This window comes from Paenibacillus sp. J22P59, assembly GCF_059383895.1.
Genome location: NZ_JBXENX010000005.1, coordinates 1 through 115,343, shown reverse-complemented (window position 1 = coordinate 115,343; position 115,343 = coordinate 1). Strand labels below are relative to the sequence as shown.

Annotated in this window: 120 protein-coding genes and 1 other RNA gene (1 of these 121 running past the window's edge); 21 read left to right on the top strand and 100 right to left on the bottom strand. The window is 46.8% G+C overall.

What is annotated here, in order from left to right; translation table 11 throughout:
• Positions 1–1,072, top strand: partial view of a S8 family peptidase gene (locus AC50YO_RS09940; RefSeq protein WP_494846671.1) — the 3' portion only. The gene continues 68 nt to the left of window position 1, outside the view; only the last 1,072 of its 1,140 coding nucleotides appear in the window; the start codon falls outside the window, past its left edge; the stop codon is at positions 1,070–1,072.
• 59 nt (positions 1,073–1,131) lie between these two features.
• Here AC50YO_RS09940 and fur read toward each other — a convergent pair whose 3' ends face one another.
• The 3 genes from fur to AC50YO_RS09925 all read right to left on the bottom strand — a co-directional run bounded on the left by fur (position 1,132) and on the right by AC50YO_RS09925 (position 2,998).
• Positions 1,132–1,590, bottom strand: a complete 459-nt coding sequence (fur, locus tag AC50YO_RS09935; RefSeq protein ID WP_494846670.1) for a ferric iron uptake transcriptional regulator — start codon at positions 1,588–1,590, stop codon at positions 1,132–1,134.
• A gap of 94 nt (positions 1,591–1,684) precedes the next feature.
• Positions 1,685–2,329, bottom strand: a complete 645-nt coding sequence (spoIIM, locus tag AC50YO_RS09930) for a stage II sporulation protein M (protein WP_494846669.1) — start codon at positions 2,327–2,329, stop codon at positions 1,685–1,687.
• Positions 2,330–2,425: 96 nt separating this feature from the next.
• Positions 2,426–2,998 (bottom strand): NUDIX domain-containing protein, encoded by a 573-nt coding sequence (locus AC50YO_RS09925; RefSeq protein ID WP_494846668.1) that lies wholly within the window; start codon positions 2,996–2,998, stop codon positions 2,426–2,428.
• 88 nt (positions 2,999–3,086) lie between these two features.
• Between AC50YO_RS09925 and mciZ the strand changes: the two genes are divergently transcribed.
• Entirely contained in the window at positions 3,087–3,212 is a 126-nt protein-coding gene (gene mciZ / locus AC50YO_RS09920) for a Z-ring formation inhibitor MciZ (protein WP_494846667.1), read from the top strand.
• A gap of 64 nt (positions 3,213–3,276) precedes the next feature.
• On the opposite strand, the gene AC50YO_RS09915 is transcribed toward mciZ, so the two are convergent.
• The 6 genes from AC50YO_RS09915 to lpdA all read right to left on the bottom strand — a co-directional run bounded on the left by AC50YO_RS09915 (position 3,277) and on the right by lpdA (position 10,216).
• Entirely contained in the window at positions 3,277–4,404 is a 1,128-nt protein-coding gene (locus tag AC50YO_RS09915) for a M20/M25/M40 family metallo-hydrolase (RefSeq protein WP_494846666.1), read from the bottom strand.
• Between the two features lie 182 nt (positions 4,405–4,586).
• Complete coding sequence (gene lipB / locus AC50YO_RS09910) at positions 4,587–5,294, bottom strand: lipoyl(octanoyl) transferase LipB (protein WP_494846665.1); 708 nt, start codon at positions 5,292–5,294, stop codon at positions 4,587–4,589.
• A 26-nt stretch (positions 5,295–5,320) separates the two neighbouring features.
• On the bottom strand, positions 5,321–6,625 hold the full coding sequence (locus AC50YO_RS09905) for a dihydrolipoamide acetyltransferase family protein (RefSeq protein WP_494846664.1): 1,305 nt from the start codon (positions 6,623–6,625) through the stop codon (positions 5,321–5,323).
• A gap of 40 nt (positions 6,626–6,665) precedes the next feature.
• A complete protein-coding gene (locus tag AC50YO_RS09900; RefSeq protein ID WP_494846663.1) occupies positions 6,666–7,649 on the bottom strand; it encodes an alpha-ketoacid dehydrogenase subunit beta in 984 nt (327 codons plus the stop codon).
• The gene (locus AC50YO_RS09895) at positions 7,649–8,683 is read right to left on the bottom strand and encodes a thiamine pyrophosphate-dependent dehydrogenase E1 component subunit alpha (protein ID WP_494846662.1); all 1,035 of its coding nucleotides are present in this window, start codon (positions 8,681–8,683) and stop codon (positions 7,649–7,651) included. The genes AC50YO_RS09900 and AC50YO_RS09895 overlap by 1 nt, the downstream gene beginning before the upstream one ends.
• Positions 8,684–8,788: 105 nt before the next feature.
• Positions 8,789–10,216 (bottom strand): dihydrolipoyl dehydrogenase, encoded by a 1,428-nt coding sequence (gene lpdA / locus AC50YO_RS09890; protein WP_494846661.1) that lies wholly within the window; start codon positions 10,214–10,216, stop codon positions 8,789–8,791.
• 157 nt (positions 10,217–10,373) lie between these two features.
• Here lpdA and AC50YO_RS09885 point away from each other — a divergent pair, with 157 nt between their 5' ends.
• Both AC50YO_RS09885 and AC50YO_RS09880 read left to right on the top strand, forming a co-directional pair.
• Positions 10,374–10,670 (top strand): DUF2627 domain-containing protein, encoded by a 297-nt coding sequence (locus tag AC50YO_RS09885; protein ID WP_494846660.1) that lies wholly within the window; start codon positions 10,374–10,376, stop codon positions 10,668–10,670.
• 205 nt (positions 10,671–10,875) lie between these two features.
• Positions 10,876–11,043, top strand: a complete 168-nt coding sequence (locus AC50YO_RS09880) for a hypothetical protein (RefSeq protein ID WP_494846659.1) — start codon at positions 10,876–10,878, stop codon at positions 11,041–11,043.
• 104 nt (positions 11,044–11,147) lie between these two features.
• Here AC50YO_RS09880 and AC50YO_RS09875 read toward each other — a convergent pair whose 3' ends face one another.
• Positions 11,148–12,479, bottom strand: coding sequence for a protoglobin domain-containing protein (locus AC50YO_RS09875; RefSeq protein ID WP_494846658.1), 1,332 nt, complete (start codon positions 12,477–12,479; stop codon positions 11,148–11,150).
• Positions 12,480–12,875: 396 nt separating this feature from the next.
• On the opposite strand from AC50YO_RS09875, the gene AC50YO_RS09870 reads away from it, so the two are divergent.
• Both AC50YO_RS09870 and AC50YO_RS09865 read left to right on the top strand, forming a co-directional pair.
• Complete coding sequence (locus AC50YO_RS09870; protein WP_494846657.1) at positions 12,876–13,172, top strand: YjzC family protein; 297 nt, start codon at positions 12,876–12,878, stop codon at positions 13,170–13,172.
• A gap of 205 nt (positions 13,173–13,377) precedes the next feature.
• Positions 13,378–15,291, top strand: coding sequence for a hypothetical protein (locus AC50YO_RS09865; RefSeq protein ID WP_494846656.1), 1,914 nt, complete (start codon positions 13,378–13,380; stop codon positions 15,289–15,291).
• 100 nt (positions 15,292–15,391) lie between these two features.
• Here the strand turns inward: AC50YO_RS09865 and AC50YO_RS09860 are convergent, their stop codons facing one another.
• The 27 genes from AC50YO_RS09860 to AC50YO_RS09730 form a co-directional block, all read right to left on the bottom strand.
• The gene (locus AC50YO_RS09860; RefSeq protein WP_494846655.1) at positions 15,392–16,165 is read right to left on the bottom strand and encodes a hypothetical protein; all 774 of its coding nucleotides are present in this window, start codon (positions 16,163–16,165) and stop codon (positions 15,392–15,394) included.
• A gap of 223 nt (positions 16,166–16,388) precedes the next feature.
• Positions 16,389–17,201 carry a sporulation transcription factor Spo0A gene (spo0A, locus tag AC50YO_RS09855; protein WP_494846654.1) on the bottom strand — a complete coding sequence of 271 codons (813 nt, stop codon included), beginning with the start codon at positions 17,199–17,201 and terminating at the stop codon, positions 16,389–16,391.
• Positions 17,202–17,463: 262 nt separating this feature from the next.
• Complete coding sequence (spoIVB, locus tag AC50YO_RS09850; RefSeq protein WP_494846969.1) at positions 17,464–18,789, bottom strand: SpoIVB peptidase; 1,326 nt, start codon at positions 18,787–18,789, stop codon at positions 17,464–17,466.
• A 123-nt stretch (positions 18,790–18,912) separates the two neighbouring features.
• A complete protein-coding gene (gene recN / locus AC50YO_RS09845) occupies positions 18,913–20,625 on the bottom strand; it encodes a DNA repair protein RecN (protein ID WP_494846653.1) in 1,713 nt (570 codons plus the stop codon).
• 29 nt (positions 20,626–20,654) lie between these two features.
• Positions 20,655–21,107: a transcriptional regulator AhrC/ArgR gene (ahrC, locus tag AC50YO_RS09840; RefSeq protein WP_494846652.1), complete on the bottom strand. Its 453-nt coding sequence runs from the start codon at positions 21,105–21,107 to the stop codon at positions 20,655–20,657.
• A gap of 20 nt (positions 21,108–21,127) precedes the next feature.
• Positions 21,128–21,586 (bottom strand): hypothetical protein, encoded by a 459-nt coding sequence (locus AC50YO_RS09835; RefSeq protein WP_494846649.1) that lies wholly within the window; start codon positions 21,584–21,586, stop codon positions 21,128–21,130.
• Positions 21,587–21,780: 194 nt separating this feature from the next.
• Entirely contained in the window at positions 21,781–22,614 is an 834-nt protein-coding gene (locus tag AC50YO_RS09830; protein ID WP_494846645.1) for a TlyA family RNA methyltransferase, read from the bottom strand.
• Positions 22,615–22,631: 17 nt separating this feature from the next.
• Positions 22,632–24,530, bottom strand: a complete 1,899-nt coding sequence (gene dxs / locus AC50YO_RS09825; RefSeq protein WP_494846643.1) for a 1-deoxy-D-xylulose-5-phosphate synthase — start codon at positions 24,528–24,530, stop codon at positions 22,632–22,634.
• A gap of 124 nt (positions 24,531–24,654) precedes the next feature.
• A complete protein-coding gene (locus tag AC50YO_RS09820; protein WP_494846968.1) occupies positions 24,655–25,524 on the bottom strand; it encodes a polyprenyl synthetase family protein in 870 nt (289 codons plus the stop codon).
• A 50-nt stretch (positions 25,525–25,574) separates the two neighbouring features.
• Positions 25,575–25,835, bottom strand: coding sequence for an exodeoxyribonuclease VII small subunit (gene xseB / locus AC50YO_RS09815; RefSeq protein WP_494846641.1), 261 nt, complete (start codon positions 25,833–25,835; stop codon positions 25,575–25,577).
• Positions 25,810–27,183 carry an exodeoxyribonuclease VII large subunit gene (gene xseA, locus AC50YO_RS09810; protein ID WP_494846639.1) on the bottom strand — a complete coding sequence of 458 codons (1,374 nt, stop codon included), beginning with the start codon at positions 27,181–27,183 and terminating at the stop codon, positions 25,810–25,812. Before xseA ends, xseB begins: the two co-directional genes overlap by 26 nt.
• A gap of 7 nt (positions 27,184–27,190) precedes the next feature.
• A complete protein-coding gene (gene folD, locus AC50YO_RS09805; protein WP_494846637.1) occupies positions 27,191–28,051 on the bottom strand; it encodes a bifunctional methylenetetrahydrofolate dehydrogenase/methenyltetrahydrofolate cyclohydrolase FolD in 861 nt (286 codons plus the stop codon).
• A gap of 52 nt (positions 28,052–28,103) precedes the next feature.
• On the bottom strand, positions 28,104–28,565 hold the full coding sequence (nusB, locus tag AC50YO_RS09800; RefSeq protein WP_494846635.1) for a transcription antitermination factor NusB: 462 nt from the start codon (positions 28,563–28,565) through the stop codon (positions 28,104–28,106).
• A gap of 126 nt (positions 28,566–28,691) precedes the next feature.
• Entirely contained in the window at positions 28,692–28,922 is a 231-nt protein-coding gene (locus AC50YO_RS09795; protein ID WP_494846633.1) for a DUF2273 domain-containing protein, read from the bottom strand.
• Between the two features lie 14 nt (positions 28,923–28,936).
• Positions 28,937–29,494, bottom strand: a complete 558-nt coding sequence (amaP, locus tag AC50YO_RS09790; RefSeq protein WP_494846631.1) for an alkaline shock response membrane anchor protein AmaP — start codon at positions 29,492–29,494, stop codon at positions 28,937–28,939.
• An 89-nt stretch (positions 29,495–29,583) separates the two neighbouring features.
• Positions 29,584–29,991 (bottom strand): Asp23/Gls24 family envelope stress response protein, encoded by a 408-nt coding sequence (locus AC50YO_RS09785; RefSeq protein ID WP_494846629.1) that lies wholly within the window; start codon positions 29,989–29,991, stop codon positions 29,584–29,586.
• A 124-nt stretch (positions 29,992–30,115) separates the two neighbouring features.
• On the bottom strand, positions 30,116–31,477 hold the full coding sequence (gene accC / locus AC50YO_RS09780; protein WP_494846625.1) for an acetyl-CoA carboxylase biotin carboxylase subunit: 1,362 nt from the start codon (positions 31,475–31,477) through the stop codon (positions 30,116–30,118).
• A 45-nt stretch (positions 31,478–31,522) separates the two neighbouring features.
• A complete protein-coding gene (gene accB / locus AC50YO_RS09775) occupies positions 31,523–32,023 on the bottom strand; it encodes an acetyl-CoA carboxylase biotin carboxyl carrier protein (RefSeq protein WP_494846621.1) in 501 nt (166 codons plus the stop codon).
• Positions 32,024–32,342: 319 nt separating this feature from the next.
• Complete coding sequence (locus tag AC50YO_RS09770) at positions 32,343–32,954, bottom strand: SpoIIIAH-like family protein (RefSeq protein ID WP_494846619.1); 612 nt, start codon at positions 32,952–32,954, stop codon at positions 32,343–32,345.
• A 37-nt stretch (positions 32,955–32,991) separates the two neighbouring features.
• Complete coding sequence (spoIIIAG, locus tag AC50YO_RS09765) at positions 32,992–33,627, bottom strand: stage III sporulation protein AG (protein WP_494846617.1); 636 nt, start codon at positions 33,625–33,627, stop codon at positions 32,992–32,994.
• 21 nt (positions 33,628–33,648) lie between these two features.
• Positions 33,649–34,398: a stage III sporulation protein AF gene (gene spoIIIAF, locus AC50YO_RS09760; protein WP_494846615.1), complete on the bottom strand. Its 750-nt coding sequence runs from the start codon at positions 34,396–34,398 to the stop codon at positions 33,649–33,651.
• A 20-nt stretch (positions 34,399–34,418) separates the two neighbouring features.
• On the bottom strand, positions 34,419–35,636 hold the full coding sequence (spoIIIAE, locus tag AC50YO_RS09755) for a stage III sporulation protein AE (RefSeq protein ID WP_494846614.1): 1,218 nt from the start codon (positions 35,634–35,636) through the stop codon (positions 34,419–34,421).
• 5 nt (positions 35,637–35,641) lie between these two features.
• Entirely contained in the window at positions 35,642–36,037 is a 396-nt protein-coding gene (gene spoIIIAD, locus AC50YO_RS09750) for a stage III sporulation protein AD (protein ID WP_494846612.1), read from the bottom strand.
• A gap of 41 nt (positions 36,038–36,078) precedes the next feature.
• The gene (gene spoIIIAC, locus AC50YO_RS09745) at positions 36,079–36,282 is read right to left on the bottom strand and encodes a stage III sporulation protein AC (RefSeq protein ID WP_188527867.1); all 204 of its coding nucleotides are present in this window, start codon (positions 36,280–36,282) and stop codon (positions 36,079–36,081) included.
• A 15-nt stretch (positions 36,283–36,297) separates the two neighbouring features.
• Entirely contained in the window at positions 36,298–36,816 is a 519-nt protein-coding gene (gene spoIIIAB / locus AC50YO_RS09740; RefSeq protein ID WP_494846609.1) for a stage III sporulation protein SpoIIIAB, read from the bottom strand.
• A complete protein-coding gene (gene spoIIIAA / locus AC50YO_RS09735) occupies positions 36,813–37,859 on the bottom strand; it encodes a stage III sporulation protein AA (RefSeq protein ID WP_494846605.1) in 1,047 nt (348 codons plus the stop codon). The genes spoIIIAB and spoIIIAA overlap by 4 nt, the downstream gene beginning before the upstream one ends.
• 101 nt (positions 37,860–37,960) lie before the next feature.
• A complete protein-coding gene (locus AC50YO_RS09730) occupies positions 37,961–38,227 on the bottom strand; it encodes a YqhV family protein (RefSeq protein WP_494846603.1) in 267 nt (88 codons plus the stop codon).
• Between the two features lie 205 nt (positions 38,228–38,432).
• Between AC50YO_RS09730 and AC50YO_RS09725 the strand changes: the two genes are divergently transcribed.
• Complete coding sequence (locus tag AC50YO_RS09725) at positions 38,433–39,158, top strand: 2-phosphosulfolactate phosphatase (protein ID WP_494846601.1); 726 nt, start codon at positions 38,433–38,435, stop codon at positions 39,156–39,158.
• Between the two features lie 68 nt (positions 39,159–39,226).
• Here AC50YO_RS09725 and AC50YO_RS09720 read toward each other — a convergent pair whose 3' ends face one another.
• The 5 genes from AC50YO_RS09720 to AC50YO_RS09700 form a co-directional block, all read right to left on the bottom strand.
• Positions 39,227–40,480, bottom strand: coding sequence for an aspartate kinase (locus tag AC50YO_RS09720; RefSeq protein WP_494846599.1), 1,254 nt, complete (start codon positions 40,478–40,480; stop codon positions 39,227–39,229).
• A 123-nt stretch (positions 40,481–40,603) separates the two neighbouring features.
• Positions 40,604–41,161: an elongation factor P gene (gene efp, locus AC50YO_RS09715; protein ID WP_494846597.1), complete on the bottom strand. Its 558-nt coding sequence runs from the start codon at positions 41,159–41,161 to the stop codon at positions 40,604–40,606.
• 34 nt (positions 41,162–41,195) lie between these two features.
• Positions 41,196–42,269 (bottom strand): M24 family metallopeptidase, encoded by a 1,074-nt coding sequence (locus tag AC50YO_RS09710; RefSeq protein WP_494846595.1) that lies wholly within the window; start codon positions 42,267–42,269, stop codon positions 41,196–41,198.
• Between the two features lie 12 nt (positions 42,270–42,281).
• The gene (aroQ, locus tag AC50YO_RS09705) at positions 42,282–42,728 is read right to left on the bottom strand and encodes a type II 3-dehydroquinate dehydratase (protein ID WP_494846593.1); all 447 of its coding nucleotides are present in this window, start codon (positions 42,726–42,728) and stop codon (positions 42,282–42,284) included.
• A gap of 93 nt (positions 42,729–42,821) precedes the next feature.
• A complete protein-coding gene (locus tag AC50YO_RS09700; protein WP_494846591.1) occupies positions 42,822–43,343 on the bottom strand; it encodes a YqhR family membrane protein in 522 nt (173 codons plus the stop codon).
• Between the two features lie 216 nt (positions 43,344–43,559).
• Here AC50YO_RS09700 and AC50YO_RS09695 point away from each other — a divergent pair, with 216 nt between their 5' ends.
• Both AC50YO_RS09695 and AC50YO_RS09690 read left to right on the top strand, forming a co-directional pair.
• Complete coding sequence (locus tag AC50YO_RS09695; RefSeq protein WP_494846589.1) at positions 43,560–44,513, top strand: DUF1385 domain-containing protein; 954 nt, start codon at positions 43,560–43,562, stop codon at positions 44,511–44,513.
• Between the two features lie 20 nt (positions 44,514–44,533).
• On the top strand, positions 44,534–44,833 hold the full coding sequence (locus tag AC50YO_RS09690; RefSeq protein WP_494846587.1) for a hypothetical protein: 300 nt from the start codon (positions 44,534–44,536) through the stop codon (positions 44,831–44,833).
• Positions 44,834–44,894: 61 nt separating this feature from the next.
• Here the strand turns inward: AC50YO_RS09690 and mntR are convergent, their stop codons facing one another.
• Positions 44,895–45,317 carry a transcriptional regulator MntR gene (mntR, locus tag AC50YO_RS09685; protein WP_494846585.1) on the bottom strand — a complete coding sequence of 141 codons (423 nt, stop codon included), beginning with the start codon at positions 45,315–45,317 and terminating at the stop codon, positions 44,895–44,897.
• A 198-nt stretch (positions 45,318–45,515) separates the two neighbouring features.
• Between mntR and splB the strand changes: the two genes are divergently transcribed.
• Entirely contained in the window at positions 45,516–46,586 is a 1,071-nt protein-coding gene (gene splB, locus AC50YO_RS09680; RefSeq protein ID WP_494846967.1) for a spore photoproduct lyase, read from the top strand.
• A gap of 2 nt (positions 46,587–46,588) precedes the next feature.
• On the opposite strand, the gene AC50YO_RS09675 is transcribed toward splB, so the two are convergent.
• The 11 genes from AC50YO_RS09675 to AC50YO_RS09625 form a co-directional block, all read right to left on the bottom strand.
• Entirely contained in the window at positions 46,589–47,305 is a 717-nt protein-coding gene (locus tag AC50YO_RS09675; protein WP_494846583.1) for a cytochrome c biogenesis CcdA family protein, read from the bottom strand.
• Between the two features lie 21 nt (positions 47,306–47,326).
• Positions 47,327–48,136 carry a metal ABC transporter permease gene (locus AC50YO_RS09670; RefSeq protein WP_494846581.1) on the bottom strand — a complete coding sequence of 270 codons (810 nt, stop codon included), beginning with the start codon at positions 48,134–48,136 and terminating at the stop codon, positions 47,327–47,329.
• The gene (locus tag AC50YO_RS09665; protein WP_494846579.1) at positions 48,120–48,944 is read right to left on the bottom strand and encodes a metal ABC transporter ATP-binding protein; all 825 of its coding nucleotides are present in this window, start codon (positions 48,942–48,944) and stop codon (positions 48,120–48,122) included. The genes AC50YO_RS09670 and AC50YO_RS09665 overlap by 17 nt, the downstream gene beginning before the upstream one ends.
• A 39-nt stretch (positions 48,945–48,983) precedes the next feature.
• Positions 48,984–49,961 carry a metal ABC transporter solute-binding protein, Zn/Mn family gene (locus tag AC50YO_RS09660; RefSeq protein ID WP_494846577.1) on the bottom strand — a complete coding sequence of 326 codons (978 nt, stop codon included), beginning with the start codon at positions 49,959–49,961 and terminating at the stop codon, positions 48,984–48,986.
• A 320-nt stretch (positions 49,962–50,281) separates the two neighbouring features.
• Complete coding sequence (gene metG / locus AC50YO_RS09655) at positions 50,282–52,276, bottom strand: methionine--tRNA ligase (protein ID WP_494846575.1); 1,995 nt, start codon at positions 52,274–52,276, stop codon at positions 50,282–50,284.
• A 126-nt stretch (positions 52,277–52,402) separates the two neighbouring features.
• The gene (locus AC50YO_RS09650; RefSeq protein ID WP_494846573.1) at positions 52,403–52,555 is read right to left on the bottom strand and encodes a hypothetical protein; all 153 of its coding nucleotides are present in this window, start codon (positions 52,553–52,555) and stop codon (positions 52,403–52,405) included.
• 100 nt (positions 52,556–52,655) lie between these two features.
• Positions 52,656–52,907 (bottom strand): membrane protein insertion efficiency factor YidD, encoded by a 252-nt coding sequence (yidD, locus tag AC50YO_RS09645; RefSeq protein WP_494846571.1) that lies wholly within the window; start codon positions 52,905–52,907, stop codon positions 52,656–52,658.
• A gap of 17 nt (positions 52,908–52,924) precedes the next feature.
• On the bottom strand, positions 52,925–53,332 hold the full coding sequence (locus tag AC50YO_RS09640; protein ID WP_494846966.1) for a Fur family transcriptional regulator: 408 nt from the start codon (positions 53,330–53,332) through the stop codon (positions 52,925–52,927).
• Positions 53,333–53,472: 140 nt separating this feature from the next.
• The gene (locus AC50YO_RS09635; protein ID WP_494846569.1) at positions 53,473–53,697 is read right to left on the bottom strand and encodes a hypothetical protein; all 225 of its coding nucleotides are present in this window, start codon (positions 53,695–53,697) and stop codon (positions 53,473–53,475) included.
• A 36-nt stretch (positions 53,698–53,733) separates the two neighbouring features.
• Positions 53,734–53,934, bottom strand: a complete 201-nt coding sequence (locus AC50YO_RS09630) for a hypothetical protein (RefSeq protein ID WP_494846568.1) — start codon at positions 53,932–53,934, stop codon at positions 53,734–53,736.
• A gap of 139 nt (positions 53,935–54,073) precedes the next feature.
• A complete protein-coding gene (locus AC50YO_RS09625; protein ID WP_494846566.1) occupies positions 54,074–54,502 on the bottom strand; it encodes an Hsp20/alpha crystallin family protein in 429 nt (142 codons plus the stop codon).
• Positions 54,503–54,659: 157 nt separating this feature from the next.
• On the opposite strand from AC50YO_RS09625, the gene AC50YO_RS09620 reads away from it, so the two are divergent.
• Genes AC50YO_RS09620 through AC50YO_RS09600 form a run of 5 tightly spaced genes read left to right on the top strand, consistent with a single transcriptional unit; the run spans position 54,660 to position 56,453 of the window.
• Positions 54,660–54,890, top strand: a complete 231-nt coding sequence (locus AC50YO_RS09620; protein ID WP_494846564.1) for a spore germination protein — start codon at positions 54,660–54,662, stop codon at positions 54,888–54,890.
• Positions 54,887–55,090, top strand: a complete 204-nt coding sequence (locus tag AC50YO_RS09615; protein WP_494846562.1) for a spore germination protein GerPB — start codon at positions 54,887–54,889, stop codon at positions 55,088–55,090. The genes AC50YO_RS09620 and AC50YO_RS09615 overlap by 4 nt, the downstream gene beginning before the upstream one ends.
• A 16-nt stretch (positions 55,091–55,106) precedes the next feature.
• A complete protein-coding gene (gene gerPC, locus AC50YO_RS09610) occupies positions 55,107–55,751 on the top strand; it encodes a spore germination protein GerPC (protein ID WP_494846560.1) in 645 nt (214 codons plus the stop codon).
• A gap of 22 nt (positions 55,752–55,773) precedes the next feature.
• A complete protein-coding gene (locus AC50YO_RS09605) occupies positions 55,774–56,001 on the top strand; it encodes a spore germination protein GerPD (protein WP_494846558.1) in 228 nt (75 codons plus the stop codon).
• Complete coding sequence (locus AC50YO_RS09600; protein ID WP_494846556.1) at positions 56,001–56,453, top strand: spore germination protein GerPE; 453 nt, start codon at positions 56,001–56,003, stop codon at positions 56,451–56,453. The genes AC50YO_RS09605 and AC50YO_RS09600 overlap by 1 nt, the downstream gene beginning before the upstream one ends.
• Here the strand turns inward: AC50YO_RS09600 and AC50YO_RS09595 are convergent.
• The 8 genes from AC50YO_RS09595 to AC50YO_RS09560 all read right to left on the bottom strand — a co-directional run bounded on the left by AC50YO_RS09595 (position 56,450) and on the right by AC50YO_RS09560 (position 68,425).
• Positions 56,450–57,529: an HD domain-containing phosphohydrolase gene (locus AC50YO_RS09595; RefSeq protein ID WP_494846554.1), complete on the bottom strand. Its 1,080-nt coding sequence runs from the start codon at positions 57,527–57,529 to the stop codon at positions 56,450–56,452. The genes AC50YO_RS09600 and AC50YO_RS09595 overlap by 4 nt on opposite strands.
• Positions 57,530–57,629: 100 nt before the next feature.
• Positions 57,630–60,017 (bottom strand): response regulator, encoded by a 2,388-nt coding sequence (locus AC50YO_RS09590; RefSeq protein ID WP_494846552.1) that lies wholly within the window; start codon positions 60,015–60,017, stop codon positions 57,630–57,632.
• Between the two features lie 428 nt (positions 60,018–60,445).
• Complete coding sequence (locus AC50YO_RS09585; protein WP_494846550.1) at positions 60,446–62,416, bottom strand: glycoside hydrolase family 15 protein; 1,971 nt, start codon at positions 62,414–62,416, stop codon at positions 60,446–60,448.
• Positions 62,398–63,861 (bottom strand): glycogen synthase GlgA, encoded by a 1,464-nt coding sequence (gene glgA, locus AC50YO_RS09580; protein ID WP_494846548.1) that lies wholly within the window; start codon positions 63,859–63,861, stop codon positions 62,398–62,400. The genes AC50YO_RS09585 and glgA overlap by 19 nt, the downstream gene beginning before the upstream one ends.
• Before the next feature lie 30 nt (positions 63,862–63,891).
• Positions 63,892–65,004 (bottom strand): glucose-1-phosphate adenylyltransferase subunit GlgD, encoded by a 1,113-nt coding sequence (glgD, locus tag AC50YO_RS09575; RefSeq protein WP_494846546.1) that lies wholly within the window; start codon positions 65,002–65,004, stop codon positions 63,892–63,894.
• Positions 65,001–66,167, bottom strand: coding sequence for a glucose-1-phosphate adenylyltransferase (locus AC50YO_RS09570; RefSeq protein ID WP_494846544.1), 1,167 nt, complete (start codon positions 66,165–66,167; stop codon positions 65,001–65,003). Before AC50YO_RS09570 ends, glgD begins: the two co-directional genes overlap by 4 nt.
• A 16-nt stretch (positions 66,168–66,183) precedes the next feature.
• Positions 66,184–68,088 carry a 1,4-alpha-glucan branching protein GlgB gene (gene glgB / locus AC50YO_RS09565; RefSeq protein ID WP_494846965.1) on the bottom strand — a complete coding sequence of 635 codons (1,905 nt, stop codon included), beginning with the start codon at positions 68,086–68,088 and terminating at the stop codon, positions 66,184–66,186.
• An 88-nt stretch (positions 68,089–68,176) separates the two neighbouring features.
• Positions 68,177–68,425: a hypothetical protein gene (locus tag AC50YO_RS09560; protein ID WP_494846542.1), complete on the bottom strand. Its 249-nt coding sequence runs from the start codon at positions 68,423–68,425 to the stop codon at positions 68,177–68,179.
• A 279-nt stretch (positions 68,426–68,704) separates the two neighbouring features.
• Between AC50YO_RS09560 and AC50YO_RS09555 the strand changes: the two genes are divergently transcribed.
• The gene (locus tag AC50YO_RS09555; RefSeq protein WP_494846964.1) at positions 68,705–69,580 is read left to right on the top strand and encodes a helix-turn-helix domain-containing protein; all 876 of its coding nucleotides are present in this window, start codon (positions 68,705–68,707) and stop codon (positions 69,578–69,580) included.
• A 15-nt stretch (positions 69,581–69,595) separates the two neighbouring features.
• Here AC50YO_RS09555 and helD read toward each other — a convergent pair whose 3' ends face one another.
• Positions 69,596–71,950, bottom strand: a complete 2,355-nt coding sequence (helD, locus tag AC50YO_RS09550) for an RNA polymerase recycling motor HelD (protein ID WP_494846540.1) — start codon at positions 71,948–71,950, stop codon at positions 69,596–69,598.
• Positions 71,951–72,201: 251 nt separating this feature from the next.
• On the opposite strand from helD, the gene AC50YO_RS09545 reads away from it, so the two are divergent.
• Complete coding sequence (locus AC50YO_RS09545) at positions 72,202–72,894, top strand: queuosine precursor transporter (protein ID WP_494846538.1); 693 nt, start codon at positions 72,202–72,204, stop codon at positions 72,892–72,894.
• A 58-nt stretch (positions 72,895–72,952) separates the two neighbouring features.
• On the opposite strand, the gene AC50YO_RS09540 is transcribed toward AC50YO_RS09545, so the two are convergent.
• Both AC50YO_RS09540 and AC50YO_RS09535 read right to left on the bottom strand, forming a co-directional pair.
• On the bottom strand, positions 72,953–75,181 hold the full coding sequence (locus AC50YO_RS09540; protein ID WP_494846536.1) for an alpha/beta hydrolase family protein: 2,229 nt from the start codon (positions 75,179–75,181) through the stop codon (positions 72,953–72,955).
• Complete coding sequence (locus AC50YO_RS09535; protein WP_494846534.1) at positions 75,172–75,966, bottom strand: ABC transporter ATP-binding protein; 795 nt, start codon at positions 75,964–75,966, stop codon at positions 75,172–75,174. Before AC50YO_RS09535 ends, AC50YO_RS09540 begins: the two co-directional genes overlap by 10 nt.
• 162 nt (positions 75,967–76,128) lie before the next feature.
• On the opposite strand from AC50YO_RS09535, the gene AC50YO_RS09530 reads away from it, so the two are divergent.
• The gene (locus tag AC50YO_RS09530; RefSeq protein WP_494846532.1) at positions 76,129–76,758 is read left to right on the top strand and encodes a GTP pyrophosphokinase; all 630 of its coding nucleotides are present in this window, start codon (positions 76,129–76,131) and stop codon (positions 76,756–76,758) included.
• Positions 76,759–76,812: 54 nt separating this feature from the next.
• On the opposite strand, the gene AC50YO_RS09525 is transcribed toward AC50YO_RS09530, so the two are convergent.
• The 3 genes from AC50YO_RS09525 to AC50YO_RS09515 are packed head-to-tail and all read right to left on the bottom strand — an operon-like array spanning position 76,813 to position 77,984.
• Positions 76,813–77,217, bottom strand: a complete 405-nt coding sequence (locus AC50YO_RS09525; RefSeq protein WP_494846530.1) for a DUF4190 domain-containing protein — start codon at positions 77,215–77,217, stop codon at positions 76,813–76,815.
• A gap of 5 nt (positions 77,218–77,222) precedes the next feature.
• Positions 77,223–77,429: a DUF1540 domain-containing protein gene (locus AC50YO_RS09520; protein ID WP_494846528.1), complete on the bottom strand. Its 207-nt coding sequence runs from the start codon at positions 77,427–77,429 to the stop codon at positions 77,223–77,225.
• A 54-nt stretch (positions 77,430–77,483) separates the two neighbouring features.
• Positions 77,484–77,984 (bottom strand): YpuI family protein, encoded by a 501-nt coding sequence (locus AC50YO_RS09515; protein WP_494846524.1) that lies wholly within the window; start codon positions 77,982–77,984, stop codon positions 77,484–77,486.
• Positions 77,985–78,163: 179 nt separating this feature from the next.
• Here AC50YO_RS09515 and AC50YO_RS09510 point away from each other — a divergent pair, with 179 nt between their 5' ends.
• A complete protein-coding gene (locus AC50YO_RS09510) occupies positions 78,164–80,035 on the top strand; it encodes a S8 family peptidase (protein ID WP_494846522.1) in 1,872 nt (623 codons plus the stop codon).
• Positions 80,036–81,015: 980 nt separating this feature from the next.
• Here AC50YO_RS09510 and rnpB read toward each other — a convergent pair.
• The 31 genes from rnpB to addB all read right to left on the bottom strand — a co-directional run bounded on the left by rnpB (position 81,016) and on the right by addB (position 113,784).
• Positions 81,016–81,423, bottom strand: an RNA gene (rnpB, locus tag AC50YO_RS09505) — RNase P RNA component class A.
• Positions 81,424–81,486: 63 nt separating this feature from the next.
• Entirely contained in the window at positions 81,487–82,608 is a 1,122-nt protein-coding gene (locus tag AC50YO_RS09500) for a Nif3-like dinuclear metal center hexameric protein (protein ID WP_494846520.1), read from the bottom strand.
• Complete coding sequence (locus AC50YO_RS09495; protein WP_494846518.1) at positions 82,575–83,366, bottom strand: tRNA (adenine(22)-N(1))-methyltransferase; 792 nt, start codon at positions 83,364–83,366, stop codon at positions 82,575–82,577. Before AC50YO_RS09495 ends, AC50YO_RS09500 begins: the two co-directional genes overlap by 34 nt.
• Positions 83,366–84,205 carry a hypothetical protein gene (locus AC50YO_RS09490; RefSeq protein WP_494846516.1) on the bottom strand — a complete coding sequence of 280 codons (840 nt, stop codon included), beginning with the start codon at positions 84,203–84,205 and terminating at the stop codon, positions 83,366–83,368. Before AC50YO_RS09490 ends, AC50YO_RS09495 begins: the two co-directional genes overlap by 1 nt.
• A 74-nt stretch (positions 84,206–84,279) precedes the next feature.
• Positions 84,280–85,416 (bottom strand): RNA polymerase sigma factor RpoD, encoded by a 1,137-nt coding sequence (gene rpoD / locus AC50YO_RS09485; RefSeq protein WP_494846514.1) that lies wholly within the window; start codon positions 85,414–85,416, stop codon positions 84,280–84,282.
• 17 nt (positions 85,417–85,433) lie between these two features.
• Positions 85,434–87,284, bottom strand: coding sequence for a DNA primase (dnaG, locus tag AC50YO_RS09480; protein ID WP_494846512.1), 1,851 nt, complete (start codon positions 87,282–87,284; stop codon positions 85,434–85,436).
• 42 nt (positions 87,285–87,326) lie between these two features.
• Complete coding sequence (locus AC50YO_RS09475; RefSeq protein WP_494846963.1) at positions 87,327–87,788, bottom strand: YaiI/YqxD family protein; 462 nt, start codon at positions 87,786–87,788, stop codon at positions 87,327–87,329.
• A 103-nt stretch (positions 87,789–87,891) separates the two neighbouring features.
• On the bottom strand, positions 87,892–88,704 hold the full coding sequence (locus AC50YO_RS09470) for a pyruvate, water dikinase regulatory protein (RefSeq protein WP_494846510.1): 813 nt from the start codon (positions 88,702–88,704) through the stop codon (positions 87,892–87,894).
• 26 nt (positions 88,705–88,730) lie between these two features.
• Positions 88,731–90,812 carry a glycine--tRNA ligase subunit beta gene (glyS, locus tag AC50YO_RS09465; protein ID WP_494846508.1) on the bottom strand — a complete coding sequence of 694 codons (2,082 nt, stop codon included), beginning with the start codon at positions 90,810–90,812 and terminating at the stop codon, positions 88,731–88,733.
• Positions 90,805–91,692: a glycine--tRNA ligase subunit alpha gene (gene glyQ, locus AC50YO_RS09460; RefSeq protein ID WP_494846506.1), complete on the bottom strand. Its 888-nt coding sequence runs from the start codon at positions 91,690–91,692 to the stop codon at positions 90,805–90,807. The genes glyS and glyQ overlap by 8 nt, the downstream gene beginning before the upstream one ends.
• A 112-nt stretch (positions 91,693–91,804) precedes the next feature.
• Entirely contained in the window at positions 91,805–92,032 is a 228-nt protein-coding gene (locus AC50YO_RS09455; RefSeq protein ID WP_494846504.1) for a hypothetical protein, read from the bottom strand.
• 3 nt (positions 92,033–92,035) lie between these two features.
• A complete protein-coding gene (recO, locus tag AC50YO_RS09450) occupies positions 92,036–92,782 on the bottom strand; it encodes a DNA repair protein RecO (RefSeq protein ID WP_494846962.1) in 747 nt (248 codons plus the stop codon).
• A 46-nt stretch (positions 92,783–92,828) separates the two neighbouring features.
• Entirely contained in the window at positions 92,829–92,975 is a 147-nt protein-coding gene (locus AC50YO_RS09445; RefSeq protein WP_494846502.1) for a YqzL family protein, read from the bottom strand.
• A 109-nt stretch (positions 92,976–93,084) separates the two neighbouring features.
• Complete coding sequence (gene era, locus AC50YO_RS09440) at positions 93,085–94,008, bottom strand: GTPase Era (RefSeq protein ID WP_494846497.1); 924 nt, start codon at positions 94,006–94,008, stop codon at positions 93,085–93,087.
• Positions 94,001–94,453: a cytidine deaminase gene (cdd, locus tag AC50YO_RS09435; RefSeq protein WP_494846491.1), complete on the bottom strand. Its 453-nt coding sequence runs from the start codon at positions 94,451–94,453 to the stop codon at positions 94,001–94,003. Before cdd ends, era begins: the two co-directional genes overlap by 8 nt.
• 24 nt (positions 94,454–94,477) lie before the next feature.
• Positions 94,478–94,840, bottom strand: coding sequence for a diacylglycerol kinase (locus tag AC50YO_RS09430; protein ID WP_494846489.1), 363 nt, complete (start codon positions 94,838–94,840; stop codon positions 94,478–94,480).
• Positions 94,840–95,337 carry an rRNA maturation RNase YbeY gene (gene ybeY, locus AC50YO_RS09425; protein ID WP_494846487.1) on the bottom strand — a complete coding sequence of 166 codons (498 nt, stop codon included), beginning with the start codon at positions 95,335–95,337 and terminating at the stop codon, positions 94,840–94,842. The genes AC50YO_RS09430 and ybeY overlap by 1 nt, the downstream gene beginning before the upstream one ends.
• A gap of 2 nt (positions 95,338–95,339) precedes the next feature.
• On the bottom strand, positions 95,340–97,583 hold the full coding sequence (locus AC50YO_RS09420; RefSeq protein WP_494846485.1) for an HD family phosphohydrolase: 2,244 nt from the start codon (positions 97,581–97,583) through the stop codon (positions 95,340–95,342).
• A gap of 17 nt (positions 97,584–97,600) precedes the next feature.
• Entirely contained in the window at positions 97,601–98,572 is a 972-nt protein-coding gene (locus AC50YO_RS09415) for a PhoH family protein (protein ID WP_494846484.1), read from the bottom strand.
• A 6-nt stretch (positions 98,573–98,578) separates the two neighbouring features.
• Complete coding sequence (gene yqfD / locus AC50YO_RS09410; RefSeq protein ID WP_494846482.1) at positions 98,579–99,781, bottom strand: sporulation protein YqfD; 1,203 nt, start codon at positions 99,779–99,781, stop codon at positions 98,579–98,581.
• Positions 99,782–99,783: 2 nt separating this feature from the next.
• Positions 99,784–100,071, bottom strand: a complete 288-nt coding sequence (yqfC, locus tag AC50YO_RS09405; RefSeq protein ID WP_494846480.1) for a sporulation protein YqfC — start codon at positions 100,069–100,071, stop codon at positions 99,784–99,786.
• A gap of 1,020 nt (positions 100,072–101,091) precedes the next feature.
• The gene (locus AC50YO_RS09400; protein ID WP_494846478.1) at positions 101,092–101,577 is read right to left on the bottom strand and encodes a YqfB family membrane protein; all 486 of its coding nucleotides are present in this window, start codon (positions 101,575–101,577) and stop codon (positions 101,092–101,094) included.
• Between the two features lie 56 nt (positions 101,578–101,633).
• A complete protein-coding gene (gene floA / locus AC50YO_RS09395; protein WP_494846476.1) occupies positions 101,634–102,626 on the bottom strand; it encodes a flotillin-like protein FloA in 993 nt (330 codons plus the stop codon).
• A 35-nt stretch (positions 102,627–102,661) separates the two neighbouring features.
• Positions 102,662–104,032 carry an NfeD family protein gene (locus AC50YO_RS09390; RefSeq protein ID WP_494846474.1) on the bottom strand — a complete coding sequence of 457 codons (1,371 nt, stop codon included), beginning with the start codon at positions 104,030–104,032 and terminating at the stop codon, positions 102,662–102,664.
• Between the two features lie 113 nt (positions 104,033–104,145).
• Positions 104,146–104,589 (bottom strand): GatB/YqeY domain-containing protein, encoded by a 444-nt coding sequence (locus AC50YO_RS09385; protein ID WP_494846471.1) that lies wholly within the window; start codon positions 104,587–104,589, stop codon positions 104,146–104,148.
• Positions 104,590–104,604: 15 nt separating this feature from the next.
• The gene (gene rpsU / locus AC50YO_RS09380; RefSeq protein ID WP_005547957.1) at positions 104,605–104,778 is read right to left on the bottom strand and encodes a 30S ribosomal protein S21; all 174 of its coding nucleotides are present in this window, start codon (positions 104,776–104,778) and stop codon (positions 104,605–104,607) included.
• A gap of 86 nt (positions 104,779–104,864) precedes the next feature.
• On the bottom strand, positions 104,865–105,218 hold the full coding sequence (locus tag AC50YO_RS09375; protein ID WP_494846467.1) for a histidine triad nucleotide-binding protein: 354 nt from the start codon (positions 105,216–105,218) through the stop codon (positions 104,865–104,867).
• Positions 105,219–105,336: 118 nt separating this feature from the next.
• Positions 105,337–105,711 carry a hypothetical protein gene (locus AC50YO_RS09370; RefSeq protein WP_494846465.1) on the bottom strand — a complete coding sequence of 125 codons (375 nt, stop codon included), beginning with the start codon at positions 105,709–105,711 and terminating at the stop codon, positions 105,337–105,339.
• Positions 105,712–105,787: 76 nt separating this feature from the next.
• Positions 105,788–106,405 carry a hypothetical protein gene (locus AC50YO_RS09365; RefSeq protein ID WP_494846462.1) on the bottom strand — a complete coding sequence of 206 codons (618 nt, stop codon included), beginning with the start codon at positions 106,403–106,405 and terminating at the stop codon, positions 105,788–105,790.
• A gap of 34 nt (positions 106,406–106,439) precedes the next feature.
• Positions 106,440–110,261: a helicase-exonuclease AddAB subunit AddA gene (gene addA / locus AC50YO_RS09360; RefSeq protein WP_494846460.1), complete on the bottom strand. Its 3,822-nt coding sequence runs from the start codon at positions 110,259–110,261 to the stop codon at positions 106,440–106,442.
• Positions 110,242–113,784: a helicase-exonuclease AddAB subunit AddB gene (gene addB, locus AC50YO_RS09355; protein WP_494846458.1), complete on the bottom strand. Its 3,543-nt coding sequence runs from the start codon at positions 113,782–113,784 to the stop codon at positions 110,242–110,244. Before addB ends, addA begins: the two co-directional genes overlap by 20 nt.
• Positions 113,785–113,970: 186 nt before the next feature.
• On the opposite strand from addB, the gene AC50YO_RS09350 reads away from it, so the two are divergent.
• Together AC50YO_RS09350 and AC50YO_RS09345 are read left to right on the top strand one after the other, a co-directional pair.
• Positions 113,971–114,300, top strand: a complete 330-nt coding sequence (locus AC50YO_RS09350) for a hypothetical protein (RefSeq protein ID WP_494846456.1) — start codon at positions 113,971–113,973, stop codon at positions 114,298–114,300.
• 27 nt (positions 114,301–114,327) lie between these two features.
• Positions 114,328–114,471 carry a hypothetical protein gene (locus tag AC50YO_RS09345; RefSeq protein ID WP_494846454.1) on the top strand — a complete coding sequence of 48 codons (144 nt, stop codon included), beginning with the start codon at positions 114,328–114,330 and terminating at the stop codon, positions 114,469–114,471.
• Positions 114,472–114,491: 20 nt separating this feature from the next.
• On the opposite strand, the gene AC50YO_RS09340 is transcribed toward AC50YO_RS09345, so the two are convergent.
• Positions 114,492–114,713, bottom strand: coding sequence for a hypothetical protein (locus AC50YO_RS09340; RefSeq protein ID WP_494846452.1), 222 nt, complete (start codon positions 114,711–114,713; stop codon positions 114,492–114,494).
• Positions 114,714–115,343 lie beyond the last annotated feature (630 nt).

Genomic DNA, 115,343 nt, shown 5'->3' with positions numbered 1-115,343 from the left:
AAAGCTCATTACGTTCAAAAATAGCCGCTCTTACAGAAGATGTCTGCGTTATTTGCAAGCCAGTGGCATACATCCCTTCAAACGGGTACCCGGAAGCCGAACAATCGGGTGCTATTGTGATAAAAGATATTCCTGGGCTTCTATAGTCAATCATCCAGAAATTAAACGAGTGGAGAAGGACATGAGAATTCGTGTGCACATCAAGCATGACAACTGCCGGCTCTCTGGCAGAAGTCTGCCCCTGCTCGCGAATACTTGTCCTGCTCAGCTAACCTGGAATATATGTCGTGTTCAAGCCCCGGAAGTATGGAAACGTACCCGAGGCTTCCCGATCAAGGTCGCCATTCTAGATACAGGGATCGCCAAGCATAGCGGCCTTCGGATCGCCGGCGGTATTAATACAATCAATGGGGGAAGCTACGAGGATGACAATGGCCACGGAACGCATGTAGCTGGCATTGCTGCAGCAAGAGTAGCCGGAGGCATTAGAGGGGTAGCTCCAAATGTTAAGCTCTATGCCGTCAAGGCATTGGATAAGGAAGGAGCCGGCTATGTCTCGAATATTATAGCTGGCATTGAATGGTGTATTGCCAATAAAATCAATGTGATCAATATGAGCTTTGGATTAGTAGGGGGAGAGAGCAGCCTCGCTCTGCATGATGTCATTACAAGAGCAGCGAAGAGCGGAATTGTCGTTGTCGCATCAGCAGGCAACTCTGGTCCAACCAATCAACAGATTGATGAGCCTGCCTCTTATAAAGAGACGATCGCTGTAGCAGCTTCGACACGCACCGATGGAATTGCCAGCTTCAGCAGCAGAGGCCAAGGCATAGCCCTCACTGCTCCCGGTGAGAGCATCACCTCCACATGGCTTAACAATACCTTTATGACTCTTTCAGGCACAAGCATGGCTTGTCCTCATGTCGCAGGAGGCGCAGCTCTGCTGCTAGCCCGGCAGCCTAAGCTAACCCCTGCACAGCTGCAGCTCCGGCTCAAACGCTTGACCAAGCGGCTCAGTGGCTTTGACGGGAATGCACAGGGGTCTGGGCTGTTGCAGCTAAATAAAGTCTAATAAGGTCTGAATAACGCAAAAACGGCTTTGCCGTCCAGTAAACTGGGCAGCAAAGCCGTTTATTCATTTGTTTTTTCATTTTTGGCATTGCAGCGGTGACATACGCCTTGAAAGTCCAAGCGATGATCAATGACTGTAAAGCCAAATTCAGTCTCAAGCCGTTCTTCCAGCGGCAACAGCCAATCATCCTTGATCTCATCCATTGCTCCACACTGCACGCAAATCAGATGGTGGTGATGATGCTTACTGCTGTCGGTCCTAAGGTCGTATCTAGCTACACCGTCACCGAAGTTAAGCTTCTCTACCACATGCATCTCACTCAATAATTCAAGCGTTCTATACACGGTGGCGAGACCAATCTCAGGCGCTTTGTCTTTTACAAGCATGAACACATCTTCCGCGCTCAAATGATCTTCTTCATTCTCTAATAATACTCGGACTGTTGCTTCACGCTGCGGGGTTAATTTGTAGCCCTGCGATTGCAACTGTTGTTTTATCTTCTCGATACGGGCTTCCATGATTTCCCCCCTACCACATGCCTCACGCCAACATCAGGAAACGTTTGCTTTTATTATAGGGGTTAAAGCTGAATAAAGTCAAACCTTTTGCCATTTAGATTGTCGAATTCGCAGCCGTCAGCAATGGCGTAACCCATTGCATCAAGACGGGTGAAACATAAGCCTCCAGCAGAGCTGCGCCAGCGAGCAAAAGAAGCATAAGCAATGCAGTAGAGGCAAAGCTAAGCAACTCAGGCGCCAAAGCGCCTTTTTGCTGGAATAATCTATTCTTGATGACATAAGTCGAGAAAGAAATAGCAGCAACGCTCGTAATGAGCAGCGCAGGGACGATAATGAGATTTTGCGGGGCGACTGAAACAAGAGAGAACAAGACGCCCAGCCATGCATGCTGGGAAATCAATGAGCCTATTGCGAAGCCGACCAGCGCTCCTTTGAGGAAATCCAATGCAAGAACAAGTGGAGTACCGACAACGGTAATCCCTAGTATCCAGAGCAATAACAGCCATTTGCTATGAAAAAAGAATCGCTCCCAGAAAGATTGCACCTCGTCTGCCGCTCCGCCATTATTGACGATTTGAATATATCGTGTCACATCAGAAGCAAGCTCCTGCTGCTGCTCCAGTGTCAAGGCTTGTACCATGAGCCCACCGAATATGACACCTACCACAAACAATACACCTACAAAAACATAAAGGTTAACTGGATTTTTGATCGTTTCCTGCAGCATTGGCGAACGCATGGTTCCCCTCCTCTTGTCCAACTGAATTGATAAAGTGTATGACCCTTTACCAATTCCTATGACCATCAGAGATACGGGCGCATGAATATGCTGTAATTAGATCTTCCCCGTTAGCTGATAAAGCTTCCATGCGTACACAGCAAGAATCGTCTTCGCATCACTGATTCGACCTTCTTCGATATAGCTCTCTGCTTGTTCCAGCGTGATCGCATCTACTTGTAAGAACTCATCCTCATCAGGCTTTTTCTCTCCCAGAGAAACTTGATCAGCGAAATAAAGGTATAGCTTCTCATCGGCAAATCCCGGCGACGTGAAAAAAGCGCTCACGAGTATCAGCTTATCTGCCCGATAGCCGGTCTCCTCCTCTAACTCACGTCCTGCCGCAGTTAGCGGATCTTCGCCGGGATCTAGCTTTCCAGCGGGAATCTCGATCTGGAACTTGTCCAAGGGCTTACGAAATTGCTCGACCACGAGAAGCTTCCCATCTAACAACGCCATTACAGCAGCTGCACCGGGATGCTTAACAATTTCTCTAGTCGCCGTTCTGCCTTCAGGCAGCGTAACGGTATCCACTTGCAGGGTAATCATTCGGCCCTCATAAATCTGCTTCGTACTCAGCGTCTCTTCCCGCCACGACTTCCTTGTTTCCTGTTGATCTTGATCCGTCATCTAATCAGCTCCTATAAGTGAGGTCGGAATAACTTGTCCCTTTATTGCATAATAATGGCTTATACCCAAGAAAGAAGGTGCGATAAAGATGAAACAATATCGGACTGCCCAAGAGCTGCGTCTAGTCGGCAAGGCATGGGAAATACGTTATCAGCTTCGCAAGCTTGCCAAGCAGGAAGCGTCCCTCAAGCAGCTTCTTTCCACATCCAAATAATGAATAACGAATAGAAAACGACTCCTCTGGCTTATCAAAGGGCCAGGAAGTCGTTATTTAGGCATTAAGCTTGTGCATTCTGCTTCATAATCTGTACGACCAGCTCTGTCACCTTGACGAGGTCAGCTACTTTAATCTGTTCCTTCGTCGTATGGATATGCTCATAGCCAACAGCCAAATTAACGGTTGGAACACCTAGCCCATTAAAAATATTAGCGTCGCTGCCTCCGCCTGAATGGAAGGTCCGTGGGGTAAGCCCGATCGCGGCTGCTGCTGATTTGGCGAGCTCTACTACAGGCGATGACTCTTCATGTGCATAAGCAGGATAGATAATATCGCTCTTGAATTCCCCTCTCGCGCCGAATTCCTCTACGACACTTTCAACCGCCTGTTGCATAGCTGCCAACTGACGATCCAGCTTATCCTGAACGATACTGCGTGCCTCCGCATCAACCTTCACATAATCACACACAATATTTGTTGCTCCGCCCCCTGCGAATCGGCCGATGTTAGCTGTCGTCTCATGATCAATTCGTCCGAGCGGCATTCTTGATATCGCCTTGGAAGCAACCTGAATAGCACTTATCCCATCCTCAGGATTAACCCCTGCGTGAGCAGATTTCCCATATAGCTCAATCGTGACTTTGGCTTGCGTTGGCGCCGCAACCGCTATCGCTCCAACCTCTCCATTAGAATCAATGGCATAGCCGAAATCTGCTTTCAGCATGGAGGCATCCAGTGAACGAGCTCCGAGCAGGCCCGACTCTTCCCCTACCGTAATAACGAATTGGATCGGCCCATGTGGAATATTATTTTCTTTGAGCACTTTGATTGCTTCAAGAATAGCAGCTAAGCCTGCTTTGTCATCACTGCCAAGGATAGTAGTTCCGTCGCTTCTAATATATCCGTCAGCATCAATCTGCGGCTTAATTCCTACGCCGGGTGTAACGGTATCCATATGGCAAGTAAATAACAGGGTAGCCGCCCCCACTGCCTCTGAAGCTTCCAAATAAGCAAACATATTATTGGCTCCATGTCCGGTTAATGACTGTGCTTGATCTTCCTCCACCTGAAGTCCGAGCTGCACGAACTTGTCCCGAAGCACTCGGCTGATCTCCTGCTCATGCTTCGTCTCGCTGTCTACCCTCACCAATTCAAGGAACTCTTCTACGATTCGTTCTTGGTTGATCATAATACTTCCTCCGCTCCGCATTATCGTTTACAATAGAGTTATATTCCTTATCTACGGTTACATACCGTTACCCTTCATGGAAAGGAGAATACGTAATGAACTCGCAAAAGATGGTGAAAATCGTCGCTGTTGTTCTTATTGCTGCCCTAGTGATTACTACACTATTTACTTCCATCGGCGCACTATTCTATTGATGACGGCTCGAACCCAAATACCCTGCAGAAATGTGGCAGCAGCTCATGCGCGGCTTCTTCAACCGTTAGCTGCTTGCCGGTAAGATCATTGAATGAGGTAACCCCGTATTGCTGAATACCGCAAGGGATAATACCTGAGAAGCCGCCATCCGCTATACCTGCTTCAATATTAAGAGCAAATCCATGGCTCGTTACGAAGCCTTTGCGACTACGAGCCCTGTTAAATTTCACTCCAATGGCGGCGATTTTCTCGCTGCCTACCCACACTCCTGTATATTCTGGTTTTCTTCCCGCTTCTATACCATGATCCCCCAGCCAATTAATGATTGCCTGCTCCACTGTTCGCAAATACGCATGCAAATCAAGTCCAACAGCATCCAAATACAATAATGGATAACCGACCAATTGGCCTGGCCCATGAAACGTAATATCTCCTCCGCGGTCGATCTCATATACGGTAATGCCGCGTTCCTTCAGCTCACTCTCATCTAATAGCAAATGCTCCGGATGCCGATCCGAACCAAGCGTATAGGTCGGCGGATGCTGAAGAAGGAGAAGTGTCTCCTGACACTCCTCCTGATCGACTTGTTTCACGATTGATTTCTGCAGATCCCAAGCTTCCGCATAATCCATCATAGGTATATAACGGGCATTCAGCTTCCCTCTCTTGCGCTCTTGTATCGCAGAGTCAGTCATTGTGAATTACCCCATTTCATCTCATCTTAATATAATTTGGTCTCTAGATTGAAGCTCTCCATATTATCCTTCACCCGTTGCAAGAAACGGCCGCAAATAACGCCATCCAATACACGATGATCAAGGGACAGGCATAGGTTCGCCATAGAACGGACAGCAATCATATCATTAATAACAACCGGACGCTTCACGATAGACTCAAACGTCATAATAGCCGCTTGCGGATAGTTAATAATGGGGTTTGTAATGATCGAACCAAATGACCCCGTATTATTCACGGTGAACGTACCGCCCTGCATATCTGTCAAGGTCAGCTTGCCGTCCCGGCCGCGTCTTGCCAAATCATCAATCTCACGGGCTAAGCCGGCAATCGTCTTATGGTCCGCATTCTTAATGACCGGGGTTGCAACCGATTCTTCTGTACCGACAGCAAGCGAGATGTTGATGTCACGCTTAACGATAATTTTATCAACCGCCCACATCGAGTTCATCATTGGGAAGTCCTTAATCGCATTAACTACGGCCTTGAGGACAAATGCCAAATAAGTCAGGTTGATGCCTTCCCGCTTCATGAATTCATCCTTCACTTTATTCCGCAGAAGAACAAGATTCGTTACATCCACTTCAATCATCATCCAGCCATGAGGGATTTCATTCACACTCAGCATCGTATTGCGTGCAATTGCACTGCGAATCGGCGATACGTCGATAAAGTCCTCTCCACGTCCGGTGATGGATGAAGTCTGGGCCATGAAGGTAGGCGTCTTCGGAGATTCCGTCAAATGCAGCCCGCTTGAACGAACTTGTGATCTTGAAGCATCAATCTCAGGCTGAGGCATCCGCTGTTGAGCTACAGCTCCAGCACTGGCTGCGCCAGCTGCCACATAAGCGAGCACATCCTTACGCGTAATTCTGCCGCCGAGGCCCGTTCCTTGTATATCAGAAAGCGTAATGCCATGTTCAGCAGCTAACTGCTGTACGGCTGGCGAGAAGCGATTGCGCGCTTCCTGATTCACGCTTTCGTTGGCAGATGCTGCTGCTGGCTGCTGTGAACTGGCAGCAGGCGAAGCGGCTTGCTCTGAAGGTTCGTCTGTCTCTACTAGACATACAGGCGTTCCAACAGGTACAGTCTCTCCGTTTGGTACTAATATCTTGATGAGCGTGCCCGCTATTGTCGAAGGCAGCTCCGCACTCACTTTGTCTGTTATAAGCTCACAGATTGGTTCATATATCTCTATGCGATCACCAGGCTGCTTCAACCATCTGTCAACTGTTGCCGAAACGAGTGATTCAGCAAGCTGTGGAATGACGATCTCTGACACCGATTTCATCTGTTCTCCATCTCCCATCGGCAAGCGTAATGATGGTCCCTTAATAGAGCGCCAAATTCCGCATAGCCTCTTTTACTTTTTCTTTGTTAAGCAAAAAGAACTTCTCACCCGGTGGATTTATTGGCATCGCCGGTACATCAGGTCCACATAGCCGTTGAATCGGAGCATCTAGCTCATAGAGCAATTCTTCAGCAATAATAGCAGAGACCTCTGCACCAATCCCGCCGGTTTTATTATCTTCATGTATAATCAGCACTTTTCCGGTCTTGCGTACGGCTTCTAGAATCGCTTCTTTATCAAGAGGCTGTAGTGTTCGCAAATCTAGAATATGTGCGCTTATGCCTTCTTGCGCCAGCTCAGCAGCCGCTTGCTCAACGAACAGCAGCGGCATGCTGTAGCCGATAACGGTAATATCGTCGCCTTCGCGCAGCACATTTGCTTTGCCAATCGGTACGATATAATCATCGTCCGGAACTTCTCCGGTAATAAGCTTGTAGCATTTTTTATTTTCGAAGAACAAAACAGGGTCAGGATCACGGACCGCAGCTTTCAATAATCCCTTCGCATCATAAGCTCGGTAAGGCGCAACGATCTTGACGCCTGGTGTTCCGAAAAATACCGATTCTGGACACTGCGAGTGGTATAGCCCTCCGAATATTCCGCCGCCGATAGGAGCACGGATAACAAGCGGACAAGTCCAATCATTATTCGAGCGGTATCTGATTTTGGCTGCTTCGCTAATGATTTGATTCGTAGCTGGGAACATGAAGTCCGAATATTGCATCTCTGCTATTGGCTTCATTCCATACATTGCGGCACCAATCGCTACGCCAGCAATAGCGGATTCTGCGAGCGGCGTATCCAGCACACGCTGCTCTCCGAACTGCTCCTGCAAGCCCTTCGTTGTTGTGAACACGCCGCCTTTTATGCCGACATCCTCGCCGAGAACGAAGACATCCTCATCCCGCTCCATCTCTTCCTTCATAGCCAGCCTGATTGCTTCGATATATTCTATAACTGCCATTAGTTGCCTCCCCCCTGCTGTGCATCATCTGCATAGACATGCAAAAGAACCGATTCTGGCTCTGGGAAAGCTGCCTTATCACCATATTCTGTAGCTTCGTCGATCGTTTTGCGAACTTTCGCGAGCAGCTCTTCCTCCAGCTCGTCATTCCAGAGGCCACATTCCACCAAATACTGCTTATATTTAGGAATACCGTCCTTCGCCCGGTTCTCCTCAACTTCTTCCTTCGTTCTGTAAGCCAGATCATTATCGGAAGTCGAGTGCGGCGAAATGCGATACATCATTGCTTCTATAAGGGTTGGTCCTTCACCAGCAATTGCGCGCTCACGCGCCTCCTTCACTACCCGGAATACTTCAAGCGCGTCATTGCCGTCGACTTGAAAGCCCGGGAAGCCATAGCCAAGCGCCCGATCCGCTACACGTCCTGCCAACTGCTTGTGAACAGGCACGGAGATAGCGTATTGGTTGTTCTCACACATCAGAATAACCGGCAGCTTATGTACACCAGCGAAATTACAGCCTTCATGGAAATCTCCTTGATTGCTGGACCCTTCTCCGAAGGTTACGAAGCTGACAATTGGCTTCTTCTTCATCTTCGCTGCCATCGCAATGCCGACTGCGTGAGGCACCTGTGTTGTTACCGGGCTGGAGCCCGTTACAATACGAAGTCTTTTGCTCCCGAAGTGGCCTGGCATTTGCCGCCCCCCGCTATTCGGGTCCTCCGCCTTGGCAAATACAGACAGCATCAATTCCTTAACCGTCATGCCAACAGAAATAACAAAGCCGTAATCACGGTAATAAGGCAAAAAATAATCGTTTTCCCGATCCAATGCGAATGCAGCAGCCACTTGAGCTACTTCTTGCCCAACGCCGGACACATGGAAATTAATTTTACCCGCACGCTGTAATAATAGATTTCTCTCATCAAATTTACGGGTCAATACCATTGTTGCATACATCTCTATCGCCTGTTCATTGCTAAGACCAAGTTCTGTATGCTTGAATACTTGCTCTATGGGTTCGAATTGCGTCATGAGGGTTTGCCTCCTTTATCCTGCATTTAAAACCAGGTACTAAGACTTGATATCATTTATTATACCTGCTTTTCGTTGAAAAAGAAAATGTTATGACAAACGCTGCTAAAATGCGATTGCTTTACCGTCGACTGCAAGCATAGCTTCACCTAGAGCTTCCGCCAGTGTTGGGTGAGGATGGATCATTTGCCCAACCTCCCACGGGGTTGCATCAAGAACACTGGCTAGTGCTGCCTCCGAGATAAGGTCAGTAGCATGAGGCCCAATCATATGAACGCCTAGAATATCATTCGTTTGACGATCAGCAATTACCTTCACGAAACCGTCTGCTTCACCAATAATTAATGCTTTGCCGATGGCTTGGAATGGAATTTTGCCCGTCTTTATATCATGTCCTTTGGAACGCGCACCATCTTCTGTAAGGCCATAAGAGGCAATCTCAGGTCTGGAATAAATGCAGCGCGGGATCAAATGCGATTCTGTTGCAGGCTTCTTCACTCCTCCAATGTGCTCAACTGCCATAAGGCCTTCATGGGCCGCAGCATGAGCTAGCTGAACGCCGCCGATAACATCCCCGATCGCATAGATATGCGGCTCGCTCGTCTGTCCATACTCATTAACCTGAATGAAGCCATCCTTCAGACGAACATCCGTATTCTCAAGGCCAATGCCATCCGCATTAGCCTGTCTGCCAACCGATAGCAGCAGCTTGCTCGCTTGCAATAGAACCTCGCCTTCAGCAGTTATTGCTGAAATCGAGATCCCGTCATCACCTGCTGCAAAGCTTTCTGTCTGCAGCTGAATTTTGGTCAATATACGAACACCGCGGCGACGAAGCACCTTGGTGAGCTCTGCCGATACTTCAGCATCTTCTCCTGGCAGCAGACGCTCTCCTGCTTCTACGAGCGTTACTTCCACACCGAAATCTTGCAGCAATGAAGCCCATTCCACACCAATAACTCCTCCGCCAACGATCAGCATTGAGGACGGAAGTGCTTCCATTAGAAGGGCATGATCACTTGTCAGCACATGCTCGCCATCTGGCGTTAAGCCAGGTAGTGTCCGCGGTCTAGAGCCAGTTGCTATGATCAGATTCGTGGAGACGACGGATTCCATCTCTCCATCAGGCAGCTCCACTGCCAGCGATCCGCTGCGCGGCGAGAAGATAGATGGCCCAATAACGCGGCCCTTGCCGCTAATAATCTGTATGCCGTTTTTCTTCATTAAACTATGCAATCCGCGATAAAGTTGCTCCACTGTCGTTTCCTTGCGGCTCTGAACTTTATTAAAGTCGAGTGACAATGCGCCATCAGCGACCGATATCCCGTATGTATCTGCATGCAGCAGAGTCGAATAGACTTCTGCGCTTCGAAGCAATGACTTGCTGGGAATACATCCTTTGTGCAAGCAAGTACCGCCAAGCTTGTCCGCTTCAATTATTGCAACGCTTTTGCCCAGCTGGGCTGCCCTTATTGCAGCCGTATAACCGCCAGGTCCTCCACCAAGAATAGCTACATCTACTTGTATTGCCATTTCGATTACCTCCACCGTCACCATTTTCTCACTTTTTCTATTGTACCTTTTTTCATTCCTAATTTACATCGTGAAATTTGTGAAATAGACACTTCAATGTGAAAAAGGTATCATTAGGAAAGAATGCTACTAACGCTGCACAAGGAGAATTTATTGCATGAAATTAGTCATCGCCCGTCTGATTGCTGTGTTGCTGCTCGTTATTCCAGGAATTATGGCTTGTATTGGGTTTCTCAAAATGAAAGACGCCCTCTTCCATTATTTCTCTGAATTCGGCAATGATGCTATTGTACCTGATTTTCAGTGGTTGACTTTTTTATTCGGACTTCTTTTATTCGCGATTGGCGTCAGCTTTATCGGTGGCTGGATTTTTTTCCGGGATCGCAAACGCAATTACGTTGCTTCACGCTTCCGTCCCAAACGCCCTAATAAGCCTCCGAAGCCTCAAAGCTAATCGCCTAATCCTTCTTGAATAAGCAACCGCCAGGACTGCGATAAAGAATCGTGACCCGGCGGTTGATTTATTTTTGCCCTGCTTATCCTTAACACTCCGATTACATGAGCCGAATATGATTACAAATCTATAACGTTCCTCTTATTTTGCTAGAACATAGCCGTATTATGATTAGAGCATCCAATAACTAAGGGGTGCAACTACTATGACAATTGTATTCGAAGTATGGGCAGACGGGAAAAAGCAAGAAATCATTCAACCAACTAATCAACGGCTAAAAGATATTCGCAGCTTTATCAAAGCTGAGTCCTCTGAGCTAATTAAGAAATATGGAGAAGACGTCTATTTGAACAGAAGAGTCCTTTACAACTAAAATTGCTGTAAAAGACAAGAAACACTAAAAAACCGTGTCCTCAATGAAGAGTTTCACGGTCTTCCATTCACCATATATGTAAGTTCAGAAACAAAAGAATCACTTTAAATGTTCTTAGTCGTATGATTTAACGTCTCTGCTGACACCGCAACTTTATTGGTCGCTGAACCAATCTCCTCGATTACGCCAACCAACGATCTAATCTCATGCTCCACTTGACCGATTTCATTCATATTGCTTTCCATCGACTCGATAATATCATCGAATACTACCCTCGTATCATTGGATTCCTTGTGTCCTGCTTCTACTAATGTATTAACCTCTTGTATAGATGCAATAACCTCAACCGTATATTCCTTTGATATTTTAATAAGATCGGTTATTTTATTAACACTAAGCCTCGTATCATCCGATAGCTTTTGCACCTCTTTGGCCACAACCGTGAATCCCAGCCCCTGCTCACCCGCTCTAGCGGCTTCAATAGCAGCATTGAGAGAGAGCAGCTTCGTCTGATTCGCAATTTCCTGAACCATATAAATGATATTCTTGATTTGTTCAAAGGAATGATTGAAATTATCTACGGTACGTTTCATAACAACTGCGCTCTCATTAATAGACAGCATTCTGTTGGAGAGTTGCTCTAATTTACCCTTTCCCTGTTTGGCCAAAGATTGGGTCTCGCTAACCTTGCTGATAGAGTGCTTAAACGAATGATTAACCTGGCCGCTGCTAGCTACCAATTCTTCAACTGAAGCACTTGTTTGCTCTGTTAATACAGCGAGCTCTTCACTTACTACTGTAATTTTGCTCTTGAGATCGTTTTTTACATTCGTATAGATTTGCTCTCTATGCAGCATATTCTCTTTTTCGTAAGCTTCCAGAACCATTTGCTGCTCGAAGTTAAGCAATTTACTTATAACCTTGCTGATCTTAAGACTTTCTTCATGATTTTTGATATTGCGATCGACAACATCAAAAAAAGCATTTTGCAAATTTTGAAAAGCTCCCATATACCACTTCGGCTCAAGTCCTATTTTTTGGTGTACTTTTGCTATGGTCTGCCGTTTCTGAATAAATTCATCGTCAATGCTTCCACCAAACATTTCAATCAAATGATTTCTTAATGTCATTTTCAAGCGTTCAACCGTACTATGCCTCGTTATGATATGTTCAAGCACTTCGACATTAAGGACCGTTTGATAAAAAGTAGATGTGATTTCATCAATATGTTCAATAATTAAAGGCTGAATGGCTTTTAGAAGCTGAACATCCTCTTCTTGTAACGCAATCATTTTCATTTGCTTGGCCGTATCGCTATGTTGTTCAATATGTATGCTTACTTCCTCATTTTTTGCCTTTTCCAACCACTCTGTCTTAGGGACATTACTAGAGAATCCTAATTTTTTAGCTACTCCATGAAAAGGGCATCGTTCCATGCAACCACATCCTTATTCCTGAAATTTTAACTGAACGATTGCAAATATCCGGAATGAAACCATAATTGCGAATCCGATCTTCTGACTTTATATAATGCAAGGCGGCTTATTAACCCATCGTGCTTCCACCTAAGATGATGTACGAGCGACATGTTTCTACATTATTCTACAGCCTACATTAAGCTATGTAAAATAGATTTTCGCATTCATTGCGATTAATAGAATAGAATATCGCTTTAGGAAGAGAATGGCTATTTATTCGTTCTATTATGAGCATTCTTCGAGCACTAAAAACAATAAATTGATTAGCTATAGACCAATTGGGGTACTAATAGATAAGTGCAATTACACATTGAGTAGTTCACTAATCTATTTATTAGAGAGGATTGACTAACAATGAAAACAACAACTGATTTGCATCAAACAAACGAGACAGTAGCAGAAACCGGCAAATATGTTTGTGAAGTAGGCGAAACAAGAGAGCTCAAGCAAGGCGACAAATACCCTGCTTGTCCGAAGTCAGGCAAAGATACAACATGGCGGCATGCTAGCCATCAACATAAAACAGGCGATAAAGTAACCGAAGCTGGTAACTATGTCGACGCAGACGGCGAGAAAATCGAATTGAAATCCGGCGATACTTTCCCGAGTTGCCCCAAATCAGGAAAAGACACGTCTTGGACTCATGCATAAGTAAACCGTGCAGCAAAAAAACGCTTGGCCTCGATGCCAGGCGTTTTTTTGCTGCACGGTTTTAAAAACAGCTCCCTCCAATCTTTCTGATATTCAAATAAATACATATAATAATCAGGTTAATTCAACACTATATCTGGAAGACATACCCTTATAGATCATATATAATCATCTATATACTTATTTATAATTTATGGGGTGCATTATGAAAAAATCTGATCATAAAAAACTTAAAAATAGTAAAAAAAAGAATCAAAAACAACCGCCCATTCACAATCCTAAACCATCAGGTGTTATTATGGAAAGCTCTACTCTGATGCATTATTATGTAGGCAACTTAGGCATGATCACCTATAAGCCTAATTTCTCTGCGTTATTCCAAGCATTGGATTCTCTTATTACTAATAATGAAAGACAAGACCCTCCTTTATATTTGAAAGCATTAATGAGCAGACTTGAACAATTACTTGAACAAAAATTACAATCACAAAATCTCTATGAAGTATTTTTCTGGAGCAGACGAATTCATCCTGCCAACGTATTTAATGTAAATAAACATACCGTGCACTTATATCGAGAATTAATCCAGCTCATTTATGTGAAATATTGCAACGGGGAGGCCATATTTCATCAAACTAAGGAAACAACATTGCCTCCTAGCCTGGCTAAAATCAACTCTTCACGGTTATTGCTATGGATGAAGGGCACAGAAAAACCTTCCGAAACAGAGCTATGCCATTTACAAGTCATCGGGGATCTATTTAATCTATGCTATGAGATTGAAGCTCTCGCCTATTATTACATCTACTTAACACAAAGATATCGGATTTGCTGTAAAGGAGGAACCTTAATCCCCCATCCGGAACGTGGCATTGATTGTACGGCTGATCCTAATTTATCTCATTTAATTGACTTATATGACCAACGTGCGCAAAAATCAAATATATTAGCAGGAGCTGGCGGCTTTGCTTCTTTAGATTACTCGGGCAATGAGCTTGAGAAAGAGGAACAACAGCTTATATTCATAGCTTATCAGGAGAATCTGGATAACATTAAGGGACATGAGTTTTTTGATGATTTCATGCAGGATCGTGAGAAGTTTAAAAAGAAAAACTTCCAATTTAATTTTGCTGATAATTATGTAAGCAACTATCTCCCACACCCGGTTTCTTTAGATAGATACTATCGATTCTCCAAAATATATGCACAAGAGTTCTATGAGCATTATGGGTTCCATGTCGCAGAGCTTTTAGTACTGATTAGTGGTATCTCAATGGAAAATGTGGCAAGCTTCTATGACGATCCTAATCGTTTTGAGTTTATGCTCAAACGTGGCTATATGATGTACACACGTAAAGCTATGAGAATAAGCTATAAACAAGCTATACGTCGAATGAGTCCGGTTATGGGCTTTGAGCCACCGGCTAATTTGGATGAAAGCTTCGATCGTTTATTTGCCTTTTTATCCTATGACCGTAAGGATGCAACGCTCATGCGGTTGCAAACGCTTGGACCTCGGAAAATTTTTTATCCCCTAAATGAAGAAACCGGCATGATTGACCATACCGGCTGGATCGGATTACTGGGTTATGTAATGGACCCGATTGTAAAAGATGCTGGTACGAAGGGCGAGCAATTCGAAGATATTGTGCTCGAGATCGTTAAGAATCGTTTTGGCAAAGATGCCATATGGATAGCAAAGCGGCCTCTGAAGGTGGGTTCACGCGAAAGAGAGATCGACGTTACCTTTATTTATAAAGATGTTTTATTCCTATTAGAATGTAAGGCTGTTAATTTATCATGGGGCTTCTTTACAGGAGATACTGCTGCCATTGAATTTCGTAACAATAAAAATAAAAAGGCAATAAAACAAGCCGATACAACACTCGCATTCATACAAGAACAACGTGATAAGCTAAATATCCCTTTACCAAAACAAATACGTTATGTGGCTTCTCTACTCGTGTCCCCTCATGCCGAATACATCTGGGAGGTGGATGATAACTTATTCATTAACCACTCTACCCCGCGTATACTAGCAGCTCAAGAGCTCGAGACCGTGTTCAATGATGAATTGGTTGAGCAAATCAAGAGCAGACCATTTTGCAGACCTGTGTAATACCCTAAAATAGCCCAAAAAAAGACCGCTTACTTTAGTTAACAGAGACAATGAATCTGCTAATCTAACGTATGCGGTCTTCAATTTATAACAGAGATCATCAGCCTGTATATTTAATAGTAACCGTAGTATTCACCGTAAACAACACTGTCCAGCCAGCAGGTATCGGGAAACCAGAAAGGACAGTGGTTGTCGTACCTATGCTAGCCCCGTTCAGGTTCTTAATCCACACCGTACTGTCTGTTTTGTTAGTGACCGCCCAACCAGCAGGGAGCGGCGAGACCGGTAAGATCGTGTCAGTGGCACCATAACTTGCTCCATTCAGGTTCTTAATATTCATCGTAGAACCTATTTGATTGACAATCACCCAGCCGCTCGGTAATGGAGTGCCAATCAACACAGTGACTGTTACTCCTGATGGTGCCCCATTTAAGTTTTTGATCCACACTGTACTGTCCGTTCTGTTAATCATTGCCCAGCCATTCGGAAGCGGCGAGATGGGAGCGACCGTATACACTTCACCATAGCTTGCTCCGTTCGCATTTTTGAGTGTGATCCATGTAGGCATTTGAACGGTAACCACCCAACCGCTTGGAACTGCAGAACCAAGCATAGCCGTAACCGATTCGCCTGTCGGTGCTCCAATCAAGCACTTCGCTGTTATTGTGCTGCCATTATTCACAGAAATGATCCAACCAGCGGGTAATGTCGTGCCTGTTGGCACTACGGTAGTCACGCCATAGCTCGTACAATTAAAAGTCGCATTAGTAGCGGCAGCTTCGGCAACAGGTGAAGATATACCTGGATTTACAAACAGAGAAAAGCTCAGCAACAGCGCGAGTACCATCACCCTTGATATTCCTTTTTTAATCATTCAATAATCATTCCCTTCTTGTATTTCATACACGAAAAATAGGATAAGCATCATTTGCAATAACGCCGATAAAATCCACTATCGAAGACATAATAAAAACACCGCTTATCTATTGGTTATAATAATCAATAAATAAGCGGTGTTGTTTGATCTATGAAGATATACTTAGGTTTTGAAACGCCCCTCTGGGATATTACCGCTATTGCAGTAATGCGTTTACAAACTAGCTAACCTTATGCTCGATCCTTAGCTTATCGGCCACCATCGCGATAAACTCGCTGTTAGTTGGCTTCGATTTGCTAATGTTGATCGTATAGCCGAACAGGTGGCTAATGCTGTCGATATTGCCGCGCGTCCAAGCTACTTCAATAGCGTGACGAATGGCACGTTCAACACGAGATGGCGTTGTTTTGAATTTTTCAGCAATAGCAGGATACAAGGTTTTAGTAATAGCACCTAGAATCTCGATATTATTATAAACCATCGTAATCGCTTCGCGTAAATATTGATAGCCTTTAATATGAGCCGGGACTCCGATTTCGTGAATAATACTTGTGATGTTGGCGTCCAGATTTTTCCCCTTAGCGATTGGTACGACGTTTGATTTCAAGGTCGTGGTACCTGAGCTGTAGGTTGCCGTCGATGCGAAAGCAGTGTTACTTACCAATTGACGAATCCGGTTAGCCAATATATCCATATCAAATGGCTTTAGAATATAATACGATGCGCCTAGCTGTACAGCCTTTTGCGTAATGTTTTCCTGCCCGAAAGCAGTTAACATAATGATCTTCGGCATTGGAGAAATATTCATTTCCCTCAATCGCTCCAAAACACCAAGACCATCTAAATGAGGCATAATAATATCGAGAATCAGTACATCTGGTATTTTTCTTGCTTCCTCAAAATGAGTTAATACCTCTTCTCCATTATAAGCCACACCGCTCACATTCATATCACTTTGTTCGGATATGTATTCCGATAACAGGTTAGTAAATTCACGGTTGTCATCTGCCAACAATACTTCGATCTTGTGCAAGGTCTGGTCCTCCCTCAAATGATATTCACTTATGATTCCTTCCCATAGTTGTCTTGAGTTACATTTTCGACATGCTCCATTGAATTCCTTCTGTCGAAAATTATTTTTCTTTATTTTTTTTCCGTTTTTCGTTATAATAAATATTTTGTTACAATTATTGATTTTGTTCGTAACTATTCGACATTTCTCCTCACTTTGTCGTCAAACTATGCAAAACCGCTGAAGAGCTTAACATAAGCTCTTCAGCGGTTTTGCATAGTTTTTATGCGGCTGTATTTGTAGAAGACTCAGACTTCATTAATACTCCTGCATCTTGCAGCATCCATTCAATAAAGCAACCATAGCCAGAAGATGGATCGTTAACGAACACATGAGTTACCGCTCCAATAAGCTTACCATTCTGAATAATCGGACTGCCTGACATCCCTTGAACGATTCCTCCTGTTTTATCAAGAAGACGCTTATCTGTAATTTTAATGACCATACCTTTTGTCGCCGGAGTGGCTTGCTTGGATACATGGGCAATCTCGATATCGAATCGCTCAACCTTTTGTCCATTGACGACAGTAAGAATTTGAGCTGGACCTTCAACAACCTCTTCTGCAAAAGTAACAGGCAATGCCTTCTCACTATAACTATGCACTGGATTTTCCTTCATCTTTCCGAAAATCCCAAAGGGTGTATTGCGTTCTATATTGCCTAAAATTTTGCCTTCTTTGACGAAATGCGCACGCTTCTCACCAGGCTCGCCATTCTGGCTCTTATTGATGGAGGTAACACTGGATTGAAGAATTTGCCCTTCGCCCACTTCTATCGGCGTTTGAGTGTCCATGTCTGTAATAACATGGCCCAATGCTCCATACACTCCTTGATCAGGCGCATAGAACGTTAATGTGCCAACGCCAGCAGCTGAGTCCCGAATGTATAGTCCCAGACGCCAACTACGGTCTTCTGCATCCATTACGGGATCCAATTTCGTCTCATTCATCGTTCCATTTCTTTTGTAGACAATGGCTAGCGGTCGTTTGCGGTGGCCGGCTTGTTCAACCAGCTCAGCGACCTTACGAACCTCATTTACTGATTTTCCGTCGATCTTCATAATCAGGTCACCTAATCGCAACCCAGCTACTTCGCCTGGCGACTTCTTCGCACCACTGCTGTCCGTTACTTGATGATGCCCTACAACAAGTATACCTGTTGATTTGACCTTTACACCGATGGTCTGTCCGCCGGGAATAACTCTAAGGTCAGGAACTACATTTACCTTTACAGTCTTGAAAGGAATTTTACCAAATAATTTCACTTTCATGCTTGTCTCACCACTGTGCTGAGGCTGCAAAGATAACGGTTCATTCAAATTAACGGACATGGATTGGCTCGATGACCCGTTAATTTGAAGCATCTTTGGATCCACGGTAACTTCAGCATGAACGGGTACTCCATATTGTAATCGTTTCAGTTGGCCGGAGAATAAACGAAGTTCATTCGGGAATGCGGCAAAATGTTGAAACGGGGTGGAGATCCCGACCATGCAGACGAAGACCACGAGGACTAGCCCAAACCATCGCTTCCTAGAACTGGAGTTCAATGATTTCACGCTCCCTGTAATTCCATCGCATGACGAGAAAGGCAGTTTCGCCATTGGCGTACCTTTAAGTTACCCTGCCCCGTTCGTTTTATGACCACAAAAAGATTCCCTTAATGCCCTCCATTAGGCTCCTTTCTGCCGATGTGCCAAATCAAGCATTTCTTGTGCATGATGGCGAGTCTTTTCAGTAACTTCTACTCCCCCAAGCATTCGGGCGAGCTCTTCGATCCTCGTCGTATCCCTTAATTCCTCCACCTGTGTAGATGTCCGCTGTTCAATAACATGCTTGCATATTTCATAATGATGATCTGCCATACAAGCGACCTGCGGTAAATGCGTAATAGAGAATATCTGGCATCGCGAAGACAATTCCGACATTTTCTCAGCAATGGCTTGTGCTGCCCGGCCGCTTACCCCTGTATCCACTTCATCGAATACCAATACTGGAACTTGATCAATCTCTGCAAAAATTGCCTTTAGGGCAAGCATAATACGGGACATTTCACCGCCGGAAGCTATTTTGCTAAGTGGCTTGAGAGGTTCTCCAGGGTTCGTTGACAGCATGAATACAACATCGTCTATGCCATTCGCATTGAGATGTACGGTCTCTGAATTAGAGTCCGATGGATGGCTTTGCTCCAGCTGTACGCGGAATAACGTATTAGCCATTTGCAGCTGACGAAGCTCACGTTCAATGGATTCTGACAGTCGCTTAGCTGCATGCGTACGGAGCTTCGACAACTCTTGAGCGAGTTCATGGGCCTGAATATACAGGCGCATTTCTTCTCGGCGAAGCTTATCCATATATTCGTCTCGGTTCTCGATCTTGTCGCGTTCCATTGATGTCTGCTCCAAATAAGCCAATATTTCAGGAATACTTTCCCCGTATTTGCGTTTGAGGGCATTAATCATATCGAGCCTGTCATCAATAAATCCAAGCTGCTCCGGATCGGATTCAATACCATCGCGATAATCCCGCAATTGAAATGCCGCATCTTCTGCTTGATAAAATGCCGATTGAAGCTGCTCGACTATCGGAGTAAGAACAGCCGTATCATAACTCTGACTATCGGATAATCGAGTAATCGCTTTGCTTAATGCATCAAGACCGTTTCCTCCATAGAGCAAGGAATAAGCTTCTGATACGCTATCCATACGCTTGCCTGCATATTGAAGCTTCCGCTTCTCTTCTGCTAAGGTCTCATCTTCACCAGCCTTGAGATTAGCGCTCGTGATCTCTTCAATCTGATAGCGATACAGATCAAGCATCTGAACATTGTGACGTGTCGTTTCCTCCAGCTCTTGAATAGCAGCTCGCGCTTGCTGAAGTTGACTGTACACCCCACGATAGGCTTGCTTTCTCTCAAGCAATAAATCACCCGCAAATAAATCGAGCCATTCTAGATGCTGCTCTGTCCTCAGCAAGGACTGATGCTCATGCTGTCCATGAATATTAACGAGGCACTCACCAATTTCTCGAAGCATCGTCATAGTAACTAGCTGCCCATTAACCCGGCTGCTGCTCTTTCCATGGGAAGAGAGCTCTCTGCGTATAACAAGCATTTCTTCTCTTGTTGCTTGAATACCCAGCCTGTCTAGAGCCTGCCATGCCGGATGGATGCGTGGAAGATCGAACATGGCTTCCATCTCAGCTTTATCACAGCCGTAACGCACCATATCTGCGGAACCACGACCTCCGACAATTAAACTGAGCGCGTCAATGATGATTGACTTACCCGCCCCAGTCTCTCCTGTCAAAACATGAAATCCATGGTGAAAAGAAACGTTTACTTCTTCAATAACCGCTAAATTCCGAATGGATAGCTCCCGCAGCATGGTTCATTACCTCCTAATGGTTGTCCAACTTAATTTAATAAATCAAGCAGCTTCTCAACAAGCTCACCGCTCTTTTCCTTTGTTCGGCATATAATGAGAATTGTATCGTCTCCGCATATCGTTCCCATCACTTCAGCCCACTCCATATTGTCAATCAAAGCGCCAATTGCATTGGCAGTGCCTGGCAAGCATTTCATAACAACTAAGTTATCTGTATAGTCAATATGTACAAAATGATCAATTAGCACCCTTTTAAGCTTGTTGATGGGGTTATGCTTCTGCTGGTCCTGAGGAAGTGAATATTTATACCTGCCATCACCCGCCGGAATCTTAATAAGCATAAGCTCCTTCATGTCCCTCGACACTGTTGCCTGAGTAACTTGAAGTCCTGCTTCTCTTAGAGCATCAACAAGCTCCTCTTGCGTCTCAATCATTTGTTTTTTTATAAGTTCTTTGATTTTGTATTGTCTAATGCCCTTCATAAGGCCCTCCCCCAAACACGCTAATCACCAATTTGAAATCGTATCGTTCGTATCACTTGTTCCCTAACGTCAACGAATAATATTCCGGAGCATTCAGGCAATAAAAGAGAATAAACTAGCAGCCGATCTCTAACACCGCTGCCTGTCCAATCCATTGGCATCCGCTCACGCGCTGTCTTTACAATATACATTGTGCCATTCTGCTCTGCTATATAATCAATGTACAATCGGCTGTTCAAATCATTGCCGTCAAGGTCAATTGCTATTGGAATTCGGTGCTTTCCTGACAGAACCTCATAACCAGCAGATTCCAACAGCCTGATGTTCTCGTCATCTTCAGAAAGCACTCCGCCCTTGCCTAGCTTAAGACGATTCATGCTTGCCGGCGTATGCAGCCAGCGATAGAATGAACGATACAACCAACTGATCAGCAACGCACCAGCGACCAGCATAATGAACCAGTCACCGTATTTCCCCATAAGCAGCCCCCTCATCCGATCTATTTACTAGTGTAAAAGTTCGTGATAAGAGGTGGATTTTCCTGTTTCTACAACAAAGCGAACGCATGTTTGGTTTCTCTAGTTTAGCAAACAGCGCACCCTTCTGTAAAGATAAAAATAAAAGGGAAACCAAAATCGTTTAACGATTAAGGTCTTCCCTTCATTACTGTACTTTATGATTTCTTAGTAGTGAATGTGTCACTCGCCTGTTTGACAAGCTTACTCAAAGACTCATCATCCGGGATTACACTGGAAGGCTCGCCGCTCCACTGCCAATAAGCGAGAAATTCTATATTCCCTTCCCCTCCAGTAATGGGCGAGAAAGTAATATCCTGCAAGGTATAGCCTATTTCAGCTGCAGCATGAAGCACGGTACGCAAAACCTCTTCATGAACAGCAGAGTCTCTAACGACGCCTGATTTGCCTACCTTCTCTCGTCCCGCTTCGAATTGAGGCTTGATAAGAGCAACAATTCCGGAGCCGGTTCGAAGAAGTCCGCTAAGTGCAGGTAAAATAAGCTTCAATGAAATAAAGGAAACATCAATCGTTGCAAAAGTAGGCTGTGGTCCCACAAGGTCAGCAGGCTGCGTATAACGGAAATTCGTTCTCTCCATTACACAGACACGCTCATCCTGACGCAAAGACCAGTCTAATTGGTTATAACCAACATCAATTGCATAGACGTAGGATGCCCCATTCTGCAGAGCGCAGTCTGTAAAGCCTCCTGTCGATGCCCCAATGTCAAGCATTACACGATCTGCAAGATCAATATTAAAGGCTCTGATCGCCTTCTCCAGCTTCAAGCCGCCTCGACTAACATAAGGATGAACGGCGCCCTTTACTTTAATATCTGCTGTGCGGAGCACTTTCATCCCGCTTTTGTCAACGGGCTCATCATCGACGAGCACAAGCCCTGCCATTAAGGCTGCCTTTGCTTTTACACGGCTATCATAAAAACCCCGTTCAACAAGCAATACATCAATACGTTCTTTAAGTGTTGTTGTCATCTTTCTCCTTCGAACGCTCAGTTCTGCCCGGTCGCACGCATTTTACGGCTCGGAAGCATATTTTTGAGTTCAGCAGCTACTCGTTCGGCTGTCAATCCTACTTCATTCCGCTGCTCTTTTATCGAGCCATGCTCAATGAACAAATCAGGAACCCCAATAATGCGGATAGAAAGGCCATAGATGCCTTGCAAGGAATAAAACTCTAATACAGAGCTGCCGAATCCCCCTAGTTCCGCACCTTCCTCAAGCACGATCATAGGCTTGCCCTGTTCCGCAAGCGATAGCAGCATTTGCTCATCCAATGGCTTGATGAACCTAGCATTAACAACGCTTATATTCATTCCATCTTGTTTTAATTGCTCCGCTGCTTCCTCAGCAACCTGAATCATTGGACCAATGGCCAGAATGACTGCAGAATCGCCCTCTCGAACCGTTTCCCACTGTCCAATCGGGATCGGCAGAAGCACATCATCCATAGGAACACCTAATCCATTAATTCGCGGATAACGAATGGCAATCGGACCTTCATTATAATCAATCGCAGTCTTCATCATCCTGCGTAGCTCATTCTCATCTTTAGGCATCATGATCGCCAAATTTGGAATATGGCGCAAGAAAGATATATCGTATACGCCATGATGCGTCTCCCCATCGGGACCTACGAATCCGGCACGGTCAATCGCAAAAACAACATTCGCATTTTGGCGGCAAATATCATGCACTACTTGATCGTATGCCCTCTGTAAGAAGGTAGAGTATACCGCAAATACGGGCTTAAGGCCCTCCATAGCTAGTGCAGCAGATAAAGTCGCTGCATGCTGCTCCGCAATGCCGACATCAATCATGCGGTCAGGGAAACGCTCGGCGAACTTCAATAAGCCTGATCCCCCCGGCATAGCAGGAGTAACAGCCATAATACGGCTGTCCTTCTCAGCAAGCTCAATTAATGTATTGCCGAACACGTCCGTATACATCGGTGGCCCTACTGATTTCATAACTTGACCGGATTCGATCTTATAAGGTGTAATGCCATGCCATTTGAACGAATCGGCTTCAGCAGGCGAATAGCCTTTTCCTTTAACTGTAATAACATGGACAAGCACAGGTCCCTCTATAGAGTCAGCTTGCTTGAAAATATCCAGCATTTGCTCCATATCATGACCGTCTACCGGTCCTAAATAAGTCAATCCGAATTGCTCAAATAAAATGCCGCTAACGAGCAAATACTTCACGCTATCCTTGAATCGTTCTGCCGTCTTGGCAAGCTTCCCGCCGATAGCAGGAATTTTGTTCAGCAGATGCTGAAGATCATCTTTAGCCTTTTGATAATGACGGTCAGTACGGATCTTGCTGAGATAATGATGCAAAGCGCCTACGTTGGGAGCTATAGACATTTCATTATCATTCAGAACAACGATCATATTCTTTTTTTCGTCACCAATGTGGTTCAGCGCTTCAAGCGCCATGCCGCCTGTAAGGGCGCCATCGCCAATTACGGCTACGACTCTGTTCGTTTCGCCCTTCAGGTCACGTGCAAGGGCCATGCCCATCGCTGCAGACAATGAAGTGCTGCTATGGCCGGCCTCCCATACATCATGCTCGCTTTCAGCACGCTTTACAAAACCGCACATGCCTTTATATTTACGCAAAGTATCGAACTTGTCTTTGCGTCCAGTCAATATTTTATGAACATAGGATTGATGGCCTACGTCAAAAATAAATTTATCTTTAGGACTTTCAAATAAATAATGGAGGACAAGTGTCAACTCTACTACTCCTAGGTTGGGAGCAAGATGACCACCCGTAACGGAAAGCTTTTCAATTAGGAACTGACGAATTTCTTCAGATAACTGCTCCAAATCACTTACCGATAGAGCTTTCAAGTCTTGAGGTCCATTTATATGGTCTAGCAGCACAGTGACTTCCTCGCTTTCTGGAATACCTTAATTTGCATATTCCAATAGACGTCGAATAATGCAATTATTATAGCATATCGCGCATGGTTTTCCCAATTAGGCCCTTATCAGCACAGCCCTTAAATCAATATTCGCGCTGTACAAGATAATCCGCAATTTGAAGCAGCCGCTGTGGAGCCTCCAATCGAGCCTCAATAATGGCCGCTTTTGCGTCTTCGGTTAATTTAACCACTTGAGCCTTGCTTTCCTCCATTCCGATTAGGAACGGATACGTAACCTTCTGCTGCGCAACATCGCTATTTGTTTTCTTACCCATCTTCTGCTCATCGCCAATCAGATCTAATATATCATCCTGAATTTGAAAAGCCAGACCGATGTTGCGGCCGAATAATTTCAAAAGATCAAGCTGCTTTTCGGAAGCGCCACCAATTCTGCCGCCGGCAAGAACAGAAAATACAACTAGGTCACTTGTCTTATGAAGATGGATATACTCCAGTTCTTCAATCGAGGTAATTCCTTGTTCTCCTTGCATATCAGCAACCTGGCCACCAACCATTCCTCGCGCACCAGCCAGCATAGCCAAATCCTCTACAATGGATAAGGCAATCTCTGCTTGAATGCCTCCCTGCCGAGCAGCTTGTGGAATAAGATGAAAGGCATGGGTCAATAAAGCATCACCTGCGAGAATCGCCATAGCTTCTCCGAATACCTTGTGGTTCGTGAGCTTGCCTCGACGATAATCATCATTATCCATCGCAGGCAGGTCATCATGGACCAAGGAATACGTGTGTATGTACTCAATAGCAAGCGCAACAGGAAATGCACCATGCTCATGTGCATGCGTATCACCCTTAACTGCTTCCGCAGCAGCTAGCACAAAGGCTGGACGAAGACGCTTGCCGCCGGCCTCCAGCGAGTACATCATAGCTTCACGGAGCTGCTGTGGAACAGACCACTCTTCGGGAAGCGAGCTTCTCATTGCTTGCTCAACCATAGAAGCACAGTTAGCCAAGTAAGACTTGATTTCTATGTTCTCGTTCAACGTTATTCCCCTTTATCCTCGTTCGCCGGGGCAAACGTTTTTTTCTGAAAGCCTTGCTCCGTTTCAATTAACAGCTCAATTTTGCGTTCGACCTGCTCCAGCTTTCCTCCGCACAATTGAGAGAGCTTCATTCCTTCTTGAAATAAATCAATAGCCGTTTCAAGCGGCACATCGCCGTTCTCCAGCTTTTCTACGATCATCTCAAGCTTCTCCATAGCTTCTTCAAAGCTAAGCTCGTTATTCTTCGCCGTTCCCACTGCCATCCTCTCCTTTCCTTGCCTGTACTTGGCAGTCCAATTGACCGTCAGCTACCTTCACCCTCACAATATCGCCAAGGCGAACCTCTGCTATTGACTTAATCAAACGCTCTTCCTGCTCATCATAGACAAGACTGTAGCCTCTGGACATAACCTTCAATGGGCTTAGAGCATCTAACTGCCTTATCGTTCCATGAAGCTGCAGGCAACGTTGTTTGACTGCTGTCTGGATAGCTTGCCCAAGCCGCTTCTCATTGCTTTGCAGCCGCTTTGTTACAAAGGCAATTTGTTCACCAGGATGCTGTCCAGCCAAGGCAGTATTCAAACGCTGAAGCTTGGCACTGCGCCGCTCTACTAATTGTAGGGTCCGCTGCTTGAGGCGATCCTGCAAGCGATCCATCCGCTGAGCCTGTTCTAACAAATATTTGCGAGGATACATGAAAAAAGGAGACCGGCGCGCACGCTGGAGCTGCTCTTTCCTGCTTTTCAGCATGGTTTGCAGGGCATGCTCCAATCGCTGTTTGTGTCGGTTAAGCTGCTGCTGGAGCTCTGCCATATGCGGTACTGCAAGCTCCGCCGCTGCTGTTGGAGTAGCTGCTCTAAGATCAGCCACAAAGTCAGCAATTGTAAAATCAGTTTCATGACCAACGGCACTAATAATCGGAATAGCTGACGCAGCAATGCTTCTTGCAACAGGCTCTTCATTGAATGCCCATAGCTCTTCGAGAGAACCGCCGCCTCTTCCTACAATTAATACGTCAACTTCGCCGAATCGGTTCATTGATTCAATTGCATTTACAATGGAAGCAGCCGCTTGAACACCTTGCACAACAACAGGATGCACATAAATAGCTGCGGCCGGATATCTGCGCTGCAGTGTAATAATAATATCTCTTACCGCGGCTCCTGTCGGAGACGTGATAATGCCAATGGCTTTAGGAAAACGCGGAATGGGCCGTTTGCGCGACTCGGCAAACAAGCCTTCCGTATCCAGCTTCGTCTTCAACTGCTCATAGGCCAAATATAAGCTGCCAATCCCGTCTGGCTGCATAGCATTCACATAAAACTGATAATTGCCATCACGTTCATATACCGAAATATTGCCCCGCGCCATTACTTTTGTGCCTTCACGCGGGATGAACGGAAGCCGCTGATTATGGGAAGCAAACATCACACATTTCAGACGGCTTTCTTTATCCTTTAGCGTAAAATACATATGCCCGCTCGAGTGGTGGGTGAAATTAGAAATTTCCCCACGCAACCAGACATCTCCAAGCAAGGAGTCGGATTCCAGCTTCATTCGGATATAACGATTAATTTCTTTTATCTCATAAATACGAGGCTGCTCCGCCATTCAAGCGTCACTCCCCGATTTTATTTGCTCGTTTGGCTGCAGTAATCGTGTTGGACATCAACATCGTAATTGTCATTGGGCCAACGCCACCAGGTACTGGTGTAATATATCCTGCAGTTTCAAGTGAATCCTGGAAGTCTACATCCCCGGCAAGCTTGCCATCAGGCAGACGGTTAATGCCTACATCAATTACGATTGCTCCCGGCTTAATATAGCGGCTATCAATAGCATTGGCTTTGCCGATAGCTACAACCAGTATGTCGGCTTGCTTCGCAAGCTCTTCCATATTAGCTGTTTTGGAATGACAAATCGTAACTGTTGCATGTTCCCTTAACAGCAGCATAGCAACCGGCTTGCCTACGATATTGCTTCGTCCAATTACAACCGCATGCTTGCCTGCAATGGTCACGCCGCTTCGTTTGATCAACTCAATAACGCCCGCAGGCGTACAAGGAAGCAAGCTATCGTCACCAATAACCAGATTTCCTACACTTACGGGATGGAAGCCGTCTACATCTTTATCTACATGGATGGCGTCAATGACTGCTTTTTCATTGATATGCTTCGGCAAAGGCAATTGAACAAGAATCCCGTTAATCGTGGATTGATTATTCAGCTTGTCAATGAGAGCAAGCAATTCGTTCTCGCTTGTTGTTTCTGGCAGACGATGAACTTCCGAATAAAAGCCCAACAGCTGGCAAGCCTTTTCCTTGGAACCAACATACACTTTGGATGCCGCATCTTCACCGACAAGAACAACAGCTAATCCAGGAACAATTCCTTGCTCCTTCAAGGCAGCGGCTTCCTTCTTGATCTCTTCCCGGATCAATTCCGATATTTTCTTTCCTTCAATGATATGTGCAGTCATTATCGCTCTCTCCCCTTCTCATCATGCGGCATCGCCGCTGCTATTCCTTGTTCTAATTCGTGATATCCGAATTCGGCTTGATCATTTCTAATTCTTCCATCAGCTTCCCTAGAACGCCGTTAACAAATTTACCGGATTCATCGGTGCCGAAGTGCTTCGCTAATTCGATGGCTTCGTTAATAACCGCCTTCGGCGGAACATCATCGCGGAACACCATTTCATAACAAGCTAGGCGCAATACTTGACGGTCTACACGAGACAACCGATCCACCTGCCAGCCGGTCAAATACTGCTGCAGCATATCGTCAATAGCAGCTTTGCGTTCAGCAACCCCTTGCACAAGCTCTTTAACATAAGCATCCGTCTGCTCATGCTCAACAAATTCTGCACCAATCTCGTTCTCCGAGCGTGCTTCCTCCATCAGCATGTCAATTGCTTCACCTGCAGACACATCGTTCATTTCCATCTGGTATAAACTCGAAACCGCTATTTCTCGTGCTAATCTACGTTTCATGAGACCTCCACGGCAGTTGCTGCCGATCTATTTAGTTAGTTTTGTACGATCAAAAAAACCTATGATCTCCTCCCTGCCCCGAACTAGCAGCAATCCGGCTTCCGGAGTACGGAGGAGACCACAGGATCATCTAAACGGTCGATATCTTTCCATCAACCAATTCCAAATCCGCTGCCATGGAAAGATGGGACCGCTATGCAAGTCCTTTTGTTTGCCGATCCAATACCCGACTGAGACAAGCAATAGAATAAAAAGCATGTCCCAAAATCCAGCAAACAAATACACAAAGCCGAAAAACAGCCCCGCGGCAGCACCAATTACCCGCTTCCCATAGGATGCCCAGAACTCCCTCCACATCGGCAAATCCACCTCTATTCCACGCGACTTTTATAAGTCCCGGATTGAATAACATTTGCAACGAATACAGCCACATTCGTGACAGGTATACCCGTAATATCCTCTACATGCTCTTTGACCGCTTTTTGAATATCTTCTGTCAAAGCAGGGATAGAGCTCTCACCATCAACGACTGCTCGCAGAACAATATCCAGACCCGAATCCGAAGCCTGTATACGCGCGCGCAGATCCTTGACGCCTCTTTGTTTGGAGGCAGCCTTCAGCGCCAGATTCTCAATTGTCTCAATAGAAATACGAATATCTCCATAATCTGTCCGCTGATCAATCGATGGAGCAGATGATGAACCACGGTGAATAGAGACAATGAATAGTCGCAAGCTGATAAGCAGCAGAATCAGGCCGATGACTATGAGTGCGATTTGCACGGGATCGTTGCGGTACAGATCTTCAATAAGATTATGCAGGTCGCCTTTGGGGAACATCCCAAATCCAATAATCGCAATAATGATGGAGATGGCGCCAACTACAATACTATTAATAAACAAAAGCAGCTTGTCCACGATTCTGATCACAGTAGTGCCTCCTCTCGTCAGAGCGAATGAAAACCCCCTTGCGCCGAGCGGCATGCCCATTCACGAGGGGGTTATTCCATTCATTTCACCTATTTCACACGCAATTGAAGCTCATCGTCTTCCGGCTTCTCTGCCGTCTTGAAATGCACGTCATGAATATGTACGTTCACTTCAATCACATGCAGTCCCGTCATTACTTCGATTGAACGCTTTACATTTTGTTGAATCTCTGAGGCGATCTCTGGAATTTTGTTGCCATACTCCACGATAATCGAAACATCAACCGCAGCTTCCCGCTGGCCAACTTCCACTTTCACGCCTTTTGACAAGTTTTTACGGCCAAGCAGCTCGGCAATACCGCCAGCAAAGCCTCCGCTCATGCCTGCTACTCCTTTAACTTCGATCGTAGCGAGTCCGGCAATCACTTCAATTACTTCTGGTGCAATTTGAATGGTGCCAATATCCGTTTTCTCATAATCAGTCGCGATCATATTCATGATGGTTGTACACCTCCCTAAAATTGCGCGTCCCGGCCACCAAAGGCCGGGTGTAGCTTCCGCATCTTATTCCTATACTATAACATTCGACGATAAATATGACAAACAGTTAAGGATATGATGATTATGCCTCTTCCGGACGATTAACATCATATTCTTCCAGGAACTTAATGTCAAAATTACCTTCAATAAAGATAGGATGATTAAGCAATTTCTGATGGAAAGGAATCGTTGTTTTGATACCCTCAATCGCGAACTCAGACAAGGCACGCTTCATACGGGCAATCGCTTCTTCACGTGTTCTTCCCCATACAATCAGTTTGGCAATCATGGAATCATAATGAGGCGAGATTGTGTAGCCAGGATAGACAGCGCTATCCACCCGAACTCCTGTACCGCCCGGAGGCAGATAAAAAGGAATATGTCCCGGAGACGGCATGAAATTGCGTTCGGAATCTTCTGCATTAATCCGACATTCAATTGCCCATCCATTGATCTTCAGATCCTCTTGCTTAAAGGACAATGGATTGCCCTCTGCAACCGAAATCATCTCTTTGATCAGGTCAACATTCGTGATCATCTCTGTTACAGGATGTTCAACTTGAATACGTGTATTCATCTCCATGAAATAGAAGTTGTCATCCGTACCTAATAAAAATTCAAGTGTGCCTGCGCCAGAATACTGAACAGCAAGCGCAGCTCTCACTGCAGCCTCACCCATTCTTTCTCTAAGCGCTGGAGTCAACACCGGACATGGTGCTTCCTCAACGAGCTTCTGACGACGTCTTTGCACAGAGCAATCACGCTCGAACAGATGAACCGCATTCCCATGCTTGTCCGCCATAATTTGAATCTCAACATGCTTCATGCCCGTCAAATACTTCTCCAGATATACGCCAGCGTTGCCGAACGACTTCTGAGCCTCTTGCTGTGCTGTCGTAATTTGCTGGATAAGCGAATCCTCATCGTCAGCGATGCGAATCCCTTTGCCGCCACCGCCAGCAGTTGCTTTAATAATGACCGGGTAACCAATTCCGCGAGCAATGCGGATGGCCTCGTCCATATCGTCAATGATGCCGTCAGAACCCGGAATAACCGGAACATTCGCTTCCTGCATCGTTTGTTTTGCTACTGCCTTGTCACCCATCTTGTTGATCGCTTCTGGAGAAGGACCAATAAACGTTATATTACATGATTCACAGATTTCTGCGAAGTTCGCATTCTCAGCTAAAAAGCCATAGCCGGGATGTACCGCATCACATTCTGTTAGAGTGGCTACACTCATCAGATTCGTCAAGTTCAGGTAGCTATCCTTGGATAGCGTCGGCCCGATGCAATACGCTTCGTCCGCAAGGCGAACATGAAGAGAATCACGATCTGCCTCGGAATAAACGGCAACCGTACTGATACCAAGCTCGCGGCATGCGCGAATGATCCGCACAGCAATTTCTCCACGGTTAGCGATTAATACTTTTTGGAATTTCACGTTAATACTCCTTTCAAACGACCGATTTTGTATCAGGAGCAGTAGCTATTCCGATTTCACAAGGAAAAGCGGTTGACCGTACTCTACTAATTGGCCATTCGATACTAATATCTCCACGATTTCTCCACTCACTTCAGCTTCCAGTTCATTCATAAGCTTCATAGCTTCGAGAATGCATACGACGCTTTTCTCCGAAACGCGGTCGCCTACTTTAACAAAAGCAGGGGAATCCGGTGTTGGAGAGCTGTAGAACGTACCTACCATTGGAGATGTGATTGGATGCAGATTATCCGTGCTTGGACGAGCTGCTGGCGTTTCTTGCACCGCGGCTTGCGGAGCAGTCTCGATAGCCGGCTGCTGAGAATAGACAGGTACTTGCGCCGGCGAATATGTATGGGTGATTGGGGCTGCTTGTACATTCACCACTTCTGTTTTGCCTGGTTTGCGGATGAACAGGCGTGCCCCTTCGTTTTCGATTTCCAGCTCATGAACGGAAGTTTGATCAACCAATTTGATCAATTCTTTAATCTCGCTCAATTTGAACATGAATGAATTCACTCCTTAAAGTTTTGCGGTAGCAAGTTTTGCAATAGCAAAACCGCTTCGTAAGCTTAATGTTAATTTTTCAATCGTTAGTTCTGTTGAATGGATGGGTAGGTCCTTGTATCCATATCTTTCACATACCGTTTAACATTATATCACAAACCAATCCGAACACGAACCACTTTTTTATGCAGGCTTTCGACATCCAGATGAACCTTACCTGATAAGCTTATTTCAAAATAAATAAAATAAGGCAGGGCAGGACATCTTGTCCCTGCCCTGCCTTATTCTTCTTGGAGCCCTCAGCCACTTCCAAATGTCCTTACGGTACAAATTGAACCGTTACTTGATCCGCATCGACCTCAAGCGTCTTCATTACCAAATCAATAATATCTGCCGCTTGGGATTTCTCAAGCTTATCGCTTGCAACAAGCACACGGAAACGTTCATTCTCTTCATCCACTACTGCGGAATGGAATTCTTTCATTAATTCCGTTTCGATGCTCGTTATTTTCGTATACTTATCCTCAAGCGAGGCTAGCTCCTTAACTGCAGCGGATGATTCCTCTGGACTAATTTTTGGAGTGTTTGCAATAACAGCGAGCAGCTTATCCGATTCACTATTTTTTTGCTCATCCTGCTTTTGCAGCGCTTCAGCGAAATCGCTGGAAACAAATCCGCCTTGTGCCTCCATCTGCTGCAGCACTTCCTTATCCGTTATTCCGCTATCAACGGGTTGCTGAACTTCATCGACGATAATCTGGTTAGCTCCCGTAGTTGCTTCCGTTGCATTCGAGCCGCTCTCCACCTGTGAACCGTCTGTGAGCAAATCCTGCTTGCCTGGCGACTCTTGCGTAAATAAGTAGTAAGCAGATAATACAACCATCAGGCTAAGCATGGAAACCAACCAAATCGTTTGTCTCTTTGTGTTCATGAGAACACCCTCCTCGACTAATTGTTTTTTGTCCTACTTATTGCTTGCTTGGTACGACTGAAATACGATTCGCCGCTACGTTGACACCTTTCTCAACCGCATCTACGATTAATCGCCTGACCGTCGCATTCTCTGCACCTTTGGCTACGATTAGAACACCGCGGATGCGTGGATTGATCGTCTTCGTTATGATAGGCTTTTTATCCCCTGATACTTCGACAACGACTACCTGCCCCTCTTTCGTGATCGATGTAATATGCCTGCGACCACCGCCTTTGTCATTCTCATCTGTAACGGACTGGGATTCGCTCAGGTTACGCTCTACGACAATCTCTTCCGTGGAATCTATCGTAAGTAGCACATCAACGGCTCCGACTCCCACAATTTTCTCCAAAATTTCTTTCAAACGAGCTTCAAGCGGCAATTCGATCGAATCAAAAGCGGTCCCTTTTGATTGGGCTCCATTATTCCATGCAGGCTCTTCACCAGAAGGAGAATTCGAGATTTGCTCAGAAGGCGCAATTTGTTTGAGGGATAAGAAGGAATTTAACACCATCAGAGCAGCGCCAATGCAGCCTATTATAAGCAAGAGACGCAGCGTCTTTACTCGCTTAGGTCCCCCGGGGCCGCCTCCACCCACAATGGATTCCAATCCTTCAAGCCATTTCGCCACTTCGCTTCCCCTCCTCCCGCTTTACGAATTGCCTTCGAACGCTGGCCGTTGACGAATGACAATGCTCTTGGAGCTGACTCCCCATCCTTCGATTAGAACAGAGCGGGTACGCTCCTCCAAGCCAGCATTTACAGGTACCCATTCTTCTCCTTTTATCTTGCTGCTCCGAGCAGACAGCATATCACGATCTGAGGATTCCCCAGTGCTTGCAGCCATCGGCTCAAGCTCAACTCCTATCGAGACCGGCTCTATCTCTTCTATTCCATCGCCAGCTTCGGAAGCTGGCTCCTTCTTCTTGAGGTCATTGCTGACGAATGTGACGGTGACTGCATAAATATACGGTATTTGCTCCTGACCCTTGCCAGCCCATTTCAATGTCGCCTCTACAGCCTCAACCGGAGAGCCCGTCTGCTCTGCTATCGTCTTTTTCATGGTGCTTTCCAGTGTCGTTTTTGTAAGGTCCGCCGCTTCCTCCAGCTGCTTCTCATTTCGTTGCTCGGCCTTTTTAAATATATCTTCCAAGCTAGGCATCTTTAACTCTTCCTCTGCGCTGCTCTGCTCCCATTGTGCAATGCCTGTATTCAGCTTGGCGCTGAAATCCCCTTGAAGCAGCTGCAGCAAAGGCGAAAGAATTGTTAGCAGGACTAGCAGCCCTATAACAAGCCTGGCGTAGCGCTGCATCGACTTATTAGGAAGCAGCAGCTCAACGAACACAGCAAGCATAATAACGGCGATTATACTTCTTAGCCAATCACTAAGCCATGCGACCACTGCTCTCGCCTCCCCCTAGTTTAACGCGCCATTATAGCCGCATTTCCTGCCGTCAGCACGATGGTAATCGCGAGGAAGAACATCAGACTAACAGCCGCAAGCGCCGCGAACACATAGATCATCGTTTTCCCAATCGTCTGCAGGCAAGTTACAATAGGGGAATCTCCAAGCGGCTGCATGACAGCAGCGGCGACATGGTAGATCAGGGCAAGCGTTAATATTTTCACAGCTGGAAAAGCACAGAGGAATAAAAGGATAATTACGCCTGCAAGACCAATGGCATTCTTTGCGAGCAAAGAAGCGGAAATGACGGTATCTGCAGCATCGGAGAACATTCGGCCAACGACCGGAACGAAATTACCCGTAACAAACTTTGCCGTTCGCATTGTAATTCCATCCGTCACAGCGCTTGTCGCTCCTTGGACCGAGATCACCCCAAGAAAGACGGTAACGAGCAGGCCCATTATCGTTACGCCAATGTTGCGGAGCAGATTGGCAAGCTGCGTGACTTTGAACTTCTCTGTCAATGCGCTAACGATATGAAGAACAGCTGAGAAGAACAAGAGAGGGAATACAATCGTATAGATCAAGGTGCCTACCGTATGAATCATGAAAATAATTAAGGGATGAAGAACAGATACGGTAACGACATTGCCCATCGACGCGAGCAGCGTCAGCAATAGCGGAATCATCGAGAGCATGAATTGAATCATACTGCCGATCGCATCCTTGGCGTAGCCGATTGCGACATGAAAGCTGTTCACTGCGATAATAATCAGAACCATGTACGTGATCGAGTAGGCCACCTTGCTGACCGCATTTCGTTCGAACGCATTTTGCAGTGTTTCGAGCACCATGCTGAACACCGTCAGCATGACAATCGTGACAAGCAGCTTGCCATTGTAGAGAACCTCTTTGAGAAAATAACCGAGCAAGCCCTTGAATACCGTTTCCAGCTTCAATCCTTCGCCGCCAGGCATGATCATTTCGAAGAAGCTCGGCATGTTCTGCTCGGGAAAGTAACCGCCATACTCATCCTTTAGTTTGTTCCAATAGTTCTCGACTGCATCTGTATCAATCCCCCGTAATTGTCCCTCTGCAAGCTCGCTCGGCGTCATTATTGCTTCCTGCTGCGAAGCGTTATCCGCTAGAGCAGCTGCTAAGCTTACAGCCGGCAGCTGAACGAATAGCAGGAGAAAAAACACAGCTGTGAAAGCCTTAGTGATGAATTTCCTCATCCCATTCAACTCCCTGCCGGGAGCAGCCCGATCACCGTCTCCACTATGACGCTTATAATTGGAACCGCAATAACGAGAATGAGCACTTTACCGGCAAATTCGATCTTCGAAGCAATGCTTTCCTGACCAGCGTCCCTTACGATCTGTGCACCGAATTCGGCGATATAGGCAATACCGATTATTTTCAGTATGGTCTTCAAGTAAATAGAAGGAATGCCCGATCGGTTCGCTAAGTCCTCCAGCACCGTTATAACCGCATCAATCTTGCCAATCAGATACAAGAAAATAAATAGACCTGTAAATGCCGCAAGCAGGAATGCAAATAAAGGCTTCTGCTCTCGAACGACTAGAATGAGGACGGTAGCGATAAGTCCGATGCCGACGACTTGAATGATTTCCACTTTCGTTCACCTACTTGCGGCTTGAGGTTACTTGTTTTTTGCTACTGAAATAGAAAGATTGTCTTGATCTCCTGGAACAATTCATTGAGCAAACGGACGACCATGAAGAGAACGACGACAAATCCGATTACTGTAACCCAGTGCGCCATATCTTCTTTCCCCATCTGCTTAAGCACCGTATGAATCATCGCTATAATGATTCCGATACCGGCTATTTGGAAAATGGCGCTCACATCCATGTTCATTTGAGCGGCACCCCACTAAACCATCAAAATGACGATGAGCACGGCAATCAATGCGCCTAGGCTTTTCCACATTTTCTCGTAACGCGCTTGATCTTCCCTAGCCGCGTCCTCCTCCGCCTTCAGCTGAAGCAGTGCAAGACGCAAATGCTTCATTTGATCCTCCTTGTCGCTAATGCCCAATACTGATCCAAGCCGCTGCAGCACAGCCTGCTCATTAGCTCTCATCGCCGTCAACCTCCACCCTTGCGAGACTGCCCGCTCCCAGCTTTCACGAAAAGAAATGCCGCTGTCTGAAGTCAGTCCGTTCGCTGCTTCTCGGAAGACGCCTGCAATCGGCTGAGGAACAGAATGAGCCGTTCTCTCCAGCGCCTCCGGCAGCGGCGTATGTCCATAGCCGATCTCCGTTTCAAGTCGCTGCAGCGCATTAGCCACCTGACGGATTTGCCGAGGTCGAGCTGCATACTTTGCAGCCTGCTGGAACCCGATCATTGTCCCTGCGAATAGAATGAGAACAGCGCCTAGCAGCTTTATCAAGGGACAGCACCTCTCATTGGCCCGGTTGTCATTGGAGCCTGCTCCATTCGCCGTAACAATTCCGTTGGTTCTCTCGCCACCGGCGAGGTAGTCCCTGGGCCAGAATGGATGACACGGTGCATGAAACCACCTGTAGAGCGTCTCAACTCAACAATGCGTCCGAATGTGCCATCTTCTAGAAGCTCCCGGAGAACAGGACGTCCTTTTGCATCATCCAGATCATAAGCATGAGCCGTCGCGATAACGCTAATGCCCGCATGACTGGCTTCCCTGATTGCGTCTCCATCCTCTGCTCGTCCAATTTCATCTACGATGACAACCTCCGGAGACATAGAACGAAGCAGCATCATAAGCCCCTCAGCCTTCGGGCAAGCATCCATAACATCGGTACGGGGCCCGATGTCAAAGGTCGGTATCCCTCTTACGCATGCTGCAATTTCAGAACGTTCATCTACGATGCCTACTTTTCTGCCTTGCCAGCCTCCAGATTCCCCTTGTCCCCATAATCCATAGCTGACTGCCCTTGCAATATCGCGGACAATCGTTGTCTTCCCTTGCTGTGGCGGCGCTAATAGAAGAGTAGAGCAAATCGTTTTTCGATTTCGATCGAGCAGCTTAGGCAGTAGTGAATGGGCTGAACCGATAACCTCACGAGCGATCCTAATGTTGAAAGCACCAATGTCGCGTATGCCGCGAACATTGCCGCTGTCGAGCACGGTACGGCCAGCCAGTCCGATTCGATGTCCGCCTGCTACTGTAATGAAGCCTCTTTTCAGCTCTTCTTCCATCGCATAGAGAGAATAGTTCGTAATTTTCTCCAGCAATTTGCGGCAGGTGTCAGCAGTTGGTTTATAAGCACCATCTGCATGCAATCGCAGGGTTCCATCGGCGGCTGCGAACCGTGATTGTCCGCTGAGACCGATTTCGAGAGGTCGTCCCTCACGAATGCGAATTTCTTCCAGCTGCTCCATTGCCATATCGGGCAATCGCTCCAGCACCGCTCTAAGCTCAAGCGGCAGCAAGTGCGCCACACGGTTCAGCATACGCTCATCACTCCCAAGCTGTTTGTCCTTCGTAGTATTATTTGTATGCTTGGCCAATTAAAATATGTCCATCTCGCAAAAAAATACTAGAGTAGAATCTATTATTTTTTGAGAATACCAATTAACAAGCACCCTATACCGGCTGTCACCCAAGCTAATTTGCCAAATGAGAGCTTGTCTGATAGCCCTACTAACCCTACTGTGGTCGTAGCTATTAATATAAGCGGTCCTACCATAGCAAGCGAAGAGTTGACGACAAGCGCCTTATCAATTTGATTCAGCCGAAGCATGAGAAGGGCTGCCCCAATTTCAATCATCCCCGAGGTAAGCCGGATGGATGCCATCGTAAGTACAATTTTATTGAGCATGCCAAATAACCTCCTTCCCTTATACTTACTAGCCCCTCTATCTTATGCAGGCTTGACCCTATTTCATGCCCCTTCATGCAAAGGGCACACGCCCACTAGCAATTGCATATAGTGCTTGCATAACCTTGTTATTGCTAGATGGCGTAAAATCAACAGGCGCCCAATTATAGACAGGTAGAAGGAATGGAAAGGAAGTTCGAGCCTAATGCAGGTGCATGTCATTTCAAGCGTAAACGAAGCGAGCTCTGCCCAGTTCCACCATAAGACTGCAATCATTGTCGATGTGCTTCGGGCAAGCAGCACGATCATAACTGCTCTTGCTTCAGGGGCCTCTGGCGTTATCCCTGTAGAGACCGTTATGGAAGCAAGAGTTGCCCAGCAAACCACAGACCTGCTCGGCGGTGAACGCTATTGCAGGAAAATTCCAGGGTTCGATCTCGGCAATTCGCCTGATGAATTTGTTTCCAGTACGATCCAGAACCGCCGGATTATCTTCACCACAACGAATGGAACACGAGCAATTCAGAAATCTACTCGTGCGGATTATGTTCTTGTGGGTGGGCTGCTTAATGCCACTGCCTGCGCGAGAGCAGCTATTGGGCTCAAACGGGATGTTGTCATTTTGTGTGCGGGGAATTACGATGAATTTGCTGTAGAGGACGGTTTATGCGCAGGATTATTGCTGGATAAGCTGCAATCCTTTGCTAGTCTTCCCATAGAGATGGATGATTTCAGCATCGCCATGCTGTCTTTTTACCGAGACAAAGCATCTACGGTATATGACACGGTTCGGCTTGGCACATCAGGCAAACGACTGGCGAAGCTTGGGTTTCAGCGAGATCTGGATAGTTGCTCTTGCATGGATGCCTATCAAATCGTTCCCCGATTATATGGAGATACTTTAATTGGAGAGACCTGCGCGGGAGGATAGTACAATCCACTATAAATGATATCGACATAAAAAATGGTGGAGAGGGATATCCCTCTCCACCATTCCTATTATCTGCGATCCTGTGGTCCACCTACGAACGCTTGCTCCGTTGTATCAAGTCCATACGCTGTATGCAGCGCCTGAACGACTTCTTGCAACGGCTCTGCTGCGATTACGCAGGATACTTTAATCTCTGAAGTGCTGACAAGCTTAATGCTTACGCCAATTTCAGAGATAGCCGCGAACATCGTTGCAGCAACACCAGGATTGCTTACCATTCCCGCTCCAACAATCGACACCTTAACGAGATTCTCTTCAGATGTTACTTCATCATAAGTAACTTCCCCGCGAATGCTCTCAAGAACTTCGATTGCTTTGTCTTTGTCGCCAAGCGACAAGGTGAAGGAGAAGTCGGCTTTGCCATCCTGTACACCGCTTTGAACGATTATATCAACATCAATACCATTATTCGCCAATGCACCGAACACATTCGCAAGCACGCCAGGCACATCTTCCACACCAAGAATGCTGATTCTTGCTACGTTTTTGTCAAAAGCGATGCCGCGAACGACCACGCCTTGCTCCATGACCGCTTCCTCCTTCACACTTGTACCTTCATTTTGTGTAAAGCTCGAACGAACAACCAGCTTTACATTATTGTGCTTGGCATACTCTACTGCCCTTGGATGCAGAACAGCAGCGCCTAGATGCGCGAGCTCCAGCATTTCGTCATAAGAAATTTCATTCAGCTTGCGAGCACATTTCACGACACGAGGGTCCGTTGAATAAATGCCGTCCACATCTGTATAAATTTCGCAGACATCTGCTTCAACCGCAGCAGCGAGTGCTACAGCTGTCGTATCCGAACCGCCGCGTCCGAGCGTCGTAATATCGCCTTCCTCAGACATGCCTTGGAAGCCAGCGACAATAACAATGTTACCGGCATTAAGCTCATTGAAGATCCGCTGCGGATGAATATCCGTAATCTTCGCTTTGCTGTGTACCGCTTCCGTACGAATGCCCGCCTGCCAGCCAGTCAATGAGACGGCTTGGTGACCAAGCTGATGAATCGTCATTGATAAAAGCGCAACCGATATTTGTTCGCCCGTCGTAAGCAGCATATCCATTTCCCTTGCTGGTGGATTCGGATTAAGCTTCTTCGATTGATCGATTAAATCATCCGTTGTATCTCCCATTGCGGATACGACCACGACAACACGGTTGCCCGCCTGCTGGCTTTCAATAATCCGCTTTGCTACCCTTTGCATCCGCTCCGGTGTTCCAACTGAGCTTCCGCCGAACTTCATCACTATCAACGACAAAGCTGCTCACTCCCAACCTTGACATATAACATACAAGTCAATAGTATAGCACAACATTCGCTTGTCTGGGTATATCCACCCACAAAAAAAACCGTTCGAATCCCAGATTCGAACGGCTTCTTCTTATGCTCTTGAAATATATTTGCCTTCACGAGTATCAATAAGCAATACATCATCTTCATTAATGAAGAGCGGAACTTGTACGCTAAGGCCTGTCTCAACCTTCGCGCTTTTGGTAGCGCCTTGTGCTGTGTTGCCTTTAACGCCCGGCTCTGTCTCGATAACTTTCAGCTCAACGCTGTTCGGCATTTGAATTCCGATAATTTCGCCTTGGTAGCTGGAGATGTTAACCGTCATGTTTTCTTTCAGGAAGTTCAATTCCCACTCGAGCTGGTCTTTGTTCAGATCAAATTGATCGTAAGTTTCGTTATCCATGAACGTGTAGTCACTGCCCGAGTTGTACAAATATTGTACCGCGCGGTTCTCAATGATCGCACGGCCAATGCTTTCACCAGCGCGGAATGTTTTTTCTACAACGTTGCCGTTGCGTAGGTTTTTCAATTTAGAACGAACGAATGCCGCACCTTTACCTGGTTTAACGTGTTGGAAGTCTGTTACCGAGAAAATATCGCCGTCTACTTCGACGGTCAAGCCTGTTTTAAAATCATTAACTGAAATCACTGCTATTCCTCCCTGAATGTCTGCATAATTGACCTTACCCCAGCGTAATCAACGCTTTAGGAGAAGAGGTTAATATTTTAATACCGGATTCCGTAATGACGATATCATCCTCGATACGAACTCCTCCGAAGCCGGGGAGATAAATACCGGGCTCAACCGTCACAGTCATGCCGGGGGTTAAAATCATATCGCTAAGCTTCGACAGGTAAGGCGCCTCATGTACTTCCATGCCTAGACCATGTCCGGTGCTGTGGCCAAACTGATCGCCGTAACCGTACTTCGTAATAATATCTCTTGTCAGCGCATCCGCTTCCTTGCCTGTCATGCCCGGACGAATATTGTCCAGTGCATGAAGCTGAGCTTCCAGAACGATGCCATAAATCTCGCGATGCTTATCCGTCGGCGTGCCTACTACGACCGTTCGTGTCAAGTCAGAGCAGTAGCCCTTGAAATAAGCGCCGAAATCGAGCTTTACAAATTCATTGTTCCCAATCAAACGCTCACTTGCTACACCATGCGGCAAAGCAGAACGTTCACCGGAAGCAACGATCGTCTCAAAGGATGAAGAAGCTGCGCCATGGCTGCGCATATACATTTCCATCTCAAGAGCAATATCGCTTTCTCTAACGCCAGGCTGGATAAGCTTCTGCACATGCTGGAATGTAGCATCAGCAAGGTCAGCAGCTTCCTGCATTACTTGCAGCTCCGCATCATCCTTAATCATTCTCAGCTTCTCGACCAAGCCTGATACAGGAGTTAGCTTAATGCTGCCCAAGGTGCTGCTCCATGTGGAATATTGACTGTAGGTGACATGGTCCTGCTCGAATCCAGCCGATTGAATGCCTTTATCTGCCAGCACCTCGCGAATAGTGTCCATTGGCTTAGAACCATGCTCGATCACTTGAAACGATACAGCTTGCTCAGGGGCCTGTGTCATATACCGAAAGTCTGTCAGCAGAATGCTGTCATGGAGCGTCACTACAACATATCCCGAAGAGCCCGTAAAACCGCTTATATAACGACGGTTATGCTCACTCCCGATAATAATCGCTTCCAAGCCTTGTTCCGCTAGCAATTGTCTCAGTCGGTTTACTCTCTCGATGGTCATTCTATTTCCCCCTTACACTGATCTGCTTTGAAGCTTGGATACCAGTGCAGCCAGTCCCAGCTCATAGCTTTGGGCGCCAAAACCGGCAATCTGGCCAATCGCGACCGGTGCGATGACCGATACGTGACGGAAGGATTCCCGCTGATGGATATTGGACAAATGCACTTCGACAACAGGCAGCGCAACCGTGCTTAGCGCATCTCTCAGCGCATAGCTGTAATGCGTAAGCGCGCCCGGATTAATCAAGATGCCGTCAGCCTGCCCATAAGCACTATGTATGCGGTCGATCAAAGCACCTTCATGATTGGACTGATAGAAATCAAGCTCAACCTCAATACTAGCTGCTTGATCACGCAAAGCGGCTTCTATTTGAGACAGCGTAACAGTGCCGTATACGCCTGGCTCACGGATACCGAGCATATTCAGGTTCGGTCCGTTTAATACAACGATTTTGAGCAACTTTGCACCTCCATACAACCCATTACTGCGTTTAGCAAAAGATCACTTGCCATTTTACCACAAATGCCCGCATCTTGAGAAGCAGTAACTGATTCAATGTGCGCCGATCGGTTCCCGTGAAGCTTCATCCGTAAATTCAAAGGCAATGGAATAGCCAATAAACAGGCCCCACAGCAGAAAAATACAGCATTCCGAATACAGAGTGTTCCAGCCCGCGATTGTTATCGGTTCGGTAATTTTGAGAATCGGGCCTAGCATGAGAAAGATAACCATCCACCATGCGAGACCGTACGCCACACCCGGCCAGGGCCCTCTCGCCTTGCGCAAGGTGAACATATAGAGCAAGGAAGCAAGAATGGAGAAGACAATAAAAAAAGCGATGCCAATCGCGATTCCCCAACCTGTCTTCAGAAAAGAGGAACGGAAAAATGGATCAGCCATTAGTCCCGGCAGTACAACCGTAAACTTCATTTCATAGAACAGCCATCTGATAACCCCCCAGATCAGCCCTGCATAAAACCCGATCTCAATCCCAAATAGCCAAGGGTTCGTATGATGCTCTTCCTTATAGTTGCCTTGTTGTCCTTGATTTGCTGACTTGCTTTCTTCGACCATTCCCAGTTGCCTCCCTTAATGATTGATTGGTTCTAGTATGTGAAAAATCTAGCCACGCTAATCTTAGGTTTCCCCATTGCTGCCCGGTCACGCTTATCTGCTCATGATGACGTTGGCAATTGCCCTTTGTATCAAGTACAATAGGAGTACATGTTTGCTATATTATTCGTCACCTAATAGGTAGGGACGATATAACTTAAGGAAGGTGACAAGCTCTTGCCGCAAAAAAACATATACGGCGGACAAGCTGTTATTGAAGGCGTTATGTTCGCCGGAAAGCATGTCAACGTAACAGCCGTTCGACGCAAAAACGAAGAAATTGTATTCTACGAAGTACCTCGTACGACGAAGCGATGGATTCAGGGACTCAAAAAAATTCCGCTCGTCCGAGGAGTAGTCGGCATTCTGGAATCAAGCGCCAAAGGCTCTCAGCATCTTAATTTCTCGATGGAAGCTTACGCAGAGGATGAAGAAGCCGATCAACCAGAAGAAGACAAGATCGTTAAGAAGAAAGAAGAAGGCAAAACAGGCTGGAGCCTGAGCATGATTGTTGGCGTTGCCGTTGCCGGCGTTATCTCGTTCATATTCGGCAAGCTTATCTTTACCGCAGCTCCTGCGGCTATAGAAGAATTGCTCTTCTCAGGGGTATTTGAGAACAAAGTTGGTCATAACTTATTAGAAGGACTTATCAAAATTATTTTATTGCTCGGTTACCTTTATCTAATGTCGCTCACTCCAATCATCAAACGTCTGTTTCAATATCACGGTGCCGAGCATAAAGTCATCTCTGCTTATGAAGCAGGAGAAGATTTGACCGTTAGCAATGTGCAAAAGTACAGCAGACTCCATTATCGCTGTGGCAGCAGCTTTATTATCTTCACCGTCATCGTTGGTGTCATTATTTATTCGCTTCCTTTCTTTACTTGGGATTCCATCTGGGAACGTATTTATATCCGGATTCTATTGCTTCCACTTGTTCTGGGCATTTCATACGAAGTGCTACGCTGGACGAATGCGCTTCGTAATGTGCCGGTTCTGCGTTACCTCGGCTTTCCGGGCTTGTGGCTGCAATTGTTGACAACAAAAGAACCAAAGGATGATCAGGTTGCTGTATCTATCGCTTCCTTCAACCGGATGCGTGAGCTTGATCAGCAAATGACCAAAATCTAGTCGTAAAGGATGGAATAACAATGGCAAAATGGCCTCGGGGATGGAATGTTTCCGTAATAATCGTACTCGTCCTGAGTGCAATCGGAATCGTCTACGGAATGCTGACCAATCCAGTCGCCTTCCTGTTGCCGATTATTGTGCTGGGAGGCATATTCCTCCTGTACAAATTCCCGCCTTCTACATGGGGCAGCAGCCGTTCCAAACAACCTTACGTCAGGCAGAATCGAACGAAGCCGCAGCAGCGGCCCAAGTCGCGCCGGTCACCCTTTAAGGTGATCAATGGCGGCAAAGATGATGATGACCTGCCGAAATACCATTAATAGCAACAAAAGAAAGGGACCGCATCATAATGATGCGGTCCCTTTCTTTTGTTCGAGTCAACTACTCTGTCTCTATTTCGGCACGAATGCCTCTAAGCTCGTCCATCCGCGCCTGGTCACGATGGAAATATTCAACGAGCGTCTCAATGCAAGTGATTGAGTCCCAACTCAGATGATGTTCAATACCTTCCACATCACGATAAATGTTCTCTTCCTGCACTCCAATCAGAGTCAGAAACGTCTCCAGCAAATGATGGCGATCGACGAGCCTCTTGCCCATCTTCTTTCCTTTGTTCGTAAGAACAAGCCCGCGATATTTCTCATAGATCAAATAGTTGTCCTTGTCCAGCTTCTGAATCATCTTCGTTACTGAAGAAGGATGCACTTCCAGTCCTTCTGCAATATCGGATACTCTTGCATAACCTTTTTCATCAATAAGTTTATAGATTCGTTCCAAGTAGTCTTCCATGCTCGGAGTCGGCATTGAAGAACCCCCTAACCCAACTTCTTTCACCCAGTCTCCTCGGCGTCGCTCTTAGTATCATACACTTTTCTTAATCGGCTCTGCAACTATTCTCATTTGAATGATAATTTCATGCAACTCCCAGATTGGCAATCGGCGATATGCAGCACATTATAGAGGAGCATTCATGTCATGCCAAAATGGAGGTACACGGTTAAGATGGATACAACTACGCTCGAACGTCCCGCTTCTGCCAGGAGCTCGCTTTCCTTCGTCCCTGATCTTGTCTATTTCGAGCCTGGAGCACTTGAATATCCCAAAGGAAAACGAATTTTTGAATGGGTAGAAAAGGAAGGCATCCCTTATCGAATGACGACCTCTCATAACCGAATTACGAATTTGCCTGGCGACACAGAGCTGGAGCAATATCGCATTGCCAAACGGACGTTGGTCGTCGGTGTACGCAAAACACTTAAGTTTGATACATCCAAGCCCTCAGCCGAATACGCCATCCCAATTGCTACTGGATGTATGGGCCATTGTCATTACTGTTACTTGCAAACGACGCTTGGAGCCAAGCCTTACATTCGGGTTTATGTCAATATCGACGATATTTTGGAAGCCGCCCAAGGCTATATCAATGAGCGCGAGCCGGAAATTACTCGCTTTGAAGCCGCTTGTACCTCTGATCCTGTCGGGCTTGAGCCCATTACAGGCAGTCTAGCTGAGCTTATCGCCTTCATGGCAGAGCAGCCCTTAGGAAGATTGCGGTTTGTGACCAAATTCCATCATGTAGATTCGCTGCTGGATATCCAGCATAATGGGCATACCCGTATTCGATTCAGCGTGAATAATAAATACGTCATCAAGCATTTCGAGCCTGCAACGTCACGCTTCGAGCAGCGCATAGAAGCCGCTGCAAAGGTTGCAGCGGCTGGTTACCCGATGGGTTTCATTATTGCTCCGATCATATGGCATGACGGCTGGGAGGAAGGTTACGCGGAATTGCTGGAATCACTCGCTGCCGCTCTCCCTAAAGAAGCGTCCGAAGGTGATTTGACGTTCGAATTAATTCAGCATCGCTTCACCAAGACAGCCAAAAATGTCATTGAAAGACGTTACCCGAAGACCAAGCTTGAAATGGACATTGAGAAACGCAAATACAAGTGGGGCCGCTGGGGCCAAGGCAAATATGTATATCCTGATGAACAGGCCTATGCGCTCCGGATGTTCATATCCGAACGAATATTCGAGCATTTTCCAAGTGCAAAGATCGAATATTTCACATAAAGCTAGAACCTCAGCCAGTCAGGTGTAACAGTATTAAGCCAAATTGTAATTTGGGTCATCTGGTTGGTGAAGAGCAAAATGCCCATTAGAATCATAATCGCCCCGCCAATGCGCATAACAAGTGAAGAATATTTCAACAGCCAGCGCGCGGAACCAAGGAAAAATGCCAGAACGAAGAACGGAATGGCAAAGCCTAGCGCATAGGCTGTCGTCAGCTTGAACCACGTGCCAGGCTCCGATGCAGCTAAAGCCAGTATAGCAGTCAATGCTGGTCCAATACATGGAGTCCAGCCTGCTGAGAAGCCAACGCCGAAGATGAAGGAGCCAATATAGCCGGTTCTTTTGTTCGGATCAATGGAGAACCGGCGTTCCTTCATTAACATTTGCGGTTGGAATACTCCAATAAGGAATAATCCCATTAGAACAATAAGAATAGCGGACAGCTTCCGAATAAGTTCATCATACTCGCTGAAAAACTCTGCAAATACATTCGTGCCATATCCCAGTGTGTAGTAGACGACACTAAAGCCCAATATGAAAAAGAACGTATGAGTCATCGTTCTCATCCGCATTTTTCCGGAGTAATTATTGTGCTTCAGGTCACTTACCGAAATGCCTGTTATGTAAGATAAGTAAGAGGGATATAAAGGCAAACAGCATGGCGAAATAAAAGAAGCAAAGCCGGCTCCAAAAGCCAGCCAAATGTTCACATCACTCAACTCTATGCACCTCGCTTGAAATTAACTGCCCGTTCGCATTCCTCGCTTCATCATAAGAAGGATAAGCAGAATCGCGATAAGCAGCAGAACAATCGTACCCCCAGGTGCCAGATTCCATACACCTGCAATTAACAATCCGAATATGACCGCCAACTCTCCGATGATGACGACCGTAATAATACTTTGACGAAAGCTTCGAGCAATAATGAGGCTGCATGCAGCTGGTATCGTCAGTAAAGCAGAGACAAGAAGCGCTCCCACGATCTTAATGGATGCACTAATGACAAGCGCGGTAAGCACGCTAATCATAACATTGTAGAATCGAACGGGCAAGCCGCTCACAGCTGCCGCGTCTTCATCGAACGTAAGCAGGAACAGTTCTTTGAGCTGTGAACGAATCGCAATCAGGACAATGACTGTTACGATTCCAATCGTAACCAGATCCAGATTGCCAAGTGTATAGATGCTTCCGAACAAATAACCGTTCACGTTGCCATTGAGGCCTTTGCCCATTGTGAATAGCAGCGAGGCAAGTGCGACGCCCCCCGACATAATAATGGCGATAGACAGCTCTGCATAAGACTTGTAGGCTTTGCGCAGCTTCTCAATCGCGAACGAAGCAGCTACAGCAAAGACCAGACCTACCGCAACGGGATATACACCAATAATAAAACCTAATGCCACACCAGCAATGGATACATGAGACAACGTATCCCCAATCATGGACAATCTTCGGAGTACGAGAAATATGCCCATAAGCGGTGCTGTTATACCAATTAGTAGGCCTCCTAGCAATGCCCGCTGAAAAAACTCACTACCTATGATCTCCAACTAGAACGACCTCTCTCCTGCTTTCCATTTGTTCCCGAAGTCCCTTCAGGCTATGTGTCAAATCATTCTCAACGCAATTCTGCAAATCATGCGAATGCTTCCTATAGAACTTCAGCTTCCCGCTTTCCGCTTCCTGCTGCAAGCCCAAGTAAGTGCGAATCATCTCCATATCATGCGATACCATCAGAAACGTAATGTTATGATGCATATGCATATGCTTGATCATATGGAAGAAGCCTTCTTGCGTCTCGGCATCAATGCCTACGGTAGGCTCGTCCAATATAAGCAAGGATGGGTTATTAATAAGCGCCCTAGCCAAGAACACCCTTTGCTGCTGTCCGCCTGACAACTGGCCGATCCGTTTGGCAGCCAAATCTTCTATTTTCATAGCATGCAGCGCATCATCACACTTGACCTGATCCTGCTTGCTGATCGAGCGAAAAATTTTATTCTTACTATAAAGTCCTGATAGAACAACCTCACGGACTGTAGCCGGAAATAGCGGGTTGAACGAATTTTTTTGCGGCACATAACCTATGCGCTCCCACTGCTTGAACTGTGAGACCGGCTGACCGAATAGCTTTATCACTCCGCTCTCCGGCTTCAGCAGCCCTACTATCATCCGCAGCAAAGTCGTTTTTCCAGCGCCGTTGGAACCTATCAGCCCTACGAAATCACGCTCCTTGACCGAAAAATCAAGCCCTGTAATCACCCGTTGCTGCTGATAAGAAAAGGTTACCCCTTCAAGCGAGATTATATCTTGATGGCAGACCTGGGAGGTCATTGTACCGTTATTGATTTGTGCCATCTTGGCACCTCATTCCTTCATATGACTTGGAATCCTCTCTTATTGTAACGCTTTAACTAAGTTTTGCAAGTTCGTCTCCATGAGGGAAATATACGTTTCTCCGCGCTTCTCCTGCTCGGGTGTAAGTCCCTCGATCGGGTTCAATACCAATACGTCCACATCCGCTTCTCTAGCGAGCGTTTCTGCCAAATTTGGGGATACCAGTTCTTCGAAGAAGATGTAAGGGATGCCTGTTTCTTTTACGAATTTGGCGATCTTCATCAAGTCTTGCCCACCGGGCTCAGCGTCAGGCGACAGGCCCATAATCGAAGTCTGAGTCAATCCATAATCACGGGCAAGATAACCAAATGATTGGTGGGAAACGACAATATCTTTCAGCCTTGTATTCGCAAGTTCGTTTGCGAATTGGCCATCCAGAGCCTCCAGCTTCGCGCGGAATGCCTCGTAGTTATTCTCGTATGCCTCTTGGTTGGCAGCATCGACTTGAATAAGTAGGTTCTTCACATTCTCGGCCATAATCAATGCCGATTTGGGGCTGACCCAAGTATGCGGATCAACGTCAAGATCACTATGCCCGTGGTCATCCTCTTCCCCTTCATGGGCATGATCATGATCTTCCTCTGGATTGCCGTGAATCAGTGAAATCCCTTTGCTCATCTCGGCAGATACAAGTTGGCTGTCCTTCGACAAGCCTTGCAGAAAATCATCCGTCCAGCCCTCCAAGCCAGCTCCGTTATACAAGAATAACTGTGCTTGCGAGGCTACCGTCAGATCGCGGCTCTTAGGCGTCCAGTCATGGGGCTCTACTCCAGCAGGGATCAAATTCGTCACATGGACATGCTCTCCCCCAATTTCTGAAGCAAAGTAATACAGTGGATAAAAGCTGGTGACGACATTAAGCTTGCCTTCCTCAACAATTGCCTTATTGCCGCCTCCGCAAGCTGATAAGCTCAGAACCAGTACAAGCAGCAGTGCTGCAACTACTATTTTGTTAGTTTGTTTCCTAGCATTACGCATCGTATAATCTCCATTCATCCTTGTTAGTAATCGTTACTATTACGTTTTAGATTATACGAGGGCGTTTCCCTGCTGTCAACTCTTATATTTTGGCTCGCGCTATTCTACTATATACGGGCAAACATCTGTACATACCACGGCCACAACTTGCATTTTCCCTCAGAACAGCTTCATTCTTGCAAAAAGAACCTTCAAAACCACTGTGAAAGTGGAAATGAAGGTTCTTGATTGACCCCTTACAACGCACAAAGTCGGAATGTTCATGGGATTGTTCCATATAGGGCTATTGCAACGATCTCGAATCAATCCTTATACGGGTATTACTTCACAAGAGCGCCGTTAGGCATTTCATCCGGAACGGTTGCCAGCGTCAATTGGTCCCCGTGCGAGGCTGCCAGAATCATGCCTTGCGACATTTCACCCCGCAGCTTGACTGGCCTCAGATTCGTCACGCAAATTACTTTGCGGCCAACCATTTGCTCTGGCGTATAGAACTTCGCAATGCCAGACACAACCTGGCGTTGCTCATAACCAAGATCAAGCTGCAGCTTGAGCAGCTTATCTGCTTTTTTGACGGGCTCTGCAGCAATTACCTGAGCTACGCGCAGCTCCACTTTTGCAAATTCGTCAATGCCAATCTCCTCTTTTGCCTCTTCTTCAACAGGAGGCACGCTTGCAGCAGCAGGCGCAGTCTCAACTGCTGCCTCAGGAGCTGTGGTTTGCGCTCCGCCCATCGCGGCTGCGATGTAAGCCACTTCATCAGCCGTCTCCAGCCTTGGGAAGACAGGTGATCCCTTGACGACACGAGTACCTCCAGCCAATAGACCGAACTGCTTCGTGCTCTCCCAAGATGTCAACTCGCCCTGCTCGATACCAAGCTGGCTCCAAAGCTCACGCGGCGCATGTGTGAGGAAAGGCTGCAGCAGAATGGAAGTAATCCGCAAAGCTTCTGCCAAATGATGCATAACCGAAGCAAGCTCCTCGCGCTTTGCCTCATCCTTGGCAAGTGCCCATGGCTGTGTCTCATCAATATATTTATTTGTACGGCTAACGAATTGCCAGATCGCAGCAAGCGCTACCGAAAACTCCATCTTCTCCATAGCTGCTTCTACGGCAGTAACAGTCTCTGTCGCAAGAGCTTCCAGGGACTCATCGAATGCCGTTACTTGTCCATTGTAAGCAGGGATACTGCTATCAAAATACTTGTCGATCATGGCAACGGTACGGTTCAACAAATTACCCAAATCGTTAGCAAGATCGAAATTAATGCGGTCGACGAAATTCTCAGGCGTGAACGTTCCATCAGCACCGAATGGCACTTCGCGCAGCAAATAATAACGAACAGCGTCAAGCCCGTAGCGATCAATCAGCATCACCGGATCCACTACATTGCCTTTGGATTTGGACATTTTGCCATCCTTCATCAGAAGCCAGCCATGTGCGAATATTTTTTTAGGAACAGGCAGACCAAGCGCCATCAGCATAATCGGCCAATAAATCGTATGGAAGCGCACAATTTCTTTGCCTACCAAATGAACGTCAGCCGGCCAGAAGCGCTCATATTTGGAGCCTGCCTCACCTTCATTGCCATAACCAAGTGCTGTAATATAGTTGGATAGCGCATCAATCCATACATAGATGACATGCTTCGCATCCCCAGGCACTTTAACGCCCCAATCGAAGGTGGTTCTAGAAACAGCAAGATCCTCCAGGCCGGGCTTAATAAAATTATTGATCATTTCATTCTTCCGTGACTCGGGTTGAATGAATTCTGGATTATCCTCATACAGCTTAAGCAGACGATCTGCATATTTGCTCATCCGGAAGAAATAGCTTTCCTCCTTCACCAGCTCCACTGGACGTCCGCAATCCGGACAATTCCCATTCTCCAGCTGTCTTTCGAGGAAGAAGGATTCACAAGGCGTACAGTACCAGCCTTCATAGGTTCCTTTATAAATATCATCCTGCTTCAGAAGCTGCTCGAAAATGCGCTCAACCACTACTTTGTGGCGTGGTTCAGTCGTACGGATGAAGTCATCGTTTGAAATTTCAAGCTTCGCCCATAGCTCCTTGATTCCGCCAACAATGTCGTCTACAAATTGCTGCGGAGTCTGATCCTTCTCCTTAGCTTTACGCTCAATCTTTTGTCCATGCTCATCTGTTCCCGTCAAATACCAAACGTCATAGCCGCGGAGGCGCTTATATCTCGCCATCGCATCTCCCGCCACTGTCGTGTATGCATGTCCAATATGCAGCTTATCACTCGGGTAATAAATCGGGGTTGTAATGTAGAACGTTTTGTTGTCCGTTGCCATTGTTATTCCTCCTATAAGGTTAATTAAACGCAAAAAACTCCCGTCCAACATGGGACGAGAGTATGGTTAACTCACGCGGTACCACCCAAATTTCTAATGCGCAGCCCATAAGATTAATGGCATGCATTAGCTTCGTGTGCCGCCACAACTGACGGCAATGCCAATTAACGCCGGCCTGCGCCGCTCCCTTACCGCTCTTGCGCAAAGCACAAGATTCAGCTCGAAAGCAGATCCTCCCGGACCATCTTCCCATGTATATCCTCTACCGGCTTCCAGCATCATGCCCGGCTCTCTGTAAAAGGCAACACATCGTACTTATCCATTCATCGGATGCTCATATGACTATATGACAAAATATACCCAAAAGGATACCATGCTGTCAAGGAGGCGATGTCTTCTCGCTATCTTTCTCCGATGAAGCTGGCGGTACAGGATCGAATCCTCCTGGATGAAAGGGATGACAGCGCGCAATTCGCTTCGCAGCAAGCATACTTCCCTTCCATGCCCCATGCTTCTCAAGAGCCTCCAAAGCATAGGCTGAGCAGGTAGGATAGAAGCGGCAGGAGGGCGGCTTGAGCGGAGAGATCACCTTGCGGTAGAATACGACGGGTGCCTGCAGCACTCTCTTCATTCGATGACTCCGGGTCACTAGCCTTCCCCACTCGAGGTGTCTTCCTGAACGCAGTCCTTACAATACCCGAACACTTCAAACTTGTGCTTCACAACCTTGAAGTCATCTGGCACGATGGTCTGTTCCATCGGACAGAACGTAATCGGATAAGTATGGCCGCATTGCAAGCAGATCATATGGTGGTGATGCTCATTCTCCCTGCAATGCAATTTGAACTTTACCCCATCTTCAAAAACAACCTGCTCCAAAACATCCAGCTCCTCCATGACCCGCAGATTGCGGTACACGGTATCGAAGCTTAAGCCTGTATAGGACTTCCCCATATATTCATAGACAGCTTTGGGCGCAAGATAGCCATTCGTCTCAGCGAACAGCTTCGCCAATGTCTTGCGTTGATCCGTTATGCGAAGCCCTTGGCTTGCCATGCGCTGCACAATTTCTTCAATAGTATGATTATGCAAAGAACAAACCTCCGAACATGAAAGTTTCTACTAGAACATGCCTTACTACTCATAATGCCCAAAAAAAAGACTCTCGTCAATGAGAGTCTCACCCAAACGGCTTTTTACCCGTTCAATCTCATATTCAAAAGAAAGCTGGCACACATCGCCAGGAAGAATAGGACACTGATTATAGACATCCACTTGCGACGTAACAAAATCGTATGTAGTCTATCAGAATCTTGCTTGCTCGCTCTTAGCTCCATAATGGTCCTATGCAAGAACAACACGACAATAAGAGAGGCTACGAATAATAGATTGAATAAAAACCACATCGCAGTCCAGAACATAACGGTTACCCTCCATTCTTGCGTTAGACCGGCCCGTTACCAGAACCATCGGTTTAAAATAAACATAAAAACGACGAAGCTGACTACCGCACCTGCAAAGCTGATCCATCCAGCCTTGAACTTCTGCTGGAACATTCGTAATATACCAAAGCTTAATAATCCAAAAATAAGCATTAAAAAGACGACCCCAAGTATAAATAATGTCGCCGAGACACCGCTGACATCGACTAATGACACACTATACACTCCCTTATATCAGTTTGCAACGTAACTATTAGCATTATAAGGGATTATGCAAGGTTTAGCCAGTATCAATGCGGTATATTTCGTGACAGCCGATGAATCCTTTTATTACTCCAGCGCATTGTCAGAATCTTCACCAACGAATGATAGCCTCATGATAGGCTTTGTTTACAGGACGTTTGCGCAATTTAATTTGTAGGACCCCCTCCTTAACCAGCGCTCGACAAATTCGAGGATTGACACGCTTCGGAAGCTTGATCGTTTCTTTGTGATTATCGGGCAGTCCTTCGATGCGAAGGCGATCCTCTCGAACCCATAGGCTCAGCTCTTCTTTTTGAGCTCCCTTAGGAAGCGAATATTTCACAATAATGAAGTGATGGGTTTCGAAAAAGGAAACTGACTTAGGCTGGCCGGTTATAGCACTAGCAGCCTCAGGAAGCGCTTTAGTCATCATTTTTCGGACGAACTGCTCGACCCAATCAGGCTCCTTCAGCACATCGAAGCCCTTTGGAAGCTTCTGGCCCTCCATCCACCGCTCCATGTCGTTCCATTTGGATGACATAGCCTATCCCTCCTCTCCGATTCACCATCTTTCCTGCATCGTATGCAAATCTGGGCTAACCGGCTACTTCACAGGAACACCCTGGTTGAGGGAACCTATGGGCGAATGCCGCATAAGATATGACACAAGATGCTTACCAGAAAAGGAGGAATATCGCATGCCTTCTATAGTCGGCTTTGTCAATATCGTCAGCGTCGGCTCCAGTGCTGTTATTCAATTCGGGGATACGTTGCAGCTATCTCCCTCCAGCACCTCCAAGACCTATGCAGGCTCCGGCTCCTTCCTAACAGGAAGTCTGGCCAACTCTAATAGTGCGGTCAGCGCTACGAATACACTTGATCCGGATGTGCAGGACAGCACGCAAAATGCGACAGGATCTATCTTATGAATTGGACTATACATCAGAACATTACTATCCATCAGCTTAGCGTAGACAGCGTATCGAACAGCTCCGTCCTGCAAATCGGCAGCGCGGGCTCGATTCGTTCCTTATCACAGCTATACAATACGGGAGGATTCACAGGCCCAGCCCCGAATCTGGGGGAAGACAATCCGCTGTCCTTTGTTCCACTGCCTAACCCTTCCTAGATTGGAGGTTATACCGATGCAGCAGTCAAATCCTTTATCACCATGGCAAGCCTGGTCATTCGATGTTCAAATGAAGCTCAAAGACCAACAGGAGCAGATTACACAGCTCGAGCAGCAATTAGAAGCGGTCTGCCAGCAATTGAAGCAATTAGAAGCCAAGCCTACTTATAATATTGAGAATCTCTCCTATCAATTCGATCAATTGAAGGTCGAGAAGCTTGACGGCACTTTGAATATTGGCATGACTCCGCCCGGGGCTCCATCTATAGCTGGCGATATCGAACAAATGTCTGTCGCTAAGTCAGAGGTTTATCCTTCTGCCGCTCCAGGTAACGTGCCTCCATCGGCCCCTTATGCGGACATTCAGACCGAGCTGAATCAATATATAGACACACAGGGCCAGAATACGCTTATAGAGCTGGAGAATGAATACTGCTTGCCCCTTGATCCCTATCACCGTCGTCTGATCCTTGAAGATATCAGGAAGCAAATGCCTCCTAGAATTCAATATTATATGCAAAGGCTGCAGCCAGATAATGCCGCTATGGATGATGCCGCTCTTCAGAAGTACAAATGGGAGGTAGTGGCCAAAACTTCTAGTGATGCTAATGCCGCCATGCGGCAATATATGAGGCAACTGCAGGGTGGCAACCCTGCTTAATGTCTGAGGAGGTATACTGAGGATGATTTGTTTCAATGTGCATAACCATTGCCTGTCTGTTGGCACAATCGAGATACTGGGTGTATCCAGTGCCTCCATGCTTCAAGTCGGCGACAGTGATTATGTGACGCTGTATTCCATGTTTGACACGCCGCCAGAGTCTGTAATCGTCGGGCCGCTCGCTCCTTTTCCACAGCCAGAATTCGCAAGCACGGCTCTAGGTGAAGCTCCTCTGGAGAGCTCGGAATAATGCGCAGCTACAAATTTGATGATGAGGATGCTGCTGCGGTCGACTATCCCATTCGAACTGCCGAGATAGGCAAGCTATGCATTATCGACGTCTCCTTATCCGCTATTGTTCAGCTTGGAGATCGAGTAGAGGCTACACCGCATTTGTTCGCGCTCGCAGTTCAACGTGAAGTCTCCCACTGCAAGGGGGGCGAGTTCTATTTCGAATCCTACTCCATCTTTAATCGGGCGCTGCCCGAGCTGGAAGATCCTGCATTCGACAACGGCGACATTCTTCGAATCTGCAGAACAAATCATTCGCCTCGCATCAGTGTTGGCTGTATTTCTATTACAGCGGTTGGCGCTGCCTCCATTCTACAAGCAGGCAACGCCCTGCGGACGACCTCCGAGTCACGTATTATGAATATACGCCAATTCAAGCATGCCCTCCCCACTCCGGGTATTGGCAGTTAGCTTGATAAGTTCAACCTACTCGAATGAGCTACTCCATCACCCAATAGGTCATGCTGAATCCAGCTCAGGAAAGCGTCTACTACCTTAGGGTCAAAATGGAGTCCTTTTTGCTTCTCAATCTCGGCAATAGCTTCCGCCGTGGTCCATGCTTTTTTGTAAGGCCGCTCATGGGTCAAAGCATCATAGAAGTCAGCAAGAGCTACAATGCGTGCCTCCAAAGGAATATTCTCCCCGCTTAACCCTTGCGGATAGCCAGTTCCATCCCATTTCTCGTGATGGGAATGGGCAATGATCCCCGCCATGCTCAGAACGGTAAAAGAGCTGCCCTCCAAGATGCTGGCCCCTATGGTCGTATGTGTTTTCATGCGCTCGAATTCATGGGGCTCGAATCTTCCCGGCTTCAGCAATACCTCGTCAGGAATGCCGATCTTGCCAATATCATGTAGGGGAGCTGCCCTTCTTATCAAATCAACCTTCCACTCCGGCAGACCCAGGCGGCTGGCTATTAATCCCGATAAATCGCCTACACGCTGCGTGTGCTGGCCCGTCATATCATCACGATATTCCGCCGCTCGTCCAAGCAGCTGCAAAATTTCCAGCTTGGCCTGCTGCAGCTGCTCTGTCCGTTCGCGTACTCTTTCTTCTAGCGTATTATTGTATTGCTGAAGCTGCAAATGCAATTGCCGCGTTTTGAGCAAATTATTCATTCTGAGAATAACCTCAGTGCGATCATAAGGCTTGGTCAAAAAGTCATTCACCCCTGCCTGCAGCGCCTCCTGCCTCTTCTCAGAGCTAACATCGGCAGTAAGCATCAGAACCGGCAAATAAATATCCGCTCCTGTCTGCTCTCGAATCAACCTTAATACCTGAAGACCATCCATTCCCGGCATATGCAGATCCAGCAGTATAATATCTGGGCCTATCTCTTTCAATAGTTGATGGATACGATGAGGATCCATTGCGCTATACACTCGCTTGAATCCTGCACGCGCTAGTATTCGTTCCAATAAGCTGATGTTATATTCTTGGTCGTCAACGATTAGTATTTTTGCCTGCTTGAAATCGAATTCATTCATCCCCTATGCTCCATTCGTTCTTTGTAAAGGCATTACGACATCATAAGGAGAGCTGCAGCTCTCTTGTAAATTAGAAGCTTATTCAAGCAGTAACCTATGCTCAGCTTGCAGGAAGCTCGACATCCGTTAAATATTGTCCAATCTCTGCCAATAAAGATTTGGGATTGAAGGCTCCTTTTTGAATCACATTTTTCACATAGCCGTTCAATTTGAACCTTTCCTCCGAGGTGAGCGACTTCGCAGTCAATACGACAATCGGAATCGCGCTCCATCCTTCCTTCTTGCGCAGCTCCTCAATGAACTGGAACCCGTCCATTTCTGGCATCATTAAATCAAGCAGTATCAATTCAGGCAAGTTCTCAGCCATGCTCTCCAAAGCGACCCTGCCATTCTGGGCACGCGTCACCGCATAGCCCTCTTTATGCAGCAGCTTGGCCATCATATCGCTTGTTGTCGCATCATCCTCGATGACCAGAATAGTATGGTCTGTGCGGCTTGATATATATTTATCCATGACGGTAATAAGCCGCTCCCGCTGTACAGGCTTCATTAGAAATTCAGATGCACCCATCGTGTATCCCAGATGCTTGTCATTAGTCACCGACCAGATCACCACAGGAATATCCGCCACTTCAGGATCAACCTTAAGCTCTGCCAATACGCTCCATCCATCCATTCTCGGCATTAGAATATCCAGACATATCACTTTGGGACGAAGCAGCTTGGCAAGCCGAAGCCCTTCTTGTCCGTTTTCGGCAAAAGCAATTGTCCAACCCTCTTTCACCAAGTACCGCTCCATCAATTCTCGGTTGCTCTGCTCATCATCAATCAGAAGTATGCTGACTTCCTGAACACCCTCGGATTCCAGCTCTATAGCCGTATGCACAGTCTCTTCTATTGCATCGTCCGATTCAGGCTGCTTCGTAATGATAGGAAGCCAGCAAGTAAAGGTGCTGCCGGAGCCAAACTTGCTTTCCACTTGAATATCGCCGCCCATGATATGGCAAAAGCGTTGGCTGATCGCCAGTCCAAGGCCCGTCCCGCCATATTTCCTCGTTGTTGAGGAATCCGCTTGCGTAAAAGGCTGGAACAGCTTCTCTAGCTGCTCCGGCGTCATGCCAATGCCCGTATCTCGGATACGAAAAGCATATCCCTCTTGCCTGTCTCTGGATTCGCGATAAATATCAAGCTCAATAGAACCCGCTTCTGTGAATTTATTAGCATTACTCAGCAGGTTAATAAGAATTTGCTCCAGCCTCGTTAGATCAGTCGTTATTTCCCCTTCCACACAGTCCATTTTCAACTGATTTCCATTGGCTATAATAAGCGGCTTCACTGTTGTCAGCACATTCGAGACGAGATCTTGCAAGCTGCTGCTCTCCAAGTGAATATCCATTTTTCCAGCTTCGATCTTTGAGATATCCAGAATGTCATTAATAAGAGCTAGAAGATGGTTGCCTGCTTTGCTGATTCTACCCAGATCCTCCACGAAAGTCGGCTCATTCAGCTCCTCCGCCTCTTCCTTCAGCATTTCGCTGTATCCGATAATCGCATTAAGGGGTGTCCTCAGCTCATGGCTCATATTGGCAAGAAACTGACTCTTGATCATATTGGCCTTAATGGCTTCATCATGTGCCTTCTCAAGCTGTGCCGTACGTTCAGCTACCAATTGCTCCAAATTATCATTAAGCTCACGAAGCTCCTGATTAATCATATGAATTTCATCTGTTTTATCTTTAATTTCCGAATCTTTATGCGAAAGCCTTCCAGATATGTAGATACCCAGCAAGCATAGCCCTAGTGTAAATAAAGTGCCTCCGGCTATCATATAGGCTAATCTAGTCTGATCCAACACCATCCCTGATGGTGATGCCGCTTTGTCTCCCAAATGGAAGGAGGCAGCGAACATGCCTGTGTAATGCATACCCACAATTGCAGCGCCCATAATTAATCCGCTGCCAAGCTTCTTCCAGACCTTGCCTCGCGTTCTATCTTTGTGAAAATAAAAAGCGAGCCATAATGCTGTGATAGAAGCAACGATCGCGATAGCTATGGAGAGTGCAAAAAATAATGGATTGTACATAATATCAATCTGCATGGCAGACATGCCCATGTAATGCATCGTTGAAATGCCTGCGGCGAGCAAAAGCCCTGCAAGAAGCAATTGATTCCAAGATAACTCATTGCGGCCAGCTATATTTAAGGAGAAAAACGAAGCTATAATCGCCGCCAGCATGGATAACAGCACTGTCGAGAGATCATAAGCAATCGGTACTGGAAGGGAGAACGCGAGCATTCCTACGAAATGCATCGACCAAATCCCCATCCCCATAGCGGCAGCGCCAAACATAAGCCATAACCAGCGGCTTTTTCCATTCGACAGATTTATCCTGTCAGTGAGCTCCAGAACGGTGTAAGAGGCCGCAATTGCAACCACATACGAAAAAACAACAAGTACAAAATTATGCGAGCCATGAATATGCTCCACCCGAAAACCCTCTTTCTTATTGGCCGCCATTTATCATACAGAAAATATTACTGCAATAATTGCGAAATATTACAATCCATATATTCCAAATCAATACGGTGTAGGTCATATGAACTAATAAAATGTAGTTATAATCACACTGAACTGTACAACTGCCTCATAAAATCCCACGACTTCGTAGATATCCAACTAGATCATACGACCCTATTATATATCAGGCTGAAAATTTTACCATGATAATAATTAAAATTTGTACAGAGCTCCTGTAGAAAGCTGAATAGGATCGCATACATGCTGCTTGCTGCAGATTCCCCCCTATTTAAGTTATCGGTCTTTCTCATGCAAAAAAAGAGGGTGACATCGTTCTGTTCCAGAACGTTATCACCCTCATCTTTTGTCTGACATACCTGCGATGGCGAAACAAGCTTCTAGCCTCCGCCATTCTTCAGCAGCTTATACCTTGCCGCGTATTTGCTTACACTTTGTACGAAGGTCGCATGAGACCAAGTAAGCGGCGCTACGGACAACGGCGACCCGTCGTACGGATTCAGCTGCTCGGGCAGGAGCCCGCTTTGCAGCGCATGGTCAACTACCCATTGCAGCGTCTGCTTCGGTCCCTCCAGATCTTCCAGCGTACGAGCAGAATCAATCTCGAAATTCGCTACCCATAGCGTACAAATGACCCATGGATTACCGGGCACCTTATCGATTTCCCCGGATTGCTGGAAATAATAATCATTCGTGTAACGGGCAATGCCGCCAATAGTTGTACGAATCTGTAATCCTTCTTTAATTGCCCTCATCGTCCGTATAACCCGTTCATCCTGCACAGGAAGTACGCCGAACTCCCAGATTCCGAATACGCTGCTCTCCAATGTCATATCCTTCACCCAGCTATTGTCCTTCTGAATCAGGCCGCGGGCAAACCTACCTGTTTCTTCATCCCACAAATGGGTCAATATCCCCTGTTTGATTGTGTCCGCCGTATTTCTGTAATGATCACTTCGCTCGTAATCGCCGAATAGCTCAGTGAAGAACGCTGCCGCCATTAAGCCTGCATACACAGAGGAGGCTGTATAGGTCCATATTCCATAACGTTCCTCCCAGAGATCATAGCTCGGCTTCGGCAGTGACAAGGATGGCTCCATATATTCACTTAAGAAGGAAGCCGCCTTGCGGATAAGGTTGCTATACAGCGATTGCGGCAGCTCAATAACTTGATTGCGTGAATAATCCTGCCATAGCGCGAACAGGACGAGTGCCGTTTCGTCCTCTTGAATCGGCAACCGTGTACTGCCATGCACAATATAAGGATGCCAGCTGGAGCCTACCGTTCCATCCGGATTATACTTGTGATACAAATATCCTTCTGGCGACAAAGCCTGCGCACAAAAGGTGAAGAATGGCGCAATAACGCTTTGGTATCCTGCCAGTGACATAGCTTCAGCGATTAACGCCCCGTCGCGCGGCCACATATAGCTGTAATGATCCCGGTTATATTGCAAAATATCCGTATCATTTGCCGCTAATATAGCCCCCCGCTCATCCACCTGCGTACGAACAAGCAGCAAGCTTTTCTTAAAGGTTCTTATAACCTCCTTCGGGAGGTCACCCAGATCATTCTCCGCCCTTTGCAGCCAATGCTTCCAATAAATCACGACGCGGCTAAGCAGCTTCTCTGGATGGTTGTCGAGAACGTATTGATTCAATTCCTTGACTTCTTCCAGATTTTTTCCTATCGACATCCAATAAAAGACTGTCTTCTCTCCATGGGGCGGAACGTTCGTACGGAAGCTGATCGTACTATCGACAGAGCCCTGCGCTATGGCATTTCCCATCAGCACACCATCCTCCGCGTCACGCCACGTGCCCTCAGCGGAATGAAACCGCTTGATCCCTGTGGAATATTGCATGATGCCGCCTTCATCCGTAGAACCGCTGAACATGAAATAATTCGAGCGCTTATAATGGAACAAGGTGTTGTTCTCCGGGTAGTAAGCGGCCGTATCGCCAACCTCTGAACCCTCAATCATCAGGTCCTGATGGAAAAATAATCTCGCTTCCCTAGGCTCATCACGAAGATTGCGAATGACCACACGCTTCAAATAAATGCATTCGCGTTGGTGGATTCCATCATTGATATGAAGCTCTACCTCTAGTCCCTCATGCCTAGCCACAATATTCGTTACGAGTGAGTCCTCCACATAATCAAGCTCAAATTTCCATTCGGGCTCATCCAGCCAAGAGAATCTCCCTCCGATCCAAATACCGAATCTGCAATAATGACCTCCTACATGATTTAACTGACCGACATAAGGATAATAGATGTCCCGAATATAACAATGCTGATCGAGATTGAGCAGAAGTTTACCATTGCCAATTACGAGGTGACGGGCCATAGCTCTTTCCCCTTTCGGTGAATCAGAAGTTGATCGTATAAAGCCAAATAAGCTTTGGCCGAACGGTTCCAGCTGTAATCTTCCTTAGCGCCATTAGCTATTATTTGTTTCCAGACAGCTTCATCCCTATAAAAGGAAAGAGCTCTGCGTACTGTATGCCAAAAGTCTTCTGCATTATAGTGGGTGAAGCTAAAGCCATTGCCTTCTCCAGTATATTCATTATAGGACGAAACGGTATCCTTCAATCCTCCTGTTTCCCGAACAATCGGAACAGTACGGTAGCGCAGTGCTAATAACTGGCTTAGCCCGCAGGGCTCGAAACGTGAAGGCATCAATAGCATATCTGATCCCGCATAAATCAGGCGGGCCAAGCTGTCATTATATCCAAGCCACACAGCAGCTTTGCTCGGATAACGAGCTACAGCCTCATTCATGAGCTGCTCATAATGAGCCTCTCCCGCTCCCAATACAACTAACTGCATATCCTCCTGCATGAGCAGCTCCAGCTTATTCGCAATAAGATCGAAGCCCTTTTGCTCAACCAGTCGAGATACGACCCCAATCAACGGAATTTCTTCTGATAAAGGAAGACCAAGCTGGCGCTGCAGCTCCACTTTATTTTTCCTTTTGCGGCTGATCGAACCGCGATAAGGCGTATGAAGCGCTGAATCATTCATCGGATCATACAGCTCTTCATCTATCCCGTTCACGATGCCGACCAAATCCCCCGAACGATAGCGAAGCAGCTCGTCCAGCCGTTCCCCATGCTCCCACCCTTGTATCTCTTGCGCATAAGTCTCACTAACTGTAGTCAGCTTGTCAGCGAAGAGAAGACCGCCCTTCATGCAGCTAGCCGCTCCATGAAATTCAAGCCCATCGTAGCCGAATCGCTCATCTCCTACCCCTAACAAATCCTTCATAAGCTCGATGCCGAACAGCCCCTGATACTTCAGGTTATGAATCGTGAATACCGATTTCACACCAGACCATGCAGAATCACTCGCATATCTTGTCTTCAATAGGAACGGAATCAATGCTGTCTGCCAATCGTGGCAATGAACAATGTCGAGCTCAAAGCCCAAATATCGGGCCGCCTCCATGACAGCGAAGCAGAAAAAAACAAAACGCTCTGCGTCGTCGCCGTATCCGTACAGCCCTCTTCTTTTGAAATAATGCTCGTTGTCTATTAAATAATAAACTACACCATCAATCTCGGCTTTGAACAAGCCGCAATATTGATTGCGCCAGCTGAAGGACACTGTGAATTCAGCAATTCTCTCGAATTGATCGAGATAGGAGGAAGGAATTTCTTCATATTTCGGCAATATGACTCTCGTATCTGCTTGGCGAAGACGCAAGGCTTTGGGCAGCGCACCTGCTACATCAGCCAGACCGCCCGTTTTTGCCAAAGGCACCGCTTCGGAAGTCGCGAACAAAATATTCATTGGATTCCCACCTATTCCAATCTTCATTAATCAAATGAGCTTGCGCTTAGCCGCCAAAAACGGATTATCCAACGATCCGCGAATGTCCCGATCACATTGAACGCGAACATCTTTATCCAGAATGCTATATTGAATCAGGCTGTTTTCGCCAATCTCGCCATTCTGCATAATAATGCTGTTGCGAACAACTGCCCCTTTATGAATGTGAACCCCTCGGAAAATAATGCTGTTCTCCACCGTTCCTTCAATCCGGCAGCCATTGGCTATAAGCGAATTGTTCACTTTGGACTTGCCATAATAACGCGCAGGCGGCTCATCCTTGCCTTTGGTAAATACGGTTCCCGGCTGAAAGAATAGCTCCTTCCATACCTCCGGGCGCAGCAGGCTCATATTGTTCTGATAATAACTGGCGATAGTGTTCACGACACCCAGATAGCCTTCGAACAAGTAACCATATATTCGCAGCTTATCAATACGGGAAAAGATCGCATGACGGACCAAGTGATCCTGCCCTTGGGCAAGCGATGTCTCTACCAATTCCATTAGCAGATCCTTTTTCATAATATACATTTCCATAGAGGTTACATCGCTCAGCATACGGCCGTAATGGTCTTGTATAGCAGTTATACGGCCATCCGTATTCATCTTCACCTTGCGGGCCTTGCCATGCTGCAGATCCGCATGCTCCTTGCATACAACAGTTATATCCGCTCCACGCTCCTCGTGATAAGCGATGATCGGCTGAAAGTCTATGTTGCATACCATATGGCTGCGGGTAATCACAACGTACTCCAGCGTAGAGCGATTGAAATAATCACGATGCTGGTAGAAATGATAAAGATCGCCGCGGCTTATTTCTTGAATATCATCGGTAGCAGGCGGGAGCAAGAATAGGCCGCTTTGCCGATTATTCAAATCCCAATGATTGCCTGCACCCACGTGATCCATTAAGGAACGGTATTTGGTATGTGCGAATACCGCCACTTTATTAATTCCTGAATTGACCATATTCGATAGGACGAAATCAATCAATCGGTACCGTGCACCGAAGGGAACCGTTGCCAAGCACCTGCTCTGGGTTAACAGCTCGAGCTCATCCGTCTCATGAATTAAGTTAATGACGCCCATAATCTTGTGCTTCATGGCAATTCCACCTCCTGCAGCATTTCAACATTGCCAATATGCTCGCCCACGGCAACGACGGTGATAACATCCTCATCCGGATGACCGATCATAACCCCGTCCTCAATAACGGCTCCCTCTCCTATAATCGCGCGATAAATACGCGTGCCCTCCCCAACTCTCACATTAGGCATGATGATAGATTCACAAATTTGGCTGCCTTTGCCTGAGTGCACGCCATAGAACAATACCGAACGTTCTACTGTTCCTTCCACTACGCAGCCTTCTGTTATCATTGAAGAAGAGACGTCCGCTGAAGGAGAAATATATTGTGCTGGGCGATTAGGACTGACGGAATAGATTCTCCAATCCTGATCTGCCAAATCTAGCAGTGGCTCATCAGCAAGCAAATCCATATTAGCTTCCCATAGGCTCTCGATTGTGCCAACATCCTTCCAATAGCCATGGAAGGAATATGCGCTTATATGCAAACCATCCCTCATCATCGCAGGGATGACATCTTTGCCAAAGTCATGGCTGGAATTACGACTCGCTTCATCATAGGTCAAATAGCTTTGCAGAATAGACCAGTTGAATATATAGACACCCATCGAAGCAATATTGCTGGATGGCGTCTTCGGCTTTTCCTCGAAAGCAGTGACGCGGTCCTCGTCGTCGACATGCATCACGCCGAATCGGCTTGCCTCTTTCCAGTCTACCTCGATACCGGCGATTGTGACGTCCGCACCGCTCTTCTTATGATGCTGAAGCATCAAATCATAGTTCATTTTATAAATATGATCACCGGAAATAATGAGCACATAGCTCGGATTATACCGTTCTATGAACGCCATATTCTGAAAGATGGCATTGGCGGTCCCTTTATACCATACGCCCCCCTTTTGTTTCACATAAGGCGGCAATATGGCCATTCCTCCATCTTTTCGGTCGAGCCCCCATGGGGTACCGATTCCTAGATAACGATTCAATTCAAGCGGCTGATATTGGGTCAGAACACCTACCGTGTCAATGCCGGAATGCGCGCAGTTACTCAAAGTGAAATCGATAATACGATATTTCCCACCGAAGTAGACGGCCGGCTTAGCCAAATCTTTCGTTAATACACCAAGCCGTTTGCCTTCACCCCCAGCAAGCAGCATAGCGATCATTTCTTTTTGGCCCATGGACACCAACTCCTTCTTATTGTGTGTCCCCCTGGTCATAGGTGAGAAGCAGGAAGGCTAGCGGGGGGAGATGTAGCTCGATGCTTTGATCGTAACCGTGCCAAGCGATACTCTCGCTGGCTGCGTACAGAATAGGCTGTACGCCAGTGCCTCCGAAGCGTACTTCGTTGCTATTTACTACAGGACGGTAGACCCCAGACTCTGGCACTCCGATCCGATAACAGGAATAATCGTTTCGGGAGAAGTTGGCTATAATAACAGATAAGCCATTTTTACCATAACGAATAAAAGATATGATAGATTGCTCGGCATTATGAACATCAATCCATTGAAATCCGGAATGATCACAATCTTTTTCCCAAAGGGATGGTTCCAGCTTGTATATATGATTGAGAGATTTCACATAACTTTGCATTTTGCGGTGGAGCTCATAGTCCAGCAGCATCCAATCAAGAGGGTCCCTGTCCTTCCATTCATCGAATTGCCCCCATTCACTGCCCATGAACAGCAGCTTTTTGCCTGGATGGGTCATCCAATACCCATACAACAGCCGAAGCTGTGCGAATTTCTCTTCGTATGTTCCAGGCATTTTGTTCAGAAGAGATCGTTTGCCATGGACAACCTCATCATGTGAGAGCGGCAATATATAGTTTTCTGAGAAAGCATACAATAATGAGAACGTAATTAAGTGGTGGTGGTGTGAGCGGTCAGCCGGGTCAATAGACATATAGCGAAGCATGTCATTCATCCAGCCCATATTCCATTTGTAATTGAATCCTAGCCCGCCCAAGTATGTAGGAGAGGTAACTGCGGGCCATGCAGAAGAATCTTCAGCAAGCATCAACGTATAGGGGAAGTAATGAAAAATCTGTTCATTCAGTCGTTTCAAAAACGAAAGTGCATCTAAATTATCAACTCCACCGAACTGATTCCAGGTGAACCTATCTGGCGGCTTATCCATATGGAGGTTAATCATACTTGCAACTGCATCTACCCGTAAGCCATCTATATGGAACATGTCCATCCAATAGATCGCATTGGAGATCAGGAAGCTGATCACTTCGCTGCGACTGAAGTCGAATGCCAAAGTGCCCCATAAAGGCTTTTCTGCAAGCTTATCGTCCGTTCCCTCGTAGATTGGAGTCCCATCGAATAGTCTAAGCCCATGATCATCCTTGCAAAAATGCCCCGGTACCCAATCCAAAATAACACCCAGCCCGCTCTGGTGGCAGCAATTCACAAAATGCATCAGCTGCATCGGACTGCCGTATCGACTGGACGGCGCATAGAAGCCTGTAATTTGATAGCCCCAGGATTGATCGAAGGGATGCTCCGATAAGGGCATTAACTCAATATGGGTATAGCCCATATTGACGGCGTAAGGAATAAGCTCGGAAGCAAGCTCTTCATATGTTAAAAACTGCTCCTTGCCCTTCATGCGCCATGAGCCCGCATGCACCTCATAGATTAGCAGAGGATTCGCATAGCTGGGCTTGTCTTCCTTCAGCTTCATCCATTGCTCGTCTTGCCATGGAAAGTCGCCTAGCTGTGCTACAACAGATGCAGTACGAGGACGTCTTTCCGCTAGAGTTGCATATGGATCTGCCTTGAGCAGCTTCGAGCCTGCTCTTGTATGTATTTCATACTTGTATGCGGTTCCTTCTCCGATGTGAGGAACAAATAACACCCATACACCTGTAGATCCTACAAGTTCCATTGGATGCTCTGAACCATTCCAATCATTAAAGCTGCCCACCAGACAGACCTGAGCAGCATGTGGAGCCCATACAGCAAATCTGACACCTGCTGCTCGATCCCATTCCATTAGATGAGCTCCCATAAATCTATAGCTGTGATAGGAGCTTCCCTCATTAAACAAATACAAATCAGACAGCGATAACCCGTACGGCACCGTTTGCATCAACGTAGAGGTTCACCCCGCTCAGTTGGATTTGTATAGCCCTTCATAAATCATTAAGTATCCATATTATACATCTTTTAATTCATAATTACACTTCATCTCCATTAGCTGCCGAATGCTTGTACGCAACGCGTGATATATAATAATGCTTGTCACAATAACCTCTCGTTACAGCCTCTCGCTTGCAATTGATCCATTTGCATGCAATCACTTTCTTCGTACGAGTAGGCTTAACGATCAGAGGATCGCCGTGACGCAATAATCTCTGATGATGCATAGCGCATAAATTTCTAGCTTTTACTGGTTTCTCGCAAGCCTCGATACAGCATACTTTCATGATGTCTATTTCCCCCTGGATATGTACCCTGCTACTATCCCATTCATATTAAAGGGAATGACCTAGATTATAAAGCTCCTAAAAACTTGAATACAGTCGCTTAGGGCTACAGATTGTACTTTTACCAAGTCCTACATGCCTCTGTTGCTCCTAAGTTTAATTAATTAAACTTAATTCTGATGTTAATTTATACAGCTTGTGTCCGCACCCGCTTATCTCTTATACTCGGGTTGAAGCAAACACCAAGACTCGACCATAGGAGGTCCTCTTTCATTGCAAGTGTTTCATACGATATTTCAAATTTTCGACCAACCGATGGTTCTCGTTCATATAAGGCAAGACGTGGCTTATATTCAGGAAGCGAATCTCGCTTTCAGCCGATTAACCGGAATCACTAATGAACAGCTGCTAGGCATGCCTTTAGCCGACAGGGTTGCCAATGTCGCTCTCCATCCAAGCCCCAGCAATTATAAGAAAGAAACCTATATTCTGACGAAGCGGCTTCGCCGCACTCCCGTTCGAATGGAATACAGGACGCTGGATATGACCGATCATCTATCACTCCTTATCTTAGAGGATTTGAGCGCACAATATTGGATTGAAGAGCAATCCAGCCACAATAAGGTACTTCTCAGCGGCGTAGTAGACCATAAGAACCACATTCGATTTCTTCGGGAGTTCTCTGCACCGCAGCTGTTCATCCCCGAGAATCGTCTGGAAGACGAAACGTTCTTGCAGTTCATAACAGAATCCGAGTACGTTCGAATAAGCGAGATGATCTCCACATCCGGAAAAATTAAAAAGATGCATCATATTACCGTATATACGAATAAGCTGAGCGGCGTTGAATTGGAGCTTACCTTAACCTTAATGCCGCTATTTGATGGCTTCGGTGATATCAAGGAGCATGCTTTTATTATATGGGACTTGAATCCATTGAATGACACTGTAGATTCCTCTATGCTGCTCAAAATTTGGATGGCCAAACGTGATATCAGCCCTAGCCACCTTGCTGCCGCCACTAACATTTCACTTCAAACAATATCGAAGCTGCGCAATGGCAAAATACAAAAGCCCCAAAGGCTAACAGCTGAGCTGATAGCCTCGGAGCTTGGGGTAGAGGTTAGTACAATTTGGCCCGAAGTGCGCAAATAGTACAGGCTTGAATATTTATAAATGGCTTCGTGAAGGAGTCGGCAAGAACATCGTCGGCTGCCCTATGTAATACAAGTACAAATCATGCATTGCACGGGTACATGCCGTATAGAACAGCTTGCGCTCACTCTCTTTGTTATATACACTGCTGGATGCGTTATGAATGATAACTGCATCGAACTCAACCCCCTTCGCCAAATAAGAAGGAATGACAACCGTGCCCTTCTCGAAGGTCACGGTTTCTTTTGCAATCAGCTTGATCTGCGGTTGAGTCACTTTCAGCGCTTGATACATACGTGTGCTCTCTTCTGCTGTTTTGCATATGAGGGCTATAGATTGCGAGCCTTCCGCTTGCAGCTCTGCTATACGCTGGGCTATGCTGCCAAGCAGTTCTTCTTCATCCTTGACCTGTATAACCGCCGGCTCATCCCCTATGCGATTAAACGGCACAATTCGATTGCCGCCTTCTATCATTCGGCTTGTGAATTCGACAATTTGCCGTGTAGAACGATAGCTCCGAAGCAGCTCTATTGTGACTGTCTCTTCACCGCTGTACAATGCAGAGAGCGGCTCGAAGCCATTGCCGAGAAGTGCATGTGCGAAGATCGATTGATTCAAGTCCCCTAGTGCAGTCATCTTGGCTCGTGGAAAAATCCGCTTCAAGTAATGGAATTGAAAAGCTGAATAATCCTGCGCTTCATCAATAAATAAATGCCGAACAGAAGTATTCGTTTGAAACCCTTCTATTAATGCTTTCATATACAAATAAGGCGTTGCGTCCTCATAGAAAAGCTCTTTGCTGTCAAGTCTCTCCGTCGTTATTCGGCAAATATCGCTCCACTGCTCAGCCATTTCTGCCAACCATCCCTTGCCTTCCTCCTGAGTAAAAATAGCACGGTACATCGCAGGAGAGTCCAGAAAACGAAGTCCTTTCACTCTGCTTCGCAATCTTTTGAACCGTTCCTGAACAATTTTTGCAGCAAGCATTTCCTTCTCGCGGTCGAAATCATCGAAGGAATCAGCCGTATAACGCTCTTTGCGAAGAAGCTCATCGAATACTTGAACATAAGTTTCGTTGCTCATGAGCTCCATCTCGTCTTCAACCCACTGCTTGCCGCGCTCCTCTTTACTAAGGCGAGAGAGCTCCTTAAGAAGCCCTTCTGCCAGCATCTTCACTCGGTTCGGTATGGAATAGCTGCGGTTAAGCGCATAAAAGGCCTGCTGCATCCATTCGGCAGAGATCAGCGTTCTGCCGCGGAATTTAATTGCTTTGAATTTCATTCCCTCTTCCCCTAGGGAAGCTGTGTACTGCTCGATTACTCTCATAAAGGCTATCCCTGATTTGAAGCGGATGGCTGCCATTCTGGCCTCGTAATCAGGCTCATCAATTGCACCTAATGTATATTCCATCTGGGCAAAGGGGTCCTCCAGCGTAAAGGTGTCGCCTAGCCGATGCTCTACATACTGTTGGTACGTCGTTTGCTGCATGTTCTGTTCACCCAGTTCAGGCAGCACGGTTGAGATATAACTATTGAACATCGGATTCGGAGAGAATAGAACGATCTGATCGGCATGCAGCGTATCGCGATAGCGATAGAGCAAATAAGCAACACGCTGCAAGGCGGCAGATGTCTTACCGCTTCCAGCCGCTCCTTGTACAATGAGCAGCTTGGCGCGTTCATTCCGAATGATATGATTCTGCTCCCGTTGAATTGTCGCTACAATACTTTTCATCTGAGCATCCGACTGCTTGCCCAGCACCTCCTGAAGCAGCTCATCCCCAATAATGACGCCCGTATCGAACATACTTGTAATTTGGCGCTGGCGAATAATGTACTGCCGCTTCAAGGTCATTTCCCCGGTTATCGTTCCTGAAGGCGTCTCATATTCGGCCGGTCCCGGCGAATAATCATAATAAAGGCTTGAGACTGGTGCTCGCCAGTCATAGATCAAATAATTCGTTCCTGATTCATCTAGAAGCGAGCCTATTCCCAGATAGATCGGCTCACCGGTTCCGGTCCCTTGCTCATCTTCATCCATGGAGAAATCAATGCGCCCAAAATAAGGGTTCTGCTCCAGCTTCAGCAATAGCTTGAGCTGCTGCTTAGCTTGATTATGCCGATGCTCTCGCTGCGCAAGAACCTCTGCTTGCTGCTTCATGCTTGCCGCTGTCTCGGCTGCTTCGGCTGCATCCTCAAAATTCACGGTAACGTCATCCCAAAAGTTTTTGCGTATATCAACAATATCCATTCTCATGTTATTGGTGTCATCCTGCAACTCATCCAATTGCTTGCTGATCCATGCGGTTACTCGATCCACACGTTGTTGTTCTTCTATTCTTTCCTCTTGTACTCTCTGCTCGTCCTGCATTAGCTCCGCTCCTCCCAAGCCTTATGGCTTCGCCAATAGTTCCTTTTGTTCAAAAGTTGTTTTCCCATTGTAGCACCGTCTGCCTGTCAATGAAAAGAATACAATTAAGCATTACCCTATTGCTCACTCTCTGAAGAGCGATTATAATGACAAAGGCAGAATTTCAGCAATATGACACAGGCGATGCTGCCCTTGCAGTATGCCGCGGTTCGAGAACTCCCGCGTTATCAAAACTAGGAGGTTGTATTTATATGTTCAATTTGTGGCTCGGCGCGCTATTCATGCTCGTCCACTTCGCTCTGTTCCTGCTTGCTTATCGAATGTTCGGAAAGATAGGCATCTACGCATGGATTGGTATGGCAACCGTTATCGCTAATGTACAAGTGGTCAAGACCGTAGATCTGACGCTTGGCATTGTCATTACACTTGGCAATACGATGTATGGCACCATCTATCTGGCTTCCGATCTTCTCAACGAGAAGTACGGCGAGAAAGCTGCTAAGAAAGCAGTATGGTTCGGCTTTTTCACGCTTATCGCTTCAACGATTATTATGCAGATGGCTCTGCTATTCCATCCATTTGATTCAGAGCTTTCGCTCAGCACCCAACAAGCCTTGACTACGATATTCGGTTTGCTGCCGCGAATCTCACTCGCCAGCTTATGCGCCTATTTCGTTAGCCAATTCCTTGATGTCAAGCTTTACTCCTGGTTGAAGCGGGCCTACCCGGCACCTAATCAGCTCTGGATACGCAACAATGGCAGCACAGCAATAAGCCAGCTTGTTGATACCTTTATTTTCTGCACGATCGCATTCGCTGGACGTGAAGAAGGAAGCGTGTGGCTATCTATTTTCTTATCCACCTACATCATTAAGTTCCTCGTGTCGATTTGCTCGACGCCGTTCTTATATGCAGCAAGAAATTTTCAGCATAAGGAAGACTGAAGCAAGCCAGACTACTAACTATACAAAAGGGATTCCCTTCTGCCGGGAATCCCTTTTGTTATTCAGTAAACCCAATGTCATCAAGCATGATCTGCTGAGGCCCGCCGCCAAAGTGGAAAGTGATCTCACTCACGTCAGACAGCGACCATTGTTTGTTTTTTTCTGTGAAGGCAGACATAGGAAGGCGATAAGTCTGAAATGCAGCTTCCGTTGCTTCTTTGAATTTGCCATCCTTTATTCGTTTCTCCAGCCAAGGCATAACTGTGAACGTCGTATGGAACGGCTTAGGAACGATCTTAAAACGCTCTAGCGGCAATCTAACACTTGCTCCTGAGCTTGTTTTCATTTCGATATCCACTTCTGGGGACTGTAGGAAAGCGGACTTCTTCCCCTTCATATTGGCCATCGCGAAGGTAAAGACTTCTTTTCCTTTGGACGCAGCTAAGGACCAATAATCATCTGGCAGCGTCAAGGTATAGGCTGCGTTATTCTGCCATTGCAGAATAGCCCCCTTTGTGCCTTTGCTGCGATTATCTCGATCGATCGCTTCCTTCTCTTCCCAATTGATCATACCTGCAGCCTGCAGTTTTCCTCCACGCGGCAGAGTTACTTTATTGCTGTCTTCTTCGTAGCGGGCAACCGCCCTGAAGCTTGCGTCCTCATATCTGCTTACATAATCAGTGGAGTCAGGCAGCCACGCGGCACCCTTGCGATAATCCTGAAATAACGGAACATAACCCTTAGCACCATGCAAGGTTGCCTCAAGGAAGGCCGATATATACACTTTAGCGACTTGGCGCTGCTCAGTTCCCTCCATAATTCCTTCACGATTCAAAAACAACCCGCCAGGCAAACGTTCATCCATCTTGCCCCAATCGGTATTGAAGCGGCTATGGTTCGCATCTGACATATACAAGGAAGCTTTGAACAAGTCTGAGCCCGCCGTAAAGCCAGTCCGAATATATTGGCGCTCCCCATAAAAGCTGTTCACATCCGCATCACGCGCACCTTGAAGCGTCAAATAATTAACATTGGTGAGCCGTGCCCCATGATCTTCTATTTTCTTATCAGTAGGCGCTAAAGCGATTACCGATTTAATATTCACTTCCTGGAGGCTTGCTAACGTCTTGTCGGCCTTAAACCATTTGTCGGCATCTGCTGCCATCGCTACAGCCTGTCCCCCTCGAGAATGGCCAATCAAGGCGACGTTAGACATATCAATACGGTTATACATCGCGCTGTCCGATAGTTGATTAAAGATTTGAATTTGCTGCAAATGCTTAAGAAGAAGCCAAGCTCTTACTTTGAAATCTTGTTTCGGGATATCCGACCAAACCGAATAATTCATGAAGTTCTGGTCAACGGATACCGCAACAAACCCGCGGCTTGCCAATAGCTCTCCCAAATAAGCATATCCTCCATCCGAGAAATCCTCCATAAGGTGATTGCCATGGACAATTAGAACGAGCGGGAATGGCCCCACTCCATCTGGCATCCATACTCTGCCGTTAAGCGGCAGTTCATCGGGCTCGAAGCCCCAGAACAGCTTTTTGAGCCATGGCCATTTGGTCACATAAGAAGAGGCATCCACCGATGTGGAGACCAGTTCCACCTGCTTGGAGAATAGCTCGCGATGCAGATCCTTCCCGCTTCCATAAGAGAAATACTGGTAGCTATAGTTTCCCGGCTCTGCCGGATTAATCTCAGTCAAAGCCTCCACCGAATCAATATCCATATTTATAGCAGGAACCGTCCTATCGTCCTCCAGATGGGGAGGCTTCAAAACCGCAATAACTAGTACCGCTGCAGTTCCTGCAATAAGCAGCAGCTTAACGGCTTTGCCAAGATGAAGCTGCCAGAGCAAGCCTGTGAGCAAGCCTAAGCCTGCCCCTACTGCTGCATACAAGGTACCTATAAGAATCGAAACCCATAATCCAAACTCGGTTAAATAAAAGACCAGAAAAACCTCTGCACTGACATATAGAAGCAAACCAGCCCATTTTCTTGGGACAGGCACACACATAAGGCTAAGAAGAATAGAAAGCAACTGTGACACCAGCAGCATACCTGCTCCGTTAATCGCTACGAAGGCGAGTGCATCTACAATCGTACCGAGACCTGTTGGCATGCCAATAGCAGCGATGGCCATTGCGGTAGAGCCAAATACAAATAAGCCGCCAGAAGAAGCTCTCCAGATCGGAGAATCATATTGATGCCTCAGCCTGATTCTCTCGCTCAGCCATGCGACGAAGCGAGCTGCTCTTGACGGTTTATAAGCTACTTCCATTCGGGTTCCTCATTCTTCACGAACAGCCAATTGCGTCCTTCACGCCGCTCAATCTCTACTGGAACATCGAAGAAGCGACTCATCGTATCAGAAGTAAGCACCTGATGCGTGGCACCCGCCTCAAACACCTGCCCCTCCTTTATAAGCAGCGTATGACTGAAGCATGGCAGTATCTCTTCCACGTGATGAGTCACATAAATAATCGTCGGAGCCTCCGGCTGGGAAGCTACTTTGTTAATCATGGCAAGCAGCTGCTCTCTTGCAAAAACATCAAGGCCTGTACAAGGCTCATCCAATATAAGAAGCTGAGGAGATGCCATTAGGGCACGAGCGATTAAGATGCGCTGCCTTTCTCCTTGCGATAAGGTATCATAAGTTCGCTGTGCTAGCGAGGCACATCCCAGATCCGTCATTAGCGACAACGCTTGCTCTTCATCGCCTTCATCTGTCTGATCGTATAAGCCGATCGTCGCAAATTTGCCGCTGAGCACGATGCGCAGCGCTGTTTCACTGCCATACAGCTTTTGCTGAAGTGATGTGCTTACCCAGCCTATTCGTTTACGGAGTACGCGCAGATCGAATTCGCCAAACGTTTTCCCTAATACGGCTACTTGTCCTTGTGAAGGCCATATATAACCATTGATCATATTTAACAGCGTCGTTTTTCCTGATCCGTTCAGCCCTAGCAAGCACCAATGCTCACCCGGATTTACCTGCCAATTAATATGATTTAAGATAAGTTTATCATTGCGTTCCCAATCTGCATTTCGAATATCAATAATCATTTGCTTATTCCCCCTATACGTATTAAATTATAGGTAAATTATCGTACAGGTTCAAATTTTTTTATAGGAAAATAGCTATCATCCTTGGTAAAAGAGCATTCTGCTCGCGAACATGTTACAATTAGAACGCTTGACCCAGATAAGATAGGAGTGGGATTAACAATGAAGCAAGAGCAATTAAAGCAATGGGCGCATTTTTTCTTAACTTATAAATTCGCATTGGACGAGGTTGAAACGAAGCTGAATATTCTGAATGAAGAATTCCAGTTCATACATGATTACAATCCGATTGAGCATGTGAAGACCCGTATCAAAACGCCAGAGAGCGTGATGCAAAAGCTTAGGCGCAAGGATCTCGATATTACGTTAGACAATGCTAAGGATCATATACGTGATATCGCTGGCGTACGGGTAATTTGCTCTTTCTCAACAGATATTTATCAAATTCTTCGAATGATTAGAGAACAAACCGACGTTAAAGTTATCGAGGTAAGAGATTATGTACAGAATCCGAAGCCTAACGGATACAAGAGTGTTCACTTAATCATTGAAATTCCTGTGTTCCTCACGAATCGAGTAGAAAATGTCCTAGTCGAGATTCAGATTCGAACGAGTGCTATGGATTTCTGGGCGAGCCTTGAGCATAAAATTTTCTACAAATACAATCAGGATATTCCAGTAGAAATCCAGCAGCAGTTGAAAGAATCCGCCGATATGATCAGCTCGCTGGATAAACGGATGCTCGCTCTTAACGAGGCCGTTCAGGAGCATCTTGCTATTGCCGCAGAATAACCAAGCAACAAAAAAAGGAAGAGCCTTTGCTCCTCCTTTTTTTGTATGCAAATATCAGGTTACCGCATAATAAAAAGGAACTACAACCAAAGAAAGCAGAACAGCGATTAAACCAACAGCCATTGCCCAGCCTCCAAGAGCTCGTGCTCCTTGACGGTAAGCAATAAAGCCAATTACAGCGGATGTTGCCCCAAGCAGGACTGGCCATAGAAACCAGGATGCGGCGGCAAATATGAGGGCTACCCAGCCAAGTGCTGTTCCTCCCGCTTCATCTTCTCTAATCGCCTCGGTCCGCTCCTTCCGTGGAACATAGGAGACAGGAGCCTTTGCTGTAAACTCGGCGGCCATTTCTTCATTGAGGTCCCGATTCATATCTGGCATCGCATTCGGGGCTGCGACCGTATAACTTGGAAAATCATCTTTATTACGCTCTTCATTGTGATCTTCAACGCGATCCATCCCCATCACTCCTTAGGCTTAAAAGTGTGGCAGCAGGTAGCGGATGATTTTTCAGCTTCATCTTGGTGAAGCTGCCCGAACTCTTCTGCAGCAAACTCTGCATCGAAGCTCGCGTGGCGGTCAATATCAATGGAAATAACTTCAGCGTTGCAATGATTGCCTTCCTTCCAGAATGAACAATTAGCTACACTACAGGATACGCCTTTCGGCATACAAAATCACCTCCGTTATCAAGTTTCCCTGACCGGAGGTGATTCATGCCTTCCTTATTTTTGCCCCTGCATGCGGCGCTGTGTCATGTAGTCATTCTCATAGTAAGCAAGCTCATCCCGAAGCTCTTCGAAAATTTTCGATAAAGAAAGAACAATAACTCTTGCTTCACGTACAGGCTTAAAACGGAAACGAATCGCATCTTGTCCTGTATAAGCGTAACGGCCGTCTTCGGAATAACATTCATTCTTCGGATAGAAATACGCATTCACACATTGATGATATACCTCATACAAGACGCGCTCTGCAAAATCATTATCAAAATTGGGCCTTCTGAGCAGTACTCCCAGCTTCTCAACCGAGACTTCAGAAAAGACCAACAGATGTCTTAAGTCAGACAATAGGCCTTTATAAAACGCTTGTGCTTCTTCTCCGTCTTCCTCGCCGATTAACTGGCTTAACGAATAATCATTCAAAAATGGTTCTAATTGTTGAATTGCATCCTTTAACTTGTTACGTGTTGTCTCGCTAAGTGGTTTGACATTGGCTGATGGCATGGTAGTTCCCCTTTCTTCATCCACAACAAAAAAAACTCAGGCACCAACATAGTACCACATATTGCTGTCAGATGGTACTGTGATTCAGACAAACCTACCGCATATTTTGTGTTGTACAAAGTGAACCCTATAGTTAGATTGAACAATTATGCTAAGACAACACGGGAGGCTAAGGTTACATGAAAAAGAAGTGGATCGGCCTGTTTTCCATATTGGCCGTTACGGCGTTACTCGTCACTACTGCTCCGTTATTCCTTCCAGGACGCACGCCATCCTCACCATCTGTGCCATCTGCACCGCCATCAACAGCCCTCTCGGTCAAACACCATGAGAAGGCGCAAAAGCTTCAGACGCTAAACAAGGATATGAATGCAACCGCGCTGTTATGCAGCACCGAATGCTCCAAAGAATTTTACAAGCTCATGGCAAGCAGCGCGGATAACAAAGACAAGGCGGGCAAAATCAATCATATGATGGATATGCATAAGCATATGAGCTATATTAGCTGGATTGCCGGCTCTCGCCATATCGAACGCGGCACGTTGCCTAAATCCAACAATGATTCGGCAGCCACATACATGAAGACAGCCTCCGAGCATGTGCGCCAAGGCAAGAGGTATGAATCCAAGCCCTTCGTCAGTGATACGGGCAGCCGATATATTGTCTTGGGCGTTCCACATCCCAAGCATAAAGAAGTAGGAATCGTCGGAGTAATCAAGCAAGATATTGTCACTCAGATTGAGCGCCACCAAAAACGGAACCTTAGGCTCGTTCCCTATCCTTCTGAAGGCAATTATCGTATCGAATCCGTTCTTCCGAATACTGCGAAGGACATAACTGTGCGGAATGGAGAAGACAACGGCAATGCAAGCCATTACCATGTTCGCGACGTTGTCGTTCATTTTGCAGATAAGCTCTCTAATGAACAGCTCAATCAAATCAAGCAAACGATCAAAGCCTCTGAAATCCAGCAAATTGGAGATACGTATGTATTCCGGTCTGAGCATATGGATGCTGAGAAAATGATGTCCTATTTCAAGAAATCATGGAAGACTGAATACGTTGAGCCCCATTATCTCTATTTAACGAACGAAAGCACTGAAGATATCATCGTCCCTAACGATGCCCTATACTCCCAATACCAATGGAACCTGCCATCTATTGAGACTGAGAAGGGCTGGAGCGTGTCCAAAGGCAATGAGCAGGTTATCGTCGCTGTCTTAGATACTGGCGTCCAAATGAACCATCCCGACTTAAAGGGCAAGCTCACAAAAGGAACCAATATCGTTGCAAGCGGTGCTGATCCTGAGGATGATGTAGGACACGGCACACATGTTGCCGGAATTGTGGGCGCTACCGTTAATAACGGAGAAGGTGTAGCAGGCTTATCCTGGTATAACAAAATTATGCCTGTCAAAGTGCTCGACAGCAGCGGCGCAGGCTCAACCTATTCGGTTGCGCAGGGGATTATTTGGGCGACAGATCATGGCGCTAAGGTCATCAATATGAGCTTGGGCAATTATGCACAAGCTGATTTCCTCCATGATGCTATCAAATATGCTTATGACCATGATGTCGTGTTAATTGCCGCGAGCGGCAATGACAATACAGAGCGTCCCGGCTATCCGGCTGCTTATCCCGAAGTATTTGCTGTAGCGGCAACGGATTCCAGCAACAACAAGGCATCCTTTTCCAACTACGGCGACTACATTGATGTAGCTGCGCCGGGGGATAGCATTGCAAGCACATATCTCGACGGTCAATATGCTGCCTTATCCGGCACTTCAATGGCAAGTCCGCACGTAGCTGCATTAGCTGGGCTCATCCGCTCCGCCAATCCCGATCTAAACAATGAAGAAGTGATGGATATTATGCGGAATTCAACTATTGATCTGGGAGACAAAGGAAAAGATAATTCCTTCGGCTATGGCTTGATCGACGTTGATAAAGCGTTGAAGGCCTCGACCAGCTTCGGAGCCACCCTTCAGAACTACCCGAGTCAAGCCAAGCGACGCTTGGATGCGATAACTCAGAAGTACAGTAACAAATAAGCTTATTGTTGCTGCCGCTTCATATCCTGAACAGCCGGCACAACCTCCAATGTTAAAACAGACCAAGAACGGGATGGAGCAGAAGTACCTTCTGCTCCATCCCGTTTTTTATTTTAATCGCTGTACATGCTTAATAGTAGCTCATTTGCGATACTGCTATCGACTCACTCTTCTGTGAGGTTATCCTCATTCGGTCCACACGCTTTTCCTCACACTTATATATGATCCAACCTCATCGGTCCACACGCTTCGCATTCCATTTACTCAACTAACGATTCTTCGACTGCGAGCATACCGAAGCCTCACTCTTCTATGAGGTTAGCCTCATTCAAATTGCCTGCTTACCCTGCATCATCAGCATTCTATGAGGCTAGCCTCATAGCTCAGGAGGATAGCCTCCCCAGGTATGAGCTTTACCTCATACATTCCAGCTAAATTCACTTATCGCCTCAATTATAGGCGCTTTTCCTCACAGATCTTGTGAGCTTGCCTCATAGCTATCCCTCTCGACTAACTCCTCACTTGATAAGGCCAGCATGCAGCTTGCTCTTGCTCTTGCTCTTGCTCTTGCTCAATATTTAAATGAATGCACAATCAACTGTCAATTAATACTTTTCAACTCACCTTGTCTTTCACTGCTAACGCAAACAAAACTGTACCAAAATTAATTTACTGAAGGATTGTTGATCAAATACAAGAGTAAGAATCCTCTCTTTGCAATAATGAGTATCATACAGCCATTAACCCAGAAGTGAGGTTATTTTGTATGGTCTTCCAAAAAACAAGCCTAGAAGTCGCATGGCTTACACTCGGCCATAACCTCTTGAAAGAATATCCGTAAGACATAAAAACAAAGAAAGCTATGCAGGTATCGTCCTCCTTCATAGCTTTCTTCACAACAATAGTAAAATCATAAAAACAGGGCTGCCCCTAAGTAGAATAATCTACTTTCGGGACAGCCCCTTTTATTTGTGATCGTTGCGGAAAGTTTGCCTTAAGCCGGGTTCTGTACTTCCTGTGGTTCGAACGGGAACGACCCTCCCACTTACGAAGCGACAATCATCTATCTAGGCCGGCTATTACTAGACGGCTCCAGCAACCAACCCGAATGCGCCTCAGGCTAAGGCTGCAGCTCGAAGCTGCTGCATTCTCTCGGTCTTGCTCCAGATGGGGTTTACCAGGCATGCAGTCACCTGCACTCCTCGTGGTCTCTTACACCACGGTTCCACCCTTGCCTGTGCTGGCACGAGGCCAGCCATCGGCGGTCCATTTCTGTGGCACTAATCCTTCAGCTCGCGCTGACTGGACATTATCCAGCATCCTGCCTTTTGGAGCCCGGACTTTCCTCTCGCGGCAACAAGGCCGCCAGCGATTGTCTGTCAAACTTTCCGGTGCACGGATAAGTATACAAGGTATTGAGCAAAAGCTCAACCTATTTTGCTCAAGCTATACTATACAAATTGAAAAGGCTCTGTCGAAATACCAGAATAGACAGCTTTTGTATCATATTTCTTAACAAGAAGCTCTTTATTCAACCACTCAGCTACACGCGGCTTCATAATCTTCTCAACATTATGGCCCGGATCAATGATCGTTAAACCAGCAGCCAAGGCATCATGCGCAGTATGGTAATCAATATCGCCAGTTATAAGCACATCAGCTCCTGCGAACGAAGCATGCCGCACATATCGTGCGCCAGATCCCCCCAGCACTGCTGCCTTCTTGATCAGACGGCTCGGATCTCCTACTATGCGTAATACAGGTACCTCGAACACCTGCTTCACTTTCTCAGCAAGCTCTCCAAGCGTCATTTGCTCCTCCAGCTTGCCAACCCGGCCAAGACCGAATGATCGGCCCTTCAGGTCCATCGGATACAGATCATAGGCTACCTCCTCATAAGGATGAGCCTTCAGCATAGCCTGTACAACTCGGCGATGCACGCTATGGGGCACTACCGTTTCGATACGGATTTCTGCAGCCTTGGTCAGCTGCCCTGGAGCGCCTATAAAGGGCTCTGTATCTTCTCCTGGAAGAAAGGTGCCAGTACCTTCAATATTGAAGCTGCAATGGCTGTATTGGCCTATGGCACCTGCTCCTGCTTGGAATACCGCTTGCAGTACTTTCTCATGATGGTCCTCGGGCACGAAAACGACAAGTTTATAAAGCTTATCCGTATGGACCTCCTCTAAGCATTGTCTGGCTTCAGGCACAATCCCTACGAGATCCGCCATCCAATCATTAATGCCTCCATCAGCCACATCCAGATTCGTATGAGAAATATAAACTGCGATATTATTCTTAATCAGCTTCTCATATAGTTTGCCTGCTGGCGTTGACGTATCAAGCTTGGCTAGCGGGCGATAAATGATCGCATGATGCGCAATAATAAGCTCTGCTCCATCTGCGATTGCCTCATCCACGACCTCATCTGTCACATCAAGCGCGAGCAGCACCTTTGTTATCTGCTTGTTCAAGGTCCCCAGTTGAAGACCGATCTTATCATTCTCTACAGCATAATGCTTAGGCGCAAGCTGTTCCATCAATTGAACGACTGTATGTCCATTTGCAAACACCGAAGCACCTCCTCGATCGATTTGATTTCCAATTCGAAATCTTTCTTTTTCATCTCTGCTTCTGGCTGCTCAGATTGTGAGAGCTGGCCAACAATCCTGCTTAGCTTATCCAGCTCCTGCCGCCATTTCTTAATAAGAATGCCGCTTGGCTGGCGCAATAAATAAGGTCCCATTTGCAGCAATTTACCTGCCGCTATTTCCTCGCTCATCTCATTAACCGCTAAGAAGGAGCTGTCATACAATTGCTTATTCCGTATTGCGGCTTCCTCTGCTCCAAGCCAAGCTGCATGCAGCACCTCGTAGATTTTACCATCTTCCTCGATGATCGTCTCTGCTTGCAAATACCATCCATGGGCGATAAGCCAGCCCCGAACGATATCCTCGCCTACATTAGGCTGTAGTACCAGCTCTTTGATTCCTGCGAGCTTGCCTGCAGCAAAGCCCTCTTCAAGTATATCGGACATTAAACTGCCGCCCATACCTGCGATAGTTACGGTATCTGCCTCTCCTATCCCTAATACAGCAAGTCCATTGCCCCGGCGCACTTGGAGCTTCTCCAGCAGGCCGGCATCAGCTGTCTGCTTTCTAGCTGCTTCGTATGGGCCCTGATTGAGCTCACCAGCAATTCCTGAAGGCGAAATTCCAGATTGAATCAAATAGACAGGAAGCAAAGCATGATCCGAGCCAATATCAGCCACTCGATGGCCAGATGTAACATAATCCGCAATCGTTTGCAGACGTCTTGAAAGTTTCAACATTAAGCAACCCACGCTATCCATTTTTTTCGCATGAAGAACAGTAATCCGCCGCCAATTGCCATCTTGCATAGCAGCTGCAATTGCAGCATAACCGGTTCCTTCATAAATAACATTGCAAATAATTCTGGCATGAACCACACTAGCGCACACGTCACAAATAACACGGCAGACACCGGCTTCGACCAACGATGTATAAACCAGCTGCTCCAGCCAAACAGGCAAGAAACCGGCAGCCAATAGAGCTGAGATTCATACCAAGCTGGTGTATCTGTGAATTGTGCGATCAGCCATGCATACACCAATATGACCGCAATCCAACCGCATAAATGAAGAAGCTGAATACGAACAGCAATTCCATAAATAATCCAAAATATCGCACAAAAGCTTAGCAACGCCGTTTTCCAGCCCCATTGCTCCATACCATGCAGTTCGAGCATATACAGCCCTGCTCCTAACAACAGCAGCATCGCTGTGCCGGAAAGCGCTAATCCTGCGGCTTCATTCCGTCTCCGCAACCGCTGTCCAAGCCAGAGCAGAACGACAACTCCCGAAGCAGAAACCCCTATTTGCAATAGAGGATGAAAAGCGTTAAAATAAAGCACAACAAAGGAAATTAAGGTAAAAAACCCAAATGTAAGAAGCCATTGCCTGCCAGAAGCACGTTGTACAGCCGACACCGCTTTTCCAATACCATACGAGGTCTGGCGCTTTACATCCGGCTCCCGATCATGATCCGCATACAAGTTAAGCAGAAAATCACAGTATTGATCTGGAAGCAATCTACTTCTGCGCCAATGCTCAATTTCTTTGACAATTAATTGTCTGCGTTCTTCATTCATAGCGGTCGGTTTCCTTTCTTAACTTTGAAAAATGACCTTACTGCACAAGCAGAAGGCCATTCTCAATGAAGCGTTTATTCTAGGAAATCTTTAAGTCGCTTGCTGCGGCTTGGATGACGAAGCTTGCGTAATGCTTTCGCTTCAATCTGTCTGATCCGCTCGCGTGTAACGCCGAATACTTTACCAACCTCTTCGAGGGTTCTGGTACGACCATCGTCCAAACCAAACCGCAATCGAAGCACGTTCTCTTCACGCTCAGTCAATGTGTCCAGCACATCTTCAAGCTGTTCTTTCAATAATTCATACGCTGCAGCATCCGCAGGAGCTAGAGCTTCCTGATCTTCGATGAAATCCCCCAAATGCGAATCGTCTTCCTCACCAATTGGCGTCTCCAGCGATACAGGCTCTTGTGCGATTTTCATAATTTCTCTAACCTTATCGGTGCTGAGCTCCATCTCCGCAGCAATTTCCTCCGGGGTTGGTTCGCGTCCTAGCTCTTGAAGCAGTTGACGGGACACTCGAATAAGTTTATTGATCGTTTCCACCATATGAACGGGAATCCGTATTGTACGCGCTTGGTCAGCAATTGCCCGTGTTATAGCTTGGCGAATCCACCATGTTGCATACGTACTGAATTTAAAGCCCTTCTGATGATCGAACTTCTCCACCGCTTTAATGAGGCCCATATTGCCCTCCTGAATAAGATCCAGGAACAGCATACCACGGCCGACATAACGCTTCGCGATACTAACAACCAGACGAAGGTTCGCCTCAGCCAATCTGCGCTTAGCCTCTTCATCCCCATTCTCGATGCGTCTTGCAAGCTCAATCTCGTCATCCGCCGAAAGAAGCGGAACACGCCCGATCTCCTTCAAGTACATTCTTACAGGGTCATTAATTTTAATGCCTGGCGGTAATGCCAAATCATCATCGAAGTTGAATTCGTCTTGTTCTTTATCCTGATCCTCACTTCGATTGCCGAGTGGATGATCACGATCCTCATCCCTCTCATTCAATACCTCAATTCCCAAATCATCAAGCTGCTCGAAAAATTCATCAATCTGTTCCGGATCTTGATCGAACGGAGACAATTTCTCCATAATCTCTTTATAGGTCAAAGAAGCTCTTTTCTTGCCTTGTTCGATCAACTGATCCTTCACATGATCAAGCTTTTGTTGGGTCTCTAGTTCAGTATGCTGATCATTCGCCATTTCCGACTCCCTCCTCCCTAGAACCGATCGTCGTGTCGTCCTTTGAGTTGTCTCTCTAGGGTTATAATCTCACTTTGCATTTGCGCGGCAAGGATATGATTTCCCGCTCGTTCAGCCTGCACACTTTCTTCCTTCTTACGTTCGATTTCCTTTAATTGCGGTACTTTGAGAATGTCTTGGATGCTGGCATCCAATATCGCTTCATCAAAAGGAAAGCTCCCGTCCATCATCAAAATAGTGGCGGCCGCTCTCTCCAGGCGTTCATCCTGTAAAGTAGCAATAAAACGGCCGGCATCCGGATCAAGACCCTGCGCATAATAAGCGTATAAATAAGCAGCAAGTGCTGCGTGATCCTCAATATTGAACGCGTCGCCCAATTTCTCATGCACCGATTGCGCCACTTCACGATCTCGCATCATTACATGAAGCAAGCGTCGTTCCACATACGTATATGCGGGCAACAACGCAGGTGGGCCTGATTTTCGGCGATTTTCATTCCTACCATTATTCCACGAATTATCGTTATTATCCCCTTGCGGCCGCTTTTTTTGCAGTTCTTGACGTTTCATGGCACAATCCTGCTTCAAGACCTCTAGAGGAAATTCAAACTCGCGGGATAATTCCTGCAAATAAACTTCACGTTCAATAGGAGATTCGAGCTCTGCAACAATGCCAGCAGCCTCGAGCAAATAATTTTTCCGGCCTTCTTCTTTTAGCAGTATATGGTCTTTTCTAGAATATATAAGCTTAAATTTCGTTACGGACACCGGTTCATCAATCGCCTCGCGCATAAAAGCTTCAGGACCGTATTCATTAATATACTCATCCGGATCCTTGCCTTTAGGCAGCATAGCTATCATTACTCTCAGACCTGCTTTTTCAAACATAGGAATCGATTTCATAGCGGCTGCTTGACCGGCTTCGTCACCGTCATAGCATAGTAGGATTTCCTCTGCTTGTCTGGCAAGAATGGTGCAATGTTCTTCCGTTAGCGCCGTTCCCATCGTTGCAACGCCGTTCTTCACTCCGGCGCTCCAAGCTTTTATAACGTCCATATATCCTTCGAACAAGACAACCTGCTTTCTTTTACGAATGGCCGGTCGTGCATGATGCAGATTGTACAAGGTACGGCTTTTGGTGAATAGCTGAGTTTCGGGGGAGTTCAAATACTTTGGCTGACCTTCTCCCAGTATCCTGCCCGCAAAAGCGATTACTTTGCCGTCACGGTCCCATATCGGGAACATAATCCGGCTTCGAAATCTGTCTACATGACCGCTTCCATCATTTTTGGCAGATAATAATCCAGCTCGTTCCATCACCGCAGGATCAAAGTTCCTTGCCGCCAAAAATCGGGTCAATGTATCCCATTGCTCAGGCGCATAACCAATCATGTAATGATTGATCAGCTTGTCCCCTAACCCGCGTTCTCGCAAATAATCTTTCGCCGCTCTACCATGTTGTGTATTATTAAGCACATAATTGTAAAGCTTGGCTGTTAATTCATGCGCTTCAACCATTTTCCCGCGATCCGTATCTGCAGCAGTTGCTGGACTGTCATCAGGCGATGCCCAAGTAATGGGCATGCCTGCATCCTGTGCAAGCACTCTAACCGCTTCCGGAAAGGAATAACCCTCCATCTCCTCCAAGAACCGGATGACATCACCTGTTTTGCCGCAGCCATAGCAATGATAAATCTGCATTTCCTGCGTCACTGTAAAGGATGGTGTCTTCTCCGAGTGGAAGGGACAAAGCCCTTTCATGTATTTGCCGTGCTTCGTGAGATGAACGTATTTACCAACCGTCTCCACGACATCATGATGACGTCTTACTGCATCAATGACCTCATCCGGTATTTTGCCGTATGTCATCGTTCATCACCTTCATCCTAACTAACACGTAAATAATATTCGCTATACGTCATGTTTCTCCTGCAAGTTTCGCAAAACTTTTGTCAACTTTTGTTGAAAACGGTCTCGATCAGCCTCACTCATCGCTTTTGGGCCTTTCGTCTTACCTCCGCTGCGTCTCCGCTTTGCAAGCTCATGGCGTCTTTCCATTAGATAATCGATGTTCTCATCCGTATACTGCTCCCCGCGGGGAGATAATACGAACGCGCCTTTGCCAATTACCATACAGGCTAATCCAAAATCCTGTGTAATCAAGATATCGCCTTTTGCTATATGATTAACGATATACAAGTCGACAGATTGACTGCTTCGATCAACCTGTACAACCCGGACTCCCTCCTCCGGCTGAAGCCGGTGATCATATGAAGAGACCATAAGAACGGGAATTCCACTGGAACGCGCAACTTGTGCAATTTCTGTCTTGACGGGACAGGCGTCACCATCAACAAGGATGGTCGGCTGTATATCGCATCACCGCTCATTCTTATAGAGGTCGATAAAGCTGTTTATTTATTGTTTACCGTACTATTATATACGGCAGATAATTAAAAAATCCTGCTAAAAGCCTTTAAACCATGCGGATATGTTCCATGATTACGCTTGCTGTCTCTTCGACAGCCCGATGGGAGACATCAATGATTATGCATCCAAGCTTCTGCATAATCGATTCTGCATATTGCAGCTCCTTTTGAATCCGATCCGTCGTTGCATAAGAGGCACTATTTGGCAATCCTAGCGCCTTCAGCCTTTGTTTCCGAATAATGTTCAAGTAAGCAACATCAATCGTCAGTCCAACTATTTTATGCTTCGGTACGACAAACAGCTCGTTCGGCGGGCTAAGCTCAGGCACCAGCGGTATATTGGCGACTTTGTATTTCTGATGTGCCAAATACATAGATAGTGGCGTCTTCGAGGTACGGGAAACACCAACCAGCACAATATCAGCCTTTAGCACACCTGAGGGGTCCTTCGCGTCATCATAACGAACAGCGAACTCCACAGCATCCACCTTACGGAAATAATCCGCATCCAGCACATGGTTAAGTCCAGGCTCTCTTCGCGATTGAAGTCCCGTCTTTTCCTCCAAATTCTCGATCAGAGGACCAAGCAAGTCGATAGCAACAACCTCATTCTCATCCGCCAGCTTACGCATGCCATCTCGCAAATGCGGAATGACTAGCGTATACATCATGATGGCTCCTGACAGCTTGGCCTGCAGCACGAACCTTTCTAATGTCGGGACATCCGTTACAAAAGGGGCGCGGCGAATCTCTGCCTGAAGCGGATGAAATTGCGCTACTGCTGCTCTAACCACAATTTCCCCCGTATCTCCTGCAGCATCCGATATAACATAAATGACTACTTCTGCTGAATTAGGCATTCCCAAACCTCCCTTGACTTGCATCCTTACCAGACAAGCTTGGAAAAGTCTGCGATCACTGCAATATCATCCGCTATGACGGCTAATGAAGCCAAGCGATTGATTCTTACCGCATCATCCTTGGACATAACCATTACAGAATCGAAGTAATCGCTGATTGCTGGCTTAAGCAACGAGAGCTTCTCCAGCGCCGAAGCGATTTGGCCTTCAGCCATCGCTACTTCAAAGGCTGGATGAGCCTGCTGCCATGCTTCATACAACGCTTTTTCTGCTGCTTCTTCGAACAGGGAAGGATCTACCGCCCTGGACTCAGACTTGGCAGCCAGATTACCTACGCGATTGAAGGCATCGACTGTCAGCTTAAATTGATTGCGTTCTTCACCTTGTGCAAGCGATTGAACGAGGCTGGCACGTTCTACGGTTAATGACAGATCATCATAACCGACAGCCATAACTGCATCAATAACATCATAACGATTGGCTTGCTCAGACAGTACATTTTTCACACGAAGAGCGAAGAATTCTTGCAAGTCCTTGCGAATTTCTGCTTCTTCCCGCTTCATACCACGAGCCGTGTGCACGGTCAGAGCGGCGTCGAACAGATCAGTTAAGCTCAGAGCCAAGCCTTGCGCCAAAATAATCTGAACAATGCCTGCCGCCTGACGGCGAAGCGCATAAGGGTCTTGTGAGCCTGTAGGAATAATTCCAATGGAGAAGCATCCTACAATCGTATCGATCTTATCCGCAAGACTGACGATTGCACCTGTCCGTGTAGAAGGAGCGCGGTCTCCAGCAAAGCGCGGCTGATAATGCTCATTGATCGCCTTTGCCACTTCTTCGCTCTCTCCAGCTTTACGGGCGTAATCCTCTCCCATAATTCCTTGAAGCTCCGGGAATTCATAGACCATTTGCGTTACGAGATCGAATTTACAAATATCAGCTGCACGGCTTACCGCTTCCAGCGTATTTTGTTCTGCATTCAGTTTGCCCGCAAGCAGGTCAGCTGTAGCACGAATTCGTCTTACTTTATCCGCAACCGTTCCTAATTCTTCGTGGTACACAATATTCTCAAGCTTGCCCAGAGCATCTTCAATAACCAGCTTCTGATCTTCTTCATAGAAGAATTTGGCATCTGACAACCGTGCGCGAAGCACCTTCTCATTGCCTCTTGCCACAAGTTCAATAGACTGGCTGTCTCCATTGCGTACCGTAACAAAATAAGGCTGAAGCTGACCCTCTGCATTCAGCACCGGGAAGTAACGCTGATGCTCGCGCATGGATGTAATAAGAACTTCTTGCGGGATGTTAAGAAACGCAGGATCGAACTTGCCAAAGAGAGCAGTCGGATACTCAACCAAGAACAATACCTCTTCCAGCAAATCTTCTTTGATCGCAATTTCCCAGCCCTTGTCCTCTGCGAGCTGCTTAATCTGATCAACAATCAATTGCTCCCGGACATTTACGTCAACGATAACCTTCTGTTCAAGAAGACGATCTTTGTATACCGATGGCTCGGACACAACGGTCTCTTCTCCTAGGAAGCGGTGGCCGCGTGATACATTGCCGCTCTGCACCCCTGTAATTTCAATTGGAATGATATCTTGACCAAATAACGCAACCATCCACTTGATCGGACGAATGAACTTCAGCTCATTGCTTCCCCAGCGCATGTTCTTAGGAAAGGACATAGATAAAATCAGATTCGTCAGCCCTTCTGGAAGAGCGAGCGCTGTCTCTGTTCCGATACTGCTTTTATTCGCATAGACATATTCAACGCCAGCCAGCTCTTCGAAATAAAACTGCTCCGGATCTACCCCTTGACTGCGTGCAAAACCAAGAGCTGCTTTGCTCCAATTTCCTTGGTCATCCAATGCAATTTTACGAGAAGGTCCCTTCACCTTTTCGTTAATATCTGCCTGCTTTTCTTCAACGCCTTCCACTAGCAATGCAATACGGCGCGGAGTTCCGTATACTTCGACGGACAAATGATGAATGCGAGAATCAGACAGCCATTTGACAGCCTTTTCCTTTAACTGGTTCATTGCGCCTCTTACGAAACGAGCAGGCACTTCCTCCAAACCAATCTCCAGCAATAAATCTCTAGCCATTCCGCTCCACTCCTTTCTTCAGCAGCGGGAATCCAAGGCGTTCCCGTTCCTCTAAGTAAGTTGCTGCACATTGACGCGCCAAATTGCGGACACGCATGATATATCCTGTACGCTCTGTTACACTGATCGCTCCTCTTGCATCAAGAAGGTTGAAGGTATGGGAGCACTTCAGGACGTAATCATAAGCGGGGAATACGAGCTTATGCTCCATCGTCTTGCGGGCTTCTTCCTCGTACATATTAAACAACGAGAACAGCATCGCGGAATCTGATGTCTCGAACGTATATTTCGAATGCTCGTATTCCGGCTGCTTGAACACATCACCATAAGTGACGCCTTCAACCCATTCCAGATCAAATACGTTTTCTTTATCTTGAATATAAGAGGCAAGTCTCTCCATGCCATAAGTAATCTCTACGGCAACTGGATTAGCATCAATGCCTCCAACCTGCTGGAAATATGTAAATTGCGTAATCTCCATGCCATCGAGCCATACTTCCCAGCCAAGGCCCCATGCCCCGAGTGTAGGCGACTCCCAATTATCCTCTACAAATCGAATATCGTGATGCTTGGCATCGATGCCAAGGCGCTTCAAGCTCTCCAGATACAGCTCTTGAATGTTGTCTGGGGAAGGCTTAAGGATAACCTGGAACTGATGATGCTGATACAGCCTGTTCGGATTCTCGCCGTAACGGCCATCCGCCGGACGACGGGAAGGCTCCACGTATGCTACATTCCATGGCTCAGGACCAATCGAGCGCAGGAAGGTCATAGGATTCATTGTTCCTGCACCTTTCTCGACGTCATAAGGCTGTACAAGAATACAGTTTTGCTCCGCCCAGAATTGCTGAAGCGTCAATATCATATTTTGAAAATTCATAGCCTTCGCTCCTTCAACGATTATTTGCGCAGCGTCAGAGAACGCAAAAAACTCTCGTCCCTACGTCTGCTAACAGACATAGGGACGAGAGTTAAGCTCCCGCGGTTCCACCCTACTTGGTTCTCCTATCAACAGTCTTCACCAGACTGCAGGAAAACCCGCTTTGTTCAACACGACTCCGGAGTGCCTGTTCACGGTTTGACTTGTCCGGGCTCACACTGTCCCCGAATCGCTTGAGCAATATCATTACCGTTACTTTCTCCATCACTGTCCAATATTCATATTCACATATACTAACCATAATTTCGTAGATTGTCAATGATGGCGACTGACGAGCCATAGATTACAGCGAATATTTATCAAGCTGATCGAGAAAAGCGCGTGACTTTAGCGGAATGCCCAAATGTGCGTCCATCAGCTTGCGCATAATTTGCTTAAGCTCCTGCTTCGTCTCTTCCTTCACTTGGATATTGCCAAGCCTCCGAAGATCCATTCTTCGGAATAATCGCAAGAGCTTAAAGGCACTCTCACTGAGCTTAACAGAATGAGGGTCCTTTCCCCAGCAACGGGAACATAACGCACCTCCAGCTAACGGACTTACCCGGAAGAGGCCCTCTTCATTCCCGCAGCTCACACAAAGGTCTAGCTCAGGAGCATATCCAGCCGTCTCCAAAATCCGCATCTCGTACAAATGAGATACAATTTGCGGATCTTTGCCTTCAACTAACCCCCCAAGGCAAGCTTTTAATTGCTCGAACAAAAAAGAACCGGAATCATCATCCTGAAGAGCCCGATCTGTAAGCTCCGCTACATAAGAAGCATATGCTGCCAGATCTAGCTGCTCTCGCAGTCCATGATGAGACTCCAGAATCTCTCCATTGTTGAGTGTACCCAATCCACTTGTACGAAAAAAAACGAACTCTCCGTATGTAAAAAGCTGCGCGAGAGAAGCATGTCTGCTCTTGACCTTCTTCGCGCCGCGTATGAGTACCCCAACCTTGCCATTCGTTTTGGTCAATAACGTAACGATTTTGTTGCCTTCCCCATAATCCATGCTGCGGATAACGATAGCTTCTACGCGATACAGCATATACTCATTCTCCCCCATGCTTCTTGCGCAATCGCTCACCAGATCGTTATGTGGCGGATGATTCCTCGAACTCAGCAGCTATCTCCTCTTGCTCCGCTGGAAGCTCTCCGCCAATCTGATCCATTTCTTTATAGAGCATATAGGACTCCAAATCACCGGTTAACATAAAATACTTCCACGAAAAATTTCGCAATCGTATTCATCCTTTCCGTCCCTTGGAAATGAAGCACTAGACGGTATTAGGATACACATACGCAGGAAAGCTATCCTTAGTAATTTACGTCAATTCCGGATGAATGGAATTAATCATGCCTGAAACCCAGATCCTTAAGCACTCGGTCTTGGTTACGCCAATCCTTCTTCACCTTCACCCATAGCTCAAGGAAGGTGCGTGATCCAAGCAATGCTTCGATATCGCGGCGAGCCTGCTTGCCAACTTCCTTCAGCAGAACGCCTTTTTTGCCAATAATAATTCCCTTTTGTGAATCGCGCTCCACATAGATGACTGCCCCAATGTAGACGACACCATTCTCTTGTACCCGCATATCTTCGATGCCCACTGCTATCGAGTGAGGAATTTCCTCGCGCGTCATATGCAATATTTTTTCACGAATCAGCTCTGCGCAGACGAATTGCTCTGGATGATCGGTTACTTGATCTGCTGGGTAATATTGCGGCCCTTCGGGCAAATATTTCGTAATTTGCTCCAGCAAAGTCGGCACATTATTGCCATCCAGCGCAGATATAGGAATGATCTCTGCGAAGTTGTAGAGGTCCTTGTATTGCGTAATAATCGGGAGCAGCTGCTCCGGATGCACTTGGTCAATTTTGTTCAAGACCAAAAACACTGGCGTGTTAACCTTTTTAAGCTGCTCGATAATGAATCGATCGCCTCCGCCAATCCCTTCTACTACATCAACTAAGAACAAAGCGGCTTCGACTTCCTTCAAAGCGCCCTCTGCCGTCTTCATCATGTAGTCCCCAAGCTTGGATTGCGGCTTATGGATACCTGGTGTATCTAGAAAAACGATCTGAGAATCATTCGTCGTATAGACACCGTGAATTTTATTGCGTGTCGTTTGCGGCTTGTCTGACATGATTGCTATTTTTTGTCCTATAAGATGGTTCATGAGCGTGGACTTTCCTACGTTCGGTCTTCCTATTATGGCTACAAAGCCGGATTTAAACTTGGCACCGGAGCGCCCACCTGTTGTCGTATTATTCATAGCTTTCTTTTATTGCCCCTCTCTCTAATGAAGCTGGCGTGAATGCACCTGGCAGCAGTTCTGCCACGGTGGAGACCGCCCACTTACCGCCCAAATTGCCCATAACTACAGGCATATCAGGCGAGCATAGCTCAACCAATACTTGTCTACATACCCCGCATGGCGTAATCGGACCATCTGTATCCCCGATTACAGCAATTGCCTGGAACTGCCCTGGTCGATTCCCGTCCGCTATCGCACGGAATAAAGCGGTACGCTCTGCACAGTTGCATGGGCCATACGCGGCATTCTCTACATTGCAGCCATAATGGATATTGCCTTTATGATCAAGGAGTGCCGCCCCTACCTGAAAGTGGGAATAAGGCACATAGGCGCGAGACATCGCTTCTTTAGCAGCTTCCATCAACTTCGCGTAACTTTCTGACAGCCCTTCGAAAGTCTGCATTGCCCTCTCCTCCAATTCTTCCATTTATAAGCCTAACAAACGCCATAAGGGCGGCCCAAGGATGAGCAGCCCAACGATAATAGCCATAATGGCGGTGACTAGCACAGCACCTGCTGCAACGTCTTTAGCTGCTTTGGCTAGTGGATGATGCTCCATGCCAATTCTATCGACAGCTTGTTCAATTGCTGTATTGATCATTTCTGCCGCGATAACAATGGCTATTGTAATCACCAGCACGGCCCATTCGATGCGAGACAAATGCAACCATGCACCCGTCCCGCATACAAGTATAGCAGCGATTACATGAATTCGCATATGGGCTTGTGTACGAACTGCGAACGAAATGCCCTCGCAAGCATACCGTAAATTACGAATAAATCGAACCATTAACGATGCAAGCCTGCCTTTTGCAGAACCGCCTCTTGCTTAGCGGTCATTTCGGCTTCCCCTGCTTCATCCTGATGGTCATAGCCTATTAGGTGTAAGAAGCCATGAACGAACAAAAACCCGATTTCGCGCTCCAAAGAGTGGCCATATTCCTCACTCTGCTCCAAAGCCTTCTCTACCGAAATAATAATGTCGCCAAGCATCCCGGAAATCGGGTCCACTTCATCCTCGCTCTCCACCTCGAAAATGATATCCAGTTCATCCGTGCCATCATCCAGCATGGCGAAGGACAATACATCCGTTGGACGATCAATGTCTCGATACTCTTTATTCAGTTGATGAATTTGCTCATTATCCGTAAAGGTCAGTGTAACCTCGCCCTCCGATAACCCCTCTGCTTCCCCTGCTAGCTTAAGCAGCTCCTCCAGACGCGCTATCCACTGCTCAGGCACTTCTATTTTATCTTGTTCATTGCTCCAATCAAGCTGCAAGCTCATCTCTAACGCTCCTTTGGTTTAACGTCTTCCGGATATTCAATTCGCGAGTGAAAAATGCCAATAACGCTTTCCTTCAAAGAGTGTGCGATAATATCCAGCTCTTTCATCGTCAAGTCACACTCATTATATTGATTGTCATCTACACGACTTTTAATAATTTTTTGAATCATCGCCTCAACTTGCTCGACGGTAGGATTGCGCAAGCTTCTTACAGCCGCTTCAATGCAATCGGCAATGCCGACGACGGCCGCTTCCTTCGATTGCGCTTTGGGACCAGGATAACGGAAGTCGTCCTCCGTGAAATTCGGCTCTATCCCTTGCTCCTCCGCTTGCTTGAGTGCCTTAATATAGAAATACTTCAACGAAGTCGTACCGTGATGCTGCTCGGCAATATCCCGCAAAGATTTGGGTATATTATGCGACTTCAGCATATCGACACCGTCCCTTGCGTGGGCAACAATTATTGATTTGCTCAGCTTGGGATCAATCGTATCATGCGGATTTTCCATATTATTCTGATTTTCAATGAAATAATTCGGTCGCTTCGTCTTTCCGATATCATGGTAGAACGAGCCAACCCGGCATAACAGCCCATTGGCACCTATCGCTTCCGCAGCCGCCTCAGATAAGTTCCCTACCATAACGCTGTGGTGATACGTCCCTGGCGTCTCTGTTAACAGCTTCCGCAGAAGCGGATGATTCGGATTAGACAGCTCAACGAGCTTCAATGCCGATAATATGCCAAATGTAATTTCGAAGAACGGCATTAAGCCGATGACTAGAATAGCTGTCAGCAATCCGCTAGCGAAAGCAAACACTAGCGAATAAATAAGCGACATCCTGTCTAAATCCTCATTCAAGAACATAATAGCCAGTACCGATATAGAGCCGAAGAGGCTCACCATGATGCCAGCCTTGAGTATGGTTGACCGCTGACTTGCCCGATGAATAGAGAAGATCGCAGCGATCGACACCACAATAATAACAAAGCCATATTGAAAGTCAAAAATTTGACTCGTGCTCGTATTAAGAACGACACTGCCTACAATAGCGAACAGTATCGAGCTTATAAGAGCCAGATGAACATCAAGCAAAAGAGTAATCAGCATTGTGCCAAGGGCAGCTGGTGCCAAATACCCGACATAAGGCGCCGCCTCGGTCTGGGTTAGCGATATGATCTCCATTGTAATAATGTTGATCAGGAAAATAAGCCATAGCATAAAATATTGCGCGTTGCTATATTTCTGCTTTACTCCTTCTATCCCATGGAGATAAGAATAGAGACCGAGAATGAAAATGAGCGACATTAATAATAAGCCAAACTGCGGCCAATAATTGCGTTTGTCTTGCAGCAGGGAAGATCCTTTGAGCAATTCATAGACTTCCGGCGTGATCGTTTCTCCGCTCTTGACCAGCAGATCCCCTTCTTTGATAACAACGGGAAGGGTATTTTGCTTCGCATGAATCTTGGCCTCATCCGTCGCTTCTTTATCCAAGAAACGGTTCGGCATTATGACGAAACGCGCAACCTCCTGCAAGATTTCCCTGCTTGTCCGATTGGACAAGGAGCTGGCATTGACCAATTCCGCGACACGGGTACGAGCTGTCTCCGCCTCGCGCAGCTGTTCACTCATTAACTTCCGAACGATTTCCATTCCTGCCTGACGCATTTCTGTAAGCTGCTCATTCGTCAGGCGTGGCATTTTATAAAAGGTTTCTTCCGGGATCACATATTCCTGTTCTTTGATGACCGCAGCCATCTCTTCAATCAATGTGTCACCATAGGTTCCCTTGCCCATATTCGTTTTAGCGAACTGATTCACAAATTCGGCATAGCGGCCTGGTATTTCTTTGCGATAAATATCAATCTTATTCTGATCCGTCACCTGATCGTCTTGATTCAATTGGTCAATCCGAAGCAGGATCTGGCTAAGCAATTGGTCATTACGCAATGCGACGGTGGAGTAGATAGGATCAATGCGATTCGCCGCTTCTTCCTGCGCCTGCAAGGTAGCCTTGCTGTCCTCGATTTGTTTCGGCGCGATAATATCTTTATCGCTTGCTACTCCTACTTGAATATCATAGGTTTCGGGCACTAGATGCGGCGCTAAGCTAAAATAAAACAGCAGTACAAACAAAAACAAGAGCACGAGGCGAACCGCTGCGCTCTGTTTCCACCCCGCAAGCCATGACGACTGCAAGTTCCCCTGTTTACCGACCTGATTCTGATTCTGGCTCTGGTTCATGGAGCGGACATTCCTCTCTATGCTTTGTTTTCAGCATCCCAGTTGTAGGCCACAATAATCTTTTGGACCAAGGAATGACGTACAACATCTTGTTCGGAGAAAAATATGAAGCCGATTTCTTCTATATCACGCAAAATACGCTGCGCCTCGATCAAGCCAGAGTTTTTGCCTCTAGGCAAGTCGATTTGCGTTACGTCACCTGTTATAACCATCTTGGAACCAAAGCCAAGCCTTGTTAAAAACATTTTCATCTGTTCAGGAGTCGTATTTTGTGCCTCATCCAAAATAATAAATGAATCATCCAATGTCCGTCCGCGCATATAGGCAAGCGGTGCTATTTCAATTGTACCACGCTCGAACGCCTTGGCTGTCTGATCAGGGCCAAGCACGTCATGCAAAGCATCGTACAACGGACGCAAATAAGGATCGACCTTCTCCTGCAAATCTCCCGGAAGAAAACCTAGATTTTCTCCTGCTTCCACAGCAGGGCGAGTTAATAGAATCTTCTTCACAGAGCCTGTCTTCAAGGCAGCTACAGCGAGCACAACCGCCAAATACGTCTTGCCTGTACCGGCAGGTCCAATTCCGAATACAACGTCGAGCTTTTTGATTGTCTTCACGTAATGGCGCTGACCAATTGTTTTCACGCGAATGGGCTTGCCGCGATAAGTCGTCGTGAGCTCTGTTTTGAGCAAATCAAGCAATTCTTCTGCTTCCATACTGCGAGCAAGGTCAAGCGCGTAGGAGATATCCCTCTCCGATGGCGAGTAACCGCCGCGAATAAGCTGCAGAAGTACGGTGTACAGCTGCTCTAGCGATTCGACTTGCTCAGTTGAACCTGATATAACAATTTCTGCGTCACGAGATGTAATAGCAGCTTCCATCTGCTGCTGTACGAGCCTAAGATACTTATCCTGGGGGCCAAATACTGCTAATCCCTCTGCCGCATTCAGGAGCGGGATTTTTACTACTTTCGCTTCATTCTGCAAATAACCTCATTCTCCTTGCATCTGGACTAAGGGCATCTCTTTCACAATCGACTGCTCTACTTCAAAAAGAACTTTCATATAAACTTTACCATTGTCCGTCTTTTCATGCAAAACAATTTCATCTCGTATAACAGCGTCGGCTCCTGCTTTCACCAAAATTGCCGCCTTGGCTTGGAGCATTCCTCCGCTCTTTGCCTCCGTATCCGTCAGCGTCCTCTCATCCGTTCGGACTTCCATGATCGTCTGCTTCAAGCGGCCTATAGGGAAGACCCATTTTCTCCAGGCTGCCCGATCCTCCTGATTAATCGTCTCGTACGTTCCATATGGATTCGCGCCGAATCCGCTCACTTGAAGTCCTCTAGTGCCGAACATAGCATACCATTTTGTTTTTTTCTCACCTGTGTATACCTTCACCTGCTGCGTCAGCGGCGCTACGATATCATACTCATACCATACGAGTCCGCGGACGGAGCCTTGTGCAACAACCGTTCGAGTATAATCTCCTCCGCCTATCGTACCTGAGATCAAGATTTGTCCCTGCTTTACTTTCGTGTTCTTCTTCACGACTGCGCGGCCCCGTTCAGCCAATACTTCTGTAACGACTGCATCCACCGAAGCGATTAGATGACGTGGATTGTTCAGGCCAGCTTGCTCAGGCACCCTCGTTTCGACCACCTGAATAACGATCCTTGTCCCTTTCTTCTCCAGACCGATCCATGCGGCTCCTGGCAGCCTGTTCACAAGCCGTTTCGACAGCACGTCAGCATCCTGCAGCTTGAATGACCACTGCAGCGGAAAAACGCCCTCCTGCTTCGCAGCCAGCATGATCTGATCCTCTGTCAGCTTCACATTCCCTTGTACTTCCACCGACCACACAATGGAGGACATCATATAAATACCGGCGAAGAACAGCAGCATGCCTGCTATAAAAAACTTCCTTTTCTCCAGCTTGACCAGCCAGAAGGGCATGCCTAATCGCTTGTCCACATGCACACGACAGCCTGTCTCCTTTAAATACGGGCGAAGACGAAAAAAGTCGCTTACCGATAATTCGACTTGCAGCAATTTCCCGCCTTCTACCCATTGGATGGACCATAGCTGCAGTCCACCCTCCAAAGCGCGGTTAACAAGCCTTTCAGGTTGTCCTTCCCGTATATGGACCGTTACAACCCCTCTCACCCACTGCAGCCATTGACCTGCCATTGCCATCTCTACCCCTCCTGCTCACGAACTTCAATGCTTTTGATTTGGCCTTCTATAAAAACCTCTTCTGTCCAAATCGTCCGAATCACTAAAGAGGTTCCTGTAACTTCAAGCTCACCCTTGCTCAAAGCCAGCTTCAGCTTTTCGCTGGAAAAATGAATAACGCCTCGGTGGTTTTCAATATACAATTGGCGATCGCCAATCATTGTCAGCCGGGGCAGGTCATACACGACATCTTGGGGCATATCCAATATATCTGCGGTCCATTTGCGTAGTTTACGATTTATACGGCCCATATCTACTTATTTGTCCCCCCCACCAGCTCTACCTAAAGCAGAGTGCGCAAGCACATTATCGTACTGTACCAACCTATGCGGTAAGCGGGCAGATTATGAGATAAAACCATGTAGAACGCTCAGACAAAAAAATACGAGTGTCTCAAAAATAAATAAAGATCAGTACTGATACATAACTAAATATCAGTGGGAAAATAAAAGTAAAAAAAGAGCAGCAATCAGCGCTGATTGCTGCTCTTTTTATTTATTGATCGATTACCGCTTTACTCAACAAATGAGGGCAAGTGAGTGGCAAACGGATCTAGTGCTCTACTGCGAGCATAGATGCCACACTATTCTGTGAGGCTTTGTCCTTCCTAAGACCTTCTTTCTGCTACGCACTAAACATTCTATGAGGCTAGCCTCATACCTCGGGAGCCTTGCTTCCTTAAGGGGTGAGTTTTACCTCATACATCCCAATTTCCCTCCATAATCGCAAGAATTATAGATGATTCGCCTCATAGATAAGTGACCTAGCCTCATAGAAAGTAATCCCCGACGCTCCTCCTCATCAGTAATAAGGAGATCAGCCGATTAATTGATAGTCCAACTGAAATAAAACTTCTCGCTCCTCCTACACCACAGGTGAAACAATCTCCCCACTTGCATAAGCGTGCTTTTCCATCTGTTCTCACTCTGCTTTACTCTGCTTAGGGTCTGATTGCGGTCTGATCTTCACATGCTTTTCGAACTGAATTTCCATCTGATTATGACCTGCTTTTCGAACTGTTTTTAGAACTACTTTTCGACCTACCTTTCGATCGGCTTTTCGACTTTTCATAAATTACAGCCTTAATAACGAGCTTTCTAATGCGTATAAAAACAAAATAAGCTGCCTCCGGTTTTCTACCGTAAGCAGCTTTGTTTATTCTACTGTGATATTAAGGGGAGCCTTAATTAAGTGAAAAATCACTCAATCCGTTTATTACGTAATCTGCACCTAAATTCAGTAACGAGCCTTCAGGAACCCTCTGTTGCCTGTTAGGACCTCCCAAAGGGACGCTTCGAGCGTGGCGGACCTAATATCTCGGCCCAGATCACTGCTTTACGCAATTCATCGACATGAGACGTCTGAGCGCTCGTGCTTGAACTTACATGCTCTTCGCTGTGTGCAATCGTCCCCCGTGCAGGAGAAGCCTCTCGTTGCTTCGCAGATGCTTTCACCGCCTGCTCCAGCGTCACAGAAGGAGAGCCCTCTCCTTCCCACTCCCACGTTCTTTGAGGGGCTTCAGCAGCCCTCTGTGGCTGCTGATAGACCTCAGCCTCTTGCATAGAGCGCGTCCGAGCATTTTCCTCGGCATCATCATCTGAATTCCCTGTTAGATTTCCGGGAAAACCGCCTCCGAAGTTAGGCATTTTCGGATTGTTCTTCTTCGAGCCTGATCGGCCAAAGAAAGACAACAAAGCCCCGCCAATAACAATAACCAAATAAATATTATCCATTAGCAGCTCGATTATTTTCTCCATACCTTCACCTCCGCTAAGCAGCAACTCCGTGAACTTTCAAGTAAAATCGCGGTTCCTTAGTTATCTTGCTTGTCAGCAGGTGAATCCGGCTTGCCGATCGAACTGCGCATATGGGTATCTGCTTCAATATTTTTCAGATTCATGTAATCCATGACTCCAATTTTGCCTGCTTTAAGCGCATCCGCCATAGCGAGCGGTACCTGCGATTCGGATTCAACAACCTTCGCACGCATCTCAACAACGCGCGCTTTCATCTCTTGCTCTTGGGCAACTGCCATAGCGCGGCGTTCCTCAGCTTTTGCTTGCGCAATCCGCTTATCTGCCTCGGCTTGCTCCGTTTGAAGGTGCGCACCAATGTTTTTACCTACATCCACATCAGCAATATCAATGGACAGAATCTCGAACGCTGTACCAGAATCCAGCCCTTTGCCTAGCACCGTACGAGAGATCATATCTGGATTCTCCAATACAGCCTTGTGAGAGTCAGCAGAACCAACCGTTGTAACAATCCCTTCGCCAACCCGTGCAATAATCGTCTCTTCACCAGCACCACCGACCAGACGCTCAATATTCGCCCGAACCGTAACCCGTGCTTTTACCTTAACTTCAATCCCGTCCTTCGCGACTGCAGCGACGGTAGGTGTCTCAATAACTCTTGGATTAACGCTCATTTGAACCGCTTGCAGTACATCTCGTCCAGCCAAATCGATAGCAGCCGCACGCTCGAATACGAGTGGGATGTTCGCACGCTGTGCTGCAATAAGTGCATTGACAACACGGTCAACATTACCGCCAGCCAAGAAGTGACTCTCTAGCTGATTAATATTTAATCCAAGGCCCGCCTTAGTCGCCTTAATAAGCGGATTGACAATTCGGCTTGGAACAACGCGCCGAAGACGCATCGCCACAAGTGTGATAATACTGATGCGCACGCCGGAAGCGAGTGCGGATATCCACAGCATAATCGGGAAAAAGCTTAGAAATACAGACAAAACGATGATCACCAGTACCGCAATAATCAATCCCATAACAGTCGGATCCAATCCCATAGAAAAACCTCCATATTATCTATTCTCAGTCGTTATTATACTATTTCTTTCACAACGACCCAAGTACCCTCTGCCTTAACTACCTTGACTGGACGTCCTACCTCGATAAATTCTCCACCTGTAACGACATCAATATTCTTATCGCCAAGCTGTACCATGCCTGCAGGCCTCAACGGAGTAAGTGCTACGCCAGACTGCCCGAGCAGATTATCCTTTGTATCTGCAGACAAGTAACCTTGTTCTGTCGAGAGCTTGTCGCGAAGAATGAATTTATTCCATATTCCGCGATCCTTGTATCTTCTTATTACAAAATACAGAAGGATTATTGCAATCACAATCGCCACAACAAGGGAAATAAATGCCGTCATCGGATCAGGTGCAGCGGTCACAACTCCGCCAATCAAGGAAAGGCTGCCTAATATTCCAAGGATGCCGAAGCTCGGAACGAATACCTCGATAATTAATAAGGCAATACCTATCACGAACATGACAATAGATTCCATCCCTGCGAATCCAGCCACATAATGACCAAAGAAATATAAGCTGAATGCTACAATACCAACAATGCCCGGCGCCCCGAAACCCGGGATGAACAGTTCCATTGCTACTCCCGCTATGCCCAGAATAAGCAATATGGTCATCACAACCGGATTCACCAGCCATCGCGCAGCATTTTCTGCCAAAGAAGGATTAAACTCAATCACCTGGCGCTGGTCAAGCCCAAGCCATTTGATCGCATCCTCAACTGATTTCGCTTCATATTCAGCGTAACCAAGCTTTATGGCTTCATTAGCAGATAAAGACAAAATCTCTCCCTTTGCTTTATCTCGCCCAATCTCAGGCATTTTCACTACAACATTAGGATCTACCATTGCAGCTGCAATATCCTTGTTTCGTCCATTGAGCTCAGCTGCCTGCCCCATCGCACTCACCCAATGCGATACGATCTTGGGGTTATCAATCAAGTCTCCCGTGCCATCTACGACAGAAGCAGCTCCCATCGTACTGTTAGGTTCCATCACAATATTTTGCGCATTAAGTGCGATATAAGTGCCCGCTGACACCGCTTTCCCTTCTACAAAAGCTGTCGTTGGAATTGGACTTTTGCGAATTAACAAGCCAATATCCTCTGCGCTCGTCACTTGTCCCCCGAACGTATTGATTACCAGCACAACCCGTTCAGCTCGTGCTTCCTCAGCTTCCTTGTAGGCCCGCTTCAAGAATGATTCCAAGCCTGATTCAATCGTGTTCTTTACAGGCACGACATAGACTGCTGGGCCAATTTCTGCTGTCTTCTCTGCCTTTACAGGCAGTGCAATAACCCCACTGGTCACAACTAGAAGCATCGCAGTAAGCAACAACATTGGAACAAAAGCAATGACTCTTCGCCATCGATTCGTTTGCAAAGTTGGGCTCCCCCTTTTTAATTTAATAGTCCTAATACGGCTAAAGACCTAAAATGTTTCATAAATGTAATAAAAACACCCCTTATTCAGGGGTGTCTTCGTCCGAACTATAGTTATTGCAGAAATTGTTGTACATATTGGTTTACTAGTTTACCGTCTGCGCGCCCTTTTGTTTTTGGCAAAAGAGCACCCATCACTTTTCCCATCTCGGCTTTGGAAGAAGCACCGAGTTCCTGGATGGTCTGCGTTACTATCGCTTTTATCTCTTCTTCGGTCAGCTGAACGGGAAGGTATTGACTAATAATTTCAATTTCTGCTACAAGATCTGTAACCAGATCATCACGGCCGGCTTTACTAAATTCTTGGAGGGAATCTTTACGTTGTTTGATCTCACGACTCAGAATATCAAGCACTTCGCTATCCTCAATCGGACGCTTCAGATCAATTTCCAAGTTCTTAATAGACGAACGAATCATACGAATCGTCGTCAGCTTGAACTTGTCCTTGTTCTTCATGGCTTGCTTCATATCATCATTCAATCTTTCGCTCAGGTTCATTATGGAAGGATCCTCCTAAAACTTTCTCTTGCGCGCAGCCTCGGACTTTTTCTTGCGCTTCACGCTTGGTTTTTCATAATGCTTGCGTTTTTTCACCTCAGCCAAAACACCATCTTTAGCGATGGAACGTTTAAAGCGGCGAAGAGCAGCATCAATAGTTTCGTTTTTGCGAACTTTAGTTTCAGACACCAGTTTTCCCTCCCTCCGAAACAGACCGTCCAGAGCATTAAACACGGTTTATCAAATTTCATTATATGTCAAAACAAAATGCAGTGTCAACTTACGTTATTTCCAACCAAAGAACCAAGCTTTTCTCCGCCTAACAAATGGATGTGAAGATGGTAAACAATCTGCCCGCCATCACGATTCACGTTGTTAATTAAGCGGTAGCCAGATTCAGCAATTCCGTACTGCTTTGCAATTTCTCTAGCTGCTGCGAAGAGCTCCGCGATAACAGGTCCATCCTCGTCCGTGACATCATTCATTGTAGCAATATGTTTTTTGGGAATAATCAAAATATGTATCGGTGCAGCCGGCTGAATATCCTTGAACGCAACAACCGTCTCCGTCTCATATACTTTGCTCGATGGAAGTGTTCCTTCGACTATTTTACAAAATATACAATCCATTGCCTTCTCCCCCTTTATTGTCATTCCTCTATCATACCCGAAAAAGCTGCAGCTCGTCCAATCCGTCAGGCCAGCCGGCTAGGGACAACAAGTCCTCAACCGGCAGCAGTGATCGCAATTAATAATAAGGTATTATGGACAATTGTGCTAATGATCCCAGCGGAAATACTTGGCGGTAAAAACGGCGCCGTGGATAATAGGGATATGGAAAAAGCCCTCCCCCTGCATCTGGCGGGTATGGAATGAATGCACGATCCCATCCTTGCGTATTGCTGCATGATACAGCCAAGCATAAGTATTCATCGTCCACATGCTCCACAAATCCATCAATGCACCGGCCGTCAAGGGTCTGTGCCAGCACATAACGATGCATATGGCTCACACAGTTATCCCTCACTTGCTGCAGACCGGGTGCTTGCTGCTGAGGCGCCTCATTCGAAGCAGCTGACTTTATCGCTGATGGTTTCATGCTTGCCTTTTTTACTTTGTTCATCCCAATCGTCCCTCCCATCTGCTATCAGCTTATGCAGCTATGGGCATTCGGCTACTTATGGGACAAATCAATCAGATCAAGAGGCAAGCTTAAAGTCAGTATGCTCCTCAATGGCACGCTCCAACTGGTCTGCAACCTCCAGCCACTCCAGTCCGCTGGCAAGCCTTATCGTCGCACTCCGCACCTTTTGGGCGTCGAAATTGAATTGCTTGATCATTTCATGCTGCTTCTTCAATTCCTCCTGCAAGGCCAGTAAATTCTGCTGCTGATTGGCTGAGAGCGGTTCAGACTGCTTAGAAACACCCTCTAAAGCATATTCCAAGCGGATAAAATGTTGAAAAATGCTATCCGCATTGTATTCGGTATTGTTCAGCTTATGAGCCTCCTCCAAAAAAGAAACTACACCCTTCATATCCTCATAGGCTGATACCTGGTCATTCAGAGTGCCCTCATTGTCTTTTATCTCTGCTGCTTTCTGCTCCATCAAGGCTTGGAGCTTCGTTATAAGCTCTTGATAATAAGATTCGGTATGCACCGCCGCCTCGGCTATACGCTTGCCTGTCTCATATTTATCCTGCTGACCATTCTGCAAATATTGCGAATAAAAAAACACATTGCCGATCATGCTGAATACGAGTAAAACAAGCGCTATAGGAAAAGCTAATGAGCGTTTTTTGGCAACTTCCTGTTCCACTTTTATTCCTGGCCTCCCATATCATTTTAAGCTGCTAACGCAGCCTTACTGACTGACCTCCATCGAAAAAAAAGACGTGGCATTCCGCAACAGGACGCTTCAGGATGGATGCAATCGCCTCTGCGTATAGCTCCAGCTGGAAGCGATGTCTTTCTGCTGCTGCTTCCCACTGCTGCTTGTAGATCCGGTCAGTCTTATAATCAAGCAGCACGAGCCCCTTGTCGTCCTCAAACAAGCAATCAATGACCCCTTGAATCAGAATAGGTTCATCCGACATCACATCTGCAGCTCCTGGATACACCCGAGCACTAGGGAACATGCAGCTGAAGGGAACCTCCCTTCTGACCCACTGCGCAGCTTGGAGACGTGTTCCAACAGACGTGCTGAAAAAAGAAGCCACTGCCGTCACATCGATCGTATCTGCTTGCCTTGCCGTGAGCAGCTTTTTCGCCACCATATCCATCAATGTTTCTTTGATCTGGGCTTCATCAACTGTGCCCCTGAGTGTGAGATGCTGCATCAGCAAATGGCTGACTGTCCCCTTCTCAGCAGCGGTCATCTTTTTCTCCTCCATGAACTTTGGCCGCCTCAAGCGGAACGTGTAGCTGTTCTCTGCTCCCGGCTCCCCAGGCTCATTGTACGAATTGCCAGTGGTTAGCGGGCCTATTGGCGCCTGCTCGTATTCTTCGAAGGCTTCCGCTTGGAGACGCTTCATCTCTGTCACTGAGGTCTTCGCTGGTGTACGGGTCGCGGCCGAGTGATCATATCTCCAATCAAGACGGCTGCGCAGCTCAGAATCTTGCTCAACCGGTTCTAGCTGAACGAGCGATAAAATACCCTGCAATCGTTCTTCGCGGCTGCTGTCCATCTCCTCCTGCGCCTCAACTGCTGCCGCTGCTTCCATCCCGAAGAGACTCGCATCGACAATTCCCACCTGCCATTGATTGATTGCAGCCCCATCCAGTTCATCCGCTTCGCCAGAGGCGAAATGACTTGCAGCCAAAGGTCCTAGCCAGTCCAAAAACGTCGTTGCAGAAGCAAGCTTGAAGTCCGCAACCATGCCATTGGTGTCTGCCGCTCCAATCCAGCGCCTCAGCTTCGATTCCGCATCGTTTACGGTTCCAACAAGGTACATTTTCTCCTTGGGCCTCGTAAGTGCTACATACAAAATTCGCATTTCTTCTGCCAGCATCTCCATGCGCATCCGGCGCCTGATTGCGAGATACGGTAAGGTTGGATAACTGATCCGCAGCTTGGGATCTATGAATCTTGGACCAAAGCCAAGCTCCTTATGCTTCAGGAATGAGCTTCGCAGATCCTGTTGATTGAACATTTTCCCAAGTCCAGCGGCGAATACGACAGGAAACTCAAGCCCCTTGCTCTTATGAATCGACATAATGCGAATCACATTCTCCTGCTCACCAAGCGCCCTTGCTGTGCCTAGATCTCCTCCGCTTTCGCGCATTCTTTCAATGAATCTCAAGAATCGGAATAGCCCTCGGAAGGAGGTAGCCTCATACTGGCGTGCACGATCATGAAGAGCCCGCAGATTGGCTTGGCGCTGTATGCCGCCTGGGAGACCGCCCGTAAAGTCGTAATAGCCCGTCTCGCGATAAATAGTGCCAATTAGATCAGACAAAGAACCTTGACGGGCTTCATTCCGCCAGCGGTCAAGTCGATCCAGAAACATGGAAAGCTTGCGTCTGGTTTCGTCAGGCAGCAGCAGATCACCTGCTGCTTGGAGTACCGCATCATAATAGCTGGCTTGTGATGCCTGAATGCGGATTAGCGACAGCTCCTCTGCGTTCAAGCCGAATAGCGGTGAACGCAGTGTTCCAGCCAGCGGAATATCTTGATAGGGATTATCAATGACGCGCAGCAATGACAATACTGTCTCTACCTCCGTCGCATCAAAGTACCCGCTGCTAAGCTCGGCATAGGCAGGTATGCCGGCCGCTTGCAGCTCCTCAATGAGAATAGGAGACCATTGCTGGGTCGCTCGAAGCAAGATGACGATGTCACGCCATTCCAGCGGCCTGCTTTCCCGTTTCTTGCTGTCATAGACCCGGAAGCCGCTATCCTGCAGCTCTTGAATTTTGCGAGCAATCCAGCGTGCCTCCAGCTGTGCTGTTTGCAAATCAGCGGCTGATTCAGCCGCTGCTGCCGCTGGCTGTTCTCCTTCAAGATCGCCTGCTTCAGGCAAGGCGGCCTCCTCTTTCTCGGAAGCACCCGCCTTGTTAATAACAGCAAGCTCAACCGCATACGCATTCCGATGTTCCGGTTCAGGGTAAGAGGCACCGCAGACCAGCTCGGCGCGAGAATCATAGTCCATCTCTGCTACCGTTTCCCTCATAATAGCGCGGAACACCGTATTGACCCCATCCACGACCTCCATCCGGCTGCGGAAATTACGAGCAAGATCAATTCGCACCCCTGAACTGTCCGCTGTGCCGTAGCTTTTGTATTTGCTCATGAACAGCCTAGGCTCAGCCAGACGGAACCGATAGATGCTTTGCTTCACATCGCCTACCATGAATCGGTTCCCGAGCTCAGGGTTGGCAATCAAGGTAACGATGGCCTCTTGGACCATGTTCGTATCCTGATATTCATCGAGCAGAATTTCATCGAATTGCCGTTGATATTCGAGCGCAGCCGCTGACGGGATAGACAGCTCTGGGGATGATTCAGGCGCTCGCAAAATACGAAGGCAATAATGCTCCAGATCACCAAAGTCCAGCAATCCTTTTGCCCGTTTAGCCGTTTCATATCTTTGGCCAAACTCGATGACTAGCTCTGACAATGCGTGCATAAGAGGTGCCAATTCTTGCAGCTCCTCGGCGAATTGCTCGGCAGAACGTCCGAACAGCTCGTCAGATAAGGAACTAACCATTTTTTTAGCGTTGTCGCGCAGATCCTTGGCTTGCTCTTGAATAGTTTTATCATATTCATCACCGCGCATCGCCTTGAGCTTGCCGAATTGCACCGCTTGGAACGGCTCGAACCACTGCTCCCATGGCAGATTGTCTACAACCTCTGTTAAGCCTGCAATGACAGCTAGATCATCCTCTAAGGCGGCAGCGTACGGCGCAGGTCCTGCTGGCGCCTTGGTTAGCCCAAGCGCTTGGAGCAGCAGCTCCCGAGCCCCTGACAGCATAAGCTCTACATCGAGGCGCACGCTCGCCACCCAATCGCTGTCTCGAAGCTCCTGCACGTCCGCTATTCCAAAGCTGTCAGCTGTCATTCTCAGCCAATGCTCCGGCCAAGGGTGGCTTTGGGCAAAATCATACAGCTGCTGCACAAGGCGATATAACGGCTCATCGCCCCGTTCACCGCCATAGCGATCTGCAAGCTGCAAGAAGGCTCCCGCATCTCCTGTGTCGGTCCCATCGTACTTTTCCTCGAATAACTGATCCAGCACATCAATACGCATTAGCTCGCTTTCCGTTTCATTCGCAATGCGGAAGCCAGGATCAAGGCCAATTAACGGGTAATACCGCCTGATTACATCCAGACAAAAAGAATGAAGCGTCGTTATAGAAGCGCGATTCATTAAAGCCAGCTGACGGCGCAGATGCTCGGATTCAGGCGTCCGTTCCAATTCTTTTTCCAACGCGATACGAATGCGGTCCTTCATCTCCGCAGCGGCCGCCTTAGTGAAAGTCGCAACAAGAAGCCGATCGACATCTGAAGAAGAGGAAATTTTGCGAATAATCCGTTCAACTAGCACAGCAGTCTTGCCTGAGCCTGCTGCTGCGGCAACGAGTACATTGGAGCCTTCTTTGACAATGGCGCTCCATTGATCATCGGTCCATGTGCTATTCTCCGGCTTGGCTATTTCATTCGTCATGCTGTTCATAACGGTGCTCGTCCCCTTCCAGCTGGCGCCATAATTCTTCCTCCGAAGGCTTATGCAGCTTCGTAAATTCATTGCCTTCAAATAATGGATCGAACTGGCAGACCGGCTTGTAATCGCAATATTGGCAAGGCGACTTCGTACCTAATCGATATGGTTCAATAGATACCTTGCCGCAGCTTATCTCTGTTCCTATTTTGCCAATCGTACGTCTTACTGAGCCCCGTAAAATATCCCATTGCTCGTTGGTCACAACAGATGAACTGCTATAGAAGCCGCCATCACGCTTCAACGCAATCGGCAAAAGGTCCGAATAGCCTGTCTCAAGCTGATCATCCATTAATCTGGCGGTTTCCGCTTCTGCTGTAACTAAGCCGCGCATTTTGAATCGCTTGAGAATCAACGAATTCGTCTCCGATCCACTCAACCGATTAGAGACCGCGAGCAGGGGATTATGCACATGGAAATACAAGACGCCCGCAGGCATGGCGGGCTGCCCCAGCCAAGCGGAAGCATGGGTAACGAGCACATCCAAGTAAGTTAGCATCTGTAACGATAACCCGAAAGCGACCTCCTCAAGCCGAATTTGCGTTGCACTTGATTTGTAATCAAGCACACGCAGCAACAATCCGCCTTTTGTCTCTGCCGCATCGACTCTATCAATCCGCCCGATAATTTCCATTGAGCCGCCATCTTCAAGCGGTATAACGAGTGAGGGCAACGTGCCATCAGGCCCGAAGTCAACCTCAAGCCCGACCGGCTGAAACTCTGCACGCCTTGCATGCTCGCTTAGTATGACCGCTGCTTGAGCCACAACCTCCTTGAGCTTGCGCGCTATATATTGAAACCTGCCGCTGCTTAGCAGAATCTGCGACTGCAGCCGGGGAGCAAGTTCATCGATGGTCTGAGCTGCTGCTATCCGGACTTCTGTCTCCGGCATCGATCCCCATTGTTTGCCTAAGCTTCCGGCAAGCCGACTTAAAGCTGCGTGAAACAATTGCCCGACATCCGGTGCATCGAGTCTATACAGCTTGCGCTCTCGCAGCCGCAGCCCATGAATGGCAAAATGCTGAAAAGGACAGGACACAAAACGTTCCATCCGAGACACACTTGCTTTGAGCCGCGTGCCGTACAGCTGGCGCGCCGTATCAACCGTAAGCGCCTGCTCCTGATTGGTATAACTGAGCGAAGCGACCAGCAGCTGAAGCTTGTCCTGCCATTGCGGGCGAATCGCATACCAATTATATATATCCCACCAGAACGAAGCGATCTCCTCGCCCTGCTGCCAGGCACGCAGCTCCGTAATCAAATAGGACAGCGTTCGTTCCGGATGCGCGATGAATGGGCGCTGCTCCTCACAGGCCATTCCCGGCTTCGGCTCGCTTTCCACCTGATGAATAGGCATAGCAGGAAACAACTGCTTCATGTGACGAATGACTTCGGACGGAAGCAGACTCTTTCCTTCCTCATCCGCCAATGCCCAGCTTATCCACAGATGGCGGCTTGCTGACGTCAGTGCATTATAAATAATGAACCGTTCATCCAACAGGCGCCGACGAACGCCGGGAGCCATAACAAGGCCCTCCTCCGCTAATCGCTCACGTTCCTGCTCCGTCAATACCCCGTCCTCTTGGACTCGCATCGGCATGATGCCGTCATTGGCCCCAAGCACATAACAGATCTGAATCTGCCCTGAACGCGTCCGGTCCATGCTTCCAATCAAGGCTTGGTCAAGCGCAGGAGGAACAGCGGCAAGCTTCAAAGTCTCCAACCCCGTCTCAAGCATCCCTGCGAACATCTCTGGAGGCATCGCTTCATCGCCAACCATCTCAACTAATTGATCCAACAGCTCCATAACGCCATCCCATAGCTGACGATGGGCTCTAGCCCTCTGAGTGCGGCCGTCAGCGCTTTCTTGGCGACTCCAGCCTTCTAGGCGATCTGCAGCTGAAGCATCATCTAGAAGGCGGTAGAGCGCCTCACACATCACTCTCACATTAGGGGCTTTCTTGAGCGCCTCACCGAATCGGCTTAGCGGCGGCACGATGGCCTCTCTTGCAGCCATTACCGCTTCAAATTCAAGCTTGGCTCTTGTAGTAGGCTCGGCAAAAGCCTCTTCCTCATCTTCCAATGACTGTACGAGCAGAGGCTGCCATCTTTTGCTGTCCAGCCACTTCCACCCGTCTACCCCTGCGGCAAGAACATAATTTTCAAGCAAGTCGAACTGCTCTCTGGATAGATCCCCTTCCATGGGAAAAAGCAACTCCGTCTTAATACAACGAAATACCGCTTCATAATGCCAGCCATGAAGAACAGTCTCCAATGCTGATCGTATGAATTCCACTAATGGATGATGGACTGTATTGTTTTTCTGATCTAAGAAATAGGGAATTTCATAATCATCAAATACAGCTTGAATATAATCCGTATAATCTGTCGCATTCCGAACCATAACTGCCATATCACGCCAGCGAAGCCCCTCATCCCGGGCTCTTCGAACCATATCTCTGGCTACTGCCTCCACCTCGGCACGGCGATTAGCAGCCGCATGCATAGAAATGCCGCAAGCAGGATCGGTAATGGACAGCATGCCTTTATCCGGCATCAGCATAGGCGTGCGCCCGCCATAATGACGTTCAAGATGGGCAAGCATCGAGCTGCCGCCGAATCGCGTAAATTCTTTATTTTTCCCCAGAACGACAGGCTCCTCCACTGTAACCCCCACGGCTGCTGCAATATCAAGCAGCTTGCCATAGGTCTCCGCAGTGGGATGGAATAATTCAAGCTCATGCGGCTTTTCTCCAGCTTCGTAAGCACGGTCGAGCGTAAGGGCTATCGTCACTTCAGCAGATGAGGCAATTAATACCTGCAGCGCTTCATATTCTTTTGGCGTGAAGCCATGAAAGCCATCTATCCATATTTCAGCGCGCTCCATAGCTGGCGCTTGAGCGAATCCATCCGCCAGCCTCGTTAAATAATCCTCTGAATCTATATATAAACCCATAAGCTCCTGCTCCATATGGTGGTAGACCAACTGCAGATCATGAAGCTTGCGATGCAATAGCGATGACTCCTCCCAATCGACAGATTGCCTCGCAGATGTAACAAGCGCATCTGAATCAATGCCGTATCTTTTCCATTCGGTCAGCAGCTCTCCCAGCCTTTCAATGAACCCTGGCTGTTCAGCACCACTATGAAATAAAGTTAGCTCTTTGCCTAACCGATGGACGATTTTGTACAGCAGCATATTCTTGCCATTATCGCTTATGAGCGTCAATGCGGTACCGCCTGTTTCTTGCATCACCCGGAAGGCGAGCCTGCGGAAGCTGAACGCTTGCGCTCGAATAGCCCCCTCTAAGCGGCTCTCTTTCAATAGAGCATACTCCGTTTGAAAGGTTGCCTGCTCTGGTACGAGCATAATTAAGGGGGATCCGTCAGGCTCCTGCTGTAATTTAGCCCGAATATCATTCAAACAATAGGATGTTTTTCCCGAGCCTGATCGGCCGAGCACAAATCGAAGTGCCATATCCGCTTATCTCCCTTCATCGAATCCTTCTCTTAATCTACTATAGTATCATATTGAGAACGCCTTTTCACCAAAGGGCAAAACATATGTTCTAGAACTATTTACAATTTTTTTGTTAGCCCTATTGCTTTTCCTTATATTCCGAGTATAATACTTGGTATATACAGATGGATAGGAGCTGCGGTTATGATCTCAACTGAAGCAATCGTGAGACGTTGGACGGATGATCAACTGGACTTATTCAATTATGCGAAGCAGATCGGCGATATAGTGTGGCAAGAAGAGATTGTAGAACAGCTCTGCCAAGCAGAGAAGCATACACAGGAGCTAATCATTTCACGCAAGGCCGAAGAGCTGTGGCGCCACTTCGATCTTATTAACAACAAGATGCTGGCGCTATACCGTCAGATTCGGAGTGCAACCAATCTCTACGAAATTGATACATTGAAAGAGGAAGTATGGGGATTAAAGCTGAGAAGACTTGAGTTGTGCAAGCAATTCAAGACGTCCAAATAAAGCTATAGAAACAAAAAAAAATCCCGCATGCGGTTGTCCGCTCTGCTGGATATCGGGTTCTATATAAAAGGCGACATGCAGTTAACTGCTCTGCCCATTCGAATGATTCGACTGCGTACAGGTGACTGCTCCGCAGATTGTTCAAGCTGTACGTACCAATTTGCCGATTGATATGTACGGAATAATTGCAATTACATAGCTGTTTGTTTCATTTCACGCATCATGCTCATCATCATAGTCATCATCTCGTCACACTCTTGCATCTTGGACATCATCATATCCATATCCATGCCGCACTTATCCATCATGTTCATTTCCATCATTTGATCCATCATCATCTTCATGCAGTTCGTCTTGCACATCATTTCTTCCATACACATCGACATCATCATCTTCATGCTCATCATTTCCATTGGTATTGCCTCCTTTATATGCTTTCCGTTTGCTCAATTAGAAATATAACCCAACTATAATTAAAAATCAAGCCTTTTCCAAAAAAAACTATTGCATCACCCTCCAGTCTTGTGATATTCTGAAATATTTCGTCAATTCTTATAATCCCCCTCGGGTTTATCTATTTTGTCGGCTTTAAACCATTTTGGGTTAATCATTCAACCAAAAGACAACAGCAAATGATGCTCCACATACCTTTTTTTCATAAAAACAAGAAAAAATGAGCTATCCCAAAAGTCATGAAGATGATTTTTGGGATAGCTCATTTCCTTTACAGGTATTTACTTTTAAAGGTAGAAGGGCTACGGCTCTTAAGAACTCTTAAACCTCTTAAACCTCTAGGAGCTTTATCCCTTTTCGCTATAGATGGCGCATATGAAAAGCTTATCCTATTTTATGAAGCATTTTTCGTAAAAACAGGCTTAATCTAGGGGCATATCGGAGATAAGGTCAGCTATATTCAGTAGTCGGAAACTGACTGTATTTCTGTCAAGAAAGTGGACACATTTATTAGGAAACTTGAAGCTGTTCATAATACCTTTTTTCACACTGAAACGGGGTCATATACTGGATAGACCCATGGATTCGGA

Coding starts and splice junctions, on each gene's coding strand:
- fur (WP_494846670.1), bottom strand. CDS start 1,590: ATGGAAGCCCGTATCGAGAAGATAAAACAACAGTTGCAATCGCAGGGC.
- spoIIM (WP_494846669.1), bottom strand. CDS start 2,329: ATGCGTTCGCCAATGCTGCAGGAAACGATCAAAAATCCAGTTAACCTT.
- AC50YO_RS09925 (WP_494846668.1), bottom strand. CDS start 2,998: ATGACGGATCAAGATCAACAGGAAACAAGGAAGTCGTGGCGGGAAGAG.
- mciZ (WP_494846667.1), top strand. CDS start 3,087: ATGAAACAATATCGGACTGCCCAAGAGCTGCGTCTAGTCGGCAAGGCA.
- AC50YO_RS09915 (WP_494846666.1), bottom strand. CDS start 4,404: ATGATCAACCAAGAACGAATCGTAGAAGAGTTCCTTGAATTGGTGAGG.
- lipB (WP_494846665.1), bottom strand. CDS start 5,294: ATGACTGACTCTGCGATACAAGAGCGCAAGAGAGGGAAGCTGAATGCC.
- AC50YO_RS09905 (WP_494846664.1), bottom strand. CDS start 6,625: ATGAAATCGGTGTCAGAGATCGTCATTCCACAGCTTGCTGAATCACTC.
- AC50YO_RS09900 (WP_494846663.1), bottom strand. CDS start 7,649: ATGGCAGTTATAGAATATATCGAAGCAATCAGGCTGGCTATGAAGGAA.
- AC50YO_RS09895 (WP_494846662.1), bottom strand. CDS start 8,683: ATGACGCAATTCGAACCCATAGAGCAAGTATTCAAGCATACAGAACTT.
- lpdA (WP_494846661.1), bottom strand. CDS start 10,216: ATGGCAATACAAGTAGATGTAGCTATTCTTGGTGGAGGACCTGGCGGT.
- AC50YO_RS09885 (WP_494846660.1), top strand. CDS start 10,374: ATGAAATTAGTCATCGCCCGTCTGATTGCTGTGTTGCTGCTCGTTATT.
- AC50YO_RS09880 (WP_494846659.1), top strand. CDS start 10,876: ATGACAATTGTATTCGAAGTATGGGCAGACGGGAAAAAGCAAGAAATC.
- AC50YO_RS09875 (WP_494846658.1), bottom strand. CDS start 12,479: ATGGAACGATGCCCTTTTCATGGAGTAGCTAAAAAATTAGGATTCTCT.
- AC50YO_RS09870 (WP_494846657.1), top strand. CDS start 12,876: ATGAAAACAACAACTGATTTGCATCAAACAAACGAGACAGTAGCAGAA.
- AC50YO_RS09865 (WP_494846656.1), top strand. CDS start 13,378: ATGAAAAAATCTGATCATAAAAAACTTAAAAATAGTAAAAAAAAGAAT.
- AC50YO_RS09860 (WP_494846655.1), bottom strand. CDS start 16,165: ATGATTAAAAAAGGAATATCAAGGGTGATGGTACTCGCGCTGTTGCTG.
- recN (WP_494846653.1), bottom strand. CDS start 20,625: ATGCTGCGGGAGCTATCCATTCGGAATTTAGCGGTTATTGAAGAAGTA.
- ahrC (WP_494846652.1), bottom strand. CDS start 21,107: ATGAAGGGCATTAGACAATACAAAATCAAAGAACTTATAAAAAAACAA.
- AC50YO_RS09835 (WP_494846649.1), bottom strand. CDS start 21,586: ATGGGGAAATACGGTGACTGGTTCATTATGCTGGTCGCTGGTGCGTTG.
- AC50YO_RS09830 (WP_494846645.1), bottom strand. CDS start 22,614: ATGACAACAACACTTAAAGAACGTATTGATGTATTGCTTGTTGAACGG.
- AC50YO_RS09820 (WP_494846968.1), bottom strand. CDS start 25,524: ATGGTTGAGCAAGCAATGAGAAGCTCGCTTCCCGAAGAGTGGTCTGTT.
- xseB (WP_494846641.1), bottom strand. CDS start 25,835: ATGGCAGTGGGAACGGCGAAGAATAACGAGCTTAGCTTTGAAGAAGCT.
- xseA (WP_494846639.1), bottom strand. CDS start 27,183: ATGGCGGAGCAGCCTCGTATTTATGAGATAAAAGAAATTAATCGTTAT.
- folD (WP_494846637.1), bottom strand. CDS start 28,051: ATGACTGCACATATCATTGAAGGAAAGAAAATATCGGAATTGATCCGG.
- nusB (WP_494846635.1), bottom strand. CDS start 28,565: ATGAAACGTAGATTAGCACGAGAAATAGCGGTTTCGAGTTTATACCAG.
- AC50YO_RS09795 (WP_494846633.1), bottom strand. CDS start 28,922: ATGTGGAGGGAGTTCTGGGCATCCTATGGGAAGCGGGTAATTGGTGCT.
- AC50YO_RS09785 (WP_494846629.1), bottom strand. CDS start 29,991: ATGAATATGATCGCGACTGATTATGAGAAAACGGATATTGGCACCATT.
- accB (WP_494846621.1), bottom strand. CDS start 32,023: ATGTTCAAATTGAGCGAGATTAAAGAATTGATCAAATTGGTTGATCAA.
- AC50YO_RS09770 (WP_494846619.1), bottom strand. CDS start 32,954: ATGAACACAAAGAGACAAACGATTTGGTTGGTTTCCATGCTTAGCCTG.
- spoIIIAE (WP_494846614.1), bottom strand. CDS start 35,636: ATGAGGAAATTCATCACTAAGGCTTTCACAGCTGTGTTTTTTCTCCTG.
- spoIIIAC (WP_188527867.1), bottom strand. CDS start 36,282: ATGAACATGGATGTGAGCGCCATTTTCCAAATAGCCGGTATCGGAATC.
- spoIIIAA (WP_494846605.1), bottom strand. CDS start 37,859: ATGCTGAACCGTGTGGCGCACTTGCTGCCGCTTGAGCTTAGAGCGGTG.
- AC50YO_RS09730 (WP_494846603.1), bottom strand. CDS start 38,227: ATGCTCAATAAAATTGTACTTACGATGGCATCCATCCGGCTTACCTCG.
- AC50YO_RS09725 (WP_494846601.1), top strand. CDS start 38,433: ATGCAGGTGCATGTCATTTCAAGCGTAAACGAAGCGAGCTCTGCCCAG.
- AC50YO_RS09710 (WP_494846595.1), bottom strand. CDS start 42,269: ATGACCATCGAGAGAGTAAACCGACTGAGACAATTGCTAGCGGAACAA.
- AC50YO_RS09700 (WP_494846591.1), bottom strand. CDS start 43,343: ATGGTCGAAGAAAGCAAGTCAGCAAATCAAGGACAACAAGGCAACTAT.
- AC50YO_RS09690 (WP_494846587.1), top strand. CDS start 44,534: ATGGCAAAATGGCCTCGGGGATGGAATGTTTCCGTAATAATCGTACTC.
- mntR (WP_494846585.1), bottom strand. CDS start 45,317: ATGCCGACTCCGAGCATGGAAGACTACTTGGAACGAATCTATAAACTT.
- splB (WP_494846967.1), top strand. CDS start 45,516: ATGGATACAACTACGCTCGAACGTCCCGCTTCTGCCAGGAGCTCGCTT.
- AC50YO_RS09665 (WP_494846579.1), bottom strand. CDS start 48,944: ATGGCACAAATCAATAACGGTACAATGACCTCCCAGGTCTGCCATCAA.
- AC50YO_RS09660 (WP_494846577.1), bottom strand. CDS start 49,961: ATGCGTAATGCTAGGAAACAAACTAACAAAATAGTAGTTGCAGCACTG.
- metG (WP_494846575.1), bottom strand. CDS start 52,276: ATGGCAACGGACAACAAAACGTTCTACATTACAACCCCGATTTATTAC.
- AC50YO_RS09650 (WP_494846573.1), bottom strand. CDS start 52,555: ATGCTGGAAGCCGGTAGAGGATATACATGGGAAGATGGTCCGGGAGGA.
- yidD (WP_494846571.1), bottom strand. CDS start 52,907: ATGAAGAGAGTGCTGCAGGCACCCGTCGTATTCTACCGCAAGGTGATC.
- AC50YO_RS09640 (WP_494846966.1), bottom strand. CDS start 53,332: ATGGCAAGCCAAGGGCTTCGCATAACGGATCAACGCAAGACATTGGCG.
- AC50YO_RS09635 (WP_494846569.1), bottom strand. CDS start 53,697: ATGTTCTGGACTGCGATGTGGTTTTTATTCAATCTATTATTCGTAGCC.
- AC50YO_RS09625 (WP_494846566.1), bottom strand. CDS start 54,502: ATGTCATCCAAATGGAACGACATGGAGCGGTGGATGGAGGGCCAGAAG.
- AC50YO_RS09620 (WP_494846564.1), top strand. CDS start 54,660: ATGCCTTCTATAGTCGGCTTTGTCAATATCGTCAGCGTCGGCTCCAGT.
- AC50YO_RS09615 (WP_494846562.1), top strand. CDS start 54,887: ATGAATTGGACTATACATCAGAACATTACTATCCATCAGCTTAGCGTA.
- gerPC (WP_494846560.1), top strand. CDS start 55,107: ATGCAGCAGTCAAATCCTTTATCACCATGGCAAGCCTGGTCATTCGAT.
- AC50YO_RS09605 (WP_494846558.1), top strand. CDS start 55,774: ATGATTTGTTTCAATGTGCATAACCATTGCCTGTCTGTTGGCACAATC.
- AC50YO_RS09600 (WP_494846556.1), top strand. CDS start 56,001: ATGCGCAGCTACAAATTTGATGATGAGGATGCTGCTGCGGTCGACTAT.
- AC50YO_RS09595 (WP_494846554.1), bottom strand. CDS start 57,529: ATGAATGAATTCGATTTCAAGCAGGCAAAAATACTAATCGTTGACGAC.
- AC50YO_RS09585 (WP_494846550.1), bottom strand. CDS start 62,416: ATGGCCCGTCACCTCGTAATTGGCAATGGTAAACTTCTGCTCAATCTC.
- glgA (WP_494846548.1), bottom strand. CDS start 63,861: ATGAATATTTTGTTCGCGACTTCCGAAGCGGTGCCTTTGGCAAAAACG.
- glgD (WP_494846546.1), bottom strand. CDS start 65,004: ATGAAGCACAAGATTATGGGCGTCATTAACTTAATTCATGAGACGGAT.
- AC50YO_RS09570 (WP_494846544.1), bottom strand. CDS start 66,167: ATGGGCCAAAAAGAAATGATCGCTATGCTGCTTGCTGGGGGTGAAGGC.
- glgB (WP_494846965.1), bottom strand. CDS start 68,088: ATGCAAACGGTGCCGTACGGGTTATCGCTGTCTGATTTGTATTTGTTT.
- AC50YO_RS09560 (WP_494846542.1), bottom strand. CDS start 68,425: ATGAAAGTATGCTGTATCGAGGCTTGCGAGAAACCAGTAAAAGCTAGA.
- helD (WP_494846540.1), bottom strand. CDS start 71,950: ATGCAGGACGAGCAGAGAGTACAAGAGGAAAGAATAGAAGAACAACAA.
- AC50YO_RS09545 (WP_494846538.1), top strand. CDS start 72,202: ATGTTCAATTTGTGGCTCGGCGCGCTATTCATGCTCGTCCACTTCGCT.
- AC50YO_RS09540 (WP_494846536.1), bottom strand. CDS start 75,181: ATGGAAGTAGCTTATAAACCGTCAAGAGCAGCTCGCTTCGTCGCATGG.
- AC50YO_RS09535 (WP_494846534.1), bottom strand. CDS start 75,966: ATGATTATTGATATTCGAAATGCAGATTGGGAACGCAATGATAAACTT.
- AC50YO_RS09530 (WP_494846532.1), top strand. CDS start 76,129: ATGAAGCAAGAGCAATTAAAGCAATGGGCGCATTTTTTCTTAACTTAT.
- AC50YO_RS09525 (WP_494846530.1), bottom strand. CDS start 77,217: ATGGATCGCGTTGAAGATCACAATGAAGAGCGTAATAAAGATGATTTT.
- AC50YO_RS09520 (WP_494846528.1), bottom strand. CDS start 77,429: ATGCCGAAAGGCGTATCCTGTAGTGTAGCTAATTGTTCATTCTGGAAG.
- AC50YO_RS09515 (WP_494846524.1), bottom strand. CDS start 77,984: ATGCCATCAGCCAATGTCAAACCACTTAGCGAGACAACACGTAACAAG.
- AC50YO_RS09510 (WP_494846522.1), top strand. CDS start 78,164: ATGAAAAAGAAGTGGATCGGCCTGTTTTCCATATTGGCCGTTACGGCG.
- AC50YO_RS09495 (WP_494846518.1), bottom strand. CDS start 83,366: ATGTTGAAACTTTCAAGACGTCTGCAAACGATTGCGGATTATGTTACA.
- AC50YO_RS09490 (WP_494846516.1), bottom strand. CDS start 84,205: ATGAATGAAGAACGCAGACAATTAATTGTCAAAGAAATTGAGCATTGG.
- rpoD (WP_494846514.1), bottom strand. CDS start 85,416: ATGGCGAATGATCAGCATACTGAACTAGAGACCCAACAAAAGCTTGAT.
- dnaG (WP_494846512.1), bottom strand. CDS start 87,284: ATGACATACGGCAAAATACCGGATGAGGTCATTGATGCAGTAAGACGT.
- AC50YO_RS09470 (WP_494846510.1), bottom strand. CDS start 88,704: ATGCCTAATTCAGCAGAAGTAGTCATTTATGTTATATCGGATGCTGCA.
- glyS (WP_494846508.1), bottom strand. CDS start 90,812: ATGGCTAGAGATTTATTGCTGGAGATTGGTTTGGAGGAAGTGCCTGCT.
- glyQ (WP_494846506.1), bottom strand. CDS start 91,692: ATGAATTTTCAAAATATGATATTGACGCTTCAGCAATTCTGGGCGGAG.
- AC50YO_RS09455 (WP_494846504.1), bottom strand. CDS start 92,032: ATGGCTCGTCAGTCGCCATCATTGACAATCTACGAAATTATGGTTAGT.
- recO (WP_494846962.1), bottom strand. CDS start 92,782: ATGCTGTATCGCGTAGAAGCTATCGTTATCCGCAGCATGGATTATGGG.
- era (WP_494846497.1), bottom strand. CDS start 94,008: ATGAATAATACGACAACAGGTGGGCGCTCCGGTGCCAAGTTTAAATCC.
- cdd (WP_494846491.1), bottom strand. CDS start 94,453: ATGCAGACTTTCGAAGGGCTGTCAGAAAGTTACGCGAAGTTGATGGAA.
- AC50YO_RS09430 (WP_494846489.1), bottom strand. CDS start 94,840: ATGGTTCGATTTATTCGTAATTTACGGTATGCTTGCGAGGGCATTTCG.
- ybeY (WP_494846487.1), bottom strand. CDS start 95,337: ATGAGCTTGCAGCTTGATTGGAGCAATGAACAAGATAAAATAGAAGTG.
- AC50YO_RS09420 (WP_494846485.1), bottom strand. CDS start 97,583: ATGAACCAGAGCCAGAATCAGAATCAGGTCGGTAAACAGGGGAACTTG.
- yqfD (WP_494846482.1), bottom strand. CDS start 99,781: ATGGCAATGGCAGGTCAATGGCTGCAGTGGGTGAGAGGGGTTGTAACG.
- yqfC (WP_494846480.1), bottom strand. CDS start 100,071: ATGGGCCGTATAAATCGTAAACTACGCAAATGGACCGCAGATATATTG.
- AC50YO_RS09400 (WP_494846478.1), bottom strand. CDS start 101,577: ATGGAGAAAATAATCGAGCTGCTAATGGATAATATTTATTTGGTTATT.
- floA (WP_494846476.1), bottom strand. CDS start 102,626: ATGGGATTGGATCCGACTGTTATGGGATTGATTATTGCGGTACTGGTG.
- AC50YO_RS09385 (WP_494846471.1), bottom strand. CDS start 104,589: ATGAACCTGAGCGAAAGATTGAATGATGATATGAAGCAAGCCATGAAG.
- AC50YO_RS09375 (WP_494846467.1), bottom strand. CDS start 105,218: ATGGATTGTATATTTTGTAAAATAGTCGAAGGAACACTTCCATCGAGC.
- AC50YO_RS09370 (WP_494846465.1), bottom strand. CDS start 105,711: ATGAACAAAGTAAAAAAGGCAAGCATGAAACCATCAGCGATAAAGTCA.
- addA (WP_494846460.1), bottom strand. CDS start 110,261: ATGAACAGCATGACGAATGAAATAGCCAAGCCGGAGAATAGCACATGG.
- addB (WP_494846458.1), bottom strand. CDS start 113,784: ATGGCACTTCGATTTGTGCTCGGCCGATCAGGCTCGGGAAAAACATCC.
- AC50YO_RS09350 (WP_494846456.1), top strand. CDS start 113,971: ATGATCTCAACTGAAGCAATCGTGAGACGTTGGACGGATGATCAACTG.
- AC50YO_RS09345 (WP_494846454.1), top strand. CDS start 114,328: ATGCGGTTGTCCGCTCTGCTGGATATCGGGTTCTATATAAAAGGCGAC.
- AC50YO_RS09340 (WP_494846452.1), bottom strand. CDS start 114,713: ATGGAAATGATGAGCATGAAGATGATGATGTCGATGTGTATGGAAGAA.